The sequence below is a fragment of the Pedococcus sp. P3_C7 genome, from assembly GCF_056402615.1.
Map to the genome: position 1 here is coordinate 284443 of NZ_JBFUHC010000003.1, position 115343 is coordinate 399785.

A 115343-nucleotide genomic window follows, 5' to 3' on the forward strand; every position below is an offset into this window, starting at 1 on the left:
GCGGAGTACTGCAGCTGTTGCGGGCGACGCTCAGGCTGCTCGAGGCCCTTGGCCCGGAACGTCGGGTGCTTGTCGACCGCATGGTCGACCGCACCGACGGTTGAGCCCACGCGCTCCACGCTGTCCGCGGTTTCCCCATCGGACGAGGCACCGTCGGACGAGGCACTGGCGCGGGTGCCGGCAGCCGTCGTGGCGGGCGGGGCCGTGTCGTCCTGCGGCGCAGCCGAGGACAGCCCCGAACCCGCCAGCATCTCGGAGACGCTGACCGGCTGGACCGCCGGCGCCTCGGCCTGCGGCTGGTCCACGTCGACCTGCACGTTGAACAGGTAGCCGACCGACTCCTCCTTGATCGACTCGTTCATCGCCTCGAACAGCTGGAAGCCCTCGCGCTGGTACTCGACCAGCGGGTCGCGCTGGGCCATCGCCCTCAGGCCGATGCCCTCCTGGAGGTAGTCCATCTCGTAGAGGTGCTCGCGCCACTTGCGGTCGAGCACGGACAGGACGACTCGTCGCTCCACCTCACGCATGACCTCCTCGCCGAGCTGCGCCTCGCGCTCGTCGTAGGCGTGGTGGGCGTCGGAGGTGATGACCTCGCGCAGGCTGTCGGGGGTCAGCGAGCCGTCCGCCGCCTCGATGACGTCCTGTGGCGTCACCGACACCGGGTAGAGGGTCTTGAGCGCGGTCCACAGGCGGTCGAGGTCCCAGTCGTCGGCGAAGCCTTCGGCCGTCTCGGCATCGACGTACCCACCGACGACGTCGTTGATGAAGTGGCGGATCTGCTCGTGCAGGTCCTCGCCCTCGAGCACGCGGCGCCGCTCGTCGTAGATGACGGTGCGCTGGCGGTTGAGGACGTCGTCGTACTTGAGGACGTTCTTGCGGATCTCGAAGTTGCGGCCCTCGACCTGGCCCTGCGCGCTCTGGATCGAGCGGCTGACCATCTTGGACTCGATCGGGACGTCGTCCTCCATCTTGGCCGTGGTCATGAACCGGTCGACCATGGCGGCGTTGAACAGGCGCATGAGGTCGTCCTGCAGGGACAGGTAGAACCGCGACTCGCCGGGGTCGCCCTGGCGGCCGGAGCGACCACGGAGCTGGTTGTCGATGCGACGCGACTCGTGACGCTCGGTGCCGAGGACGTAGAGCCCACCGAGGCCGGTGACCTCGTCGTGCTCGGCCTTGACGGCCTCCTCGGCCTTGGCCAGTGCCTCGTCCCAGGCGGCTTCGTACTCCTCCGGCGTCTCGACCGGGTCGAGCCCCTGCTGCTTGAGGGTGGCGACCGCCATGAACTCGGGGTTGCCGCCGAGCATGATGTCGGTGCCTCGACCGGCCATGTTGGTGGCGACGGTGACGGCGCCCTTGCGGCCGGCCTGGGCCACGATGGCGGCCTCGCGCTCGTGCTGCTTGGCGTTGAGCACCTCGTGGGGGACGCCCTTGCGGCGCAGCTGATCGGAGAGGTACTCGCTCTTCTCGACCGAGACGGTACCCACGAGCACCGGCTGCCCCTCGGCATACCGCTCGGCGATGTCGCCCACGACGGCCGAGAACTTGGCCTCCTCGGTGCGGTAGACGAGGTCGGCCTGGTCCTTGCGGACCATCGGGCGGTTGGTCGGGATCGGGACGACACCCAGCTTGTAGATCGAGTTGAGCTCGGCGGCCTCGGTCTGGGCGGTGCCGGTCATGCCCGAGAGGGTGTCGTACATGCGGAAGTAGTTCTGCAGGGTGATCGTGGCGAGCGTCTGGTTCTCGTTCTGGATCTCGACGCCCTCCTTCGCCTCGATCGCCTGGTGCATCCCCTCGTTGTAGCGACGCCCGGCGAGCATGCGGCCGGTGTGCTCGTCGACGATGAGGATCTCGCCGTTCATGTTGACGTAGTCCTTGTCCCGCTTGAACAGCTCCTTGGCCTTGATGGCGTTGTTGAGGTAGCCGATGAGCGGGGTGTTGACGGACTCGTAGAGGTTGTCGATGCCGAGGTAGTCCTCGACCTTGGCGATGCCGGCCTCGAGGACCCCGACGGTCTTCTTCTTCTCGTCGACCTCGTAGTCGCCCTCGCCGGACTCGAGCTCGCCACGGGTCAGCCGCTGGGCGATCTTGGAGAACTCGGTGTACCACTTGGTCGCCGCGTCGGCCGGGCCGCTGATGATGAGCGGCGTGCGGGCCTCGTCGATGAGGATCGAGTCGACCTCGTCGACGATCGCGAAGTTGTGGCCGCGCTGCACGAGCTCGTCGACCGACCAGGCCATGTTGTCGCGCAGGTAGTCGAAGCCGAACTCGTTGTTGGTGCCGTAGGTGATGTCCTTGGCGTACTCGACGCGACGCTCCTCCGGCGTCATCGACGCGAGGATGACGCCGGTCTCCAGCCCCAGCATGCGGTGCACGCGGCCCATCAGCTCGGACTGGTACTCGGCGAGGTAGTCGTTGACCGTGACGACGTGCACGCCCTTGCCCTCGAGGGCGTTGAGGTAGGACGGCAGGGTGGCGACCAGGGTCTTGCCCTCACCGGTCTTCATCTCCGCGACGTTGCCGAGGTGGAGCGCGGCGCCACCCATCAGCTGCACGTCGAAGTGGCGCTTGCCGAGGGTGCGCTTGGACGCCTCACGGACCGCGGCGAAGGCCTCGGGCAGCAGGTCGTCGAGCGTCTCGCCATCGGCCAGGCGCTTGCGGAAGACGTCGGTCTCCGCCCGCAGCTCGGCATCGGTGAGGGCGGCGAAGTCCTCCTCGATCGAGTTCACCTGGGCGGCGATCCCGTGGAGCTTCTTGAGGATGCGGCCCTCACCGGCACGCAGCAGCTTTTCGACGATCTTGGACACGCAATATCTCCTGAAGTTTCGCAGCCGTGGACATCCGGGTGGCAACGGCCCGACCTAGGCTAGTCGAGTCGACGCGACGACGTGGACGCGCGGGCTGGGGAACGCTCCCCAGGGCCGAACGTGCCGGGCCCCTCCGCGGTTCCGACCGGCCCGCTAGGGCGCCACGAGGTCCTGGTAGTCGGGGTGGCGGGCGATCCAGGCGGAGATGAACGGGCAGAGCGCCACGACGTCGTGCTCCGCCCTGGCGCGGACGTCGTCGAGCGCTCCCTTCGCCAGCGCCGCGCCGACGCCCTCCCCGGCGAACGCGTCGTCCACCTCGGTGTGGGTGAAGACGATGTGGTCGCGCTTGAACCGGTAGGCCGCAAAGCCCGCGAGCACGCCGTCGATGTGGGCTTCGTAGCGGTGCTTGGAGGGGTTGTCCGTGATCACGGCGTCCGTCATGGCCCCAGCCAAGCACGACTGTCAACGCTGGTCGTGAGTGGTCCCGCCGGCTGCATGACCGGGCTGGTGGCGCGCTCCCGTCGGCGGAACTACGCCATTGGACCCTTGCCGCGGCGTGGGCCAGTGACCAGCATGAGCCCACACACCTGACGCAGGGAGGCCAACGATGTCCATCCACCCGTCCCGTCCCGCTCTCCGGGCTGTCGCCTGGGCGGCAACGGCAGCGCTCGCGAGCGCGCTCGCAGCCTTCGTGGCGACCCCGGCCGTGGCCGCTCCCCCGGATGCGGCCCCGGGCCGGCCGTTGACCGTGATGACACGGAACCTCTACCTCGGTGGGGACATCAACCGGCCCCTGGTGGCCACGGCAGGCAATACGGGGGCCGCGGCCCTGGTGGCCTTCGGCAACTCCAACGACGAGCTGCGCGCCGTGGTCGACCAGACCAGCTTCCCCGTGCGCAGCAAGCTGTTGGCCGCCGAGATCGCCTCGCAGCGCCCGGACGTGGTGGGCCTGCAGGAGGTGGCCCTGTGGCGCAGCGGACCCCTGGAGCTCGGGGCCATCGGCACCGCGAACGCGAGCAACCCCGACTACGACTTCCTGGCGACGTTCACCAGCGACCTCGCGGCGACGGGCGCGCAGTACCGCGTGGCCAACGTGCAGCAGGAGTCCGACGTGGAGGGCCCCGCGTTCAGGGGCAGCCCGTTCAACGGCACGATGACCAACGCACGCGACGTCCGGCTGACCATGCGTGACGCGATGCTCGTGCGGGTCGACCCCGGTCTGACCGTGCAGGCCAGCGGAGGTGGGCAGTACGTCACCCGCCTCTCGGTCAGCGTCGGCGGAGTGCCGTTCGTGTTCATCCGCGGCTACAACTGGGCAGACGTGCGGTCGGGGTCGACCGTGGTGCGCGTCGTCAACACCCACCTCGAGTCGGCCAGCTCCGACATCGCGTTGGGGCAGGCCCACGAGCTCCTGGCCGGTCCCGCCGCGCCCTCGAACAAGCCGACCGTGGTGGTCTGCGACTGCAACTCCGACCCGCTCGACCACAGCGTCAAGCGCACCGATCCGCTCGGCACGCCCCACTCGGGCCCGTACGACTTCGTCGTGGCCAACGGGTTCACCGACGAGTGGCTGCGCTGGCGGCCGGGCAGCTGCCCGGTGGACGCCCGGGACGACGGCTGCACCTCGGGACTGTCCGAGGGTGTCACCGACGCGACCGCGGCCGGCTTCGACCACCGGATCGACATGGTGTTCGCCCGGACCGCGGCGGGTGGCTCGGCGGTGGACCGCGGCACCGTGACCGGCAACGAGGTGCGCGACCGTGACGCGGCCACCGGCCTGTGGCCCTCCGACCACGCCGGTGTCGTCCTGCGGCTGCGCGGGCTGCACTGACTGCTCCAGCCGGCTCGCGTCGAGAGGGTGGCAAGCCGTCGCCTCCCACCAGGGAAGGATCGGTCTGCCACCCTCTCGCGGCGCGTCAGGTGAGGTGGACGGTGGTCTTTGTCTCGGCGGACTCAAGGCAGGCCGCGGCAACGCGCACCGTGTTGACGCCCTCGTCCAGGGTCACGATGTTGTGGCTCTTGCCGAGCACCGCATCGCGGAAGCTCTCGTGCTCGACCCGGAGGGGCTCGGGCTTGGCGATGGCGTAGCGGATCACGTCACCCTCGGAAACACCTCGGAAGTTGGCAATCGCATCCCACGACACCTGCGGGTTCTCTCCGTTGGCGTAGAAGGTGAGGTCGGCGGCGAGGGTGTCCGCGACGAAGGTCCCTCGCTCGCCGGTGATGATCGTGACCCGTTCCTTGAGGGGTGACAGCCAGTTCACCAGGTGGTTCGCGACCGTGCCGTCCGACAGCTGGGCGAGCACGGCCACGAGGTCCTCGTGTTGGCCGCCGCTCTGGTGCGCGGTGCGCGCCGACACCGAGACGTACTCGCGCTGCGTCACCCAGGCGGTCAGGTCGATGTCGTGGCTGCCCAGGTCCTGCACCACCCCCACGTCCACGATGCGCGTCGGAAACGGCCCCTGGCGCCGGGTGGCGATCTGGTAGACGTCTCCGAGCTCTCCGGCCTCAAGCCTGGCCCGCGCCTGCTGCAGGGCCGGGTTGTAGCGCTCGATGTGCCCGACTGCACCGATCAGACCAGCCTCCCTGAAGGCCGCGGCGATGCGCATGGCAGACGGCACGTCCTCGGCGAGCGGCTTCTCGATGAGTGCGTGCACGCCGGCAGCCGCAAGCCTCACGCCGATCTCCTCGTGGAAGGACGTGGGCACCGCGACGACGCAGTAGTCCAGGCGTTCGGTCAGCAGGCGTTCGATGTCCGTGAGGACCGACAGGTCGCCGGCGGCCGAGTACTGGTCTCCGCCGTGGTCCAGGACCGCGACCAGCTCGACGCCGTCAAGGCTCCGGAGCACGCGGGCGTGGTGGCGGCCCATCATCCCGAGCCCGATGAGCCCTGCGCGCAGGTCGGCCATGTCAGGCGCCCGCCCTGGCCAGGGTATTGACGCCTGTGACGATCCGCTCCAGGTCGTCCGGTGAGAGCGCGGGGTGCACCGGCAGGGACAGGCACTCGCGCGCCGCGGCGTCCGTGTGGGGAAGATCCGATCCGCCGCGAAAAGGTGCAAGGCGATGGGTCGGCACCGGATAGAAGGCGCCACTCCCGACAGCGTACTCCTCACGCAGGGCCGCCGCGAACCCATCGCGGTCCTCAGGAATACGGACGGTGTACTGGTGGTAGACGTGCACCGCCCCCGAAGCGCGGCCAGGGGTGACCACACCTTCCAGGTGCTCCGTGAGGTACGACGCATGATGTTGTCGCTGCTCGGTCCACGCCGCGACCTTCCGCAGCTGCACGCGCCCGATGGCCGCATGGATGTCGGTCATCCGGGCGTTGAACCCCACGATCTCGTTGCGGTAGGGCATTTCCATTCCCTGGTTTCGATAGAGGCGCAGCCGGCGCTCCACGGTCGGTGAGGCAACCGAGACCATGCCTCCCTCGCCGGACGTCATGTTCTTCGTCGGGTAGAGGGAGAACACGGCCATCTCGCCGAACGCCCCGACCGGCCGTCCGTGGAGGGACGCGCCGTGAGCTTGGGCGGCGTCCTCGAAGATCGACACACCATGGCGATCGGCAACCTCCAGCAGTTCGGCCATCGGCGCGGGGTGGCCGTAGAGGTGGACGGGCATGATGCCCTTGGTCCGCCCGGTGATGAGGTGCTCGACGGCCTCGGGATCCAGACAGAAGTCGTCCGGTCGGATGTCCGCAAAGACGGGGGTCGCACCGGTGAGGGCGACGGCATTGGCAGTGGCGGCGAACGTGAAGGACGGGACGATCACCTCGTCTCCTGCGGTGACCCCCGCTGCCAGCAGTCCGAGGTGCAGCCCGGACGTGCCCGAGTTGACCGCGACACAGGCCCGGTGGAGCTGGAAGTGCTCGGAGAACTCGCGTTCGAACGCTGCCACCTCAGGGCCTTGGGCGAGCATCCCACTGCGCATGACCCGCTCGACTGCCTCACACTCTTCGTCGCCGATGGCCGGCCGGGCCACGGGGATGAACTCATTCATCAGGCTGACGCTCCCTCAGCATCCCCTCGGACTCGGTGAAGCGTTCACCGGTCTGCGGACAGACCCACTCGCCACCGCCCTCCTCCACCAGCGGAACGCCTCCACGTCCCACCCAGCGCACGCGCTGAGCGGGGGTCCCGGCGACGAGCGCGAAGTCGGGCACGTCCCGCGTCACCACGGCGCCGGCCGCCACGACCGCCCACCGCCCTACGACGAGGGGGGCGACGCAGACGGCCCCCGCACCGACGGAGGCGCCGGTTCGGCAGAGCACCCCGACCGGCTGCCAGTCAGCAGCGTCCTTGATGGAACCATCCGGGTTGACGGCCCGCGGATACCGGTCGTTGGTCAAGGTGGCCGCCGGCCCGATGAAGACGCCGTCCTCCAGGACAGCCGGCTCGTAGACCAACGCGAAGTTCTGCACCTTGCAGTTCGAGCCCAGGCTGACCCCAGGTCCGATGTAGGCCCCTCGACCGATGATGCAACCGCTGCCCAGCGTCGCACCCTCGCGCACTTGGGCGAGGTCCCAGACCGAGGTCGAGTCACCGATGCGAGCCGTGTCGGCCACATCGGCGGAATCGGCGATCCGGGTGGTCATCCTTGCCCCTTCCACTGCAGCCGATTTCGAGACCATGGGCCATCCGGAGGCGGAGGCTTCCCGCGGCACGGTAGCAAGGCTGAGGAGGTCGCGCGGAGGATGCGGACCCGGCTCCTACCTTCGGTTGACTCGTCCGGCTCACCCCGACCGGGGCCGCKGCGCGCGCAGCGTCGGCCCGGTCAGGCGATGGCGGCGACCTCGGCGTCCTCACCCTCGGAGCTCCACGAGCCGCGCTCCGGCGACTTCCCGATGGCCAGGCAGGCCAGTGCCGCGAACAGGCAGAGGCCGCCGGCCGTGAGCCAGGCCGTGGAGTAGTCGCCGGTGCTCTGCCGCACCCAGCCGGCGTAGCTCGCCGCGACGCCGGCCCCGACCATGTGTGCGGCGAAGACCCAGCCGAACACGACGCCCGAGCGCGCGACGCCGAAGTGCCTGCGGCACAAGGCGATCGTCGGCGGGACCGTGGCCACCCAGTCGAGGCCGTAGAAGACGATGAAGATGAACAGGTTAGGGTGGATGTCCGGACCCAGCAGGGCGGGGACGAACAGCAGTGCCAGCCCCCGGAAGCCGTAGTAGCCGCACAGCAGCAGCCGCGGGTCGACCTTGTCCGTGAGCCAGCCGGACGCGATGGTGCCGACCAGGTCGAAGACCCCGACGAGGGCGAGCAGGCTGGCAGCCGTCGTCTGTGGCATGCCGTGGTCGTGGGCGGCGGGGATGAAGTGGGTGCCGATCAGACCGTTGGTCGACCAGCCACAGATCCAGAAGGTGCCGAACAGGATCCAGAAGGTCCGTGACCGCACGCTGGCCCTCAGGGTGCGGATGGCGAGGGCCGCCGGTCCGACCTGCGCCCCGGTATGCCGCGTGGCCGGCTCGTCGAGCACGTCGCCCGGCTGCGCGCCGACCGGGCGCAGGCCGAGGTCGGCAGGCCTGTCACGGACGACGAACACCACCAAGGGCACGAGGAGGAGCGCGGCGCCGGTGACCACGAGCGCGGCATACCGCCAGCCGGGACCGGCTGCGAGCGCCGCGATGCCCGGTAGGAAGACCAGCTGTCCGGCTGCCCCCGCCGCGGAGAAGATGCCGGTCACCAGCCCCCGCCGCGACTCGACGAACCACCGGTTCGCCACGACGGCACCGAGGACCAGCGCCATCGCACCGGCACCGACCCCGACGAAGACACCCCACAGCAGCCACAGCTGCCACGGCGCGGTCATCACCGTCGTGAGACCGCTGCCGACTGCGACCAGGACCAGCGCGAGGCTGACGACCCGGCGCAGGCCGAACCGCTCCATGAGCGCCGCCGCGAAGGGGGCGGTGAGGCCGTAGATCACCAGGTTCGCGGTGACTGCCCCCGAGGTGGTGGCGCGCGACCATCCGAACTCGGACTCGAGGGGCTCGAGGAGAGCGCCGGTCGAGGATCGGAACCCTGCCGCGGCCACGAGGGCTCCCAGGATCACGGCGGCCACCCACCAGGCGCGGTGCACCTGCGGACGTCGGGGTGTTGTCGTGGCCTCAGTCGCGGCAGGAATCGTCACCGTCGCAGGATATCTGCCAGAACGTTCCCGTGGACACCGCTTTCCGGACAACCGTCCGCCGGATCCCGCCAGCGTCGGCTCGGGCAAGAGCCCCGCGTCAGGCGACCCCGGCCAGCCCGAGCCAGCCGGCCATCAGGGCGAGCTCGTCGTCGAGGGCGGGACGCGCCTCCGGCGGCGCCCCCGGCTCCCAGTGCACCGCCTGCAGCCGCAGCACTCCGGCGGCGCGGTCTGCCTTCAGGTCGCACCGCGCGACGAGCTCGTCGCCGAACAGGAACGGCAGCACGTAGTAGCCGTGCACTCGCATCGGCGCCGGCACGTAGATCTCGAGGCGGAAGTCCATCCCGAAGATCGCCGCCGTGCGATCGCGCTGCCAGATCAGCGAGTCGAACGGGCTGAGCAACGCCTGGGCACTCACCGTGCGGGGGCGGCGCGCCTCCACGTGCAGGTAGGCCGGTCGCTTCCACCCCTCGATGGTCGCCGGGACCAGCGTCCCCTCCGCGACGAGCGCGTCCAGAGCCGGGCGGGACTGGTGCGGCTTGAGCCGGAAGTAGTCCCTCAGGCACTGTTCGGTGCCGACGCCGTGGGCGCGGGCGGCGATCAGCATCAGCTCCTTGAAGGCGACGTCGTGCGGCGGTCGGCCTGCCGGGTCCGCGGCCGCTGCGGCGAGGTGGCCGGGCAGCACGCGGTCCACGGCGGCATACCGTCGCTCGAACTGGCTGGTCCGGCCCGCGGAGCTGACCTGTCCCGCCCAGAAGAGGTGCTCGAGGGCGCTCTTGACCAACGACCAGTTCCAGCCCCACTCGTCGCGCTGGCGCGGCAGGTCGTGCTCGAGGGCTGCCTCCAGCTGGCGTGAGGTGAGCGGTCCGCGAGCCGTGACCTCGGCGAGCACGGCCGCGACCAGCTCGGGGTGCTCCCGGGCCACCCGCTGCATGCCACCCCACGCGTCGTGCAGCGCGCGCTGCATGCGGAAGTCGAGCAACGGCCACGTCGCGGGCGGGATGAGGCTGGCCTCGTGGGCCCAGTACTCGACGAGCCGTCGGGGCGACCGGTCGCGCGCCCGGTCGAGGAGCGCGGTGTCATAGGGACCCAGCCGCGAGAAGAAGGGCAGGTACTGGCTGCGCGTGAGGACGTTGACGCTGTCGATCTGGACGATCTGCACCCGGTCGATGACCTTCTGCACGTGACGCATCGTGGCCGCCCCCGGGGCGGGCCTGGGGTCGGTGAATCCCTGTGCTGCCAAGGCGATCCGGCGCGCCTGGGCGCGCGTCAGCCGCAGGGACGGAGGTGTCGTCACAGCACGTGCGCCGCTGGTCACTCGCCGGGTTCGAGGAGGTTCTCGCGGACGGCATACATGGCCGCCTCCATGCGCGAGTGGAGCTGGAGCTTCTCGAGGATGTTGCGCACGTGGTTCTTCACGGTGTTCTCGGAGATGAACAGCTGGTGCGCGATCTCCTTGTTGGCCATCCCCCGCGCCACGAGCCGCAGGACCTCGAGCTCGCGGTCGGTGAGCCGGGGCGCCCCTACCCCGGTGGGTCGTTCCCCCTGGCGCTTGCTCATCTGGGCGAACTCTGCGAGCAGCTTGGAGGCCATCGAGGGCGAGATGAGCGAGTCGCCGTTGTAGACCGCGCGCACGCCGTCGGCGATCTCCTCGCCCGGGACGTCCTTCAGGAGGTAGCCGTTGGCTCCTGCCTTGACCGCTTCGTAGAGGTCGGACTCCTCGTCGGACATCGTCAGCATGATGATCTTGGTCGACGGCACGAGCGCCTTGATGGTCTGGCAGGCCTGGATGCCCGAGGTGTGCGGCATCCGAACGTCCATGAGGACGACGTCGGGCAGCAGCTCGACGGTGCGGTCCACCGCTTCCTTGCCGTCGCCGGCCTCGCCGACGATCTCGATGTCGTGGTCCTGCGAGACGACCATCTGCAGGCCACGGCGGTAGAGGACGTGGTCATCGGCGATGACGACCCTGATCGGGTCCGCCCCGCTCGTCACACCACCATTCCCATTCGTCACGAGCCACATACTGTCATGACGGTGCCACGACGCCGGGCGAAAGCCGCGAGGGCTCGCCCGGCGTCGTCGAGCGTGGGAATCAGGAAACCTTGCGGGCGACACCCTCGTCGTCGGTGACGTCGAGGTGGATGACGCCGTAGGACCAACCCCTGCGGCGGTAGACGACGCTCGGCTGGTCGGTCTCCTCGTCGTGGTAGAGGTAGAAGTCGTGCCCGACGAGCTCCATCTCGCGGACCGCCTGGTCCAGTGCCATCGGCACGGTCGCGTGGATCTTCTCGCGGATCTCCACGGGTGAGTTGCCCTGGGCGCCGAAGGGGTCCCCTTCACCACCGACCTCGTGGACATGGTCCTCGCCCCCGCCCTGCGCCGGCTCCTGGATCCGCGCCGTGGCGGCGGACACCGACTCGGGCGCGTGCCTCCCGCGGTGCACGCGCTTGCGGTCCTGGGCCCGCCTCAGCCGTTCCATCAGCTTGTCCAGCGCCACGTCGAGCGCTGCGTACTTGTCGTCAAGACATGCCTCCGCCCGCACGATCGGGCCCTTCACGTGACAGGTGATCTCGACCCGTTCGCAGGCCTTGGCCTGGCGCTTGTTCGACTCGTGGCTCACGATCACGTCGACGCGCTGCACGCGCGGCGCGAGCTGTGGGATCTTGGCCAGCTTTTCGTCGAGGTGGTCACGGAATCGGTCTGAGACCTGCATGTGGCGTCCGGTGACGACAATCTCCACGGTGTCCTCCATGGTTTCGGCGGGAGTTCGAATCGGGCGGCGTGGCCCGGGTTCAGCCGCGGCACCACCCACGCTCTGACGACACGAGGGGAGGTGACACAAGGGGAAGTGACACGAGGGGAGGTGACACAAGGGGAAGTGACACAAGGGGAGGTGACACAAGGGGATGCGACCCGGTGGTCGCCCACGTCGGGGACTCGGACGTCGGCGGTGCGGGCTCCGCTCCCTGCCAGAGGGCGCCCGTCGGACCGCGTCCGAGGCGCCCTGTTTGCGTGACGTGCACGGGGGCCAGGGGGGCCATAAGTCGAACTTAGACCACGCCGGGCGATTGCGACACAGGGATTGGCTGAGCCTTTACCGGGAGTTGGTGGTGCGCTGGCTGGGCGTCGGGTTCCGCCGCTGGGTGGCACAGATCGTCGCGGCGACGACCGTTGCCGCGCCGGCCGAGCGCAGCGCCCGGGCCGCCTCGACAAGCGTCGCTCCCGTGGTGAGCACGTCGTCGACCACGACGCACACGGCACCCTCGACCACCCGCGCCCAGTGCCGCCGCACGGCCATGGAGCGCTCGAGGTTGACGGCCCTCTCGCGCGCGCCGAGCCCGGCCTGGTCGGCGACCCGGCGCCGGAGTCGCAGCGCCGGGGCCACGACGGCCTCGTCGGCGGCGAAGCCACTGACCGCGTGGGCGGCCACGGACACCAGTGGCGCGTCTCCCCGAGCGCGTACGGAGGTGCGGGACGAGGGGACGGGCACGACCAGGAGGGGACCGTTGTGGCGCGCCAGGACCTCGACCCCTGACCGGCAGGCGCCGACAGCGGCATCGAGGGCCCGGCCGAGGAGCTCCCCGAGCAACAGCCCGCAGTCGCGCCGACCGTCGTCCTTGTAGGCCGTCACGACCGCGGCGAGCGGCCCACCGTACGGACCACTCGCTGAGACAGGCGGGAAGCCCGAGGGGCAGGGGTCCGGATGGACCTGTCGCGGGCCCCCGAACCAGAGGCTCCGCTCGAGCGCTTCCAGGCACCCGCGGCATACAACGTCGTCAGGCTGGCCGCAGGCCGCGCAGCTGACCGGCAGGGCCAGGTCCGTGAGGGCCCTCATCGCCCCAGGCACAGGGGTGGGCGGCGCCATGTCCCCCATCGTGGCGGCGCGGTGTGTTGGCGTCGATTCGGAGGCAGAAGCCTGTGGACACGACTAGTCTGGGCCTTGGCCTGTGGACAACTGCTGGGTGCCGGGGACGCGAGACGGGAGGCGGGTATGCGGTGGTTGCCCCATCTCGCCGTCTCCACCCGGATTCGCATCGGCATCGCGCTTGTGGCTGCCATGTTCGCGTCGGTCAGCAACGACATCCTCGGAGGCCTTCCCTGGATCCTCCTGACCGTCACGCTCGACCTCGCGGCCTCGGCCCTGCCTGTGCTCAGTCCCAAGGACACTGCCACCCGCCGCATCCAGATGACCGGGCTGCTCGTCGCCGGTGCCGTGGTGGCCGGGCTCGCGATGGGTTACACCGGGCCCTGGTCGAAGATCCTGATCCTCGTCCCCGCGTTCCATGCGGGGCTGCGACTGGGTCGGCGGGGCGCCCTGGAGATCTCGGCCGTCGGCCTGGCCTCCGGCCTCGCGACCGCGTGGTGGCTGGCCCGGCTGGACCTGGCCGAGGGCCAGGCCATCCTGCTCGCTGCCATGGTCGCCCTCGTCTTCGGGCTGCTGGGAGCCTGGTCGCACCGGATGGAGGGCGTGGCGCTACCCGTCGACCCGAACGTCGCGGCTGAGGCCAGCCTGCTGCTGCGGCGCCTGCACGAGCTCGCCGACACCCTCGACACCGGCTTCGACGCCCCCGGTTCGGCCGAGATGGCCCTCCAGGACCTCAGCAACCAGATGCGCGCGGCACGCAGCGCCATCCTGGTGGGCTACGGCGACGACCCCGCCGTGCCGCTCGCGATCCGTGGGGCGGACCGCACCCCCTGGCCCGACCCGATGGAACGGGACTCGGTCCTCGCACCGGCGTGGCACCAGGGCGTGCCCACCCTCGCGCAGTGGAAGGACGACTTGGTGGCCCGCTCGGTCATCGTCGTCCCGCTCCACGACGGCGACGGCCACCGGCTCGGGCTGATGGTCGCGGACCGGCCCCTGGTCACGCCCTTCACGGAGGAGGACCTCGCCGCGGCGGGCGCGGTTGCCAGCCGGCACGCGGCCAACATCGACCTCTCCGTGCTGTTCGCCGGGTTGCGCGAGCGCGCCGGCCTGGAGGAGCGCGAGCGCCTCGCGCGCGAGATGCACGACGGGATCGCCCAGGAGATGGTGGCGCTCGGCTTCGGCATCGACGCGGTGCGTCGCAACGCGCGCGCCCAGGGCTCGCCCCTGGCCGAGGAGCTGGACGCGCTCCGAGTCGACGTGTCCCGCGTGCTGGCCGACCTGCGACTGCACATCGGCGACCTTCGCATCGCGGTGCGTCCCGACACCGGACTGGGCGCGATGATCGGTGCCCGACTCCAGAACTTCGGCTCGTCGTCAGGAGTCACGACGCGAATGCACCTGAGCGAGACCGGTTTCCGCCTGCCAGCGCACACCGAGGTGCTCATCTACCGACTCTTCCTGCGGATGCTGGCCGATGCCCGGCACTCCCTCAACGCGCAGACCGTCGAGGTGCGCCTCAACGTCGCGGCACCCAGGGTGGAGCTCTGGATGTCGCACGACGGCACGACCTCACTCACCGAACGCGACTTCGCCGACCACCCCCTCAACGGCCTGGGTGGCGAGATCTCCGTCGAGCCCTATGCGGGAGACGGAGTCTCCCTCCGCATGCGCATGCGGGCCCGCGGCGCAGCCCCCTCCGCCACGCTGTCCAACGAAAGGATCCCCCAGCCCTCATGACCATCAACGTCGTGGTGATCGATGACCACACCCTGGTCCGCGAAGCCGTCTGCAGGATGATCGACAGCGAGCCGGATCTGTCCGTGGTCGGGCAGGCCGGTGGCATCGCCGAAGGCCGCACCGTGCTGGCCCAGAGCCTGATCCACGTCCTCGTCGTGGACGTGTCCATGCCCGACGGCTCCGGCCTGGTCATGGCCAGGGCGGCGCGCGAGGCGTCCCCACGACTGGGCATCGTCGTCCTGACGATGCACAACGACGACGAGACGCTGCTCGAGGCCCTCGACCTCGGTGCGTCGGCCCTGGTCCTGAAGTCCGCCCCGTCGGACGAGGTCATCGCCGCAGTCCGTCGCGCCGCCGTGGCCCCGGACGCCTTCATGGCGACCGGCCTGGCCGAAGCCCTGCGTCGTCGCGACTCCAGTGACAAGCCACGGCTGACGCCCCGCGAGGCCGAGGTGCTGGACCGACTGGTCGCCGGCGACTCGATCGCCGCCGTGGCCAAGAAGCTCTACATGAGCGAGTCGACGGTCAAGACGCACGTGTCGAAGGTGTACGAGAAGCTGGGCGCGCACAACCGTGCCTCGGCCGTGATGTCGGCCCTGCGCCTCGGACTGGTCAAGTCCGAGTCGATCGGCCGCGGCGGCCGCTGAGCCGAGTCACCTCACACGACAGGCGGCACCGCTGAGCAGTCTCAGCAATGCCGCCTGTTGGCGTGTGGGAAGGCGAGCGCCTGCCTCAGAACTTCCCGGCGAACGCGTCCATCATGCGCATGATGCCGGGGCCGATGACCACGATCATGAGGGCCGGGAAGATGCAGAAGAGCATGGGGAACAGGATCTTGACGGGCACCTTCTGGGCCTTCTCCTCGGCCAGCTGGCGTCGGATCAGGCGCATCTGCACCGACTGCTCGCGCAACACCGAGGCGATCGGCAGACCCAGCCGGTCGGCCTGCACGAGGGAGGTGATGAAGGTCTTGACCTCCGGCACCGACGTGCGTTGGGCAAGGGAGCTGAACGCATCGCCACGTGACTTGCCGATCTGGATCTCCGACAGGACGCGGGCGAACTCGCCGGCGACCGGACCCTCGGCCGAGCGAGCGACCTGGAGCAGGGCCGCGTCGAAGCCCTGACCCGCCTCGACGCACACGGTGAGCATGTCCAGCGCGTTGGCCAGGCCCATCCGCAGCTCGTTCTGGCGCTTCAAGCCCATGTTGTAGACCAGGATGTCGGGGAGGAAGAACATGAAGGCGCCGCCACCTGCGGCGAACCCGAGGCCCCGCAGGGTCAGGTGTCCGATGGCCAGGCCGAGCAGCGCGCCGATGAAGAGCCCGAGCCCCTTGGCGCCCATGATGCGCTCGGGGGTCCACGCTGGGGGGTTGCCTGCGAGGTCGAGGCGACGGTGGATCCGGTCGGTCGTGCCCGACGGAGACAGTCGCTGAGCCAGCCGGCGCGTCTGGGCCAGCATGGGCAGCGCCAGCCGCTCCATGGCAGGCAGCTCCTCGCGGGCCACCTCGTGCGGGTCGAGCTGACGTTCGATGATGGCGAGCGATCGCGCCACACCGGTGGTCTGGCCGCTCCCCAGGGAAAAGGCGAGCACCAGGGTCATGAGGGCCATGAAGACGGCTCCAACTCCAATGATGAGCAGCATCCTCAGACCTCCACGTCCACGACTTTTTTCATCCAGAAGACGCCGATCGCCATGGCGGTCAGCCCCACTGCCGACATGGCCCAGCCCATCGGCTTCGTCCAGAGCAGGGACACGTACAGGTAGTTGACCTTGAGCATGTAGAAGAAGAGGCCGATGGGAAGACCGATCAGGATGTATGCCGACAAGCGGCCTTCCGCCGACAGCGCCCGGACGTGCCGCTTGAGCTCTTCGCGCTCCCTGAGGGTCTTGGCCGTCGTCCTGAGCGTCTCGGCGAGGTTTCCGCCGACCTGACGCTGGATGTTGATGGCCAGGGCGGTCCAGCGCATGTTCTCGCTGTCCATCCGCTCGCCCACCCGCTCGAGCGCGTCGCTGATCTCCGAGCCGATGCGCGTCTCCGCGAGCGCCCTGGAGAACTCCTTGGCCGACGGCTCGGAGGCGTCCTTGGCGATGGCATCGACCGCCTGGGCCAGGGAGAACCCGGTGCCCAGGCTGCTCGCTGCCAGCATCAGCAGGTCGGGGAGCTGGTTCTCGAACTTCTTCGCCCGACGCTTGGCCAGGAAGCGCAACACGAAAGCCGGCAGGAAGTACCCCACGACGAAGCCGAGGACGATCGCCAGGATGGTCGCGATGGTGCCCCCACGGAAGAGGATCACCGAGCCACTGATGGCCACCACCAGGGCGACCAGCCGCAGGACCCACCACTCCCCTGCCCTCAGCGGCAGGTCTGCCCGGGTGATCAGCGACATGGTCTTCGTGGTCGAGTCACGACCCTCCATGACGCGCTCGCCCAGGCTCACCAGACCCTCGGACAGTGCACTGGGGGACGCCTTGGCGGCGGTGGCGGACATGACGGTCGGCCCCGCGACGTACTGCTCGATGCCGGCGACCCGGCTGCGCCGACCGCCGGTCGGGGTCCTCATGACGAACGCCATCGCCAGGCCGATGATGCCGACGAAGATCGCGACCAACCCCGCCATCAGCAGCGGCGAGAGGCCACCGGGACCGGAGAACTTCGGGGCAGCGGCCTGAGCGGCAGGAGCGGCATCGGAGGTGGGGGTCTGCTGCACGACCGGTGCAGGTGCCCCGAAGTCGAGGGCAGCGTTGGCTGTGAAGGGCTTGCCGTCGGCGACTCCGGTCAGGACGAGGTCCTGCTTCGCGCTGGCGATGCCCTTGCCGTCCACGGTGAAGTTCACCTGGGAGTCCAGCGCCTTCGCGGCAGCGTCGAAGGCAGCACGCACCGCCGCGGCATTGCCCGCGGCGGCCACCGTTCCGCCACCTGCGGACGCGAAACCGGCGAGGACGGTGTTGTCGCTCTCCCCCGTCTTGAAGCCGACGACTTCGGCGCGCACTCCGCTGGCCCGCAGGGCTGCCGTCGCGGACGCCTTGGTCGCCTTGGAGCTGGCGGTGTCGCCACCATCACTGAGCAGGATGATGCTGCGGTCGGCGTAGGGCCCCATGGCGCGGGCCGCGATCGCCACGGCGTCGTAGAGCGTCGTCTCGCCGCGTGAGCGGAGCGCATTGACGGACTTCTGGACCGTCGCGCGGTTGAGGGTCGGCGCGACGTCGACACCTGCGGTGCCGGCGAATGACACCAGCCCGACGGCGACATCCTTGGGCGCCTCGGCGAGGAAGGCACTCACCGCCGAACGAACGGTCTCCATCCCGGTCTCACCCATGGACCCGCTGGTGTCGACGACCAGCATCGTCGCCCGCTTGGTGGCGGCGACCGGCACCACGGTGATCGGCACCTCACGTCCCGCGAGCGTGGCCTTGAGACTCGCGGCCTCGATCGAGCCGGTGCCCTTGGCGCCACGCACGGTGAGCACCCCGGAGACGGTCGTTCCGGTGACCTTGGTCGAGCTGACCGACGCCGGGTTGTCCTGGGCCGCACCGGCGGACGTCGCCGTGACGGTCAGGCCCAGGAGGGCCACCGCCGCGATGCCCAACGTCACCGTCGGACGGATGTTGATGCGCACCTACATGCCCCTCACGAAGATGTCCGCCGCCAGGGTGATGCCCTGGTCCACGAGGTCCTGGGTGAACTTGGGACGGAGTCCGGTGCTGACCAGCGAGCCCCGGAACCGGCCCTGTTCGTCCCGTCCCGCGCTGTAGTCGAAGGTGAACAGGTCCTGCATGGTGATGACGTCGGTCTCCATGCCGGCAACCTCGGTGATGGCGACGATCCGGCGGGATCCGTCCTTCATACGAGCCTGCTGGATGATCAGGTCCACGGCGCCGGCAACCTGCTCGCGGATGGCACGCACCGGCAGGTCGACGCCCGCCATGAGCACCATGGTCTCCAGTCGGGAGAGGCTGTCGCGCGGGGTGTTGGCGTGAACGGTCGTGATGGAACCATCGTGACCGGTGTTCATGGCCTGGAGCATGTCCAGCGCGGCGCCGTCACGGACCTCACCGACGACGATGCGGTCAGGACGCATACGCAGGGAGTTCTTGACGAGCTCGCGGATGGCGATCTCGCCGCGACCCTCGACGTTGGACGGTCGCGCCTCCAGCCGCAGGACGTGGTCCTGCTTCAGCTGCAGCTCGGCGGCGTCCTCGATCGTGATGATCCGCTCGTCGTCGGGGATGAACGAGGAGATCACGTTGAGCAGCGTCGTCTTGCCCGAGCCGGTACCTCCCGAGATCACGATGTTCCGGCGACCCTTGACGCAGGCGATCAGGAAGTCGCGCACCCGAGGGGTGAACGTCCCGAACGCGATCAGGTCCTTGTCCGTGAACGGGTCCGTGGAGAACTTTCGGATCGTCAGCATCGCGCCGTCGATGGCGATCGGCGAGATCACGGCGTTGACACGGGAGCCGTCAGGCAGTCGGGCGTCGACCAGTGGGCTGGCCTCGTCCACGCGTCGGCCGACGCGAGCGACGATCTTGTCGATCGTGCGGCGCAGGTGCGCCTCGCTGCTGAAGTGGGCCTCGACGGGGTAGAGCTTGCCAGCCCGCTCGACGTAGATCCGGTCAGGTCCGTTGACCATGATCTCGGTGATCTCGCTGTCGCGGAGCAGTGGCTCCAGGGGACCGTGACCCAGGATTTCGTCGGCCACCTCCTGCGCGATGCGGGTGCGGTCTGCCAGCGAGAGCGGGGTCTCCTCGGAGTCCATCACCTCCTGCAGGGTGTGGCGGACCTTGCTCTCGAGCTCGCTCTGGTCCAGGTGCGGGTCGTAGAGCTGGGGCCCCAGGGAGTCGAGCAGGGCCTGGTGCACGCTGGCCTTGACTGCTGCGAACGGGTCAGCGATGCGGAGCTTCTCGCCGTGGGCTGCCGGTGCGTTGTGCGAAGCCGCGGCGCTCTGCTGCTGCTGGCCGCGACGGACACTCTCCAGCCGGTCGGCGAGGCTCATCGCTTACCTCCACGTGAAAGGGACCAGCGCTCGTTGCGGCGCTTGGGCTGCCCGGCGCCGCCTTCGTCCGACAGCACGCCGGCTCCGTCCCGCTGGCGCAGGTACTCGTCGGCCAGGTGGCGGAACGCGACGCTGACGGGGTGCTTGGGGTCGTCGAGGACGATGGCCACGCCACGGTTGACCGACGCCGGCACCGCGGTGCTGCTGGGCACGCTCACGGCAATCTCCTGCTTGATGGCGGTGACGACGTCTTCCGCCCGCAGGCCGACCTTGGCGTCCGAGCGGTTGAGCACGACCAGTCGCGAGTCCTTCGGGTTGCCCAGGAGGTCGAGCGTGTCGAGGGTGAGGCGCAGGTTCTTTACCGCCGGGATGTCCAGGGTCGCGATCAGCACCAGCAGGTCGCTGTTGTCGAACGCGGCCAGGACGTGCTCGGTGAAGGCCGGTGGCGTGTCGATCACGACGTAGTCGTAGGCGCGACGCGCGACGCGCAGCGCCTCGGCGATCAGGGTGCCGGGCACCCTGTCGGCGTCGCTGGGCTCGGCCGGCGCGCACGCGGCATCGAGGCCGGACTCGTGGTGCGTCACGATCGACCTCAGGCCCGCCTCGTCCAGGTGGCCGGCCATGCTGATCAGGTCGGAGATGGAGTTCTGCGGGAGCATCTGGAGGCTGATCCCGACGTCGCCGAAGGCAAGGTCGAGATCCACCACGAGCACCTTGGCCCCCGTGGACGCGAGGTAGGCGCCGAGGTTGGTCGAGAAGGTGGTCTTGCCGACCCCACCCTTGGCCGAGAAGACGGTGATGATCCGACCCTCGCGGGTTGCGTCGGTGCTGTAGCCCGTGACCTTCTGCGACAAGTCCCGACTGCGCCGGGCTGCATCGGCAAGGCCGGTGAGGTCGTCAGCTGCGAGGACCTCCCGGACGCCGGCGCGCAGCGCCTGGGCGAGAACCGTCACGTCCACCCGGCGACGGAGCAGGATCACCCCGAGGTCCGGACGCTCGACCCGGCACTGCTCGGCGAGGTCGCAGGCAGCCGGCATGTCGACCTCTGGGCCGATGACGATCAGGCGGTCATCGGGGTGGTCCAGCATGGCGCGGTTGACGGCGGCAGCGTTCTCGACGCGGACCAGGTTCCCGCCGACGGCAAAGCCGAGCCGGTCCGGCGCCGTGGGGTCGGTGTCCCAGAGGATCGTCATCGCAGGGCGCCGGAGAGGTCGAAGAGGTTGAGGTCGGTGACGATCTTGAGGCCGTCCATCTTGAGGTCGCTGCCGCGGAGGGCGGCGTAGAGGTTGCCGTTGTTGATCCCGTGGATCAGCCTGGCCGCCTCGGCCGGCGTCACACCCACGGTGACGAGGAAGCTCGGGGCCGTCGACTCTGCGGTGCCCTTGTCGGTTGCCGAGTCCTGCTTGGCGTTGCCCGGGTTGAGGGCCGTCTGCCCCATGCCGATGACGAGGACATCGGGGAGCAGCAGGCTGGTTCCCTGGACGTCGGCCTCGTTGAGGGCCTTGGACTTGGAGTCGTCGCCGATCGCCTTGATCTTGTAGGAGGTGAAGATGGCGATGTGGGTGCCGGGCGTGACGAACGTGCCGACGCGAGCCGGGTCGCTGAGCTCGACGGAGACGGCCACCTTCCCGGCCGGCACCTCGATGGCCTTCTCGCCCACGGGGGTCACACCGAAGCGGGCGGAGGTGATGAACTCACCGGCCTGGATGTCGCTGAGGGCGATCAACGGGCTGTTCGCGTCGGTCACCTGGCTGAGGGCTCCTGCCGGCGCGCCCTTGGCAGCCACGGTGGTCTGCTCGATCAGTCCCTCGCGGTTGGCGTCCTTCAACGTCGTGCCCGCAGGAACGACCTTCTTGGCGTAGTAGACCAGCGTTGGCTGCTGGGCCGAGACCGCCCTGGCGTCGGCGCCACGCACGTACAGCATGACGGAGACGACCCCGACGAGGGCCACGACTGCGGCGACGATGATGGCGAGGAACCTGCGTCCCATGATGAGGGCCTGTCTTTCGTTTCGATCGTTGGGTGTTCAGCCGAGAAGGCGTGGGGTGTCCAGCCGGGGAGGCGTGGTGTGGTCAGCCGAGGAGGCTGATCGTCTTGGGGCCGGCGTTGCCACCGGACGGGTCCGGAGTGCCGCCAGGGAGAAGGGGCGCAACGTACCAGCCCCACAGGCAGCCCTGGCTGTCCTTGGTGCAGCCGACCGTGACGTTGCCGCTCGAGTCCGTGATGACCGGGTCGTAGCCGTTGAAGAGCTTGTTGGCCGCGTTGCCCTCGAAGTCCACGCCGGCCAGGTAGAAGCCGGCGATGCCCGCGAGCGTGTACGTGGTGCCCTGGCCGGTACCCGAGCTCGACTGGGCGATCGGGATGTAGACGATCGAACCCACCTTGAGGGGCAGGATGTCAGCGCACCCCTGGCTGGAGGACACGCCGCCAGTCCCTCCGATGACTCCGTTCAGACCCTCCGCGACACACGTGCTGTTCGAGTCGCCCGCCTGGTCGAGCCACCCGAAGTTACCGGGGGTGTACTGGCCCGGCCCGGACTTGCCGCAGTTCGCTGAGCCGGCTGTGGGGTCGGTCATGATCTGGATCGTGGCCACCTGGGCGGAGTCGACGACGCTCGGGATCTTGGGCAGTGGGTTGGCGCCCAGGCTGGCGGCCGGGGTGTACGGCGGCAACGGAGGGAACGACGTGCCGCCGCTCGTCGCGGCCTGCCAGGCACAGAGCGACTGGATGATGGGGATGACCTTCAGCGGGTCGTACCCTGCCGTGAATCCCACCTGGGAGCAGGCCTGCACCTCGACACCGCTCGACTGGCCACTCAGCGCCTTGGCGAAGGAGTAGGGCAGGATCGTGCCACCGCCGACCTCACGGGTGCGGGTGTAGGCACGCACCCACTTCGCGGGCATGGTGGCGGGAGCGACACAGTCCGTGAGCGACGTCGTCAGCGCGGGACAGGTGGGCAGACCCGTTGCGGTGCCGCAGATGGCCGGGTTGCCGTCAGCACGGGAGATCGAGGTCGTGCCGTCCATGGCGTTGCCGTTGGCCAGGTTCTGGCGCTTGGTGGCGTCACCGGCGAGGCAGCTGGCCAGCTTGGCACAGTCGATGGCCACTGACAGCGCCACTGCATCTGCGCCGTTCTGGAGCTGTTGCCGCTCGCTCTTCATGTGACCGAGGTCGACCGTCAGGGCGGCACAGCCGAGCAGGACACCGGTCCCGAACAGGACGACGACGATGATGGCGACGGCGCCGCGTTCGCGGCGCGCACTCAACCAGCGTGGGGTGTGTCGCATCCTCAGCCTCCGCATCTCATCTGGGCCGTCTCGGTGTAGTCCTTGCCGGCGCCGCCCTGCCACAGGATGCCGCTGAAGTGGAACGTCACGGCTACTGCCGCGTAGTCGTTGGCATTGGGACACATCGTGACGACGGCGGTCATGTTGCCGGCCATCGGGTTGGCCCCAGCGAGCTCGGCCCGGCTCTTGGCCTGGGCGCTCGTGTAGTTCGGGGCGAGGGCGGCGAGCCGCACACCCTCGCGGGCACCTTGCTGGGCGGCGATGATGCCGCTGAAGATGCGGGAGAAGTCGATGATTCCGAAGACGAGAGCGATGAGGACGGGGAGCACGATGGCCATTTCCACCGCAGCGGCTCCCCGCTCTCGACCTCGCTTGATGTTGCGCATGGTTGTCACAACCACCAGTTGACCGAGGTGAACAGGGCCAACACCTTGTCGCCGGTCAGGGCGACGGTTGCCACGATGACGGCGGCAATGAGGGCCATCAGCAAGCCGTACTCGACGGCGGTTGCGCCACGCTCCACGAAATGCTGACGGCTGATCCTCATCACGTCGACTTCCTCAGACTGCGGTGTTGACRGTYGTGAACGCGYYGTTGATCTTGCCACCGAGGGTGGCRACSACRGCSACGATGACGGCSGCGATSARGGCSACSAGSAGGCCGTACTCRACRGCSGTSGCGCCACGCTCAGASGTGCGGGCGTGGAAGATGGTGGTGTGGAGCTTTGCGAGCTGCTTGGTCATTTTTCATCCCCTGACTTGATTGACGCCTCGATGGACTGCGAGTGGCATCCCGCGGCTCAGACCACTGCGGTACTGCGCCGAGGTAGAGACTGCCGTTTGCGGGGCCTGCGCCACATCGGCTGTTGGGGTCCAACGCCGCTGGCTGATGGTCGACGGCTGCATCGTCCGAACGGTGGATGGCACCCCGGGGGTGGGGCGCTATGCGAATGGAGCGTCGCGGCGCGTCGCCGAGCTCGCGGCGGCCTAGGTCACCTCGCGGCGACCACCAGGTCGGTGCCCTCGCCGACCCGCTGCCACCTGCTGCCGGCGCGGATGAGCACCTGGTGCTTGTCGTTTGTCACGACCAGTCCACGCTCCCCGTTGACCGTCGTAATCGACTGTGCCCCAGCGATATCCGGCCCTGCGGCTATCGCCCCACCCAGGGGGACCAGCCACGGCCGGACCACCTGTGAGGGCGTCAGCCGGCCCAGGACCGCCAGGGTGGCGTCGTCCACCCACACGAGGTCGCGGGCCAAGGTCAGGGTCGGCGCCAGTCGGAGCGGCTCCGCAAGCGAGGCCGGCAGCCCGTTCGGTTGCCGCACGACCCCGGCCACGTCCACGCGTGGGTCCGTGCCGTCCCCCTTGGTGGTGATGACCGCGAGGCGCTGCCCGTCGGGCGAGAGCCGCAGGCTCACCACCGACCGGTCTGCGAGCCAGTCGACAGCCACGACCCGGGGCAGTGCCTTGGATGCGTCCGCCGGGTCGGCAGCGGCATTGATGGCCCAGACCTTGGTCGTGCCGTTGCTTCGACCCGCGACCCAGAGGACGTCCTCACGGTCGTAGGTCGGCCGGGTCAGCCGCGTGCCGGGCGAGACGAGCTGCACCTGGCTGTTGCCACGCCACCGCGCCAGCTGGGCGCGGTCGCCTCCGACGGCCGCGACCTCCTGACCGTTGCGGGACATGGCCAGATAGGCCCACCCCGGTTGCACCGCGGGCAGCGTTGCCGTCTCGGGCGGCGGGGTCCGCTCGACCGAGTCGCCCACGTCATCGGGATCCACGGGGACCAACGCCGTCCCGACGCGTAGGAGGGGCTTGACGACCGGGTCGGACGGGGTGGGGAAGCCCAGAGCCGACAGCGAGTCGACCGTGCTCTCGCCATTGGGCATCTGCAGGTCGGCGCCCTCGAGCCTCAGCGCGACGCGTTCGACGCCGGGCGCCTGGGTGACCGTTGCGAGGAACTGGGCACCGAGGTTCTGGCGTTGGCCGGGGTCGTTGCCCAGCCGGGTGGCCGCGAGGTCGACTTTCGCCGTCCCCGAGTCGATGGTGACCGCATCGACCGCCAGTTGCGTCCCTGAGGGGATGTCGGTCCTGACTGCTCCCCTGAGGTAGCTCGGCACCCCGGTGAGCAGCGACCTGGCCAGCCTGGTCGCCAGCCCGGTGCCGAGCGGCAGCCAGCGGACGTCCGGCACCAGTCGGTGGTCGCCGGCGGACACGTAGTAGATGCGGAACGGGTCGTACAACCGGTCGAGGTCGGCTCGGCTCAGCCAGGTGCCGAAGTTGTCCGGCATCGTGCTGATCCGCCACTCCCCACTCGATCGGGACAGTCCGAAGGTGACCTGCACGCGCGAGCTCGGGGGCAGCTCCTGATAGCGACCCGAACCGTCGATCCGCGCGATGGCGTTGGCGACAGCCGTGACGGTGTTGTCGGAGGACGGCGTGTAGGTCAGCTCGGAGTCGGAGCCGAAGACGACGACGGACGAGTCCGGCCGCCAGGAGCCCTGGGGCCCGGACCCGAGGTAGGACCGCGCCGCCTGGTATCCGTCGTCACTGGCTGCGGCGGCCCTGATGAACCCCTGCACCACCTGCTGCGGCGAGGACCCCGGCGCCACCGGGTTGACCTCCACCCGCACCTCGTTCTCCTGCACCGAGCCGACCTCGAGCCCGGGCTGGATGGTCGAGCTGGTGGACAGCCCCCCGCACGCGCCGACGGCGAACACACCACACACGGCCAGGCTCGCGGCATACCGGCGCCTCATCGGGGACTCCACGGCGCGGTGGGGGTATGCCGCGTGCTCGCCACGGGGGGCGACGCGCCATCCTGCGTGGAGACGCCGGCCGGCCGCGCGGCCGCAGCCGGCGGCTCGGGCACGTCGCTCGGCCGCAGCGGCAGTGGCGCCTCGACGATCGGCCGGTCGGCGTGCCGGGGCAGGGTGAGCCGGAAGCAGGACCCCTCCCCCGGTTCGCCCCATGCCTGGAGCCAGCCGTCGTGGAGCCGGGCGTCCTCCAGCGAGATGGCCAGGCCAAGGCCGGTCCCTCCGGTGGTGCGGGCGCGGGCCGGGTCGGCACGCCAGAACCGGTTGAAGACCAGCGCACCCTCACCGGGGCGCAGGCCGACGCCGTGGTCGCGCACGGTGACGGCAGCCGCGCTCTCGTTGACGGCGATGGCGATCTCCACGGGGCGACCCTCCCCGTGCTCGAGGGCGTTGACCACCAGGTTGCGCAGGATGCGTTCGACGCGACGGGCGTCGACCTCGGCGTCGCACCGCCCGTTCGAGGTCACAGTGACGGCGCTGCCCCAGCGGTCGGCGATGGGCTGGGCCGACTGCACCGCCCGCGAGACCGTTGCCCGCAGGTCGGTGACCTCGGAGTCGAGGGCCGCCGCTCCCGCGTCGAACCGGCTGATCTCGAGCAGGTCCGCCAGCAGCTCCTCGAACCGGTCGAGCTCGTTGTGCAGCAGCTCGGCCGAGCGGGAGACCGCGGGGTCGAACCCCCTGCGGGAGTCGTGGATCAGGTCGGCGGCCATCCGGATGGTGGTCAGGGGCGTGCGCAGCTCGTGCGAGACGTCCGAGACGAACCGCTGCTGAACCCGGGAGAGGCCTTCCAGCTGGCGGATCTGGGTCTGCAGGCTGTCGGCCATCTCGTTGAAGGACTTCGCCAGGCGGGCCAGGTCGTCCTCACCGCGCGCTCGCATGCGTTCGTTGAGTCGCCCCGACGACAGCCGCTCGGCGACCACGGCGGCACGGCGGACCGGGCTGACGACCTGCCTGGTGACGACCCAGGCGATGACGCCGACGAGGAAGACCAGGGCCAGTCCACCGATGAGGAACGTGCGGGTGATGAGGTCGAGGGTCGCCTGTTCGCGCTGCATCGGGAACACGGCGTAGAGGTCGTACTTCCCCGCGAGGGGCACCTCGACCTGTGAGCCCACGATGACGGCCGGGACGTCCCCGCCGCTCTTGGGGTCCGTGATGCCGATCAGCATCACCTGTTGGCGACGTGGGTCGGCGCGCACCGCCTCGCGCAGCGAGATCGGGACCACCGGGAGCCCCACCCGTCCACTGGAGAGCGTCTGCACCGACGTGTTCGACGTGTTGTCGAGGCTGCGGGTCATCACGAGGTAGCGCTCGTTGTCGCCCCCCGGAGAGGCAGCGCTCTGGACGGCCTGCCGCGCCAGCAGGTTGAGGTCACCCTCGCTGCTCGTGCGGTCGCTGTTGTCGAAGCTCCCCTGCACCTCGGTCGTCAGCCGGGAGGCCTCGAGCTTGGCCGACTCGATCCGGTCCTGCTCGAGACCGTCGGAGATGGACGAGAAGAGGTAGGAGCCGAGGAGCAGGACCACTGCGAAGCCCAGCAGCATCGTGGAGGTCACCACCCGGAACTGCAGGGACGCCCGCCACAGGTGCGCCAGCAACCGCACCCAGACCGTCAGCCGGCGTCGAGCTCGCCCCAGGATGGCGCGGACAGCGCGCAGCCCTTGGGCGCGGTGGTCGGACAACCGCGGTGTCGGCGTCCGACCAGGCCTCGGACGGGCCGACTCGGACATGGCTAGTTCGGGCCGGCCTTGTAGCCGACGCCGCGCACCGTCACGACGATCTCGGGGTGCTCGGGGTCGTGCTCGATCTTGGAGCGCAGCCGCTGCACGTGGACGTTGACCAGCCTGGTGTCGCCTGCGTGGCGGTAGCCCCACACCTGCTCGAGGAGCACCTCGCGGGTGAAGACCTGCCACGGCTTGCGGGCCAGGGCGACGAGGAGGTCGAACTCGAGCGGCGTGAGGGACAACGCAGTGACGTCCCGCTTGACCGAGTGGCCTGCCACGTCGATGACGAGGTCGCCGATCTCGAGCCGCTCGGGCTCCGGTTCGTCGCCGCGACGCAGCCGCGCCCTGATGCGCGCGATGAGCTCCTGCGGCTTGAACGGTTTGACGACGTAGTCGTCGGCGCCGGACTCCAGCCCCACGACCACGTCGACGGTGTCGGTGCGCGCCGTGAGCATGACGATGGGGACCCCCGACTCGGCCCGGATCCGGCGGCAGACCTCCATGCCGTCCAGACCGGGCAGCATCACGTCGAGCAGGACCAGGTCGGGTCGGCTGTCACGGAAGGCCCCCAGGGCCCCGGCCCCGTCGGCCACGTGGGACACCTCGAGTCCCTCGTTGCGCAGGACGATGCCGAGCATCTCCGCCAGCGCCAGATCGTCATCGACGATGAGCACGCGACCCTTCACCTGCGTCAACCCTCTTTCCAGCAGTCAGCAATGATTTCCCCCGAATCATCACACACGCAACGCGGGAGGTGTCCGAGCCACGAGCCTCACCGCGGACTTTCGCGGACGAACAGGTGCCAGTCACCGATGACCCGGGCCGTGCGCCACGTCGGGTCGGCCTCCACCAGCGCCATCGCTGGGCGACCCTTCTCGACGGCCACGACATCGGCCGAGTCCCACGCCCGTCGACCGGCGGGGTCGCCGGCGAGGAAGTCCAGGTAGACGGCCTGGTCCGCGGGGGCGAAGGCATCGATCGGGTCGCTGACCCAGACAGTGAGCCCGTCGGCCGCCAGCTGCTCGACTCCCGGTTCGGTGGCCAACACCACACCGTCGTCACCGGCCAGGTCGCGCACGGCCGACACCACCGGGCCGGGCACGTAGCCGGGCACCGCTTCCTTGGTCGCGAGAGCCGCCGTCCACACGGCCACCGCGAGGAGCGACCAGATCAGCCAGGGCACAGGGCGGGGGCGCCGCAGGTCGACCCGGGGCGACTCGTCGCCCAGGGTCGACCGCTCAGCGTCGGAGGTGCCCGTCACGAGGAGGAAGAGCCCCAGGGCGAGCCAGACGCCGTTGCGCGCGGCGATCAGCGTCGCGATCACGAGCAGGCCCGCGACGACGTACTCCCACGCGGCCCGTCGCGACCTCAGGAACAGGACCAGCACCACCAGACCGGCACCGAGCAGCAGGGCATCGAAGGGGCGCCGCGGATCCGGAGCGGACCACAGCTCGGAGCCCCGCTTGGCGGCCTCGTTGGAGAAGACGCCGACGTAGTAGTGGAACGTGCCGAGCCCTGCGGGGGTGAGGAACAGGGCGCCGAGCGTGGTGACGCCCACGGCGATGGTCTCTGCCGGGCGCCGGTGGAGGCGGCTGACCAGGAGGTGGCAGCCCGCGACCGCAACGCCGACGAGCACCGCGCCGTGCAGGTTCGCCCAGACCGCCACCAGCACCGGGAGCAGCCAGATGCTGCGCGTCGGCCGCTGCGCCTGCCGTGTGAGGATCACCATGAGCACGGCAAAGGGCACGAGGGAGAGCATCTGCAGCCGCACGACCACCAGCGCCTGGAGGGACATGGTTGCCACCAGGAGCATCACGCCTGCGACTCTCGCGTCCCGCGCCCCACGACGCAGCGCAGTCACGGCGAGCAGGAGCAGGGCCGCAAAGCCCATGGCTCCCTGCAGGGCGAGCAGTCCACGATCGCCGGCACCGGTGGCGGCGGCGAAGAGCAGCTCGGCCAGGACCGGCACGTTGTGCCATCCCGCGGAGGGGGCCGCAGCGAAGGGGATGTGGTGCGGGATGCTGCCCGTGTCGACGATGTGCCTCCCGAGCGCGACGACCCAGAACGCGTCGGCCCCCACGATGGCCTGCCACGCGGAGAATGCCGTGACCGCCGACAGCGCGGCGAAGGTGCGCCACGACCAGCCCAGGGCGCTGGCCGAGTCCCGGGCCAGAGGTCGAAGGGTGCTCACGGGCCCAACACTGGCAGAGGCGTCACTTGAGGACCGAGAGGATCGAGGAGTAGTCATCGGTCCAGTCCACCCTCCGCCCGGTGAGCGGCTCCCATCCCCGGCTCGCGGCAAACGGAGCGAGCCGGTTCTCGTCGGACGACATGACCACCCACGTGCTCCGGGTGGCTCCGGGGCCGTCGCCCTTGGTGGCCACCCGAGCGGCCCACCCGAGCGACGCGGCGCTGCCGGTCAGGACGGGCGCGAGGTCGAAGACCCTGTTGCTGATGTGGACGACGAGCAGTCCTCCTGGCCGCAGGCTGTTCGCGTAGACGCGCATCGCCTCCTCCGTCAGCAGGTGCACCGGGATGGCGTCGGAGCTGAAGGCATCGAGCACGAGGAGGTCCAGCGAACGGGGCGCCAGCTTGGCCACTTCGAGGCGGCCGTCGCCCACCACCACGTCGACGTGTGCGGCCGAGTCCGAGAGGTAGGTGAACATCCGCGGGTCGCGGGCGATGGCGACGACGGCAGGGTCGATCTCGATGAAGGTGAAGCGCTGCCCCTGCGCTCCATAGGCCGCCAACGTGCCCACCCCCAGGCCCACCGCCCCGACGTCGGCGATCCCCGGGGTCGCGAACACGTCGCCCAGCGGGCCGGTGCGCGCGTAGTAGGTGGTCGGCTCGCCGCGCTGACCGCCCAGCCACTGCGTGCCGTGGACGGTGGTGCCGTGGGCGAACTCGTGCTGGCCCTCGCTCTCGGACACGCGGTAGCTGCCGAAGAAGGTGCGCCGATGGTCTAGGGATCCCTGGTCCAGCTTCACCTCGACCCCCACGAACGTGAGCAGCAGGACGACGGCCACGACCATCCTCCGCGTCGACAGCAGCCACCCCGCCAGGGCAGCCAGGGCCAGTCCCACCAGGGCGAGCGCCATGGAGTCTGCCCACCGACTGATCACCAGGCCGAGGGCCGCCGCACCGACCAGGGCGCCGAGCACGACACCGGCCCTGCGCAACGCCCACCCCGCCGCTGACGCTGACGCCGGCGTTGAGTCCGCCACGGACGCCGCCACGGACGCCGACTGGTCGGCACGAGACGGGGGAACAGCCTTGCCGATGAGCAGGAGGGGCACCAGTGCCGCGACGATCGGGTACTCGAGGACGCGGTCGAAGACCAGGGGCGCGAGCATGCCGTTGAGCAGTCCACCCAGCGCTCCGCCTCCCGCCACCACCAGGTAGAAGTGCGTGAGGTCACCCACCGCCGGACGGTCTGCCGCAAGTCGCGCGTGGGCGACGAACGCCACCAGCGCCAACATCACCATGTTGAGCACGACACCGAGCAGGATGGGGGTGCGAGCCTGCATCATCGCGGCCGCCGCGGCGAGGACCGTGCTCGCCACCGCCAGCCGAACCACAGCCGCCGGAACGTGGCGTGAGGTGCGGCCGAACGCGATGACGAAGGTGGCGAGGTAGATCGCGAGTGGTACCACCCAGAGCAGCGGGATGGGGGCGATGTCGGTGCTCACGTGGGCCGTGACGGCCAACATCATCGCGGACGGCAGGAAGGCCCAGAGGGCCCACTGCCCCTCGCGTCGTAGTCGAGCCCTGGGGCGTTCCGGCCGGGGAGCGGCCTCAGCGGGCGGCGACCCTGCGGGACCGACGCGACCGCGGCTGACCGACAGGCGGGTGAGGCCGGCGCACGTTGCCGTCAGCACGACGAACCCCACGAACCCCCACGACCACCACGTCCGCTGCTGGGCCAGCGAGAGGTGTGGCTCCACGATGAACGGGTAGGCCAGCAGCCCACCGAAGCTGCCGAGGTTGCCGGCGGCGAACAGGAAGTACGGGTCGTCAGCACGCGGCCCGCCGGTCCACGAGTACCACCGCTGCAGGAGCGGCCCGGCGGTGGAGATGACGAGGAAGGGCAGCCCGATCGTGGCCAGGAGGACCCTCAGGAGCCAGAGCACCGGCGAGGCGGTGGCGCTGGGCGCGGCATCTGGCGGGAGGGCGATCGGTAGCACCGCGAGGGGGGCCAGCAGCACGAGGACGTGCACCGGGGGCTGCCAGGCCGGTCCGAGGCGCCGGGTCGTGGCGTGGGAGTAGGAGTAGCCGAGCAGGAGGAGCACCTGGAAGAACAGGCTGCTCGTGCTCCACACGGTGGCCGATCCACCGAAGGACGGCAGGACCAACCGCGCCACCATCGGCTGGACCACGAACAGGAGCGCGGCGCCTGCGAAGGCGGTGAGCGTGAAGACGCAGACGAGCACGATCTCCCGGGGTCGACCGGCGGGTCGACCGGCCCGCCGACCGGCCCGCCGCACGACCGGTCGGGATGACTTCACAGCATCGAGTTGCGGCACCTTCATGGCATCAAGGGCGTCGTGCTCGTGACGGCCAGCGAAGCGCCGACCCAGAAGTACTGACAGACGAGGCCGGCCGCAGCCGCCAGCCCCACTGCGCACCACCGCGCGCGGCTCAGACCATTCGGTCCGGGACTCCCGACCACGAGCAGGCCCAAGGTGGGGGCCAGCAGGAGGTAGCGCAGGATCCCGGTGTGCATGGGGGTGAACGTCAGCAGGAACAACGGATAGGCGATCGCCCAGGTGCGCAGCTCCAGGCCCCAGCCTGAGCCCAGCGTGCTCAGGGTGCTCAACACGAGGAGGCCGGCTATCAGGAGCACGAGGACCAGCCCCGTGGCGCCGGCGGCCTTGAAGGCGGACGCGAACCATCCGAAGCGATACTCACCGGCCAGCATCGACGTGCGCTGGAATCCCTCGTTGTGACCGAGCACGACCGAGGCGATGGCTGACCACAGGAAGGTGCTGCCGACGGCGACCGCACACAGCAGCGCAGGCGCGACCGCACGCCGACCCCGGAGGGCACCGAACCCCTCGCGGCGGACGCGTTCGGCGATCTGGACGGCCACGACCACGGCCAGGACGGGGGTGATCAGGCGCGTCATCGCCAGGGCGGAGACCGGCGCGATCGCCAGCAGGTACCGCTGGTGCTGGATCGCCCAGAGAGCCAGACCGAGGAACAGCATCCCCAGCGCCTCGCTGTAGGCAGCCTGGAACAACGGGGCGGTGACGAAGGTGCAGGCCAACAGGGTCCCGGCGGTCGCCAGGGCGCGGCCACCCGCGCGGTCCAGCACGCGGAACCACACGACCATCGCCAGGGCACCCGCGACGACGTTGACGACAGTCATCGACCAAGCGAACGACAAGCCCGTGACTGCCATGACGGCGCGCACGACCATCGGGAACCCGGGCGGGAAGGCCCAGGTCCACATCGTGGTGAAGCGTTCGGTGGCGGACTCGCTGCCCGTGGGGACCTGGTAGCCGTCCGTGGCGATCGCCTGGAACCACTGTCCGTCCCAGTTCGTCACGACGCCGAGGTAGCCCGGGTCGGCCGGGAGCTCCTGATAGACGAAGTACGGGGGGAACCCGTTGCGGACGATGTCCGGAAAGGTGTCGAAGCCCACTGCGATCTGGGACTTCGAGGCCACGGCGATGAACACGAACGCAGCAACGCGCGTCAGGAGGAAGACACCCAGCGGCCAGTACCACGAGAAGCTCGCACCCCTCCACGCCCTGACCGACGGGGCTGTCGTGGCGCGAGCCTCGCTGACGGCGGTCATGGTGGGGTGTCCTCGGGAGCGGCAGACAGTGACCGACGCAGTATGTCCGTTTTGACGTGGGCGCGCCGCTCCGCGGCTGGGCGGCTCATCCGTTCAGTCATCATCGCCTGGCCATTGGACCCACAGGACTGTCGCGACTAGGCCGGCGCCTGCGACGGCGCCAGCGCCGGGGCGTGACCGTCCTGGACGTTCTGGACGTCCTCGACGTAGAACCAGTCACCGCCCACGTCCGTGAGGGTCGCCCCGGCAGGAGCCCCAGCGACGGCCTGCCAGTTCCAGGGGTACGGGAAGAAGTGCAGGTGCAGGTTGAACGAGTACCGGTAGGGCCTCTCACGGGGGACCACGACGATGAGCCTGCGGCGGGTCACCCGGCGCAGCTCAGCCAGGGCCAGGTCGATCCGCTGCACGTGTTCGAGCGTGTGGGTGGACACCACCGTGTCGAACGCCTGGTCCTCGAAGGGCAGCTGCTCGACTGATCCCTCGTGGTAGGAGATCTGGGCGTCCTTGGGCAGCTCGCCATCCAGCACGATGTCGCAGCCGACCACCTTCGGCGCAATGCTGGCCAGCCTCTCCACCAGGTAGCCGCGCCCACATCCGGCATCGAGCACGGACTCACCCACCACGCTGCGCAGGATGGCTTCGACCGACTTGCCGTTGAGGTCGGTGCATCCCTGGACCTGCTGCAGGTCCGACGTGCGGGCGTAGACGTCGACGAACTCGGCAGGCGACATCGAGAAGCCGTCCTGCTTGAAGTCCGCGAACGTGCGGTACCGGTTCCCGAAGGCGACACGGAGGAGCGGCCACATCAGGACCCGGCTGTCACGCAGGACCGGAGGAACCCAGTTGTCCAGGAAGTTCCTGATCAGCAACGCCCGCTCACGCGCAATCGCCACGTCCACACCTCTCGCCCGGGAACGTTGGGAAGGTACCAGTTCGGTGCCGAGCACCAGGGCCAACGCACCGCACACGACGTATGCCGCCCGCTCGAGGTGAGCGGGCGGCATACGGGATGGTGCGTGGCGGGGCCGAGCCGCCGGTGGGGCGCCCTCTCAGTAGCGGTAGTGCTCCGGCTTGTAGGGGCCGGCCACGTCGACACCGATGTAGGCGGCCTGCTCCTTGGTCAGCTCGGTGAGCTGCACGCCGAGGGCGTCGAGGTGGAGGCGGGCGACCTTCTCGTCGAGGTGCTTGGGCAGCACGTAGACCTGCTTGTCGTAGTCGTCGTTCTTGGTGAACAGCTCGATCTGGGCGATCGTCTGGTTCGCGAAGGAGTTCGACATGACGAAGCTCGGGTGGCCGGTGGCGTTGCCGAGGTTCATCAGGCGACCCTCGGACAGCACGATGATCGAGTTGCCGCCCTCGAACGTCCACTCGTGGACCTGCGGCTTGATCTCGGTCTTGGTGACGGCGACCTTGGCCAGGCCGGCCATGTCGATCTCGTTGTCGAAGTGACCGATGTTGGACACGATCGCCTTGTTCTTCATCTTCGTCATGTGCTCGGCGGTGATGATGTTGAAGTTGCCGGTGGTGGTGACGAAGATGTCGGCGATGTCCACGACGTCGTCGAGGCGGGCCACCTGGTAGCCCTCCATCGCGGCCTGCAGCGCGCAGATCGGGTCGATCTCGGTGACGATGACGCGCGCGCCCTGGCCGGCCAGTGCAGCGGCGCAGCCCTTGCCCACGTCGCCGAAGCCGGCGACGACGGCGACCTTGCCGCCGATGAGGACGTCAGTGGCGCGGTTGAGGCCGTCGAGGACCGAGTGGCGGCAGCCGTACTTGTTGTCGAACTTGGACTTGGTGACCGAGTCGTTGACGTTGATCGCCGGGAAGAGCAGGTCACCGGTGGCGGCCAGCTCGTAGAGGCGGTGGACACCGGTGGTGGTCTCCTCGGTGACACCCTTGATCTGCTCGGAGACTGTGGTCCACTTGGTCGGGTCGGCCTTGAGGGTCTTGCGGACGAGCTCCTTGAAGACCCCGACCTCCTCGGAGTCCGACTCGTCGGTGGGGGGCACCTGACCGGCGGTCTCCCAGGCACGGCCGTTGTGCACGAGCATCGTGGCGTCGCCACCGTCGTCGAGGATCATGTTGGCGCCGGTGGAGCCTGTGCTGTCACCGGGCCAGGTGAGGATCTGCTCGGTGCAGTCCCAGTACTCCTCGAGGGTCTCGCCCTTCCAGGCGAAGACGGGGACACCCTGGGGGTCCTCGGGGGAACCGTGGGGCCCGACGACGACCGCGGCGGCCGCCTCGTCCTGGGTGGAGTAGATGTTGCAGGAGGCCCAGCGGACCTCGGCACCGAGCGCGGTCAGCGTCTCGATGAGGACGGCGGTCTGCACGGTCATGTGCAGCGAACCGGCGATGCGGGCGCCCTGGAGCGGCTGGGCCGCCCCGAACTCCTCGCGCAGGGACATCAGACCGGGCATCTCGTGCTCGGCCAGGCGGATCTGGTGACGGCCGGCCTCGGCGAGGCTCAGGTCGGCAACCTTGTAGTCAAAAGGCATGGAAGTACTCCTGAAGATGACTTGATGGTTTGCGGACCCGGCGCAGCCCATCTGGGCACACATCGTTGGAGCGGGTTATCACCCACGCCGGCGGGGACCCACTCTACCGGAGGTATGCCGCGTGGCCAGCCCCAGCGCGGTGCTCGGGGTGCGCCCGGCCGCCTGCGGCACTAGGAAGGGAGTTACCCACCACGAACGGAGCACCATGAGCGAGCCCAGCAGCGGGGTCCCCGGCGAGATCGCCGACGCGGAGGTCGAGGCCCCCACGAGCGACGAGCCCACGACCGTGGAGCTCGAGCTCGACCAGGAGAAGATCGAGGCCTGGGACGAGGTCAAGGGCGACTACCAGGTCGAGCCCGACGGGCAGCCAGTCGCCAACAGCCTGGACGGGAGCGACCTCGACAGCGACGACGCGACGGCAGACGACACCCCGGCACCCGAGGCGGACGCCGAGCAGTCCTAGTGACCGTCGCCGCTCGACGGCAGCGGGTCGTCGGCGGCGTCGGTGAGGGTGGCATCGCTGTGCTGCCACTGCGGGCGCTCCTCGGTGCCGGTGTCGATGTCCGGCTCGAGGTACATCAGCAGGGTGAGGTCGGGAGCGGCCTCACGGGCCCTGGCCTCCGCTGAGTTGATCGCATCCGCGATGTCCCGTGCCGTCGTGCCGGCCGGGACCGCGACCTTGGCGGCAACCACGACTTCGTCGGGTCCGATGTGCAGGGTGCGCTGGTGGATGACGCGGTCGATGCCGTCGACGGACTCGATCGCCTGCACGATCCGTCCGATGTGTTCGGGTGAGGCCGACTCACCGAGCAGCAAGGACTTCATCTCGATGGCGAGGAAGATCGCGACCGCCACGAGGAGAAGGCCGATCAGGCCCGTGCCGATGACGTCGAACAGCGGGTTCCTGGTGAGCAGCATGAGCCCCACCCCGAGGAAGGCGAAGACGAGGCCGAACAGTGCGGCGAGGTCCTCCAACAGGATGACGGGCAGCTCGGGGGCCTTGGCGCCACGGACGAACTCGAGCCACTTCCGGCGCCCGCGGACCTTGTTGGACTCCAGGATCGCGGTGCGGAACGAGAACGACTCGAGGACGATCGCGACCGCCAGCACGACCACCGGCACCCACCACCACTGGGCGCTGCCACCGTGCTCGTCGCTGAAGGGGTCGAAGTCGTGCAGGTCGTGGGTCTCGTGCCACTTGTGGTACGCCTCGTAGAGCGCGAAGAGGCCACCGATGCTGAACAGCACGATCGAGACGATGAAGGCGTAGACGTAGCGCTCGCGGCCGTACCCGAAGGGGTGCTCGGGTGTCGCTGCGCGCTTGGCCCGGCGACCACCGGTCAACAGCAGCAGCTGGTTTCCGGAGTCGGCCAACGAGTGGATCGCTTCGGCCAGCATCGAGCTGAAGCCGGTCAGGAAGAACGCGATGAACTTCGTGATCGCGATCCCCAGGTTGGCCAGCAGTGCGGCCACGACGGCTTTGGTCCCACCCTCGGTCGACATGGCCGACAGCGTATCGGTGCGGCAGCCTCCCCCGTTCGGACGACCCTGCCCCGCGAACGGACAGCACGCCCCCCGACCTCTTGTGGTGGGGCGACCGCTTTCTCGACATTTGCTCTGTACTCCGCGCGAGAGGAAGCCATGTACAAGGGACTGAGGGTTGCGGTCGTGGTGCCCGCGCACAACGAGGAGCGCCTGATCGGTCGCACCGTGTCCACCATGCCCGCCCTCGTCGACCACATCATCGTCGTGGACGACGCGAGCACCGACGGCACCGCCGAGGCGGCCAAGGCGGTGGGTGACTCGCGCACCGACGTGCTCACCCTCCTCGAGAACCAGGGCGTAGGGGGTGCCATCATCACCGGGCACCAGACCGCCCTGGCCCTCGACGCCGACGTCTCCGTGGTCATGGCTGGAGACTCACAGATGGACCCTGACTACCTGCCCGCCCTGCTGGACCCGATAGCCGCCGGCCAGGCCCAGTTCACCAAGGGCAACAGGTTCTACGGCAGGGGCTCCTTCGACGGGATGCCCAAGCACCGCATCGCCGGCAACCTCACGCTGTCCTTCCTCACCAAGGCCGCCTCGGGGTACTGGAACCTCTTCGACCCGCTGAACGGCTACACCGCGATCAGCCGGGAGGCTCTCCAGCGGCTCGACCTGACCCGCATCTCGCGCCGCTACGAGTTCGAGAACGACCTGCTGATCCACCTCAACATCCTGCGGGTCCCCGCTGTCGACGTGGCCATCCCGGCGCGGTACGGCGACGAGGTCTCCGGCATCAACCTGCGCACCCAGGCGCCGCGGGCCCTGTCCCACCTCGCCAAGGGCTTCTGGACCCGGATCTGGTGGAAGTACGTCCTGCAGTCCTTCTCCGCGGTCGCCCTCATGCTCTTCGGCGGTCTCGCCCTCACCGCGTTCGGCCTGGTGGTCGGTGCGTGGACCGTCGCCCACACCCTCGGCCCGGCGACGGCCAGCGCCGGCACGGTCGTGTTGGCGGTCGCTCCCCTGCTCAGCGGCTTCCACATGCTGATCCACGCCATGGTCCTCGACATCCAGGAGTCCCAGCCGCGATGACCCGCGGGACGCGGTGCAGGCGCTGATCCGGCGCTGGCTCGCTAACCTCGACGGGTGAGCAGCGCCGAAGGAAACCTGACCTGGGAGCCGGCCACGCGGCATACCGAGCTGTTGGCCGCTCCGGTGGCGCAGGCGATCGCCGGCACACCCTCGGCCCGCGTCGCGCCGATCGACGCCGAGCTCGCCGACACGGCGGCGTTCTGCGCGGCGTACGACGTGGCCATGGAGAGCTCGGCCAACTGCGTCGTGGTCGCCGGCAAGCGCGGTGGCGAGGTGCGGTACGTCGCGGTGATGGTGCTCGCCTCGATGCGCGCCGACATCAACGGCGCCGTGCGCCGGCACCTCGACGTCCGCAAGATCAGCTTCGCCCCCATGGAGCAGGCGGTCGCACTGACAGGCATGGAGTTCGGCGGGATCACGCCGGTCGGGCTGCCTGCGGCCTGGCCCGTGCTGGTCGACGAGGCGGTCGTCGCGGCGGGGGACGTCGTCATCGGCAGTGGCATCCGCGGCAGCAAGCTGCTCGTCCCGGCCGCTGAGCTGGCTGCGCTGCCCTCGGCCGAGGTGCTCCGCCTGTCGCTCTGACAGGCGCTACTTGAACATGTTCAACCTTCCCTGCTACTGTCGGGTCCCTCAACTTGAACACGTTCAAAGAACGTCCGTCACGAAGGAGCCCTCGTGGACAACGCAGTGGACAACGCAGTCATCGCCTACGTGCTGTACCTGGTCATCGCCGTTCCCCTCACCATCTGGGTCGGGTCGACGCTGTCGCGGAACGGCCGGGTCTTCCTGGTCGACGTCTTCGACGGCAACGACGAGCTGGCCGAGGCGGTGAACAAGCTGCTCGTCGTCGGCTTCTACCTGCTCAACCTCGGGGTCGTCGCGCTCTACCTGCGCATCGGCGACACCCTCGCGGACGCCCGCGCCATCGTCGAGACACTGAGCGTCAAGATGGGCGTCGTGCTGCTGATGCTCGGCTTCGTGCACCTCACCAACGTGTACGTCTTCAACAAGATCCGCCGCCGCGGTCGCCTCGACGCAATGGCCACTCCCCCGGTCCCGCCGCAGGGCTGGACCCAGCCCTTCCCGGCTCCGATGGGGTGAGGGTCGTGAGGACGGTCCGGATCGCGCTCGCCGGCGCCACCCTGTGGAGCCTCGCGCTGGTCGTGGCGGCGCTCACGGTCCCCGTCTACTCCGGTGACACAGCCGGAGCGGACGCGGACGGCGTGCAGGGCGCCACCTCCACCACGGCCACCGTCGTCGAAGTCAACGAGTGGTGGGGACTGGTGGTGGCGAGCATCCCGCTGGGCGCCTGCCTGGTCGTCGGGACGTTGCTGCTCGGGCCGGGCGGTCGCTCGGCCACGGTCGCCGCTGTCGTGGTCGTGGCCCTGCTCGGTGTCCTGACCGTCCTCAGCCTGCTCAGCATCGGCGTGTTCCTCGCCCCTGCCGTGGCGGGCCTGGGGGTGGCCGTCCTCGCCGCCCTCGCGACCCCGACCCAGCGCCCCGACCACCCCGACGGCATCGACCGCACTGAGGCGGCGCGGTGAAGCGCCTCGTCGTCCTCTACGACGCCGGCTGCCCGATGTGCTCACGGTTTCGCACGTGGCTGGTCGGGCAACCCCACCTCGTGGCGGTGACCGCCCTCCCCGCCGGTTCCGCGCAGGCCCGCGCGCTCCTGCCCCACCTCGACCACGCAGCCACGGTCCGCGAGATCACGGTGGTCGGTGACGGCGGGGAGGTCTGGACCGGCGCCCACGCCTGGGTCGCCTGCCTCTGGACAACGGTGGAGCACCGCGACCTCGCCATCCGCCTGTCCACCCCGCTCGGACTGCCCGTGGCCAAGGCGATGGCGTATGCCGCGGCCGGGCTCCGCGCCTCCCTCACCACCACGCTCGTGCCCGAGGCGGTGGAGGACAATGGCTACGCTGACGACTGTGACGGACTCTGCCAACCGGTCTGACCCCGCCAACCGGTCCGACCGTGGTGAGCAGACCCGCACCGCCATCGCAGCGGCCGCCCAGGAGCTCTTCCTCGAGCGCGGCTACGACAAGACCACGATGCGTGCGGTTGCCGACCGGGCCGGGGTGAGCATCGGCAACGCCTACTACTACTTCGCGTCCAAGGAGCACCTGGTCCAGGCCTTCTACGACCACATCCAGGTCGAGCACGCCGCGGCGGCGCACGAGGCCCTTGCTGCGAGTGAGAAGTTCGCAGACCGGCTGCGCGCCGTGCTCACCACCTGGGTCGACGTGGCGGAGTCCTTCCACGGCTTCGCGGGGAAGTTCTTCAAGGTCGCAGCCGAGCCGACCAGCCCGCTGTCACCGTTCAGCAGCGAGTCGAAGGGGGCGCGGGAGGCCAGCATCGACCTGTTCCGGAAAGTCGTCGACGGCTCCGACCTGAAGGTGCCCGCCCCCATCCGCGCCGAGCTGCCCGAGCTGCTTTGGCTGCTGCAGATGGGGGTCGTGCTGTTCTGGGTGCACGACTCCAGCGACGGCCAGCAGCGCACGCGGGCCCTGGTGCGTCAGGTGGTGCCCCTGGTCGACAAGCTGGTCAGGCTCAGCCGGCTGCCCGGCATGCGGGGAGTCGTCGGCGACGTCGTCGAGCTGATCCGCTCCGTACGGCCCTGAGGGCACCCGGCCCGCCAAGGCCACTCGGGTCAGCCGCCGGCTCGGCCTCGCAGGTCCGCCACGTGCGGCGACACCGCAGGATCCAGCCCCAGCCCCAGGGCCAGGTAGGTCGCTGCGAAGTCTGTGGTCGCGATCTGACCTGCCAGCCGGGTCAGGGCGTGCCCCGGCTGCGCCGTCACCTCGCTGACCCTGACCCCCACCTCACGAGCCGCCGAGGTCAGTGCTTCGGCCAGCGCCCGCGCCTCGTCGGCCTCTCGCGTCATCGGGTCGGGCAGGACGTCCCTGAGCATCAGCAACGACAACCGTGGTGCGGCCGGGCCGTCGAGGAACGGATCGGTGAAGATGTCGTCGACCACCCCGGAGGCCTGTGCGCCCGGGCGAGACGCGGCCCCGCCGGAGTACGCGGCGGTGAACGGGCCGTCGAAGCAGGCGACGACCTGGGCCGCGTCGTCGGGGAGCTCACCGGACGTGGCCGGCACCCGCGCGGTGCGCGCGAGCATCGAGGTGGCCCGCCCCGCGGCCACGCCGTTCAGGGGACCGTCGCCGAGGACCACCGGGACGCCCTCGGCGAGATCGGCGGCCAGCACCTTGGCCGGGTTGACGAACGACTCCGACGAGGGACGGCAGGACTCCGCGATCTCGTCGAGGCGGTCGGCGGCCTCGGTCAGCACCCGGGCGTCGACGTCGACGATGCCCAGGTGCCCTGCGCCCAGCAGCACCGGGGCGAGCAGCGACCAGAGGGAGGTGCGGGACGTGGTGCGACCGCGGCCGATGCCGATGTGGACGCCCCGCGCCTGGGCTGCGACGTCCGCGAGCGGCGAGTCGATGGCCCCGACGGTGAGCAGGGCAGCGCCTCGACGAGCCGCCTCGGCGGCGAGCGCCAGCGGGCCCGGAGCGCGTCCTGAGAGCGAGACGGCGATGACGAGGTCGAGCGGACCCACCCAGCCGGGCAACGGCAGGTTGCGCCGCACGCTGACGGGGACCGGCGAGCCCGGCTCGGCAAGCAGCTCGAGCACGTCACAGACGACGGCCGACCCGCCGAGCGAGGCGACGAGGACCGACCGCGGCCGCTCGCCACCGGCCACGCGCTCGATCCCGCCCTCGGCGGACAGCTCGATCGCCTCGCGCACCTGGGCACCGGCCGTCGCCAGCCCCCTCAGGGTCTGCCGGGAGTCGAGGGTGGCCAGCGCCTCGTCGCTGTCGATGCGCGACTCGTCGAAGAACTGTGCCATCGTCGCGCCTCCCCGCCGTCCGTCAGACCGGCTTGCGGGCTTCGTCGACGAGCAGCACCGGCACACCGTCGTCGATGCGGTACTGCAGGCCGCAGGCCGTGCTGGTGCAGTGAAGCTCGGGCTTGCCCTCGACGGTGGCGTCGGCGAGCTCGGAACGGCAGGCCGGGCACCTCAGGATCTCCCGCAGCCACGGCTCGATCCGGACGTCCTGCCCTTGTCCTTGCGACATCAGCGTTCTCCTCTCACCAGTGCGAGGACATCGTCCCGCACCTGGGTCATCGTGTCTTGGTCAGCCGCCTCGACGTTGAGCCGGAGGAGGGGTTCGGTGTTGGAGGCGCGCAGGTTGAGCCACCACATCGGCGCATCGGTCGTCCCTGCGTGGGTCGCCGTGAGTCCGTCCAGCTCGTCGAACTCGGCGCCGCGCTCGGCAGCCCACTGACGCACGGTCGCGGTCGCGGCCGCAGCGTCCGTGACCGTCGAGTTGATCTCGCCGGACGCGGCATACCGGCTGTATGCCGCGGTGAGCCGGCTCAGTGGCTCACCCTGCTCGCCCAGGGCGGCGAGGACGTGCATCGCGGCGAGCATGCCGGTGTCGGCGAACCAGAATTCCCGGAAGTAGTAGTGCGCACTGTGCTCGCCGCCGAAGACCGCGTCCTCGCGGGCCATCTCGGCCTTGATGAACGAGTGGCCGACCCTGGTCCGCACCCCGCGGGCGCCCTGCTCGGCGATGATCTCGGGGACCGCGGCCGAGGAGATGACGTTGTAGACGACGGCGACGTCAGCCGCGGCGACGCCTCCTGCGACCTGCTTGGCGATCTCACGGGTGGCCACCAGGGCCGTGACGGCACTGGGGCTCACCGGTTCGCCACGCTCGTCGATGACGAAGCAGCGGTCGGCATCGCCGTCGAACGCCAGGCCGAGGTCGGCGCCGTGCTCGACCACAGCAGCCTGGAGGTCACGCAGGTTCTCGGGCTCGAGTGGGTTGGCCTCGTGGTTGGGGAAGGTGCCGTCCAGCTCGAAGTAGAGGGGGATGACCTCCAGCGGCAGCGCGGGCAAGCCGGTGCCCGTGCCGAGGACCGCAGGCACCGTGTGGCCGCCCATGCCGTTGCCGGCGTCGACGACCACGCGCAGTGGCCGACCACCGGAGAGGTCGACCAGGCCGCGCAGGAAGGCCGCGTAGTCACCCAGGACGTCACGCTCGACGACGTGTCCAGACCTCGTGGCCGGAGGCCCCGCACTGACCCCCGCGTCGAGCAGCTGCTGGGCCAGGGCGCTGACGTCGGAGAGACCCGAGTCCTGACCCACGGGGCGCGCTCCCGAGCGACACAGCTTGATGCCGTTGTACTGGGCCGGGTTGTGCGACGCGGTGAACATGGCGCCGGGGAGGTCGCGGGCGCCACTGGCGTAGTAGAGACCGTCGGTGCTGCACAGCCCGATCAGCGTGGCGTCGAGGCCGTGGGCGGTGACGCCTGCGGCGAAGGCCCGGGACAGCTCGGGCGACGAAGGGCGCATGTCGTGGCCGATGACGACCCCGGGAGCTCCCTCCGGCCCGACCACGGTCCGGGCGAAGGCGGCGCCGAGGGCCCACGCCACATCGACGTTGAGCTGGTCGGGGACGAGGCCCCGGACGTCGTAGGCCTTGACGAAGTCGGAGAGGACAGGCTTGGGCACGCCCGAAACCCTAGCGGTGTCAGTTGTCGCGCAGGACGCGCAGGTGCCCGCGGCGACCCGTCTCGACGGCGCCGGAGGCGTCCTCGTCGGCCGGGTGGCGCCTGGTCTGCGCCTGTGCCGGACCGGGGGCCTCGCCCAGCCGGGGCCGGCCTGCCTCGCGCACGGCGTTGGCCAGCGCCAGCAGGTCGTCGTGCGAGGGCTCCGGCTCGACGTAGTCCCCGGAGAGGCGCACGATCTCCCAGCCCCGGGGGGCGGTCAGTCCCTCGGCATGGGTCGCGCACAGGTCGTAGGTGTGCGGCTCGGCATACGTCGCCAGGGGTCCGACCACAGCGGTCTGGTCGCCGTAGACGTAGGTGAGCGTCGCAATGGCAGGCTTCGAGCACGCGGTGCGGGAGCACCTCCTGGACAGACTCACGACGCGGACTCTATGCCAGCAAGGCGGGGCCCCCGGGTCGGCACGCCGTAGGCTGGTCTGGTGACTTCGACCGGCCCGCAGGCAGGGCGCTCCCGGGCGGCGCGACGGGACCGTCGAGGCCGAGGGGTGAGGGGTCCGCTGGCCTGGCCGGCCGTCCCCGCCATGGCCACCCGCCGGCAGCAGTTCGACGACCTGGTCCTCGACAGTGCTGCTCGCCTGGAGACGCGGCTCGGCGCTCGCTTCCAGGACGTCGAGTTCGCGGTCGAGGACGTGCCTCCGACCGACCCTGCCCCGTGGGAGCGTGAGGGGGCGCCGCTCGCCCGGGCCTTCCCTCCGCACGGCAGGACCCCGGCGCGGATCGTCATCTACCGCCGCCCGATCGAGAGCCGCGCGGACAACCAGCGCGAGCTCACGGCCATCGTGCAGGACGTGGTGGTGGAGCAGGTCGCCGCGTTGTTCAACCTGCCGCCGGGCGACCTCGACCCACGCTACGACGACGGGTCCTGACCCTGCGTCGAGCCCCGATCTACCGGGTCACCTCTCGCAGGCCCACGGTCGTGGTGCGCAGGGCAGCGTCGTGCAAAGGGGTCGTCGTCAGGAGCGTTCCCTGGCTGTCGTTCACCCAGGTGACCACGCCTGCCCGGACCTGCCCCTTGCCGGACACGCGGTGCACCCACACGGAGGTGGCACCGGTGAGGTCGAGAACCCCTGACGCGTCGACACCGAGGTTCGGACGACGGGACGTCTCCACACCCTTGGCGTCGACGGTCACCACCTCGACGCCGGCGGTGTCACCGGACGACGTCAACGACAGGAACCGCTGCATGGGGCCGGGCGCGCCGACCGGGTCGACGAGAGGCATCCCGGCGACCCCCGAGATCGGCGGCGTGGAGGACGTCCACGCAAAGTCCCCCGGCTTGCCGGGGGCGGTCCGCGTGACCACGGCAGCGGCCACGACGGGCACGTCGGCTCGCACCTGGAGCCCCACCGTGCCGGTCGGCAGCGCGGAGATGTCGATGTCACGCACGGCACCACCGTCGATCCGGGTCACCCCGCCGGCGGGCAGGGCCCGCGGTCCCTGGGCGGTGAGCACCCTGGCCTGGACGACAGCCTCGCCCGTCCCTGGCACGGCGACGCGCAGGACCGCCTGGCCCCCCACCGCGACGGCCGGGATCACCTGGTCGCGCGACGGCGCCGCAGTGGGCACGGAGTCGTCGGACCCACCCGCGCGGGTGCCGTCCAGCCACAGGTCGTTGACGACCGCCCCGACCACACCACCATCGGCGACGACGTGCACGACGGGGTTGGCCAGCTCGCTGTTGATCGAGTCGAGGAGGAAGGCCGTGCGTCCGTGCGCCGGGACGACGATGCCCTTGCCGTTCGGGGACGAGACCGCCCCCTTGGCGCCGTAGAGGGTGACGTCGACGGCGACGGCGTTGCCGCCGGGGTTGGTCAGGAGGAGTCGTTCCTGCCGACCGGGCGCCCCCCCGCCGGCCATGATCCAGAACTCGGCACCGGGCGGCCCGCACGGGGCCGAGCCCAGCGACCGCTGGTCGCCCGAGGGCACCAGCCAGCCCTGTGCCGCGGCGACACCGGCAGCCATGGACTCGGTGCCCGACACCAGCACCCCTTCCGCACGGCCCTGGTCGCCCATCACGCTGGAGCCGCGGACGGTCACGGGCGTGCCGAGGTCGCCCCGCGGCATACGGCTGAGGCTCAGCCGACCGGGGGCCGTGGCGGGCGCGGTGCCGGTCAGGGCCCGGACGGGGGCCTCAGCCGCGGCAACCCGCACGCCGACGTCGACGTCGTCGACTCCCTTGACGCCCTTGAGCTCCGGACCCGGGCACACCAGCGAAGAGCTGCGCACCGGGTTGGTGGCCGAGGTGGTGGCGGTGTCCACGAGACGGGTCGACGCGACGGCGAAGGCCCCCTGGCTGTGCACGGCTGCGGTGACGATCCCGACGCCTGCGGCAGCCACGAGCGAGGTGCGGACGATGCCGCTGACGGAGAGGTTCACGGGCGCCTCCGCCTCGAGGAGCGGTTGCCGAAGGGCACGGCGAGGAAGACGACCACCAGGAGCAGGACGCCCTGGGCGTAGCGCCAGATGGCGTTGGTCGGGAGCACGTCCACGGAGATCGTGGCCGGCCCCGCAGGCAGGGAGTACGACGCTGCGTCGCCGTTGGGCGCGAGCACGTGACCGTCGACGGCGACCCGCGCGTGCCTGACCCACTGGCCCGGCTCGGACAGGACGAGCGAAGCCCCTTGCGGCACAACGGATTTCACCTCGAGCCGCGAGTGGGGACCCGAGACGGGGATGGCCTGCTCCGATGTGCGGGTCAGCAGACGGGCGCGGGAGGGTGCGACGGCGTCGTCGGCCGCCCCTCCGCCTCCGGGCAGGACCCGCCAGAACAGCACGCCATCGTGCTCGCCGAGTCGACTCAGCCCGGCCGTGGCGTCGAGGGCGCGGATCCGGGGGTCGGTGGGCTCGGCACTCAGGCCGATGAACCCGACGGCTTGGTCCGCCAGGTCGACTGCGGGGGTGAGCGCGCCGGGCGCAGCTCCCTGTTCGAACAGCGCACTCACCGAGGCGGCGAGTGCCTCAGCGGTGGGTCGGTCGGCCGTCATCGGGGGCAGGATCCGGGAGGTCTCCCCGACCTCGCGGCCGAGCAGCTCGTAGGTCAGGGCGTCGCCCTCGGGCCGCAGCAGCAGCATCCGGTTGCCGAGACCGCTCTCGGCCTGGTCGATGGCAACGGCTGGACGGGGGTCCTGCCAGGCCCGCAGCCCGTCGCCGACAGTCCGGACGGTGAGCCATCCGGAGCTGACCAGCACGGCCCCGATCAGCGCACCGGCCACGGGCCAACGAGCCAGCGCCTGCCACCCGCCGCGCGCCCGGCTCACGGCAAGGCCGTCGGCGCCCAGCAGGGCTGCGGCCACCAGCGCCAGGGCGAGGACGAGCAGGCCGACACCCGACCACGCCGTCACCGGCGCCCCGGCGTCGGGCAGTCCCTGCGGCACGACGCCGAGCTGGATCCGGGGTGCCACGACGGCATAGGCGAGGCCGAGAAGGGCCACGACCCCGAGGGCGCTCGCGGCGCGACCACGCCGGCCGGCACGCAGCAGGCCGAGCAGCCCGGCGAGGACCAGCGGCGCCGAGAGCAGCACTGGGTAGGACCCGGGGCCACCGGGGTGCAGGAGCGCAATCTGCCAGGGCTGCGCCTGGGTCGTCCCCCAGACCGACAGGCCGGGACCGGTGAAGAGCAACGCCGGACGGTCGAGAAGCGCAGGCAGCCAGGACCCCAGGAGCAGGACCGGGCCGAGGACGATGGCCAGGCCCCGCACCCGGGCCCAGCCGTGACCGACGAGCGCGACGCCCAGGCCGGCGACGAGCACCAGCACGAGGAGGGCAGGCGCGAAGGCTCCGAGGGCGGTGGCGGCAAGGACGGTTGCGGCAGTGACCGTCGCGGTGCCGGTGCGGCGACCGGCCAGCGCGATGCCCCCGGCCACCAGCGGGAGGAGGATCGCGGCGACGATGCCGCCCAGCCGACCAGAGCCCACCGCCGTGGCCAGGACCGCGCTGGTGGACCAGGCCAGGGCGGCGATGGCACGCGGCCAGCGTGAGTGCGTGACGACCCGGGCGCCGAGGTATGCCGTGAGGGTCGCCATCGGGAGGGCGAAGGTCACCAGCAGGGTTGTCACGGCGCCGACAGGCGACGCGGGTGCACTGAGCAGCGGGAGGTGGGCCACCAGCCACGACAGGCCCGACAGGATCACGAGGTGCGGACCCTGCTCGCCGGCACTGCCGAGCCCCGCGCCGTGCCAGCCGTCGAACCAGGCGTGCCACAGGGTGCCCGCGTCGGCTCTGACCCCGAAGGTCTCGCCGCCGGTCACACCGTTGTCCAGCCGGTCGACGAAGCTGCCTCCGAGGTGCCGGCTGGCCAGGGCGGCGACGACGGTCATGACCAGGGTCGCCAGCAGACCGGGGTTCCGGGCGGCGTGGGACGCCCACGTCGCACCCAGGATGTTGAGGTCCTGGGCCTCGTCCGCGACCGGGCCGGACTCGACGGCGTCGGCGCGGCCGGTGTCGCCCGGCCCCGGCTCGAGCGCGACCTCGTCGTGGATGAGGTCGGTCGTGTGCCGCAGCACCGTGCGCGAGGGGACGAACAGGCCCTGCAGGTCGCGTCGGCGGACCTGTCGGGTGCCACGCGAGCGCCACCGGGCCCCGAGCACTCGTCCGGGGGTCAGCACCGCACCGATGTCGGAGAACTCGGCCCATGCGGCGCGGGGTCGTTTGGCCAGCAGCAGCGCGAGGGCGGCAAGGGCGCTCGTCAGGACGATCCAGGCCGCCAGCAGCGGCAGGGCCCACCAGGCGCACCTGGCCAGCGCCACCCGCCGGGCCTGGCGACGCATCCGCGGTGTCGAGTCGCCGAGGGCGGCGTCGTCCGGCTCCGCCCGGGCACCGGTGCGCACGGTGGCGCGGGGCACGACGACGACGCGGCGGCCGGACTGCTGGGCACGCCACGAGAAGTCCACGTCGGCGCCGAAGTCCCCGAGGGCGCGCTCGGGCCCGCCGAGCTCGTCGAGCATTCCGCGCTCCACGAGCATGCCGGTCGCCGGGACGGCCAGGACGTCGGTGCGGCGGTCGTACTGGCCCTGGTCGGGCTCACCCGGGGCCGGTGAGGGGATCACCCGGCCGCTGCGGGTCAGCTGCAGGCCGACCGATCGCAGGGCGCCGGGACGCGTCCAGTCGAGCAGCTTGGGGCCGGCTGCACCGACCGACGGGCTGCGTCGCACGGCATCGAGCAGTCGCGCCAGCGTCATGGGGGCCGCGGCACTGTCTGAGGTGAGCACCCAGACGTGGGTCACGCCGGACGCGCCGGGGGTCACGTCGGGGGTCACGCCGGGGGCCACGTCGGGCGAGGACGCGCCGTCGGCCGTCGCGGCCCGGTCGGTCAGTGCGAGGGCCGACCGCACGGCATACGCGAGGGAGGTTGCGCCGGGGACGGTGACGAAGGTGATCGCGTCGATGGCTTCGGCCACGCCGCGGTGGGCGCGCACGGTCTCGACGGCGTTGCCGTCGCGCTCGTCCCTCCCGAGGTCGACGACGACAAGGCGTTCGGGGCTGCGCGTCTGGCGCGCGAGGGAGTCGAGGGTCTCCGCGAGCGCGGAGGTCGGGCCGCGGAGCACCAGAACCGCCGTCACCGTCGCGACCCCCGCAGGTGATCCTGCGGGGTCTGTCAGGCCATGGGGCGGGGCAAGCGTCATGCGCTGGTCACGGAGTCGCCGCTGGGGCGACTAGACCGCACGCTTCTTGAGCTTGCGGCGCTCCCGCTCGGACAGCCCACCCCAGATGCCGAACCGCTCGTCGTGGGCGAGGGCGTACTCCAGGCACTCGGCCCGCACCTCGCAGCCGACGCAGACCTTCTTGGCCTCACGCGTCGACCCGCCCTTCTCAGGGAAGAACGCCTCGGGATCGGTCTGGGCACAGAGCGAGCGCTCCTGCCATGACATCTCCACCTCTTCGCCACCTTCGAAGGTGACCAACTGAAGTTCCTGCACGGCTTCCTCCTCGACCCGGTTCGCCGCTGCGTGTGACCTTGCTTGGTCACAACAATGGAATTACACGCGTGTCATACGTGGTTCGTCAAGCGGAAGTCTGATATTTGCCCGATCGGATGAACCTTGATAACGCCGCTTCACAGGACGCTAGAGGTGCGCTAGAAGACTCCCGGCACAGGCGTCGCCCCGACGGCGCCCCCGAACGGCCCCGACGGCACCCCCACGGCGCCCCCGCTGCGGGGGCTGTGGACGGGCTGCAAGACTGCGGGGCATGCGCATCACGGCACTGGCCGGCGGCGTCGGAGGTGCCCGCTTCCTGCGTGGCCTCCGCGCCCACCTGGACCGCTCCCCCGGCCTCTCGGACACCGAGCTGACCATCATCGGCAACACCGGTGACGACATCAGCCTGTTCGGGCTGCGGGTCTGCCCCGACCTCGACACCCTGCTCTACACCCTCGGCGGCGGCATCCACGAGGGCCAGGGCTGGGGCCGGGCCGACGAGAGCCACCGGGTCCAGGGTGAGCTGGCGGCATACGGCGCCGTGCCGCAGTGGTTCGCCCTCGGCGACCTCGACTTCGGGACCCACGTCATCCGTTCGCAGTGGCTCGGCCAGGGGGTGTCCCTCACCGAGGTGACCGCACGCCTGGCGGCCCGCTGGGGCCTGCCCGACCAGCGGATCACCCTGCTGCCGATGAGCGACTCCCCCGTGGAGACTCACGTCGTCGTCGAGGACGAGGAGGGTCAGCGCGCGATCCACTTCCAGGAGTGGTGGGTTCGTCACCAGGCCTCGATCCCGGCGCAGCGGTTCCAGGCGGTGGGCATGGACCGCGCGACCGCAGCACCGGGTGTCCTCGACGCCATCCGGACCGCCGATGTGGTGCTCCTCCCCCCGAGCAACCCGGTGGTCTCGATCGGCATCATCCTGGGCGTGCCCGGCGTGCGAGATGCGTTGCGTGGCAGCGCCGCTCCCGTCGTCGGCGTCTCACCGCTCATCGGCGGTATGCCGGTGCGCGGGCACGCGGACGCGTGCCTCCGGGCCATCGGGGTGGAGTCGACAGCAGCTGCCGTCGCCGGGCTCTACGAGGACTTCCTCGACGGGTGGCTGGTGTCCGCCGAGGACGAGGCGTCCGTGCGCCTGCCCCGAGCGACGGTTCGCAGTCGGCCGCTGCTCATGTCGGATGCCGATGCCGCGGCCGACATCGCCGGCGCCGCCCTGGAGCTCGCGCTCGAGCTCAAGGGCGCCTGACCGTGTCGGTGTCACTCATCCCCTTGACGGGGATGCCGGAGGTGGCGGCGGGCGACGTCCTGGTCACGCTCCTGCTCGACGCAGCGGCCTCTGCGGGCATCTCGCTGGCGGACGGCGACGTCCTCGTCGTCTCGAGCAAGATCGTCTCCAAATCCCTTGGTCTGTGGGCTGATTCGGCCGACAGGAGTGCCGCCGTGATCAGCCAGACGGTGAGGGTGGTGGCGGAGCGCATGTCGGACGACCGGATCACCCGCATCGTGCAGTCGACGGCCGGTCCGATCATGGCAGCGGCCGGGGTGGACGCCTCCAACACCGGGAGTCGCGACGACGTGCTGCTCCTCCCCGCCGACCCCGATGCGGAGGCCGAGCACCTGCGGGTGGCCCTCCTCGCGGCGACAGGGCTGCGGCGCGTCGGCGTGGTCCTGAGCGACACGGCCGGGCGACCCTGGCGGTTCGGGCAGACGGACTTCGCCCTGGGGGCAGCCGGAGTCTCCGTCGTCGATGACCTCCGGGGGGCTGTCGACGCCGACGGCAAACCGCTGGCCGTCACGGCGAGGGCCGTCGGCGACGAGCTCGCCGCCGCAGCCGACCTCGTCAAGGGCAAGGCGGACTCGATCCCCGCCGCGGTGGTCCGCGGCTCCGACCTGGCGATCGACGGACGGGGGGCGGGGGCGCGGGCACTGGTCCGCGTCGGCCGGGAGGACTGGTTTGACCACGGGCGCGCCGAGTCGATCCGGGCCGCCCTCGGCACGGCCCCGGGCAGCCCGGAGGCCATCGAGGACGGCATCGCCGCGATCGGCCCCGAAGACGTGGCGTCCCGACTGCGGCGGGCGGTGGCCGTCGCCCTGCGCGGAGCGCCCGATGCCGGCGTGGACGTCGGGGGTGAGGTGGTCCACGTCAGTGCGCCGACGGCATACCAGCTGGGGGTGGCGGTGAGCCGCCTGCAGGTCGCGCTCTGGGGGGAGGGGCTGGCCACCGACGCGCCCGACGAGGTGAGCGGGCTGGATGTTCGCCTGGAGGTGCATCCCCGCTGACCGTGCAACAAGTCCGGCCCGCTGGGACTGTTGCCGGCTGGAGGTCACAGAGCGGTCGATTCGGGGCTCCGGTGACCACGAGCGAGCACCAAGTCCCGGCCCGCTGCGACGTGTTGCCGCCTGGTGGTCACAGAGCGGTCGATTCGGGGCTCCGGTGACCACGAGCGAGCAACAAGTCCCGGCCCGCTGCGACGTGTTGCCGGCTGGAGGTCACAGAGCGGTCGATTCGGGGGTCCGGTGACCACGAGCGAGCAACAAGTCCCGGCCCGCTGCGACGTGTTGCCGGCTGGTGGTCACAGAGAGGACGATTCGGGGGTCCGGTGACCACGAGCGAGCAACCAGTCCCGGCCCGCTGCGACGTGTTGCCGGCTGATGGTCACAGAGCGGTCGACTCGGGGGTCCGGGGACCACGAGCGAGCAACAAGTCCCGGCGCGGAGGGGTCCCGGCGCGGAGGGGTCAGCGACGGGTGGGCAGATGGGTGCGCGGCGCCATCCGCGGGCCACGCCGGGGCCGGCTGGCCCCGGACAGCTCGAGGAGGTGCTGCACCCGGTAGCGGTGGCCGCGGTAGGGCTCGAGCAGCTCGGCCAGCACCTCGTCGTCGCGGACCTCTCCGAGCAGGGCCCAGGTGAGGTCCTTGGCCACGTGGTAGTCGCCGAAGCTCACGGCGTCGGGGTCGCCGAGCGCCCGCTGGGCCACCTCGGCAGCCGTCCACACCCCCACGCCCGGCACCGAGCGAAGTCGTCGGCGGGCCTCAGCCAGTGGCAACGAGGCACTCTCCTCCAACCGGCCGGCCACCCGCGCCGCCCGCACCACCGTCGCGGACCGGGCGCCGTCGACCGAAGCGCCCAGCCACTCCCAGGACGGGATGCCCGCCCACTCCTGGGCCGTCGGCGCCACCCACAGCCGCCGCTCCTCCCCCGGCCCGGGCGCGCGGGAGCCGAACCGGTGGACGAGCCTGCGGTAGCCCCCGAAGGCCTCCTGCCCGGTGACCTTCTGCTCGATCGCCGCCGGCACCAACGCGTGCATCACCAGCCCGGAGCGCGGCACGTGCCACGCGGCATACCTCTTCCACGCAGTGGCCACCTGCGGGTGGTGCGCCACGAAGTCGCTGTCGTCGTCATCCCCACCGAGGAGCGCAGGCACCTGGTCGAGGGCCCACTGGGCGCCGTCGCCCCACGCCGTCGCGACGACCTCACCGACGTCGCCGCGCTGAACCAGCCGCAGCGTCGCGGTCCCCGAGGGCGTGGGAAGGCCGAGCCACCAGCCCTCACCGCGGTCGGGCTGGAACGTCGGATCGGCGCCACCACGACGGAATGCCGAGACGATCAGGCCGACCGACGTCGGGCGCCCGGGCCGCCAGACACGGGTCGTCTCGGCCGTCGGGGACATGCCGTCAGTCTTGCGCGTAGGGGTGACAGGGTCCGCAGGCGGGCCACGTAGACTCTGCGGGTCCCGACCCCGAACCACCCGAGGAACCCGTGGCAAACAAGCGCGTGAGCCAGGACCGCAAGGCCCGACTGGCCGAGATCCAGAACCAGCAGAAGGCGAAGGAACGCAAGGTCGTCGCCGGCATCGTCGTCGGCTGCCTCGTCCTGCTCGCGGGTCTCACGGGGGTCGTCCTCTACGCGATCAACGACGCCAAGGCCAAGCAGCTGCCCAACCTGGGAGCCTCGGTTGCCGCCGCCAAGTGCGACCCGGTCACGACCGACGCGAACGCCGGTTCGGGTGAGCACGTCGGTCCGGGCACGCAGAAGCCCGACGAGACCTCGGTGAAGTACGCCACCATCCCGCCGAGCAACGGCCCGCACTTCGTCAGCCCCGACGTCAGCGGCCGCGACTTCTACACCGCGACCGACCGCCCCGTCCTCGAGACCCTGGTCCACAACCTCGAGCACGGCTACACCATCCTCTGGTACGACGGCGCCAAGGTGAAGGACACCACCCTCCTCAAGGACATCGCCGACCAGGGCAACAAGCTGAGCGACTCGAGCGGCAAGTTCAAGGTCGTCGAGTGGGACGCCAGCCGTGGCGCCTTCCCCGCCGACAAGCCGTACGCCCTCGTCCACTGGGCCAAGGACGCCGGTCACCGCCAGCTCTGCGGGGACATCTCCGGCCAGGTCGTCGTCGACTTCGTCAAGAAGTTCCCCAAGGACGACACCCAGGAGCCGGGCGCACAGTAACGGCCCAGCAGGCCGCAAGCCCACCCACGACCTCGGTATGCCGCCCACTGGCCTCAGTGGGCGGCATACCTGCGTCGGGTGGGCGCGGGTTGGAGAGAACCGTCAGAGGTGGACGGGGCTGACGCGCAGCGCCGGGCCCGAGGGTGAGGCGTCCTTGAAGGCGGCCCAGATGTACGTCGGGGCCATCGGCGCTGCCCTCTCGAGCAGCGGCGCGGGAACGCGCGACACCCACTGCGGTATCTGGTCCGTGCCCGCGAAGGCACGGCTGTCGGCCAGCACCGGCAGGGTGTAGTCCCACACGTCGAAGGCGCCGAACAGCCGGCGCAGCCCCGCTCGGGAGTAGTAGTGCTCGTAGTAGTGCTCGCCCCGCCGGGTGAGCCGCATGTAGCGGTCGGCGGCGCCCTGCGGCAGCCAGGACAGGAACGGCAGCTTGTAGTGCGGCTCGACCACCTGGTGACGGTGCCCGATGCCGAGGTAGAGGACGCCGGTGGGACTGAGCACGCGGTGGATGTCGGCGACGACCGACTCGGGGTCGACGACGTGCTCGTAGATGTGGTTGAACACCACGACGTCCATCGAGCCGTCCTCGAAGGGCAGGGCCTCACCACGGGCGAGGCTGAACTCGACCCGCTCGCCGAAGCGCTCACGGGCGGCCACCAGTCCGGGCTCGTCGATGTCGACGCCGGTGGTGTGCGCGCCTGCCAGGGCGAGCTCGTCGGCGATGAAACCCGCCGAGCAGCCGACGTCGAGGGCACGCAGCCCAGTCAGGTCGTCGCGGCCCAGGGCGTGCCGGACGACAGCCAGGATCTTCTGGGCCTTCTGGCGCCGCTTCCGCTCGTCGAGCATGGCGTCCATGAGCTCGGAGTAGGCGAGCTGCTCCTCGCGTCCGGTGCCCTCGCCGCTCATGACCGGGCCTGCCTCGGGCCGGGCGCCTGCTCCCCGGGTGCACCGTCGGCGGCAACGTCCACGGCGGGGTCGACGACGATGTGGTCGTGTTCGCGTTCCTGGGCGGAGGTCAACAGGTGGTGCGACCGCGCGTAGGCCCAGCCGAGCAGGGCGAAGAGGACGTCGGCCGCCACCGTGAGGAACCGCGAGATCACCACGACCGCCGTCGCCGCTGAGGTCGAGGTGACCGGCGCAAGGATGAGCACCATCACCCCCTCGCGGACGCCCACGCCGGCGGGCAGGATGACGCTGAACATCGCCAGTGACGACGCCAGCGCGAAGCCCGACAAGGTCGCGAGCACCAGCTGGCCGCTCTCGTAGTCGGTGCTCGTGGCACGTGCGAGGACGAGCACGTGCAGGCCGGAGCACACCCACGCGCCGATGAACAGCAGCGTCGCCGACAGCACGGCGCGGCCCGAGAGCTCTCGCTCCAGGGGCTCGCGCCGCAGGATCCTCAGGACTGTCGCGATGGCCCAGTTGAGCAGCCGCGGCCACAGCACGACGGCCAACAGGGGCATGGCGAGCAGCACCATCCAGCCCGTTGCCGCCGCCGAGTCGTCCCGGGTGATGAGCAGGGGCAGGGCCGGGACGCCGACGATCAGTCCGCAGATCGCCGCGATCGCGACCGTCACGAACGCCACCACGGCCGAGCGGCGGCGGGGGATGTGCAGCCTCGCACCGATCTCGGCCTGCGCGACGATGCTCCACACGGCACCGGGCACGTACTTGCCGAGCTGGCCGACGAAGAACACCCCGCCCGCGGGCGCGACGTGCAGCGGCGACCCGAGGTCGGCCAGCAGGATGCGCCACCCCAGCACAGTGAGCAGCGGGGGCAGGCAGACCAGCAGGGCTGCGAGCGCGAAGGACCCCGCGTCGATCCGGTCGATGTCGGCCGACACGGCTCGCCAGTTGCGCGCGACGGCGATCGACACAGCCGCGACGACGAGCAGTGCCAACAGGATTCGCAACAGGGTGAACACGCGGGATCGGGTCATCGTGGGCTCTCCGTCATGTCAGCGTCTTCGCAGGGTGAGACGAAGCAACCCGTATGCCGCGTCGGTGCGGGTGGAGGTGTCGGACGCCATCCGCATGCGTCCGGCGAGGTCGCCGTCGAGGTCGCCGACCAGCACGAACCCGAAGTCGTGGGAGCGGGCCAGGACAGCACGGACGTCGGCGGGGCCCAGCGCGCCCTCGGCTCCGGAGTGACCGATCGGCAGGGTCACGCAGAGCAGACCGCCGGACTTCAGTGCCCAGGACGCCTGGCTCATCGCTTCGTCGATGTCGTCGGCGTCGCAGCCTCCCGGGTGCAACCGCACGATGACGTCGAGCGACGCGGTGTCGACGTCGAGGACCTCGACCGACGACCGACGACCGGTGAGCTCGAGCTCGACGGGCACGAACCCGATGGCTCGGGCCCACTTGGACAAGGGCGAGCGGCTGCCCGACTCGTCGACGATGACGGCGCTGCGGCGGCCGTCGTCGCGGACCCGGACGATGGCAGCCAGAGCGCCCAGGGCTGCCCAGGCCGCGATCGCGTCGCTGCACCGGGGCAGTCCGAGGCTGCGGGCGAAGGCTTTAGCCTCGTCGGCATCGTGGCCGTCGGCGAGGATGTCTGAGGCGTGGACCCATTCGGGCAGGTCGCCACGGCCGAGCTCCACCTCGGGACGCGAGGCGGCGATGACGGTGCGCGCGACGCTCGCCGCCCGGTGCCTCAGGTGCCCGACGACGGCGGCCGCCCCGGTGGCCGTGGGCTCGGCCCCCGGCTCGGACCCCGGCTCGTCAGCCTCGGCGGCCGGTTCGACGGCGGCGAGGGCCTCGATCGTCCCGACGTACCGCGCCCACGGCCCGGAGAGGTCGGGAGGACGGACCTGCGCGCGCAGCCGGTCCGTGCAGCCGGGTTCCGCGAGGCGCTGGAGGGCTTCGACGAGCGCCTTCTTGTCCCCCGGCGGCACCAGCAACCCGTCGACACCGTCGCGCACCTGACCGCCGAACGTGCCGACGTCGGAGGCCAGGATCGGCAGTCCGTGGTGCTGGCCGAGCAGGGCGTTCTGCGATGCCGTGGCACTGCGGTAGGTCAGCGTCAGGACGTCGTGGGTCGCCAGCAGCGGCGCCAGCCGGTCGGCCGGCACGTAGCCGCCGTGGACCTCGACCCGGTCGCGCAGCCGAGGATCCTGGGCAAGCTCCTTGACGCGCTCGCCGCTGGTGCCCCACATCTCGCCGGCCACGGTCAGGGTCGGTCCGGGCACCTCCGCGAGCGCCTCCATGAGCAGGTCGACACCCTTGTAGTCGCGGACCATCCCCAGCGCCAGCAGGCGTGGCGGGCCGTCGTGGGCGGCTCGCTCCACTGGTGCGCCACCGGGCAGGTGCGGGGGGAGGTCGGTGACCGAGACTCGCGGCGCGCCGAGCTCGTAGGCGATCCTTGCTTGCGAATCACTGTGCACGAGAACGGAATCCACGCGTTCGAAGAAGCGTTGCATCAGCTCACGGTCGCCCAGGTGCGTCTCGTGCGGCAGCACGTTGTGGGCGATCACGACGGTGCGTGGCCCCGCATGGGCAACGCCCCGCTGGGCGTTGCGGCGACCGACCCCGGCCGCCCTCAGCAGTGCCAGGTGGGCGGGGACGACTGCCGGGATGACGTGCACGACGACCACGACGTCGAAGGTGCGCAGCCGGCGCCCGGTGCGAACCCACGTGTCGGGACGGGCCCAGCTCAGGGCGCGGACGGTGCGGGGAAAGGGCTCGACGTCGGGGGCGCCGCCGGGGACGGCCTGCTCACCGGGATACAGCTTGGAGGGGTAGAGGTGCGACCAGGACACGAGCGTGACGTCGTGACCGGCCTCGGCCAGCTCGTGCGCCAGACTCGTCGTGTGGGACGCGACCCCGCCCTTGTAGGGGTGGGTGGGCCCGACGACCGCGACCCTGAGCGCGGCGCTGGGGGTCACCGGACTCGCCCAGCAGGACTGCCCGCCGGACGTCCCGGCAGAGGTCCCGCCAGACGTACGCCCGGTGCCGGCTCGCCGGCCGACCGCGCGCCCTCGCGTGGCGTCACGCTGGCCGGCAACGCGGCATACCGGACCGTGCTCACACGCCCGTCCGGGAACGCACGACGAGGTCGGACAGCAACGCGAGCGAGCCGATCATGATGCCGCTGACGATGAGCAGCACGGTGCTCGCCGGGAAGTAGAACGGGTGCCGCACCATGTCCACGATGCCCTTGAGCAACCCGATGACGATGAGCCACAGGGCCGGCGGCATGAGCACCTTGAGCGGGTCGAAGTACATGACCATCCGCAGCACCTGAAGGATGTAGCGGTAGGCGTCGCGGACGAAGTGGAACTTGCTGACGCCTGCGCGCTTGGCATAGCTGGTCGGCACGTACTTGATGTCGTGCTGGTTGCTCAGGAACGCCAGCGTGATCGTCGTGACGCAGCTGAATCCGGGTGGCAGCAGGCGCAGATAGGGCAGGGACACCTCGCGCCGGAACGCCCGCAGCCCGCTGTTGAGGTCGGGGATCGTCTGGTTGGTGAGCTTCTCGGCGATCTTGCGGATCAGCCACTTCGCCGGGATCCGGGCCCACTTGTGGGTGCCCTCCTCGGTGGTCCGGGCGCCGACGACCTGGTCGTAGGAGTCGTCGTCGCGCAGGATCCGGACCAGCTCGGGGATCCGCTCGTTCTCGTAGGTCATGTCGGCGTCGGTCCACACGACGATCTCGCCGTGGGCCTGCTGGGTGCCGATGCGGCGGGCGGTGCCGCTGCCGCCGTTGCGGCGGAACGGCATCACACGGAGGTTCGCGTAGTCGCGACTGGCGCGCTGGAGCACCTCGAGGGTGTCGTCGGTGGAGGCGTCGTCGATGCAGAGCACTTCGTACGTGAACTCGCTGGCGTTCATCGCCTCGGTGATCCGGTCGATCTCCTTGAGGACGTGCGCAGCCTCGTTGAAGCACGGCAGGACGATGGTGACGTACGGCTTGCCGTGGCCGGGTTCGCCGGGCAGGGCGGCAGGCGCCGGCTCACGTGCCGGGAGGTATGCCGCGTCGGCCGGGTGCACGGGCAGGTCACCCACCGGGGTGGTGGGGGCCACCTGCTGACCGGTGCTGACCAGCTCCGTCGCGGGGGCGCTGACCTGCTGGGGCGCGACGGGCATGCGCTCCGTGGCGGGGCTGTGGGCCTGCTCGGGGTCGGTGGGAATGCGCTCCGTGGCGGGGGCGACTGGACCGGTGCTGGGGTGCTCGCTCATCTCGCGAGGAGCCTACCCGTCGGAAACCTCCCTCGTGCTCCCCGTCGTTGTTCCCGCCTGCGGCGGTGCGCCAGTCCGCGACTCTGAAGGATTCTCCGGATCTGGGTCCGGAGCGTCCTTCAGAGTCGCGGGCCGCCAGGCAACGGTCAGCGGACCGGGACCGTGCAGCCGTTCCGCCGGCAAGGTCGCGGCCGGCCCGGCCAGCCGCGGGCCCGGAGGATCGCCCCGATGTCGACGGCGGTGTCACAGGGCGTGACCGCCACATCGGCCCAGAAGACCCTCGTGGTGGCGCGCGCCCTGGAAAGCAGCTGGCGATCGCGGCGTCCGTCCTTCACCCGGTCCGCCCACCGCTCGTGCCCCAACCGACCGTCGACCTCGACGAGCAGGCCGTAGTCCTCGTACGCGTTGTCATGGAACCGTCGACGACCGACGTCCGAGAGTGCCTGGCGCGCAGCGACGGGCAGACGGTGGGCGCGCTCGACGTCACGGACGTAGAGCACCTCGGCACCACTCTGGGCGCCGTCCTCGACGTCAGCCAGAGCGGGACCGAGGACGCGGCTGTGGCGATGACCCTGACGCATGGCCAGCTCGGCCCGGAGCTGGCCGACCGTGACGACCTCCTTCTGCACCGCGCGGGCGACGGTCGACAGCGCGTCGACGACGGTCCCTGTGGCCGCCACGTCCAGGAGGGTGGCAGGGAGCGTTGTCCGCCACGGGTATGCGCGTTCGTCGACGAGATCCTCCCAACGCACCGAACGGCGCACCCGCAGAGTCGGACCCGAGGCGATGGCCCGCTCGTAGGGAACGACCACCTCGGTGACCGTTGGTGGCCTGCTCTCCAAGCCCCAGAGGTAGAGGGCGGAGCGACCACAGAAGGCTGCATCGGCGGCTGGCGCGCCGGACAGGCACCGCAGCAGGTCAGCAGTCGCAGTGACGTGCCAGTCGTCCCGGCCGGGCTTGGTGAGGAACACGCCCTGGCGCAGCCGGACCCACCTCCCCGATGTGACGCGCCACTGCACCGCGTCGTCCGTCATGCCTACTGCCAGGCACTGCCGACGGGTCAGCAGGTCGTACTGGCGGTTCGCGTGCTGGCGCAGCGTTGACCAGTCGATCGGCATCCGCCCACTGTGGCCGCTCGGCGGTGGCGGGCGGTCGGCTGTCCACAGCCCCGCGACTCTGAAGGATCGTCCGGGGCTGGGTCCGGAGGATCCTTCAGAGTCGCGGGATCCCAGTCGTGGACCGGTTGCCCACCCGGGGCTCCGGTGTGGAACGGTGGGACCCGTGGACACCCAACAGGTGCTTGACCTGATGAAGACCGTCGCAGCCGAGGTCATCACGCCGCGGTTCCGGGCGCTGGCCGACGGCGAGGTGATGGAGAAGAACCCCGGTGACCTCGTCACCATCGCCGACCACGAGTCCGAGGCGATCCTCACCCGCGAGCTCTCGGCGGCCTTCCCCGGCGCGTTCGTCCTCGGCGAGGAGCGCACCTCGGCCGACCCGACGACTCTCGACCGCTACGTCGGGGCGGAGCACGCCTTCACGGTCGACCCGGTCGACGGCACCAAGAACTTCGTCCACGGCTCCCCCGACCACGCCGTCATGGTCAGCGAAGTCGTCCGTGGCGAAACGGTGCGTGCCTGGATCCTGCAGCCCGAGCACGAGGTCGCGTGGGTCGCCGAGAAGGGAGCCGGCGTCTACCGCAACGGCGAACGCGTCACCCGCGAGCCGGTGGAGGACGGCGTCCCCCCGCACGGCGTCACCTCGATCTGGCCGCTGCGCGGTCACTCGCTCGGTCGGCTGCCGGCACTGGTCGGCTCGTGGGTCTGCTGCGGCGTCGACTACCCCCGCCTGATGGAGGGGGCGACCGACTACATCCTCTACGCCCGCAACAGCCCGTGGGACCACGCACCTGGTTCGCTGATGGTCACCGAGGCCGGCGGTTTCGTCGGTCACACTGACGGAACGCCTTACGCACCAACGGTTCTCACGCCGGGAATCATCGTGGCTGCGGACAAGGGCACGTATGCCGCCGTCCGTCGCCATGCCGCCGACGCCTTCGCGAAGCGCGGCTGACCGGAAGGGACCAGGACGGGTTCGCCGGGCCGTCGCGAGGGAGCCTCAGGAGCCGGCCTCAGGAGCCGGCCTCAGAAGTAGTCGGTCAGGTAGGCCGTGGACGTCGCGAACACGGCGTCCACCAGCTCGGCCAGCGCGGGGTCGACGTCGGCGGCCAGCCCGGCAGCCGTGACGGCGGCGAGCGGTCTACCGGCGTAGAGCGCCGCCAGTCCGCGGCCCGTCACCCGTAGCGCCGGACGGTCGGCCTGCGGGGCGTGCTCCACCATGGCCCGGCCGTCCGCGACGGTGAGGCGCCAGGCTCCCGTGTTCGTGGCGGCTTCCGGATCCTCCACTGCCAGCGTGAGACCCGCCTCGACACCGACGGGGTAGCCGCGCGCCGACAGGGCGGGTGCGACGTCGAGCACCCGCAGCATCCACGCGTGCTGCTCCACCTCGTGACCCGCCTCCTCGGGCAGCAGCCAGAAGAGCGGATCGTCCGGCGAGAGATAGGCATGCACCGTCCTGGCCACCGACGACCCGGAGCCCACCACTGCCCACAGGCTGCGCAGGGTGGTCTGCGTCGCACCCCACAGGAAGTGGACGAGGAGGTCGGTGCCGTGCCAGCCGTACACCACCACACCGTCCTCAGCGCGGTAGACGAACGTCTCGGGGTCGGTCACCCGGCGCTGCCATTCGCTCTCGGACCACAGCAGCGGCCCGCTGGCGCGCCCCTGTCGCAGCGCCGTCGCGCACAGCTCGCGCAGGGCGGGGACGTCCTCGGTCCCTGCCTTCCGCAACCGCGTGTCTCCACCGAGGGTCCGCAGCTGGGCTGCGTTCAGCGCGTAGCGGCTCTGCGTCCCAGCCAGCTCCCAGCCGAGGTGGCGGTAGACCGGGATCGTGGCTGGATACAGCGCCGAGAGAGGTTCGCCCCGCGTGATCGCCTCCTCGACCAGCCCCCGCATGAGCCGAGTCCCCACCCCGCGGCCGCGGAACTCGGGCAGCACGGTGATCCCGGCCATCCCGGCCATGGGTACCAACCTCCCGTGCCAGACCTGTTCGAACCCGCGCACCTTGCCGCAGCCCGCCATCAGGCCCCCGTCGAAGACACCGAACTGCCGGCCTTCGGCGATCAGCTCCGCGTTGACGGCGCGCCACCTCTGCGCGCCCGAGCCCGACATGGGTCCGAAAGCCCTGACCCGCACGTCCTGCATCGCATCGAGGTCTGACTCGGTCAGCGGGCGGAAGTCGAGGCTCACGGTGTCGAGGCTAGCGATCGGGCCAGGCGCGGCGCAGGGTCTTAGGCTCCATCGCATGGCGAGCGACCGCGACTGGGGCCACGAGGAGGTATGCCGCGTGGTCGCGCTCCGCGGCGACGTCAACGCTCTCGGCGGGGCCGTGACCACCGCGCTCTGTGGGCACTGGGAGCACGATGGTCCGTGCCGCTGGCCCCATCACACGACGAGCACGAGGGCCGGTGACGAGGTGGTCGCCACCGTGCGGTTCGATGCCGCGCAGCCTGAGGAACAGCAGGTCCGCGCGCTGATCCGGGAGGCGCTGGCAGGGGGAAGCCTGGTGGGCCCGGATGGCACGACCACCACGTGGCGGCTCGCCCCCTGAGGCGCATACTGCTCAGCCGAGCCGGCCGAGCCAGACCTGGATCGGCAGCGGCACCAAGGAGTCCGGGCGTTGTTCGAGCAGCCGGGCGTCCTCCTCGACCCGCGCGTCGACCGCCACCACGGCAGAGGTCAGCCCCAGCCGGCTGAGCGCCTCGGTCGAGTCGGCTGCCACGAGGACCAGCCGTCCCCCGCGGGCGTCGACGGCGCCTCGGACCTGGTCGACGGCCGCGGCCAGGCGGGCTGGGTCGTTGCGGAGCGCCGACGTCGTCGACAGGGCGGCCACGCCGCAGTAGCCGCGCAGCACCTGGGGCCACTCGTTCGCCGCCCGCGAGTCGACCATGAGGGCGACATCACCAGGTCGCAGGGCCGCGCACACGTGGTCGACGGCCGCCCACTCGCCGTGTTCCACCCGCTCGTCCGCGTGCGGCCACGTGGCGAGACCGGTGGGTACCAGCAGGGCCAGGGCGACGGCGATGCTCACCGCGACGTTCACGGCATACGGGAGCCGGCGGGTGGACCAGCGCGACACGACGGCGGCGCAGGCGACGGTGAGCAGGACGACCGTGGGCAGGGCGATCAGGAGACGTCGGTCCGCCCACGGGTGGTCGGGGGTGATGCCCGGCCGGTAGAGGGTGAGCAGGGTGGAGCCGATCCCGACGACGGCCGGTCCGGTCCAGCCCGGCAGCTCTCGGCCGTCGACCCAGGCCGACGCGGCCCGGTGCGCGAGCACCCCTGCCGCCACCAGCGCGAGGCCGAGCGCGGCAGGACCGAGCCACCATGACAGCCACACGACGGTCTGCTCGGCGTAGGTGCGGCCTCCGTCGACGGGCAGCCCCTGACGCGCCTGGAGCCCCGCGACGACGCGAGCCCCCGGGTCCGCAGCGGACTGACGCACGACCTGCCACCACGGGCGGCTGGCCAGCACGAGTCCCACCACCACGACGCCGCCGGCCAGGACGCGCGGCAACCAGGCCTGGATGAGGGCGGGCATGGCCCAGCCCCGTCGGGCACCGTGGAGCAGGAGAGCTCCGAGGACGCACACCGCAGCCCCGAGTGCCACGAGCGGAAGCAGCGAAGCGGCAATGCTGCCGAGGTACTCGCTCGACGTCAGCCAGGTGAGCCCGAGGGCGACAGTCCCGGAGACGGCTGTGGCCACGCCGAGCACCCGGGCATGAGCCTGCCGCTGCAGCGCTGCCAGGACCACGACCGGCACGACCAGGACGACCTCGCGCAGGGCGTCGACCCGGATGAGGACCGCCCCGCCCATGAGCACACCGGCGACGAGGGCCGTACGGCGCGAGACGACCACGTCGGGCACAGCGGCGCTCCGTGCGGCCAGCACCATCGTCAGGAGCCCGGCAGCCAGTACGGGCAGGGCGACCGGTTCGGAGTAGGTCGCGCGGGCGACATGGACCAGCGGGAAGAGCAGCGCCGTGCCCAGTGCCGCGAGCGGGCCCCACCGGGGGCCGACGACGGTCGAGGCCAGCAAGCCGACGCCCAGCACGGTGAGGCCGAACAGGATGGCTGGCGCCCAGGCCAGGGCGGCCGGACCCCCGACCCACCAGGCGACGGAGTACCAGGCGGAGGCCCCGATCGGGAACTGTGGCTGGATGCTGGGGTCCTGGGGGGTCCCGGTCGCGTAGAAGGCCGGACTCGCCAGGGTGATGCCGTCGACGGCCAGCACGTCGGCTCCCCCGACGGACTCGCGCGGGACCGCGATGGGTCGCGCGTGCCCGGACGCGAGCTGGACCGCCGACTGGAGGTAGGAGCCGGAGTCGCGCCTGGGCAGCACCTGCTCCGAATGCGTGACACCGGCCCAGACCACGGCGGCCAGCGACATCACCACCAGCAGGGTGGCCGACCACACCGGGAGCGGGCGCACCGGCACGAGCGACGTGGCGAGCCCCGCCACCACCGCCAGCACCAGCAGGACGGGGATGGCGACCAGCGGCGACCACAGTCCGCCGAGCGCGAGCAGGGCCGCGGCGACGGATCCGAGCACCAGCCACAGTCCCGACCAGACGACGGTGCGCGTGATGAACCAGCCGCCCCACGCCTCGCCCCGGAGCAGCGGGAGGTCGCCGGGGTCTGGGGCATACGGGTAGCTGCGGGACTCGCGGCTGCTCACAGTCGGCAACGCTACTGCTCCGCCGTCAGCTGGCGGTGCACCGGTGCGCGCCGTCGGTGCGCGCCATCGCCGCGCGCCCCTGCGATGGTCGAGGCGGTCGACGATGCGGGTCCAGCACGGGTCTCGCGATAACCTCACGGCCATGCCTGCTGCCGACAGCGCCGAGGACGACGCCACCCCCCGCACCGTGATCACCTTCGGGACCTTCGACGTGCTGCACGTCGGGCACATCCGGATCCTCAAACGGGCTGCCTCGCTCGGCAACCGGCTGGTCGTGGGCGTCTCGGCGGACGCGCTCAACGAGGCCAAGAAGGGTCGCGCGCCGGTCTTCTCCCAGGACGAGCGGGTCGAGATCATCAGCAGCCTGAAGTTCGTCGACGAGGTCTTCATCGAGGAGAGTCTCGAGCTGAAGCGCGACTACATCATCGAGCACCGGGCCGACGTCCTCGCGATGGGTGACGACTGGAAGGGACGCTTCGACTTCGTCTCGGACCTGTGCGAGGTCGTCTACTTCCCCCGCACCCCTTCGGTGTCCACGACCGAGCTCATCGAGCACATCGCCAACACGGCCTGATGCCGGCCACACCCGCGGAGGTCCTCGCGGCGATGCTGGGCTCCGACCCGGCCGGCCCGCGGGTCACCTTCTACGACGACACCCCCGGACCCACCCAGGGCGAGCGCATCGAGCTGAGCGCCAAGGTGCTCGCGAACTGGGTGAACAAGGCAGCCAACGCGTTGCAGGAGGAGTGGGACATCGCTCCCGCCAGGCGGGTGCGGCTGGCCCTTCCGCCACACTGGCGCTCCCTCTACTGGGCGCTCGCCGTCTGGTCCGTGGGTGCCACGGTCGTCCTCGACGACGACGCATCCGACGAGGCGTGCGACCTCGTGGTGACCGACGACGCCACGGTGGCCGCGGCCAGCACCGGCCCGACCGTCCTCGTCACCCTCGCCGCCCTCGCGCGCGGCGCGAGCAACCCCGTCCCCCTCGGCGCCATGGACGAGGCCCGCGAGCTGTCCACGTATGCCGACCAGTTCAGCCCGTGGGAGGAGCCGGACCCCGGCGACGCCGCCTTGAGCGACAAAGGCACGGACACGGCATACGGGGACGTGGTGCCGGAACGGAGCTGGGCGCGCGGCGTCCGCATCCACACGTCCACCGACGACCTGCGGACGGCGCTCGAGCTGGCGCTCGCGGCGTGGGCGGCCGGCGGCTCGGTGGTGCTCTCCCGCGGCCCCGAGCCGGTGACGGGTCGCGCGGGTCGGCTGGCCTCGGAGGGCGTGACCCTCGAGCCCTAGCGGCGCCGCAGCTCTGCTTCGAGCGCCTGCCAGGTCAGCGTCGCGACCACCCCGGTCCGGGCCAGCCTGGCCCGCCCCTGCAGGGCCTTGACGGCCGACTCGTCGCTCGCTCCGAACGTCCCGTCCGCGGGGATCCGGAGGGCCTTCTGCAGCGCCGTGACAGCGGTCCCCCGCGAGCCTGAGCGCAATACGGTGCCGTAGAAGGCCCGCAACGGGTAGTCGCGGTTCTCCAGTGCCTTCCAGACCTTGACGTCCACGACGCCGGTCTGCGGCAGCTGCCTGGCCTTCTGGAAGGCCTTGACCGCCGCGGCGGTGCGCGCCCCGAAGGCCCCGTCGACGGAGAGGCCGCCGAGGGCTCGCTGCAGGGTCTTCACCGCTGCGCCCTTCGAGCCCGACGTGAGGACGGTCGACATGAGGGCGGTGTAGGGCGTGGTGACGCGTGGGGTCGAGGTGCTCCGCGATGCGGTCGTCGTCGCCGCGCCGGTCGCCATCAGGGCGGCCCAGGTGGTCGGGCCGACGATGCCCGTCGCCGGCAGGTTGCGACGGGTCTGGAACGCCTTGACGGCCGCCAGGGTCTTGACGCCGAACGCCCCGTCGGGCGGCGTGACACCCAGTGCCTTCTGCAGCGCCACGACGGCGGGGCCCTTGGCACCCTGCGCCAGGGTGAGCTTCGCGTAGGGAGCGAGCGGGCTGGCCGGCGTCGACGTCGGCGGCTTCGCAGGCGTGGTCGGCTGGGTGGGCGTGGTCGGTGCCGCTGCGCCGCGAGCCGGGATGAGCTTGAGGGCAACCATCTTCGCCCACGTGGCCAGGTCGAGCTGCCCGGTCACCTTCAGGCCGTGCTTGCCCTGCCAGAGGCTCAGCGCGGCTGCCGTCTTCGGCCCGAACACCCCGTCCGGTGTGGTCCCGATGACCTTCTGGGCCAGGGCCACGTCAGGGCCCGTGGCTCCCGGCATGAGCACCGAGTAGACGGCCGACGGCGTCTGCGGCGGAGTCGTGGGCTTCGGCGTCGAGGACGGGCCCGGGTCGACCTTGGTCAGCGCCTTGCCCGTCCACCACGACGTGCGGCCGTAGGCGCCGTCCCAGGAGAAGGAGAAGTGGATGTGGTCGGTGTGCGGGACCGGTCCGGTGTAGGTCGCCCAGCCCCGGGCGGGGTCGTAGGCGCGCCACATCTTGTGGTTCCAGATGATGTACATGATCCCGAACCGGCGGGCCATCGCGCCCGGACGACCCTGCGCATCCGGTGCCGACAGCCACTGGGTCACGGCGTCGGCGACAGCCTTCTCGCTGGGCTTGCTGGCGCTGAGCATCCAGTCCCAGGCCCGCCCCTCGGAGTGCTCGGTGAGGCCACTGTTGCAGTTGCGGACGATGCCCCAGTCCGCGCTGCCGAGCCTGTAGTGGCCCGCCATGAGCTTCGCGAAGGAGACCACCCCGGGCTTGGCGTTGGGGTCGCACAGCCGCTGCGCCTGGTACGGCGAGGCGATGTCCAGCGCCGAGGGGAGCGCCTTGGTCGGGGGCTTCGGCGACACTGCCGTCGCGGCATCCGCGGTCGCCGCGCCCACGGGCACGGTGAGCACCGGGATGGCCAGGACTCCAAGGGCACGCACGACACGCGACACGGAACACTCCAGAGGGGGGATGGCGCCTCGGATCCCGAGCCGCGGTGACGAATTGGACACCAGCCCCAGGGGTCACTTCCTGAGCAGGCAGGACATTTGTCCCACCAGTGCTCAGCCGTCACAAGGGCCTCTGGAGAACTACAACCACGGAATTCGTTCTGCCCTCCCCCGATCGGCCGATGGCCACGCTCGACGCCCCGGCGGGCCGGCCATGTGGGGTCACCACGCGGCATACCCGGAACGGTGGGGAGGGACCACGCAAGGCGACCGGAGCCGTCCGGCTAGAGTCCACGCCATGGACAAAGTCGTCTCCACCGCGGCCGCAGCCATCGACGGGATCGTCGACGGCTCCTCCCTCTCGGTGGGCGGGTTCGGGCTCTGCGGCATCCCGAGCGTGCTCATCGCGGCGATCCACGATGCGGGGGTGACCGGCCTCGAAGCCATCTCCAACAACTGCGGCGTGGACGACTGGGGCCTGGGCATCCTGCTCAAGGACAAGCGAATCCGGCGGATGGTCTCCTCCTACGTCGGGGAGAACAAGGAGTTCGAGCGCCAGTACCTCTCCGGCGAGCTCGAGGTGGAGCTGACGCCGCAGGGCACGCTCGCCGAGCGACTGCGTGCGGGGGGCTCGGGGATCCCTGCCTTCTTCACCGTGACCGGCGCCGGCACGCAGGTCGCCGACGGCGGACTTCCGTGGCTGTATGCCGCGGACGGCACCGTCGCGAAGGCCTCACCTCCCAAGGAGGTCAAGGTGTTCGAGGTCGACGGCGTCGAGAAGGAGTTCGTCCTCGAGCGCGCCATCGTCGCCGACTTCGGGCTGGTCCGGGCCTGGAAGGGCGACCGCCACGGCAACCTCGTCTTCAACCAGAGCGCCCGCAACTTCAACCCGCTCGCCGCCATGGCCGGCCGGATCACGATCGCCGAGGTCGAGGAGCTGGTCGAACCCGGCGAGCTCGACCCCGACCAGGTCCACCTGCCCGGCATCTACGTGCACCGGGTGCTGCCCCTGACGGCCGACCAGGCCAAGGACAAGCGGATCGAGCGCCGCACCGTCCGTCCTGCCGAGAGCCAGCCCGAGACCACCACCGAGGAGGCCTGACATGGCACTGACCCGTGAGCAGATGGCCGCCCGGGCGGCCGCGGAGCTGTCCGACGGCTCCTACGTCAACCTCGGGATCGGCCTGCCGACCCTGGTCCCCAACTACGTCCCCGACGACGTCGAGATCGTGCTCCAGTCCGAGAACGGCATCCTCGGCGTCGGCGCCTATCCCGTTGACGGGCAAGAAGATCCCGACTTGATCAACGCCGGGAAGGAGACGGTCACGCTGCGTCGTGGGTCGTCCTTCTTCGACTCCGCCACGAGCTTTGGGATGATCCGCGGCGGCAAGGTGGATGCCGCGATCCTCGGCGCCATGCAGGTCTCCTCCAAGGGCGACATCGCGAACTGGATGATCCCCGGCAAGATGGTCAAGGGCATGGGCGGCGCGATGGACCTCGTCCACGGCGCCAAGCGGGTCATCGTCCTGATGGAGCACAACGCCAAGGACGGGTCCTACAAGATCGTCGACGAGTGCTCGTTGCCCTACACCGGCCGCGGCGTCGTGCAGCGGATCATCACCGACCTGTGCGTCTTCGACGTGACGGCAGACGGCCTCGTGCTGCGCGAGCTCGCGGAGGGTGTCACCGAGGACGAGGTTCGGGAGAAGACGGAGCCCTCGTTCACGGTCGACCTGGACTGAGCGCCGGCCCAGGTCGACCGCACCCGCCCCTCAGCGCAACAGGGTGAGGTTGGCCGTCGAGCCGGTGACCGCGGTGCGCGTTCCGAACGTGCCTGCACCGGTGCCCGGGTAGAGCCACAGTGCACCAGCAGTGTCCCGTGCGAGCAGGTCGGCACCCGAGCCGGCGTTGACGTCGCCGAGCGCCACCATGTCCTTGATGACGTTCCAGCCACCGCCCACCCGCACCCGTGGCCACCGGATGGCTCCCGCGCCGTCCGTGCGGTAGGTCCACAGGGTGTTCGTCGTCGAGTCGCGGGCCCAGAAGTCAGCGCGACCGTCCAGGTCAGCGTCGCCTGCGCCCACGATGGTGTCCATCGCGTTCCAGCCGCCCCCGAGGCTCGTCCGGGAGGAGAATCCGCAGGCCCCGTCTCCTGCATAGAGCCACAGCGTTCCCGTTGCCCGGTCGACGCCGAGGAAGTCCGAGCGGCCGTCCGAGGTCGCGTCACCGATGCCGGTCAAGCGGTCCGTCGTGGCGGGCACCCCCGTCACCCGCGTTCGCACCGTCAGGGTTCCGGTGGTCGGGACCGGGTAGCACCAGACCGCGCCAGAGGTATCGCGAGCGAGCAGCTCGGCCGTGCCGTTCCCGTTGAGGTCGCTCCCGTGGCCGAGCACGTTCATGACGTTCCATCCGCCCCCGAGACGCGTGGCGGCGCCCAACGCGCTCCCCGTGAAGGGCAGTCGGTAGAAGGTGCCGTCGGCCGTGCGACCGTAGACGTCGGGTTTGCCGTCACCGCTGGTGTCCTTGCGCAGGAAGTCGCCGTTGGTCACGGTGAACCACTCGGACTTCAGACCCAGCACACTGCGAAGGCTGTCCCACGGCATGGTGGCGCTGCCGGCGCTGCCCACCAGGGTCACGCCGCGGATGCGTCCGCCCCACTCACCATGGCCGTCGCGGGTCACGATGATGCTCCGCAGCGTGCCCACCGCGGGACGGGCGTTCTGCAAGGTCGTGCGCAGCGAGGTGGTGGACACCGTCCACGAGTTGGCGTTGTTCGGGACCACCCCGTCGTAGGGGTCGGCCTTGGCCACGAGGTAGGGCACCGACCCTGCCGACATCCACCCGCCGTTGGCGGCAGAGAACTGGGTGAAGGCGGCCGCGCCGCCGTACGTGACGAGGAGACCGGACGTCGCCGTGATCGCCGAGTCCGCATTGGGATGCGTGTGGGAGGTCAGCAGGGTCCCGCTCGAGTTGTAGTCCGCCCAGCCGTCGTAGACCTGGCACGACGTGGTGTCGCACACGTCATAGCTCGACGAGGCAGGGTGTTCCTTCTCGTACGTGGCGTAGGTGCGAGCCGCGACGGCCTGGCTGCGCAGGGCCGCGGGGAGCCACGAGGCGGGCATCTCGTTCGGGACGACACCGCGCAGGTACTTCTCCATGGTGGTGGCGTTGATGGTGACCACGGTTGAGCCGCTGCGCACCGCCTGGGCCCTGTCGGGGAACTCCCGGAAGACGCCGTCGGTCCGGGCGACGCGCACCCCGCCGCTCGTGGGGTTCACGAAGGACGGCGTGCCTGAGACGTTGCTGTAGGAGCCCGCCGTCTTCCAGGTGCTGCCCACGAGCCACTGCAGGGCAAGTCCTCCCTCTGAGCTGGGCACCAGCCGCCATCGCAACACCGGGTCGCCGCCGTCGGTGGCGCCGAGGGTGGTCGTGGTGGAGCCGGAGGTGAACTGCAGACCCGGCCGCATGAGGACGGTCAGGCCCGACGTGGGCACCCCGCTGATCCTGATCCGGAGCGCGGACGACGTCGCCTGCGCGAGGGTGGTCCCGGGGTAGTAGAACGCGAGGATCTGCTGGTGGGTCAGGCCCGACGTGGCAGCCCCGTAGGCACCCCACTGAGACATCCCGTGCCCGTGGCCGTAGCCGTGCCCGGCCAGCTGGACTGCACCCGACAGCGGGACCGGCAGCGTCTCAGCCGATGCTGGTGCGGCGGTCACCAGCCCGGCCACCACCACCGCGGAGGCGGCACCCAGGGCGCAGAGCCCCCGGAACCGTCCCGACGGCATACGCCACCGGCTGGTCGACGCGCGCCCCGTCCCAGTCATCGCCACCACACCTCTCATGGTCACCCCAGAACCTGACCGGTGCCAAGTCCGCCGGCCAGCGGCATTCGCCCTGGCCAGAGCGTGCCGTCCCGTCGTCCCGCATAGAGCCACAGCCCGCCACCGGTGTCGGCCGCGACGACGTCGGAGCCACCGTCGCCGTTGTAGTCGCCCACCCCGACGATCTGGACCAGGTCGGTCTGACCCGACCGCAGCACCGTGTAGTCGAGCAGCGGAGCCGGCCCGGAACCCCGGAACAAGGCGAGCGTGCCGTCCCCGAGCAGCGCCACGACGTCGCCGTTGGCGTCGCCGTTGAAGGCCCCCGTGCCGGTGAAGCTCTTGAAGGTCTGCCAGCCCTGCTCGAGCTCCTCACCCGGCTTGAGGGTGAAGTCACGGCGGAAGCCGTAGCGCAGGATCAGTCCGCTGCGCGAGGTCGCCAGCAGGTCCGGCACGCCGTCGGAGTCCTGGTCTGCACCGGGGGCGATCTTCGCCATCGCGGCCCAGCCCCGGGTCGCCACGACGAGCGGAGACCCGAACCCACCGCCGCTGCGGCCGGGCAGCGCCTCGAGCGCGTCCCCGACCCGCATGACGGCGTCCGTGTAGCCGTCCGCGTTGACGTCGCCGACCAGCTGGACCAGGTCGGCGCCACTGGTGCCGGAAATGGCGGGTCGCTGTTCGAGGTCCCGGCGGCCGGTTCCCGGATAGATCCGCAGGCTGCCCTTGTCGATGGTCGTCATGACGCCCAGCAGGTCAGGGCGCCCGTCGCCGGTGAAGTCGACCCCGCTGGACAGCTGGGCCATGTCCTCCCAGCCCCGTCCCCAACGGTTCCACCGCACCGGCGCGTTCGACTCGTCCCCGTAGTAGACGCGCAGCGCTCCACCCGGCTCGCGCCCGAAGATGTCGCGGTGACCGTCTCCGTCGAGGTCACCGGCTGCGATGACCGGGCTCAGCCCTCCCCATCCGCCGGCGACCTTCGTCGGTGTGCCCACATGCCCGTGGCCGTCCCCGGCCGCCACGACCAGGGCGCCGTCGCTGGTCCGCACCGCGAGCAGGTCCGGCTTGCCGTCGCGCGTGAGGTCGCCCGCACCCGTGATGGACGTGTAGCCGTCCCATCCTGTCGCCACGACCGAGCCGGCACCGAAGGTGCCCCGGGCCGTCCCGGGGTACAGGGCCAACGTGCCCGTGCGACCGACGGCCATCAGGTCGGCGCGCCCGTCGCCGGTCTGGTCACCCGCAGCGACCAGGACCCTCATCGCATTCCAGCCCGACCCGCTCGAGACCAGGCCGGCATACCCGCCCTTGCCGTTCCCGCGGTAGACGCGCAGGTTGTTGGCTGCGGGGTACTGGGCGAGGATGTCCGGGTTTCCGTCGCCGGTCAGGTCCGGTGACAACACCGCAAGTCGCACCGTGTTCCACGAGCCACCGAGGGTCGTGGGCGCCTTGAGGGGGTCGAGGGGCGCCGACGCCAACAGGGACACCGCCCCGACCGGGGAGCCGGGCGACGGTTGCGCGTAGCTGAGCAGGTCTGGCTGGCCGGCTCGGTCGACATCGCGAGTCAGCCTGGTCGCCGACAACGTGCCCATCCGACTGGCCACAGCGCTGCGGATCGCGGGCAGCTTCGCGTAGAGCTGTGCGCCGGGGCACTGGGTGCCCACGGCGTCCCGGTGGCCGGAGATCCGGGAGAAGTTCTTGTCCTTGGCGAAGACCGTCCCGGTGGCCGGCATGCCATGGACCGTCATCTTCCAGGCGATCAGGTTGGTCAGCGCAGTGGTGACGGCGGTGGGAACGGCGGTGCTCTGGAAGTCGCCGATGGCACTGACCCCGAAGGACCACGAGTTGTAGCCGAGCGTGTGCGCGCCGATGACCGCACGGTCGACGCCTCCGTAGCGTCCCTCCCACGTGCGCCCGAACCGGTCGACGAGGAAGTTGTAGCCGATGTCCGACCAGCCCTGGCCGTTCACGTGGTAGGCGTAGATGCCGCGGATGATCGCGGGGACGTCTGCCTGCGTGTAGCTGTTGGACCCGGCCGTGTGGTGCACGAACGCGATGTGCGCCTGGGAGTAGCCCGGCGAGCCGTCACGGAGCGACTCGTCCGCACCCCACTGCGCCCGGGTGTAGATGGTGGGTCGTGCGGCGGCAGCAGTCGCCCCGCCTGCGGGCGGGGCGGCGGTCACGGCCGCGTCCGCCGGAGAGCTCCCGGGATCCACCACCGACAGCGAGAGGTCGACCGGGAGGCGCGAGTCATCGCTCAACACCCTGGCCTGGACCTGCTCCCCGACGACGACGTACGGGTCGGTGCTCTCCCTGGCCCGCGTGGCGGAGGCTCCTTCCGGCGTGCCCTTGTCGGGACCATGCTCGGATGCCCCGGCATCAAGGTCCTCCCACGCTCCCCAGGTACCCGCTCGCTCGACGCGGATCTGCACGGTGTCGCCGTCCCCCAGAGAACCCGTCGGCCAGGAGACACCGGCCACCGCCACGGCCGACGCCACCGGGGTGACCGTGCTCTCGGCCGCGGCCTTCGCGCGGCTCAGCGCCGTCGAGGACTTCTCGCCACGGCCGGCCTCGGCCGGTGCCACGGTCCGGAGTGGAACGCTCCTGGTGTGCGGCGAGACGGGGTGCGCAGCGGTCTTCTGCCCTCCCAGGTCGAGCCCGGGGGTCGCCAACGGTGTCAGCACGACCGCGGAGAAGGCGACGCTCAGGACGAGGGGGGAGACGGTGGTACGGCGCAGGAGACGAGGCGGCATGGGAAGGCTCACAGTCGGGGTTGGTTGCAGTCGCAGCCCTCACACGGTGCACCATCGGAGCGCGACATGGCGGGCATACGCACCAACTTTCCCACCTGTCACACACATTGTTACCTGCCCGCAACCCCCTGAGCACCCGTGACCATTCATGACCATCGGTGACCGGGCGACGCCCTCGGCAGGCCGACGCGGGCGTCATGGACCCGGGTCAGTCGTCCACGCCGCCGCTCACGAGCGGGCTGCCCCGGTCGAAGTGGGGAGCCAGGTTGTTGTCGACCATGGTCAGCGCGGCACCGATCGCCATGTGCATGTCGAGGTACTTGTAGGTACCCAGCCGTCCGCCGAAGAGCACTCCTCGCTCGGCCCGCGCAAGGTCGCGGTAGCGCAACAACCCCTCCCGGTCGGCCGGGGTGTTCACGGGGTAGTACGGCTCGTCGTCACCCTCGGCGAAGCGTGAGAACTCACGCATGATGACCGTCTTGTCCTTCGGGTAGTCCCGCTCGGGGTGGAAGTGACGGAACTCGTGGATCCGCGTGTAGGGCACATCCTCGTCCGGGTAGTTCATCACCGGGGTGCCCTGGAAGTCTCCCGTGGCCAGCACCTCCTCCTCGAAGTCCAGGGTGCGCCAGCCGAGCCGGCCCTCGCTGAAGTCGAAGTACTTGTCGACCGGACCGGTGTAGACCACGGGGATGTTCCCGACGACGTTCGCCTTGGTGATCGGCTGGGACTCGTCGAAGAAGTCGGTGTCGAGCCGCACCTCGATGCGGTCGTGGTCCGCCATCCGCTCGAGCCAGCGGGTGTAGCCGTCCACCGGCAGGCCCTCGTAGGTGTCGTTGAAGTAGCGGTTGTCGTAGGTGTAGCGGACCGGCAGCCGGCTGATGATGTCGGCCGACAGCTCCTCGGGCGAGGTCTGCCACTGCTTGGCGGTGTAGTGCGCGATGAACGCCTCGTACAGCGGGCGACCTATGAGCGAGATCCCCTTCTCGACGAAGTTGCCCGGCTCGCGGCCGCCCAGCTCGGCGGCCTGCTCGGCGATGAGCGCCCGCGCCTCGTCGGGTGAGTACGCCGACCGGAAGAACTGGTTGATCGTGCCGAGGTTGATCGGCATCGGATAGACCTCGCCGCGGTGGCTGGTGTAGACGCGATGGACGTACGGCGTGAACCCGGTGAACTCGTTCACGTACTCCCAGATTCGCTGGTTGGACGTGTGGAAGAGGTGTGCGCCGTAGCGGTGCACCTCGATCCCGGTCTCCGGCTCGTCCTCGCTGTAGGCGTTGCCGCCGATGTGCCGACGCCTGTCGATGACGAGGACCCGACGCCCGTGCTCCTGGGCAATCTGCCGGGCCACGGTCAGCCCGAAGAATCCGGATCCGACGACCACTAGGTCCGCGTTCACACATACTCCTCGGGTTCGGGGCAAGCCGGGGTCAGGCTACCCGAGTGGTGTCGACCGCCCCGGTGCGTGGTGACGAGGCCGCGGGCAGCATGGCACCGGCCGGMCCCGGGKCCGGCCGGTGCCATGGGAGGGGCACCCACTGTGGTTGCCTGTGCACGTGACGATTTCCGAGGAACCGGCGGGAGCCGGCGCCGCAGCCAGCCGTGGCGTGCTCGGTCGCGGCTCCATCTACACGCTCGGGACGGCGGCACCCGTGCTGGCCAACGCCGCGGTCACGCCCGCAGTCACCCGGCTCCTCGGCGTGGACGCCTACGGCGTGGTGTCCGTCGGCATCGTGGTCATGCAGATCGGGATGATGGTGGCGGGTCTGGGCCTGTCGTCGGTGATCACCCGCCACGGACTCCTCGGAGCCAGTGGCCAGGAGGGGGCTCGCACCCTGCTCAAACGAGGGCTGGCCATGACCGCGCTGCTCGTCGCCGTGGCGGCAGGCAGCCAACCGCTGTGGTCCGGTTTCCTCGATCCCGCGCTGCCGCGGGCGGTCCTCATCGCGTTGCTGACCGCCGGCTGCTACGTCGGCGTCGAGCAGAGCCAGGCCTTCCTTCGGGTGCTCGACCGACCACTGACCTTCGTGGGCCTGTCGCTCGTGGCCACCTTGGGTGGTCCGCTCCTTGGGCTGACCCTGGTGCTGAGCGGTGACGCCACCGCAGAGCGCTACCTCACCGGGCTGCTCGGAGGGTATGCCGTGGCGGCCCTCCTGGGAGTGTTCGTCACCCTGCGCAGCGGCCCGGCGAGCCACCACGCCGGGGACACGCGCGCGGCTCTGCGGATGGGGCTGCCCATGCTTCCGCACATGGTGTCGATCTTCGCCGCCAACGGTGGTCTGGTGTTCCTCGCCACCGCGATGCTCGGCCGCGAGGAGGCCGGCCGCCTGTCTGTCGCCCTGCTTCTCGGGATGGCGCCCGGCGTCGTGACCGCTGCCATGAACAACTCCTGGGGGCCAACCGTCTACCGGGCGTCCGAGGCCGAGCGTGGGCACGTCCTCGAACACACCGCCGCCGACATCGGCTACCTCGCTGCGACCATGGCAGGCGGGGTCGCCCTGCTCTCCCCGTGGCTGCTGCGGGTCGCCGCCGGCCGGGACTTCCGCCCGGACGAACTGGTGCCGCAGGTCGGCGTGGTGGCCTTCGGCACGGTCCTCGCGATCGCCTACCTCGCGAACGTCCACCTGGTCTTCGCCAGTGGTCGCACCTTCGGGCTCTCGTTCACCACCCCGCTGGCGCTCGCGGTCGGGCTGACGGGCGGCGCGTTGCTCAGCCGCGTCAACCCCGCCCTGCTCGCGCTCGGCTTTCCCCTGACGTATGCCGGTATGGCCCTGGGGTCCTCGGTGCTGGCCGCCCGGGTGGCGCACGTCAGGTGGCGTCGCGAGGTGCTCGTGGTGCCCGTGCTGCTCGGTGCGGCCTACTGCCTGGCAGGGGCGCTGCTTCCGCTGTCGCCGTGGGTGCGCCTCGTGGCAACCACCGTGGTCGTCGTGGTCGCCGCCGTGCGGTTGCGACTCGTCGTCCGGCGCTAGCGGGACGACTCGTCTCCGACGTCGGCACCAACCTCGATGGGAGTGGGCAGCGGCCGCACCCCGGGCAGTGTGCGCGGCAGCGGCTTGGGCAGGTGCGAGAGGGGGTGTCGCAGGAAGTGCACCGGGCTCAGCCCCTGGGCCTCCTCGGTGGAGCCCTCCGCGCGGTCGCCCCAGCCCAGGACGTTGCGGGCCTTCTGCAGGGGTGCTGCCAGCCAGTAGTCCACAGCGGGTCCGGGGCGGGGCCGCGTCCACCCCAGTGCCCCGACCAGCTCTTCTGGGGTGAGCACGGCGGCCCACCCGATCTCCGAGCGGGCCGTGCGGGTGGCAGCCGCGGGGTCCACCGACCGCCCGTGCAGCTCCGGCCACGTGGCGACGATGGACTCCAGCGACACGTTGTCCCCACCACCCAGGCTGAGCGGGTCGCCGTGCACGGCGACCTCGCGACCCAGCGCCGCGGCATACATGATCGACGTCATCAGCCGGTTGGACACGGTCCTGCGGTGGCTCGCGACGAGGCCGAGGATGCGTCCCAGGAAGTTGGGGTCATGGCGCTGGCCCGCCATCACCAGCTGGTGTCCCGCCCGCTGCCATGCCGCGACGATCTCGGGCCTCGCGACGTCGTCGGCGTGCAGGCACACGGTCGACGGGCCCTCGGTGTCCCGGTAGTAGTCCGCGAGCGCCCCCTGGTCACCCAGCACCTCCAGCACACGGGTGCCGTGCAACGGCATGACCAGGCTCCGCTCGGACGGTTCGGGCAGGCTGTCGGCAGCCAGGCGAGCGAGGTAGGCGAAGGGAGCGCCGATGGCCACGGTCGGCCGGTCGGCGACCTCGGGGCTCCAGGCACGGGACTCGTGGCTCCACACCAGGAGCCGCCGCCGGGAGGTGCGCCCGATGTCCGGGAAGTCCCCGAACTGCACGGCGAGTGGCGACGACGTCGTCCACCCGTGCTGGAGGAGGCCGGGCACGTGGCGGGGCCGCCGCAACCCGGCATACGCGGCCAGGACCTCGGCATGCCCGTAGAAGTGGTTCTGGATGTCCACAGGTGGTTCGCCCTCCGTGGCGTGGGTGGTGTCCGTCGGGTCCAGCGGTCTGGGCGCCGGGAGGCGCGACAGCATCCGTTACCCTACCTAGCGCCCGCACTCCCCCTCGCGCGCAGCCAGGCGCCTCGCTGAAGGACCAGTCGTGACCGTTGACGTACTCCTCCCCTACTACGGCGATGTCGCCATGATGAAGCAGGCGGTGGAATCGGTCCTTCGGCAGCACTCGTCGGACTGGACCCTCACGGTGATCGACGACGGCTACCCCGACGAGTCCGTCCCCGGGTACTTCGCCGGGCTGGTCGAGCAGGACTCGCGGATCAGCTACGTGCGGAACGAGCAGAACCTCGGCGCCAACGGCAACTACCGCAAGGCCCTCGGCTTCGTGAAGAACGAGCTGGCCGTGGTCATGGGTGCCGACGACGTCATGCTGCCCAACTACCTCGACTGCGTGGTGGGGGCCCACGCCAAGTTCCCCCAGGCACAGATCATCCAGCCCGGCGTCGAGGTCATCGACGAGACGGGCGCGGTCGGCCAGACCGGGCTGGTGGACCGGGTCAAGGGCCTGCTCGCCCCCCGCGGAGAGGGGACCCGCCTGCTGGCAGGAGAGGCCCTGGCCATCTCGCTGATGCGGGGCAACTGGCTGTACTTCCCCTCGATCGCCTGGCAGTCCGAGGCGTTGGTGCGCACCGGTTTCCGCGAAGGACTCGACGTGGTGCAGGACCTCGCGCTGGCCCTCGACCTCGTCAAGGCCGGTGGCGCCCTCGCGGTCGACGACGAGGTCTGCTTCCAGTACCGACGCCACCGCGAGTCCGACTCGAGCTGGCGCGCGCTGGCAGGCACCCGGTTCATCGAGGAGCGGCAGTTCTTCACCCAGATGGCCGCAGAGTTCGACGAGGTCGGCTGGTCGAGGGCGGCGAGGAGCGCGCGGCTGCACCTGACATCGCGTCTCAACGCGGCGACCCTGCTGCCCAAGGCGTACAAGAACAAGCAGACGGAAGGCGTGCGCAACCTGCGTGAGCACGTCCTGTCACGACCGGGGATCATCAAGAAGTGACTCGACTGGTCCGCGACAACGGCTCCCGCGCGCGCGTCCTTTGGTCCCCAGGGCAACCCGAGTGCGTACGCTGGCGACGATGAGCAGTCACCTCAACGACGACGTCTGGCTGGTGGTCCCTCTCTTCAACGAGGGCTCGGTCATCGGTGAGGTCGTCCGGCAGGCACGTGAGACCTTCCCGCACGTCGTCGTGGTCGACGACGGCTCGCGCGACGGGGGCGCAGACCTCGCCGTCGCCGCCGGTGCCGTGGTCGTGCGGCACCCCGTCAACCTCGGCCAGGGTGCCGCCCTGCAGACCGGGTTCGAGTACGCCCTGACTGACCCGTCGATGCGCTGGGTCGTCACTTTCGACTCCGACGGCCAGCACCAGGTCGCCGATGTCGTCGCCATGGTCGAGAAGGCGCGCAGCGAGAACCTGGATGTCGTCTTCGGGACGCGGTTCCTCGACGACCGCACCAAGCCGAGCCTGGCCAAGAAGGTCGTGCTGCGGGCCGCTGTCGGCTACACCAACCTGACGACCCACACACGCCTGACCGATGCCCACAACGGGCTGCGCGTGATCTCCAGGGACGTCGTGGCGCAGATCGAGATCACCCAGAACCGGATGGCCCACGCGTCGGAGCTGGTCGCCCAGATCGGCGACCTGGGGGTGCGCTACGACGAGAGCCCGGTGCACATCCTCTACACCGACTACTCCCGTGCCAAGGGCCAGTCCCTGTGGAACGCCGTCAACATCCTCGCCGAGCTGATCCTGCGATGAGCCCGACCCCCATGCAGGAGGCGCCATGCAGCAGCTGCTGATCCAGGTCCTGCTCATCGCCGTGGTCATCGGCGTCGTCGCTCGGCTCTTCCGCTCGCGGGGTGCGCGGGCGCAGGCCATCCGCCGCATCGGCCTGCTGCTGTTCGCGACGTTTGCGGTCGTGTCGATCCTGCTGCCCGACGTGTGGAACCGGATCGCCAGGCTGCTGGGCGTCGGACGTGGCACCGACATGGTCCTCTACGCGCTGGTCGTCGCGTTCCTGTCGTTCACCGTGACCACCTACGTCCGGTTCCGCGACCTCGAGACGCGCTACACGAAGCTCGCTCGCCGACTGGCCCTCGACGAGGCAGCTCTGCAGAGCTCCCAGCCCGACCCGCAGCCCGACCAGCGGCCCGACCAGCAGCCGGCTCCGCGACACGACGGGCCCGACAGCCAGGTGTGACAGTCCGCACGCAGCGAGGCCCGTGGGCGCGCTCAGCGGAGCCGGTCGATGGCGGCTCGAGCCGTGTCGAGGACGGGCGCCGTCGCCAGCCCTGCACCGCTGCTGGGTCGGCCGCCGTCCACCATGGCCGCAGCGAAGTCGCCCGCGTCCAGGGCGGCCAGCTCGACGCCGGCAGGGCGCGGCGCGGTGTCGCTGGCGACCACCCGTGCCCCCGCGGCCATGGCCTCACGGACGATCACCGAGTCACCGTCCCAGGCGGTGGGGCGCAGGAACACGCCACTACCCTCGAGGACTGCGCGCACGGCCTCCGGCGAGGCGTCGAACGTCAGGGACACCCAGCTGTCGGCGGCGACCGCGCGCCGAAGCCCTGCGAGGGCGGGGCCGTCCTGTCCGTAGGCGAGAACGCGGAGGGTGGCGTCGGGCCACGCCCCCTCCCGGGCCAGCCGCACGGCCTCGACCGCGAGATCCGCGTGGTAGTGCGGCAAACCGGCGTTGGTGGCGACGACGACTGCGTGGGGAAGCCGGGCGCCACGGACCCCGTCCTTCCCCCGCGGGGTCGGGACGAACGGTGTCACCACCCGTACCCGGTCCTGCAGGGACGTCGGCAGGACGGCCCGGATCTCGTCGTTGACCGCCCAGATCTCGTCGTAGGCGCGCAGCCCCGTGCGAAGGACTGTCGCCCCCACCCAGCCGAGCCGGCGGACCTGCGCCAGGGTCGAGCCCGAGTGCAGGAGGAGCGCGGTCCGGCCGGGCAGGACCGCGAAGACAGGGGCGAGGACCACGGCTCTCCACAGCCGGGTGATGTGGAAGACGTGCAGGGTCCGGCGGAGCCACCACGAGGGCACCGAGCGCAGGGCGGAGGAGGGCGCACCGGTGTCGACGTAACGGACGTCGTGACCCTCGGCCCGCAACGCCTGCGACAGCTGGCGGTGGCTGGTGTGCACTCCTCCCACCTCACCGTGCTCCTGCGCCCACTGGAGGACGCGGGCCGGGCGACGGACCGCGGCGTGGTCCCGCATCAGTCCAGCCGCGAGCTGGTCAGGACACCGACCAGGTGACCACCAGCCGTGATGACTGCGAGAGGGACCATCACGGCGACCAGCACCTGCGTCCCGCCGAGGTCACCGCGGGTGACGTCGACGACCCCTGCCACGAGTGCGAGCAGCGAGGCCTCCACGGCCACGAACGCCCGGAAGATGGGCAGGTAACCCATCGCCCGACGCGCCGCCGCCAGCCCGGAGACCCGCGACCGCGTCGTGGCCGCCACGTCCTCGAGCATCGGCCTGCCCGTCTTGGCCCGGGCGACGTGCACGAGATCCGTGAAGGCCTTGTTCATCAGCACCACGATGGCGACGAGCAGCCCGAGGACGGTCCACCCACCGACGTGGGTCGGGTGCGCCAGCGACCACCCGTCGGCGCGCAGCCCGAGGGCGGCCGGGATGGTGGCCTCGGTCGCATAGTGGCCGATCCGGTCGAGGTAGATGCCGGCTGGGGAGAACCGCTGCCGCCACCGCGCGACCTCCCCGTCACTGCAGTCGAGCAGGATCTGCAGCTGCATGGCCACGACGCACAGCACCGGCCCGGCCACACCCGGCAACGGGAGCGCGAACGCCCCCAGGACGCCCACGAGGATCATCAACCAGGTGACGCCGTTGGGCGTGATCCGGGTCGGCAGCAGTGCACGGGTCGCGTAGATCGACAGGTGCCGGATGTAGAGGGCACCTGCCCAGTGCTCGGCGTTGTAGCGGGCGATGTGCTCGGGCGGCTGCGCCACGTCACGAAGGGCGGCGATCGAGGGCCGGTTGTCGGCGGGGTCGTGGTTCACGCGGCTCGCACCTCCCCCGACGATGGCTGGGCGGCCCGCTGGCCACGCGCCCAGCCCCGCCAGCCCAGGGCCGACTCCACGGCATACACGACGAACAAGGCGAGTGCGGCCCACGGGAGCACCGATCCGACCGGTCCGCCCAGCGCCCACAGCAGGGCCAGCGCGACCAGGCGGCCATCGGTGCCCAAGGTGCCCAGGGTGACCCACGGGCGGGACGGCGCCCCGGTGTCACGCAACCGGTAGACCACGTCGTAGCGGTGCCACGCGACCGCCGCGAGGTAGGCGAAGACGACCCAGCGGCGGCCTTCGGGCAGGTTCCAGGCCACCCCGACCACCAGGGCTGCCTCGGCGACCCAGAGGGCCGCGGGCAGCTGCCAGGACAGCCGGTGGACCAGCGGCGGGCGCGACGCGGCACCCGTCACGAGGACTCCGAGGAGGGCCGTGCCGACCACGATCCACCCACCGACGTCGGCCGCGGCGAGGGCTCCCGCCGCAGCGACGAGTGCACACCCCAGAAAGGCCGTGACCTCGGGGAGCCGTGCCACGCAGCCGGCGCCACGCGCCAGCGGCCCGAGGTCGAGCTGGTGGTCGAGGTGTCCCCAGTGTCCCGACGCGGCGTCCGGGCCGGGACGGTAGCGGTCCCGACCCAGCACTGCCTTGACCGTGCGGCCACCGCTGGTCCAGACCAGGGCGACGACCACCGCGACGACCAGGGTCCACAGGACCGCCTGGGCGTTGAACGTGAGCAGGCTGAGCGAGAGCAGCAGGTAGCGCTCCGCTATCGGCATGTGCAGGACCTTCTTGGTCCAGAAGACCGCCGCTTCGCGTCGGCTGGGTGGGGCCGGGAGGTGGGTGCGCGCCTCGTCGGGGCCGAGGTCGCGGACGGTGTCGACGGGCAGGGCGTCAGGCACGAGGTGGGCCACCGACTGGACGGACCGTCGGTGGTGCGCGTAGTCCTCGAGGTGCCGGGTCGTCACCAGCACCATCGCCAGTGTCGCGAGCCACCAGGCGTCCTCGCCGCGGCGCACGGCCACCCAGGCGACGGCTGCCAGCAGGGCGTACTCCTTGACCCGGTCGCCGACGGCATCGAGCCAGGCGCCGAGCGCACTGAACCGCCGGGTGAACCGCGCCACCTCCCCGTCGACGCAGTCAACGACGATGGCGACCTGCAGCAGGACCGCTGCGGCGACCCACGTCCAGCGGTTGTCGACGGCGGCCAGTCCGGCGCCGACCAGGCCCAACCCCAGGCTGGTGATGGTGACGACGTTCGGCGACCACGAGTGGGCGAGCCCGAACCCGGTCAGCCGTCGCGACAACGGCCGGATCACGTGGGTCGAGAAGAATCCGTCCCCCCCACGGGAGGCACCGCGCAGCCTCTGCTGCCAGGCCGACCCGGCGACGCCGTCGCTGTGCAGGCCACCCCTGGAGAACCGGAACGGGCCGAGCGGCGCCACGCCGACGCGCACGCCGCCCCGGACCAGAACCAGCAGCGCGAGGTCGAAGGGCGCCACCGCCGCGTCCGTGGCGCTGGCAGTGCCGGAGGCCGCCCGCCAGAGCTGTGCGGCCAGGGCGCGGTCGGCTCCTTTGAGCCGCAGCACCCCCGCCGCGAGCGCAGTGGGGTCGGTGACGGTGTGCCGCGAGGTTCCGACCGAGTGGACCAGTCGCTGCTCCCCCTGCACCCGTACCCGGCTCGGTCCCGTTTCGGAGCCGGCCACGTCGGCCGCTTCCACGGTGACGGTCGCCGTCGGGTCACCCGGGCGGTCGAGCAGGTCGAGCAGGGCGACCGGGCTGACCGTGAGGTCTGCCGCCACGAGGAACAGCGGGCCGTGACCAGGCTGGTCGGCGACCGAGGCCAGGGCTGACAACCAGTCCGCGGCAGACGAGTGGCCGAACGGACCGGCCGTCCGCAGGCCGAAGGGAGCCAACGACTCGTGCAGGTCGTCCGAGGCGACGTCGCCGAGGAGGACGAGGTCGCCGCCGGCTGAGTGGCCGTGGACCGCACGAGCGGCTGCGTTGCCGACGTAGGGTTGCTCGTCGAGCCTCACGGGCTCGCGTCCAGGTCGGCGTTGTAGCGGTCGAGGACGTCGGCCATCGGACCGTCCATCATCAGCCGACCACCGCGCAGGTACAGGCCACGGGAGCTGAACCGGCGCAGGTCCTTCTCGGAGTGCGACACCAGGAACAGGGTCCGCCCGTCGCCGAGCAGGCCCTCCATCCGGCGGTAGCACTTCTCTTGGAACGCCCGGTCGCCGACAGCGAGGACCTCGTCCACCAGCACGATGGGTTCGTCCAGCGTCGTGACCACGGCGAAGCCCAGGCGAACCTTCATGCCCGAGGAGAAGTGGCGGTACGGGGTGTCGAGGCCGGCCCGCACCTCAGGTCCTGCGAAGTCGATGATGTCGTCGAAGCGTTCGTCGATGCGGTCCTTCGACAGCCCGTGGAGCCCCGCCGTCAGGTAGACGTTGTCGCGCGCCGAGAGCTCGCCGACGAAGCCACCGGTGAGCTCGATCAGCGGCGCCACTCCCCCGTGGACGTCGACCGACCCCTCGTCCGGGAGCAGCACACCGGCGATCATCCGGAGCAGGGTGCTCTTGCCGCCACCGTTGCCTCCGACCAGACCCACTGCCTCGCCCTGGTTGATGTCGAACGAGATGTCCTTGAGCGCCCAGAAGGTCTCCTTGGGTGCTCCGCTGCGACCGTGGAAAAGCATCTCTCGCAGCTGCATCCGGCGTCGGCGGGAACGGTAGAACTCGATCCCCAGGCCCTGCACCGAGATCACGGGGTGTGTCATCAGATCTCCTTGAGGACGGCGCGCTCGAGGCGGCCGAAGACGGTGGACCCGACGAGCAGCAGGAGCAGGCTCACGACCAGCGACGTGAAGATCGCGCCCCAGACGATCTGCTGGTTGCCGCCGTGCGAGAAGAACCCGGCGCGCATCATCTCGAGGATGCCCGTCATCGGGTTGAGCCAGGTGATCTTGTCGTAGGGATGCGGCACGATGTGGCCGGCGTAGACCACCGGGGTCGCGTAGAACAGCATGCGCAGGAGGATCCGGATGACCCGCTGGGTGTCGGTCACCAGCGCGGTGATGGGCGCCAGCAGCAGCCCCAGCCCGGTGAGTGCCACCGCCTCGACGAGGACCCCCACGGGCAGCATCACCAGCCAGCCGTTGAGGTGGGTCTCACCGCGCACGAGGTAGACCAGCGTGAAGGCGATGAGCACCGGCAGGGACAGGAGGTACTCGATTCCCTTGGACAGCACCACTCGCAGCACCCAGATCTCCCGCGGGAGGTTGGTCGAGCGGACCAGCTTGGCCTCCTGGATCAGCGCCCTGGAGGTGTCCGTCAACGACCCCGAGAACCACTGCCAGGCGAGCAGTCCGACCACGAGGAAGAGGAAGTACGGCTGGTGGCCGACGTCGCCGCGCTTGAAGATGTAGACGAAGACCAGGTAGTAGATGAGTGACATCAGCAACGGGTCGAGGACGGTCCACACGTAGCCGAGGACGCTGCGCGCGTATCGCACGCGCAGGTCTCGCACGATGAGGGTCCACAGCACGCTGCGCTTGGCCGCCACGGCCTGCGTCCGGGTGAGAATTCTCATTCGTCCTTGCCTGTCGTATGCCGCGTCTGCAGCCGGTGCTGTGCCGCGTCACATCCTCGCGCACCGAACCTGCGGTCCGAAGGTACCCCACGCCGAGCCAGCCGCCGACGGGTGGCAGCGGCGCTCAGCGGGCACCCCGCAGGCCGCGAACCCGCTCGACGACGGCGGCACCGAGCCGCTCGGGCAGGAGGAGCTTGGCGGTGCTGGTGAGCGCACGGCGCGCGAGCCGCGCGTCCGTCGCGAGCCCGAGGTCTCGCTCGACCCCGAAGCTGGCCAGGTTGTCCCGCACGCGAGCCAGTCGCCCACGGTCGTCCTGCGCCCAGGCCCGCTCACCGCGTCGGGCTCGCACGACGGTCACGAGCTCCTCCATCCGACCGCGGTCCGCCAGCTCGACATAGAGCCGCAACGTCGGCGGAAGGCCAACCCGTCGGGCGGGCGGCAGGCCGTCCACGAGGTGGCGGAAGAAGGACAGGTAGGCCCTGCGGTACTCGTCGTCGGCCTCCGGGAGGGCCGACGTGTACAGCGGTAGGTCGAGCCGCAGGACCTTGTCGTCGTGCTGCTCGCGCAGCGCCACGAGGCCTTGCTCCTCGAGATATCCGTCGACGTCGCTCACGGCCGCGAAGCGGTCGACCAGGTTGCGGATCTCGTTGCGGCGCTGAGTGATCGAGCGCTCTCCCTGACGGGCCCGCCAGAGGTACACCGGCTCGTGGACCACGCCGACCCGGCCAGCGAGGTGCAGGGCACGCACCGTGACGGGCAGGTCCTCGTAGAGCACTCCCTCTGGGAAGCGGAGGCCGTGCTCGGCCAGGAACGAGCGGCGGTAGACCTTGTTCCAGGCAGTGGTGTCGTAGATCAGCGACGGGTCGCCCACCAGGCTGGCCAGCTGCCCCACCCCCGTCAGCGCACGAGTGTGCAGGCCGCTGGGCCAGTCGCGCTCACCATCCGTGCGGGTCACCGCGCCCGTGGCAACGTCCACGTCGGCCCGAACGGCGCGGCGCACCAGCTCGGCGTAGGGCTGGAGCAGGACGTCGTCGCCGTCGACGAACCCGATGTACTCACCGCGGGCAAGGTCGATACCGACGTTGCGAGCCGCGCCCAGTCCGGCGTTCGCCTGGTGGACCACTCGCCACGTGGGCCGGTCCGCGGCCGCCGCGTCGCAGATCGCCGGGCTCCCGTCGGACGAACCGTCGTCGACGACGATCACCTCGGTCTGGTCGGAGACGACGCCGGCCACCGAGTCGAGGCAGTCGCGCAGCCAGCGCTCGACGTTGTGGGCGGCGACGACGACGGTCAGGTCGGGCCGGCCCTGGTCCTCAGGCAGCACGGCTAGGGGACCTGGTAGAGCGTCAGGTTGCTCTCGCGCGTCTCGTACAGCACCCGCCAGCTCGACGGCGGGTTCGGGTGGGCCTCGAGCCACGGCCCGAGGGCGGTGCGGCAGTGACCACACGTCGACGAGCGGGCGCTGTACAGCAGGACCAGGTCGCCCGGTCCGGGCTCGCCCGCGCCGGTCAGGCTCATGGGTGTCCCGGACCATACCTTTGCACCACCGAAGAAGTCGCGTTGGTAGGCCGGCAGGATGCGTTTCGTCTCCCAGTCCGTCCACACCTCCCCGAACTTCTGTCCGCGGACGTGGTCCCGGAGCTCCTCGAGGGCCTCACCACCGTTCGGGGCGAAGGCCGGGTGGTCGGTGGCGTAGCCGGCCACGAACACGAGTGGGCCGGCTGAGGCCAGCACCGCGAGGACTACCGCGGGCAGGGCAGACCGCAGTCCACGGCGCGCCCGGCGCGGCGCCTGCGCCGACGACGTGGGCTCGGCGGCAGCCCTCGCACCCATCCAGCGCCTGGCCAGCCACCCCCCGAGCAGGGCGACGACGGCACCAACCGTGAGGTACATCGCCGGGAAGTACTGGATCCAGTAGCGGATGATGTCCAGCTTGCCCTTGGGGTGCTGCGGGTCCAGGCCCCCGCCTGCCGCAACGTTGAGCAGGTAGACGCTGACGAACGAGGCAGCCATCAGGCGGGCCGGCTTGTTGCGGACGAACAGCCCCAGCACGGCCACAGCGCCTGCGACCAGCATCCAGAGTCCGTCGGGCTGCAGCCACGCCGTTCGCGGGATCTGCAGGAGGTACCACCACCGCGGCATCCCCACGACGTTCGTCGCGGCAAGCTCGCCGGACTCGGCTCGCGCCTCTCCGACGCGAACCCCCATCAGCGTGTGCACCTTGAGCAGGGGGTCGCCATAGGCCAGCGCGCTGACGCCGACGTCCACCGCAGCCCAGGCGAGCAGGGGGACCAGGACGATCGCGGCGTTGCGGACGACCCGGCCGCGTTGCCACAGGATCGCCACGACCATCGGCCACGCCAGCATCGAGGTCTCGCGCGTCTCGAAGCTCATGCCGAGGGCGAAGCCGAAGAGGAGCAGGCACACGACTGCCCCCTTGCCACGGAATCCGCGATCCCGGGCAACCAGGGCCAGCAGGGCGGCGAACATGATCAAGGCCATGCTCGGCACGTCCGGGTATCCCCGTGACAGGTTGAGGAAGACGATCGAGTTCGCGAAGAACAGCACGACGGCGAGGGCGCCGGCAACCCAGCCCCACCAGCGGCGGCCCAGCAGGTACAGCGTCGCACCGAGCATGCCCGCTGACAGCAGAGGCACTGCGTAGTAGCTGGCCTCGGAGTTGCGGAAGATCAGCGCGAAGGGGGCCGTCAGGAAGATCATCCCGTAGCGCGTGTAGCCCAACGGCACCCAGTCGTCGCTCGGGAACTGCATGGCAGACCGGACGTAGTGCCAGGGGTCGGTGGGAACCAGCGGTGAGCGGAAGACGTAGCCGATGGCCACGATGGCCAGGCCGATGAGGACTGCGACCAGCAGGTCCGAGCGGGTGATGCGCCTGCCCGCGAGCCAGTCCCCCTTCGATGCGATGGAGTCGGTCCCGCCGTCAAGGGCCTGACCGGCTGTCGGTTCGGCGACACCTGGGGGAACGTCGATCAATGGCATCTAGGGACCTTCCGGGATCGTCTGGGGCGAGGCGGCCACGCCTCAGGGTATCCGGACGGACCGGTCTGCCCTGCCCACCGGGCCCTCGGAATCGGGTGGGGGAACGACGTGACTACGACAGGAAGCGGTCGATGAACCGGGCTGACGCCAGGCCGTCCTCCAGGCCGGTGTACTTCTCGCGGAAGGCGGCGTACCGGTCGGCGTACTCCACCCGCACCTCGTCCAGCCGATCGAGCGCCTCGATGACGCCACTGGACTCGGTGAGCAGCGGACCGGGGGCCTCCCGCTCGAAGTCGAAGTAGAAGCCGCGCAGGTTGTCGCGGTAGTCCTCGAGGTCCCAGGTGAAGAACAGGATCGGCCGGCCGGTGTTGACGAAGTCGAACATCACCGAGGAGTAGTCGGTGATGAGCACGTCCGACACGAGGTACAGGTCACGGATGTCGGGATAGCTCGAGACGTTGCACACGAAACCGCCGAACATGGTCGAGTCGATCTCTGAGGCGACCAGCTGGTGACCACGGATCAGCAGGACGGAGTCGTGGCCGAATGCGCGGTACAGCCGCTCGAGGTCGAGCTTCATCGTGAACTGGTAGCGGCCGGTCAGGTCGTAGTCGTTGTCCCGCCACGTCGGCGCGTAGAGGATGACGCGCTTGCCGTGCGGCAGCGACAGCCGCTCCCTCGCTGCCGCCGCCTGCGACTCGGCGAGCTCGGGCCGGTGGAAGATGTCGTTTCGGGGGTAGCCGATCTCGAGGACCTCACCCGTGTAGCGGAACGAGCGGGCGAGGATGTCGGTCGAGAACGGGTTGGGTGAGACCAGGGCGTCCCACTTGGCCACGTCGCGGCTGAACTGCGACAGGTAGTTCTTGTTGGACATCTGGATGTTGTCGATGTCGAACCCGATCCGCTTGAGCGGGGTGCCGTGCCACGTCTGTCCGTAGCGACTGCCCGCACGCTTGACGTAGTGGTTCGGCATGGAGTCGTTGCTGACGACCCATCGTGCGCGGGCCAGTCGGCTGTAGTAGTCGCGGCTGCCCGTCAGGACCCGGGTCACGCCTTCGGGCACCTCGACCGACAGGTCCTGCACCGCCCAGACACATTCGCGAGGATCTCCCCTGCGCTGCAGCTCCTCGTAGATCGCGCGCGGGTTGTCGGAGTACTGCCGGCCCTTCCAGGCCTCGAAGAAGATGACGTCCTCGAGCGGGCGCCGGCGCTGGACTCGGTACCAGTACTTGCGGTTGCGCTTGCGGTGCAGGGCACCGCGGTCGCGGAAGTCGCCGTCCGCGTCGACGACCAGCGACAGCTCGTGGTCGGCGTTGGTGCGCAGCTGGAAGGTCATGCCCTCGACGTCGCCCTCCTCGGACAACCTCGCCTCCGCCCCGCTCGAGGTTCGCACGGCGCGTTCGCGCTGGCCTTCGTCGGTGGTGGTCAGGCTGAAGTGCCAGCGCCCCGGAGCCAGCCACCTGAGGACAGCTGAGCCGGGTGCTCCGACGGCCGGGATCGTCGCGGTCCAGCCCTCGCCGTCGAGCACGACCGGGATGTGGTGTGCGACACCGCTGTCCGCGGCCAGGTTCAGCGACCCGACGTCGCTACCGCTCGCGACACCGCGCAGGTGCAGACCATCCGGCTCCCAGCTGAACGAGGTGACCACCGGACCGGGGCGGGTGTCGAGCAGGCGCGCTCCTCCCAGAGGGCTCTCACGCACCACCAGCGAGCGCCGCCGGACGGCGACGAAGGCGTCCTCCATGTCGGGGGCGAGGTGGACCAGCGTCCTCGGCTCGTCCGTGGGCGCGGCATCGGGAGCCGAGACGCCGATGACCCACTCACGCCCCGAGAACGAGGAGGCTCGTACCTCGAGCACGTCGGCACCGATCGTGGCGCGCGCGGTGGTCCCATCGGTCTCCAGCGGGACGAGCAGGCTGTGCAGGGAGTCAGTCCGGCGCAGGAAGAGGGAGCTCGGAGCCCAGTCCCCGGTGACGCGGCGCACCGTGAAGGTGACCGAGTCGCCGTTGCCCTCAACCGATTCCAGCAGGGCCTCGACTCTGTGCACGGCGATGTCGAGCTGCCGGTCCTGGTAGCCCGGGACCACCAGCTGGTCCGGCGCGATGAGCCTGCGCCGAGGGAACCGGCCGGAGCCCAGGTCGGGGTTGCCCACCGACGACCCACGACGAGCGGAGGGGGCGGCCACCTGGGCCAGGAGCTCGTAGTGCGCCTCGTCCTGGCCCGGTGCGAGTCGGAGCAGGTCGGGTGAGATCCGGGCGACGAACCCGGCAGCGTCGTACGACACCGCGACGCCGGTGGTGCGGGCTGTGAGGTCGCGTCGTCGTACGCGACGCGACCTGACCGAGTGCCGCTCGCTCGCAGGTGCGCCCACGCGACGGATCTGGAACCGGCGCACCGACGACACCGGTGTCGCGTCGGCGACCCGGTGGATGAAGGCGTGGCCGTCGACCAGCAGGTCGTCGCCGTCCCACTGGACGTCGCGAACGCCCGTTCGCAGGGGCTGCGAGCGCGTCACCTCGTAGACCGCTGCCGGGACCGCCTTTGCCGTGTCGGTCCGGAAGGGCAGGTCGGCGTAGAGCCGGACTCCGTTGCGCACGAAGTTCCCCCGGTTCGCCGGCACTCGGTAGAAGTCGTGCACCTCCATCAGCTCGGGCAGCATGCCCTGCGAGATCAGGTGGTACTGGAGCCGCCGGATGGGTGGCAGGGCGGCGATCGACGGGGCCGGGACCCGCTTCAGGTAGTCCCCGACCAGGGTGACGACCTGCTCGCGGAACGTCTCACTGCCCTCGTGGAGCACGTCGATGAACAACGGGATGTCGATGGTGAGGACCTTGGAGTCGTGCACCTTCTTGCCTTCGACGTCCTCGCGCCCGACCAGAAAGTCGTCGACCGAGGTGACGGCAGCCATCCGGTCTGCGAGGTTCTTGGTCTCGGCGCGCCGCTGGGTGATCGACTGGACCGCCGTCTGCCGCTCGCGCCAGAAGTAGACCGGGTCGGCGAGGACGTCGACGGACGACGCGAGGAAGTGCGCCGGCAGGGTCAACGGGATGTCCTCGTAGTACACCCCCTCCGGGAAGCGAAGTGCGTGCTCGGCGAGGAAGGCCCGCCGGAACACCTTGTTCCAGGCCGTGGTGTCGTAGATCAGCGCCGGCGTCTCACGGATGTGGGTCCGCATCTGGTTGCGCTGGATCGCACGACGGTGCAGTGGGGAGGGGAACGTCTTCGCCCCGTCGAACCGCAGCACACCGCCCACGACCATGTCCGAGCCGCTCTCGCTCACGGCGTGCACCATCAGCTCGTAGGCATCTCGAGGGACCAGGTCGTCGGAGTCGACGAAGGTGACGAGCTCCGACGTGGCGTGGTCCATCCCGATGTTGCGCGCCCGGCCGAGCCCGCCGTTCTCGACGTGCAGCACGCGCCAGTGCGCCCGCCCGGCAGCGAAGCCGTCAGCGAGCTCGCCGGAGCCGTCCGTCGACCCGTCATCGACGAGAATGACCTCCAGGTCCTCCAGCGTCTGGGCCACCAGGGACTCGAGACATGCAACGAGGTAGTCGCTCACGTTGTAGATGGGAACGACGACGCTCAGCGAGGGCATGGGGAGGTGAACCTTTCGATCGGGTCACTAGATGGTATGCGGTGTGGCCCGGCTCCCTACCCGGCGCTCGACCGGGGGCGGCCCCGGCCGCTGGTCGTCAGACGTCGTCGACGCGCACTCGGCTGGACAGGAATCCCCAGCCCCAGCACAGGTGCATGGTGGGGAGGATGACCGGCAGCCACAGCCGGTCGGCCGCGCGCAGCCGTGCGTCGCGGACCGTCAGCCCGCCCAGGGTGGTGAGGGTCAGGTATGCCGCGGGGGCCAGCCACAGGGGCCACCAGACGAAGCCCCCCACGAGTCCGGCGAGGAACCCGACGAGCGCCGCCGGAGGGGCGAGGTAGCGCGCGTTGATGGTGCCCGCGTGGGTGCGGGCCACGACCCGCCGCCACCGGCCGTAGTCGCGGTACTGCCGGGCCAGGGCCGCCAGGGTCGGACGCGGGCGGTAGGCCACCCGGAGCCTGGGCGAGAACCACACCAGCCCGCCTGCCTCGCGGATCCGGTGGTTCAGCTCCCAGTCCTGGGCGCGGACGAAACGCGGGTCGTAGCCGCCCAGCCTGCTGAGCCAGTCACGCCGGAACACGCCGAGGTAGACCGTGTCGGCCGCTCCGGCCTCACCACCCGTGTGGAACCGTGCGGCTCCGACCCCCAGCCGTGACGTCATGGCTGCCGCGACCGCCCGCTCGAACGACGTGACGCCCTCGGCATCCATGAGACCGCCGACGTTGGCAGCCCCCGTCTCGGCCAGGAGGCCCACCGCGGTCCTGACGTAGTCGCGGTCCAGCACGCCGTGGCCGTCCACGCGGACGACGACGTCGACCTCGTCGAGCGCGGCCAGGGCGAGGTTCAGCGCCTCCGGGGTGCGACCCGACGGGTTGCCCACGCTCCGCACGCGGGGCTCGCGGTCGGTGATGCCCCGCGCGATCTCGTCGGTCCTGTCGTGGCTGGGGCCGAGCGCGAGGACCAGGTGGACCGGGCCGTCGTAGTCCTGCCCCAGCACGGCGTCCACGGCTTCCTCGAGGTGTCGCTCCTCGTTGAGGATCGGCATCACCACTCCCACGCTGGGCAGCGCCGGCAACGGCGGCAGCGCCGACAACTGCGGCGACGACGGCGACAACGGGGGCGTGTGGAGGGGTTCGTCAGGTGGCGTACTGGTCATGAGGAGGACGAGCATACGGAGGAGAGGTCGCTCTCCGCCGCGTTCCCCGCCGCCTTGGCAGGGTCCTGGACGGTCGTACCCGGTTGACGCCTGGGCTTGACCACGGGCCGGACCGCGGCCGGTGCCTGGCTCTTCGAGCTGGTGGCGCCTGCCTTCTCCGACGCCGCGATGGTGGCCCGGACCGTCGAGGTGACCACGGAGGCGTCGTAGTCCCACGGCTTGATGAGCGGCGGGACGAAGTTGACGCCGCGGATCTTCTGCGCGCGCGTCTTGATGGCCAGGTCGGCGAAGCGTCCGAGCTCGGACTGGGGCAGGTCGGTCTCGATCAGCCCGGCACTCGCCGTGGCGATCTTCTGGAAGCGCAGCAACACGGTCTGGGGATCGAGCTGGCTGGCCATGGCCGTGGTGACGCACCGCTGCCTGGCCATCCGCTCGTAGTTGGTCGAGCCCTGGCGGGAACGGGCGTACCACAGGGCGTGGTACCCGTCGAGGTGCTGGTGACCGGGCTCGATCCACCCGATGATGGGCGACGTGCCCCCGCCGATCGGCGTGCGGTGCTTGACGGTGATGTCGAGGCCGCCGACGGCGTCGACCATCTTGCGGAAGCCCTTGAGGTCGATCATCACGTAGTAGTGGACGTCGAGACCGCTGAGCGCCTCGACCGCCTCACGCGTCGCGACGATGCCCGGGTCGCGGGTGCCTGCGGGGAACAGCGCCGCGTGCTCCTGCCCCCAGGTGTAGAGGCCGTTGAGCAGGCACTCGTCGCCGCAGTTCCAGCCCTCGGGCATCAGCCGCGCCATGGTGGAGCCCGGGCGGAAGTTGATGTTCTCCGTGTCGCGCGAGAAGCCGAACGTCACTGCTCGGCCGGTCCTCTCGTCGAGGCTGACCAGCTGGATGCTGTCCGGCCGGGTGCCGACCCGGTCGCGGCCGGAGTCGGCCCCGAGCAGCAGGATGTTGTACCGCCCGTTGGTCGACGCGATCGCGCTGTTGCCCTGGAACATCGCCCCCAGGGCCTCGCGCCCGGCACCCACCGTCTGCGCGGCATACACGAGGCCGCCGGAGGTGACCACGAGCAGCGCGGCCGTCAGCCCGGTGAGCCAGCGCCGCGAGGCGGCGACGAGCCCGCCCGGGCGGCCCAGCCGCCATGCGTCCACGAAGAGCACGGCCCACAGGGCCGCGAAGCCCGTGAGCACCCACTGCAGGCCCAGCATCAGCCACGGTCGGCCGACCAGCCCGAGGGCCGTCGACCGGCTCGCCAGGAAGAGCAGTCCCACCGCGACGAGGAGCGCGAGCAGCGTCAGCCACACCCGCAGACCGACGCGTCCGAGGCGACGGTTCCCTGCCACGAGCTGCGCGGCACCCGGGAGCACCAACGTGAGGGCGACCAGGGTGAACGCACGCCGTCGTCGCATCCGTGGGCTGGCCGGGGTGGCATCGCCCAGTCGACGACCGGGGCCCCCCGACAGGTAGACGCCGTCAGCCGGCCAGCCGGTGGGCGACGGCCGGGGCCCGGTCGCGCGGCGAGGGACGACCGATCCCGGATCGGCGACGGTCGGGCGGCTCATGGTGCATCAGTATGCGACGCAACAGGTGAGAATTCTGTGACGCGTGGGATTACAGAGTGTCGTGTCGCGAGGCCGGTTCGTCATGGAATCGGCAGTTCTGCGTCGAGGCGACTTCCGTGCGCGTTTTGCCCCGGCCACCCCCCTCACCCCAGACTTGCCGCATGAGTGGACGCCCCCAAGGCCCCGACGACGCACGCCCCATCCCCCAGGGTGGCGGTGGCAGCGGCGCCGACGCCGGGGGGCTGCCGGACGGCGAGGGGACACCCGAGGGTGAAGGGGTCTACACCGTCGACGTGCGTGGTCGGCGGCGCGACAAGGCTGCCCGCGCGGCCGAGTCGGCTCCCCTACCCCCCGTCGGCTCCGCAGCGCCCGCCCGTGGCGCGAACGGGGCGCCCGCAGGCCCGGTGGCACACGAGGACGAGACGTCGCCCCCTCGGCGCCGGCGCCGGTTCCCCGTCGTGCGGGTCGTCCTGCTCATCATCGTGGCGTGGGTGGCGTTCATGGTCTTCACCCCGCTGCACGCGTGGAACTCGGTGACCAAGGTCGACACCACGCCCGCCGGCACCCGCCCTCCGGAGAGCAAGGGGTTCACCTACCTGCTCGTGGGGTCGGACAGTCGCGAGGGGCTCACCGCTGCCCAGCGCAAGGAGTACGCCACCGGCAACGCCGCGGGCCGCCGGACCGACTCGATCATCCTGGTGCACGTCTCCCAGAGCGGTGGCAAGCCCGCGCTCATCTCGATCCCGCGCGACTCCTACGTGCCCATCCCCGGACACGGCAGCAACAAGATCAACGCAGCCTTCGCCTTCGGCGGCCCGAACCTGCTGGTCCAGACCGTGGAGCAGGTGACCGACCTGCACATCGACGGGTACGTCGAGATCGGCTTCGCCGGCTTCGCGTCGGTCGTCGACAGCGTGGACGGCGTCACCATCTGCGTGCCGTTCCGCATGAACGACAAGAAGGCCGGCATCAACCTGAAGAAGGGGTGCCAGGTCCTCGACGGCAAGAACGCCCTCGGCTTCGTCCGCGCGCGCTACTCCGACCCGCGCGGCGACATCGGTCGCGCGGAGCGGCAGCGCCAGTTCCTCGCCGCCATCATGAAGAAGGCCGCCACCCCCTCCACCGTGCTCGTCCCGACGCGCTACTGGGGGTTCACCCACGCCGCAGCCAAGGGTCTCATCGTCGGTGAGGACACCTCGATGCGTGACGCCAGCCGCGTGCTGCTCGCCATGCGGGCCGTCTCCAACGACCAGGGCCTCAGCCTCGTGGTCCCGATCCAGAGCGTGAACTACCAGACGTCGGCCGGGAGCTCGGTCAAGTGGAACTCCGAGCGCGCCAAGGCGCTGTTCACCATGCTCCGCAACGACGAGCCCCTCGAGGCGCCCCCGGCCGGCACCGACGGCAAGCCCTCCGGCGGCTGACCGCCGAGGTATGGCCCTCCCCGCCTCAGTGGACGGTGATGTTGCCGCCCTTGAGCGTCTGACTCCCCGTGGAGAAGACCGGATGTGCAGGATCTGCCACTCGATAGACGACGATTGAGATGGTGTCGCCCTTCTTGGCGCCCGAGGATCCGTTGTCCACCACGGTGACGGTGTATCCGTAGCCGGTCACACCGTTCCACCGTCCGGTACCCGTCCAGCGAACTGAGGCGGCTGACAGCACGGTCGCCGTCGCGGGGCCAGATCCGTGGAACGTGTCCTTGTCTGCCGTACGCGCCTGGAACTGGCTGGTCAAGGCGCCTCCCGCTTGCGGGATGAGGTTGAACCCGAAGGAGGTGCGCCCGATTCCGGTGCTGACCCAGCCGCCACCTGTCACCTTCGCTCTTGCCTGCTCGACCGTGAACACCGCGTCGCGGGCGGTGCGGCAGGAGTTGTAGAACTCGTCCCCGGCGAAGGTGACGCCCACGCCATAGACGTTGGCAGGCAGGACAACGGTTCGCGACGCGACCCCCTGCGCATCAGTGGCAGCGGCGTACACGGTGGTCGCGGACGCCGAGTCGAGAACGACGAACTCGACGGCATGTCCTGACCAGTCGCCGGGGGTGGTGTCGCTCTCCCCGAACTGGGCGCGCAGCGTCGTCGACGCCAGCGGGCTCACGAGCAGGTCACCGGTGTAGCTCAAGGTGCAGTCCTCTCGCAGCACCGTGACGGGATCCGTGTCGGTCGCCTCCCCGTATGCCGTGTCGCCGGCGAAGTGGGTGGTCACGGTTCGCTGGCCCGGTGTGGCCGTCACGGCGAACGGCGTCGACGAGGCAGTGCCATCGGCCGCCGTGGGGCCACCGGTCACGGTGGGCATCGCGCCCAGCGTGAAGGACAGGGTCTTCCCTGCGATCGGTGACGCAGGGGTGCCGCCGGTCACCAGCCGTCCGCTGAGCGTGAGGGGATCGGAGTAGGTGGCGGTGGCAGGTCCTGTGTAGGTGACCACCGTGTTCGCCGGCTGCACGATCAGGCTGGTGTCGGCGGACGTGGCGCAGGGTAGGTAGTAGTCGTCACCCGCAAAGCTCACCCCCACACGACGCGCGTCGGGCGGGAGCTGGACCCGTGTGCTGGCCAAACCTGCGTCGGTGGTCGTGGCCGTGTAGTGCGAGGTGTTCCCGCTGGAGCCGACGACCGCGAAGTCGAGCACGTGTCCGGACCAGTCACCGGGGTTGGTGTCGCTCTCGCCGAACTGGGCGCTCAGCGTGCTCGTTGTTCCGGTGGTCGCCGACGTGTCGCCCGTGTAGGCGAGGGTGCAGCTCTCCTTCGCGACGGTCACGGGATCCGTGTCAGTCGCGGGGTTGTAGACGTCGTCGCCGGCGAACTCGGTCGTGACGGTGGTTGGGCCTGGTTTGAGAGTCACGGTGAGTGCGGCGGCGCTGGCGGTGCCCGCGGCACTGGTGGGCCCGGCCGTCACCGTGGACAGGCTCCCCAGCGTGAGCGAGAGGGTTTTGCCAGAGATCGGCGCCGGCGGCTCCGCCACCGTCTCGAGTCGGCCGCTCAGGGTGGCGGGGTCCGAGTAGGTCACGGTGGTGGGCCCCGTGTAGGACACCCTCGCCCCAGGCAACGGGGCGCCGCACCGGGACAGCTCGGAGGTGCTTGCGTTCGCGTTCGTGGCGGAGGCGGCAAGAGTGTGTCCATCGGCTACGGGCGGCGTCACGGTGAAACTGAAGGACGCCACTCCCGGCGTGCTGCTTCCTGACCCCGAAGTCGTGACAGCCTGCGTGGCCACGAACTTCTCTGCCTCGCCGTACCCGGTCTCGTCACATGCCCCGTTCTCGTACAGATCGATGTCGAACCGCTCGCCCGGCGTGCTGCGCAGTCGACCGCTGACCACGGTCGCCGTGTCCGTCGTCGTCGCCGCGAGGATCTCCGGAGCGTTCTGGAGGTCGTTGGCGCCCGCGTCGGCGTCGAGGTCGTCGATGCCATCCGGCGCACCCAGTGCGGCCTCGCTCGGCAGGTCGATCCCCAGCGCGGGCGAGCCTTGCGTGCCGTTGTCGTGCACCGAGTTGTATCGGATCGTGACGCCGCGTGGCAGCGGCAACCCGGGAATCTCTGGGCGATGTGCGATCGCGATGCCGCCCCGGCCGTTGAAGGCGACCGTGTTGCCATCCCCGGCCGCGCCGCCGACGACGTGGGCGCCGCCCTCGAAGTCGTCCGAGACCAAGACACCGAAGCCTCCGTTGCCCAGCGCAGTTCCGTCCGTGCCGACGCCAATCCAGTTCCGGAGGACACGATGTCCTGGACCGGCATTCGTTCCGATCACGAGTCCGTTGCCCGAGTTGCCAGCAATCACGTTGTCCTCCACCAGGCTGCCGGTGTCCACCATCGTGACTCCGTCGGCATTCGGGATGGCGACCGTTCCGGTGACATCGGTTCCCACGAGGTTGTGGCTCACCACGGTGGAGCCCTCCGCCCCTGTCGCCGGGTTCGAGGACACGTGGATCCCGAAACCTCCCGAGACGACGTTCCCGGAACCTGCCCCACCGATCAGGATGCCCTCCGACTGAACGTCGATTCCTCCGTTTCCCGCGCGCACACTCCCGGTCCAGTCCACCCCGATCAGGTTGCCTTGGACTTTGGTTCCCGCCGTGTCCAGCAGGAGCAGTCCCACGCCCGAGCTGCCGCCGGAGATGACGTTGGGCGCTGCGCTGGTGCCTACCTGGCTGCCGCTGGCCTGCTGCAGCCTGATTCCGGCGCCGCCGCTTCGCGGAGTGAGGCCGTCGGCGAGAACGCCGATGTGGTTGCCCAGCACCTCGACCCCCGGTGTGGCGATGCCGTCAACCTCCGCAAAGGGGTGCCCGGCGATGACATTGCCCTCGCCCTGTGCGAGATCGCCTCCCACCCGCACGCCCTCAACGTGGTCCAGTAGGACCCCGCTGCTCGTGGGCGCGAAGGGACGCTGGACGACAGCCGTGCCTGCAGCGTTCGTCCCGATGAAGTCCCCCTCGACCACGAGGCCGTCGCCACGTCCCGAGATGTTGCGGATCCCCGCGAAGAACTCATGCACCGCAAGCCCTCGAATGATGGTGCCCGATCCCCCCACCACCAAGCCATCGCAGGGGTTTCCGGTTGGGTTGCACTCTGCACCACTGAGCTCCACGCGCCGGGGCGCCCACGGGGCCGGCAGGCCGGCATCTATGGTCACCTGGTCGGTGAGTACAGGCAGCACGCTCGTCGGGGCGATGACGTGAGGCTCCGCGCCGGCAATCGCGAAGCTGATGACGTCGGTCCCCCCGTCGACATTGGAATGGGCGTTCGCTGCGAGGATGGCTGCCCTCAGGGTGCACTCGCCCGTTCCGGCGGAGCAGTTGTCGACGGTCAGGGGGTCGCCGCCATCACCCGTCGATGTCACCACGAAGGTGCCATCGGCAGCCGTGCTCCAGGCCGGTGGCGCCAGCGCGAGACCCGCAGTGCAGCCGACGACGGCGACCGCCAGGCGAGCGATCAGCCTGGTAGGGAAAGTTCCAGGCATGATCTGCCTCCAACCAGCGGTTCAGCACGTAGTGGTTGCCTGCGCGACCCCGTGCAGGCGTGCTCGACAACGCTAGTGGGGCGCGCGCCGATGCTCATCCGTCGCCCGGCCTATGCCAGATGTCGAAGAACGTGCGCCGAATCGCGTAGCGCCAACGTCGTACGGCAGCGCGGACCTGGCAACCGCCCTGAGGCGGTTCAGCCGTCCCTACCTGAGGAGCTGGCGGGCCATCACGACGCGCTGGATCTGGTTGGTGCCTTCGTAGATCTGGGTGATCTTCGCGTCGCGCATCATCCGCTCGAGCGGGAAGTCGCGGACGTAGCCCGCCCCACCGAGCAGCTGGACGGCGTCGGTGGTGACCTGCATCGCGACGTCCGAGGCGTAGCACTTGGCGGCCGCCCCGAAGAACGGAAGGTCCTTGTCACCCCGCTCGGACTTGGCCGCCGCGACGTAGACCATCTGCCGCGCGGCCTCGACGGCCATCGCCATGTCGGCGAGCATGAACTGGATGCCCTGGAACTCGGCGATGTGCTTGCCGAACTGCTTGCGCTCCTTGACGTAGCCGACCGCGAAGTCCAGTGCGCCCTGGGCGATCCCGACGGCCTGCGCACCGATGGTGACGCGGGTGTGGTCGAGGGTCGCCAGCGCGATCTTGAGGCCCTCACCCTCGGCGCCCACGATCCGGTCGCCGGGGATACGGACGTTGTCGAAGTGCAGCTCGCGGGTCGGGGACCCCTTGATGCCGAGCTTGCGCTCCTTCTCACCGAACGTGAAGCCCTCGTCGGACTTCTCCAAGACGAACGCCGTGACGTTGTTGCCGCGCTTGCCGTCGGGGTCGGTGACAGCCAGGACGGTGTAGTACTCGGAGACGCCGGCATTGGTGATCCAGGACTTCTGCCCGTTGACGATCCAGTCGTCACCGTCCCGCCGCGCGCGCGTCTTCATGGCCGCGGTGTCCGAGCCGGCCTCGCGCTCGGACAGCCCGTACGAGAACGTCGTCCTCCCCTCCGCGAGGGGCGTGAGGTAGCGCCTCTTCACTTCGTCGTTCGCCGCGATGATCAACGGCATCGTGCCGAGCTTGTTGACGGCCGGGATGAGCGAGGCGGAGGCGTCGACCCTGGCGACCTCCTCGATGACGATGCAGGTCGCGAGGGCGTCGGCGCCCACGCCGCCGTACTCCTCGGCGATGTGGGGCGCGAAGAAGTCCGAGGCCACCAGGGCGTCGTGCGCCTCCTGGGGGTACCGCGCCTCTTCGTCCACGGCCGCGGCATACGGAGCGATCTTGTCCTCCGCGACGGCGCGCACTGCCTCGCGCAGGGCCTCGTGGTCCTCGGAGATCTTGAACAGGTCGAAGGCGTCGTTACCGGTGCTCACGGGCCTCAGGTTACCCGTTGGTATGCCGTGACGTCCCCGCCCCTGCGTGTGTCACCGGACACCTCGCTGACCTGGAGACCCGAGGTCCAGGGGCACGTGCGGGGAGTCGCGAGCCGCGGTGCCCGCGTCAGCCGAAGTAGGCGAGGACCGCGTCGATGACCCGCTGCTGGTCGGCCACGGTCAGCTCGGTCGCGCAGGGCAGCGACACGCCCCGGGTGAACAGGCTCGTGCCCACCTCTCCCCCGATGACGGCCAGGTCGGCGAACGGCGGCTGCAGGTGCAGCGGTCGCCAGAGCGCTCGCGCGCCCACACCGTGGTCGTTCAAGTGGGCCAGGAAGGCGTCCCGACCGTCCGCCTCAGGCGTCAGGACCGAGTAGAGCCAGTAGGTGGGGTCGTATCCCTCGAGCCGCGGAGGCAGGACGAGCGGGGTGTCCCGCAGCGCCTCGTCGTAGCGCGCAGCGATCTCGTGCTTGCGGGACACGAACTCGTCCAGGCGCTCGAGCTGGGCCAGCCCGAGGCCGGCGGCGATGTTCGTGAGCCGGTAGTTGTACCCCACCTCGTCGTGGAGGTAGCCGACGTCCGGGACCTTGGCCTGGGTGGTCAGGTGCCGGGCCCGGCGGGCCAGCTCCTCGTCGTCGGTGACGAGCATCCCGCCGCCGCCCGTCGTGGCGATCTTGTTGCCGTTGAAGGAGAACGCACCGACGCGGCCCACGCTGCCGGTGTGCTTGCCCGCCAACCGTCCGGTCCCGGCATAGGAGGCGCCGAGCGACTCGGCCGCGTCCTCGAGGATCGGCACGCCGTAGCGCTCACAGATCGGGGCGATGGCCTCGAGGTCAGCCGGCTGGCCCAGGACGTGGACCACCTCGACTGCCTTGGGCATCGGCTCGCCGGCCTGCTGGCGGCGCTCCAGCTCGCCCTCGAGCAGGGCCGGGTCCATGTTCCAGGTGTCGGTCTCGGAGTCGATGAAGACGGCCGTGGCGCCGGTGTAGGCGATGGGGTTGACCGAGCCCACGAAGGTGAAGTCCGAACAGAAGACCTCGTCGCCCGGGCCCACGTCGAGCAGCAGCAGGGCGATGTGGATGGCTGCGGTTCCGGTCGAGCAGGCAACCGCGAACCGGCTGCCGACCCGCTCGGCGAACCGCTGTTCGAACTCGTTGACGAAGGGACCGACCGACGAGACGAAACCCGACTCGACCGCCTTGAGCACGTACTGACGCTCCAGGGCTCCGATGTTGGGAACGGCGAGGGGGATGGTGCCCTCCGGGCCACGCGCGCCCGGTGCGTGCGCCTCTCCGGCGGGGATGCTCATCGGTGGTAGCGCCCAGCGGTCTCCGCGTCGACCCGTGGCCGCAGCCACTCCGCGGTCAGGGACAGACCCTCCTCGAGCGAGACGGTGGGGGCCCACCCGAAGGTGGCGTGCGCGTTCGACGGGTCGGACAGCAGGATCTCGACCTCGGAGCCGTCGGGGCGGAGCCGGGCCTCGTCGGTGACGATCTCGGCGGTGGATCCCGTGACCTTCTTGCAGAGGTCGACGACCTCGCCGACCGACACGGTGCGGCCAGTGCCCAGCTGCACCGTGGTGCCGGGGGCGACGTCTGCGAGGGCCGCCCGCACGAAGCCGTCAGCCGTGTCCGTGACGTAGGTGAAGTCCCGCTTGGGCGAGACGGCGCCGAGCTTGACCTGGGTGGCACCGGCAAGCAGCTGGGACAGCACGGTGGGGATGACCGCCCGGAAGGACTGGCGGGGCCCGAAGGTGTTGAACGGTCGCAGCGTGGTGACGGGGGTGTCGAAAGAGAGCGCGTAGGACTCGCACATCTTGTCGGCACCGATCTTGGTGGCCGAGTAGGGCGACTGACCGCGCAACGGGTGGGCCTCGGTGATCGGCACCTCCTCGGGCGTGCCGTAGACCTCCGAGGTCGACGTGTTGACCATGCGTGGGGTGCCGTGGCGGCGCACGGCCTCGAGGACGTTCAGCGTGCCGATGATGTTGGTCTCGACGTAGGACCGCGGCGCGACGTAGGAGAAGGGGATGGCGATGAGGGCCGCGAGGTGCAGCACCGCGTCGGCTCCGTCGACGGAGGCGAGCACGTGCTCCGGGTCGCGGATGTCTCCGAGGATGACCTCCGCCTGGCCGTCACGCACCGCCTGCTTGAACGGTTCGGACTCGTCGAGCCAACCCGTCGAACCGTTGGAGTTGTACAGGCAGAATGCGCGGACGTGTGCCCCGTCGGCCACGAGGCGCTCGACCAGGTGGCTGCCGATGAAGCCGTCGGAGCCCGTCACCAGCACGGTCTTGCCCTTCAGGCTGCCCTGCATGGCCTGGGGGGTGAGCTCAGCGTCGGTCACGCCTGTCCTTTCGCGCGGGCCAGGTCCACGGGGGTGCCCACATCGATCCAGTCGGAGGAAATCGTCCATGCGGCGACACGGTGGCCGCGGTCCAGACACTGCTGGACCAGTCCCGGCATCGTACTGGCCTGCCCCTCGGGGAGCAGAGCCAGCGCTGCGGGCTCCACGGCATACACGGCCGCGTTGATGTTGAAGCGGATCGTCGGCTTCTCGGTGACGGCGGTCACGAGGTGCTGGTCGTCGCTCTCGACGACCCCGAAGGGCACCTCGTGCTGGTAGCTGCGGACGCCCATCGTGAGCTGGGCTCCGCGCCGCCGGTGGAACTCGAGCAGCTGGCTCGTGTCGAACTCGACCATGAGGTCGCCGTTCATGACGATGACCGGGTCGGCGAGGTCGCCCCGCTCCTGGCGCAGCAGCGTGAGCGAACCCGCCGTGCCCAGGGGGTGGTCCGGGTCCTCACGGAGGTAGCGCACGGTGCACCCGAGCCTGGTGCCGTCGCCGAGGTGCTCTTCGATCTGGTCGGCGAGGTGGTTGACGCTGACGTAGACCTCGCGGATGCCGTCGCCGACGAGGTTGAGGACGATCCACTCGATGATCGACCGGCCGGCCACCGTCATCAGGGGCTTCGGGGTGTTCTTGGTGAGGTCGCCGAGCCGGGTGCCCTTGCCGCCGGCCATGATGACGGCGACGTTGGGCAGGGGGTCGGCGCCCACGACGTCCGAGAGGGTGTGCAGCCCCACGACGGTGCCGTCCTCCTCCACCTCGGGGACTGCCGAGATGCGCAGGGCACGCATGAGGTCGAGCACCAGGGCGCGCGGCGAACCGGCGGCGACGGTCTGCGGGGACGTCGTGGCGTGCTGGAGCGCGGGATCGTCGAGGTGGGCCCCCCGGAGCAGTGCCCGACGGACGTCGCCGTCGGTCAGCAGCCCGGCCAGCCGGCCGTCGGGCTCGGTGAGCATGCACAACGACGAGGCCAAGGTGTCGATGACGATCGCGACGTCACGCAGGCTTGCGGTGGTCGGGGCGCACGCCTCCTGCAGCTGGCGCTGGGTCACCGGTCCTCCTCGGTCGGGATCGCCGGCACGAGGTCGACGAAAGGTTTCACGCGCGGCGAGGCCGGCGCCTGCCGCACGATATCGAGGATCCGGTCACTGGCGTCTCCCGTGCCATAGGGGTTGACCACCGCACGGGCGCGTTCGCCGAACTCCGGGCTGAGCGCGATGGCGAGGCCCGCTCCGACAGCCGTGCCGCCTTCGGCCACGTCCACGACGTTGGTGCCACGCAACCGGCCCTGCTGTCGCGCGCCGATGTTGACCGCCGGCAGGTGGGCCGCAGCGGCCTCGATGATGCCGGAGGACGAGTTGCCGACCACGACGTCGACGCTGGCCAGGACCCGGGGGAAGCGCGCCCCGAGAGCCTCGACGACGACGACCCCGGGATGGGTGTCGGCCGCCGCGAGGAGGGCGGCGATGATGTCGTCCCGGCCGGCATCCATGCCCGGGTAGGTGGCCACGACGGTGCCGAAGTGCTCGACCGTCGCTGCCAGCGCCTCAGCCGCCCAGGTCCCCACCGGCGCGCCGGCCTCGGCGGTCGGGGGGTGGTAGGTGAAGAGCGCGACCGGTCTGCGCACCGGCACGCCGAGCTCCTCGCCCAGCTCGGCATCGGAGTACGGCTCGGCGTGGGCCAGCCGGTCCAGCCCGGGCGCCCCCGTGACGTGGACGCGGTCGGCGGGCTCACCCATCTGGCGCAGCCTGGCAGCAGCATCCGCGGATGCCACGCAGTGCTGGTCGGCGAGCTTGCTGATGGCGTGCCGGACGCGCTCGTCCAAGGCACCCTCGGTCACCTCTCCGCCGTGCAGGTGCACGATCGGGATGCCCGCGAAGAAGGCCGGCGGCACGGCATACAACAGCTCCCAGCGGTCGCCGAGGACGACGAACACGTCGGGCGCGACCTCGCGCAGCATCCGCGAGGCGCCGGACGCCAACCGCGGGCCGTGCTCGAGCATCGCGTCGACGGTGATCGCCACGATCGGCTCGGCCAGCTCGTGGACGGCGTCGCGCCACCCGCCCTCCCGGTCGGTGGCCGGAAGTGCGGCGGCCAGCTCGTCGCCGCCGTAGGCGACGCCCGTGAACAGGTGCAGGTCGATGTCTGGCGCCTCGGCGAGGACCGTGATGACGGGCGACAGAGGTCCGAGGTCTGCGCGCGTGCCCACGAACACAGCCACGCGCAGCGGGTGCCCCGCGGCGGTCATCGGGCCCCTGCGGGCGACAGGTCGTCCTCGCCGATGGGAGCGCCGGCCTGCACCGATCGACCGAGGCCACGGCCTCGGATGTCGACAGCGGGGCTCACGCCCCCCTCGGGTCGCAGCAGCAGCAGGTGCTCGTCGCCGAGGACGGTGCCCTCCGGCAGGTCGGCTGCCGCGTGCCAGCTGCGCCGGACGAGCGCCGCGTTCTCCTCCTCGGACGGCATCCGCCGCTTGACACCGTCACCGAGCCCGAGAGCCAGCACCTTGGTCTGGCTCACGTAGGCGGTCAGCTCCGCCGGCTCGAGCGAGGCGCGGTGGTCCGGGCCGGGCAGGGTGCGGTCGGTCGTGTAGTGCTTCTCGAGGATGCTCGCCCCGAGGGCAACGGCACCCAGTGCCGTGGTCAGACCGGGCGTGTGGTCGGACCAACCCACGGGTATGCCGTGTGCCTCCTGCATCGCGGGGATGGCCCGGAGGTTGCACTCCTCGATCGGCGCGGGATAGGCCGACACGCAGTGGAAGAGGATCAGGCCCGGCGCCTGCTCGCAGGCGCTCACGGCATCGGCCACCTCCTGCGCCGTGCCCATGCCCGTCGAGACGAGCAGGGTCACCCCGAGCGAGGCGAGGGCGCGCAGGTAGGGGATGTTGGTGAGCTCGCCCGACGACACCTTCAGGGCGGGCAGGCCGAGGCCGACCAGCATCTCCGCACTGGCCGTGTCGAACGGCGTGCTGAGGAAGGTGATGCTGCGTTCGGCAGCATGCGACTGGAGCTCCGCCCACGCCGTGTGCGGCAGGGTGAGCGCCTGCAGCAGCGAACGCTGGTCCTGGGCTCCCCCGCGGGCGCGCTGGTAGGGCGTCGACGACGCGGTGCTGGACACGAGCATGGCGGGGTCGAAGGTCTGGAACTTGACCGCGTCCGCGCCGGACTCGGCCGCGACGTCGACCAGCTCGTGGGCCAGCTGCAGGTCGCCGTTGTGGTTGACCCCAGCCTCGGCGATGACGAAGACGTCTCCTGCCGTGGGGATGGTTCGGCCTGCGATCTCGGCAGTGCGCATGTGCCCTCTCCTCGTGGTCGTGGTCAGCCGGGGCTCAAGCGGTCGGCCGTCGAGCCGAGCTCGACGGCCCGCGTCAACGGTCCGACGTGCGCATGCTCGTGGATGACGCACGCAATGCCGACCTCGGCATCACGCGCGATCGACGCTGTCAGCGCGAGCACCGGGGGCACGGACACCTCAGCGTGCACCAAGAGCTCGATGAGGGCAGCGCGGGCGGCGTTGGCACCGACTCCCAGCGCGACCCGGTGCCCCTCCTCCAGGGCCATGGCCACGGCGGCGTCGTCATCAGCGAGCACCGGAACCGACCAGGGCGAGCCCTCGAGGTCTCCAGCCACGGCGACCACCAGTCCGCCCGCTCGCTCGATCACGTCGCAGACGCTGCGCGCGTGTCCACCTGCACCCAGCACGATCCATGTCGGAGGGGAGGTCATGGGGAGAAACTACCCGCCCTCCAGCCCCGGGGGGACGACCGGCGCCCCATGGTGCGTGCCGTGCGTGCCGCGACCCGACGTCATGGCACTATGACTGCTCGAGTCGTTGCAGCGAGGCGAGGAGGAGGCCCCATGACCGGCACGGTCGTCGTCAGGGGCTTGGGCTCCATCGGCCGCCGGCACGCCACCGTCCTCCGGGATCTCGGCGCCGACGTCCACGGCTGGCCGGTTCGCCCACGCGTGGGCGACCTGGACGGCACGCCGCTGCTCGACGACGTCCAGGGCGCCGAGATGAGCGGGCAGGCGGACCTGGTGGTCATCGCCACGGACACGGCCAGGCACGTCGACGACGCACTCGCCGCACTCGACGCGGGCGCCGCGCGGGTGCTGCTGGAGAAGCCGGTCGCACCGACGGCCGATGACGCTGGGCGTCTCAGGCAGCATCCGGAGGCTGAGCACCGGGTCTTCGTGGCCGCCCCCCTGCGAGCGCACCTCGGCTTCCTCGAGTTCCGCGACCGTGCCCTCGCCCTGCCTGCCCCGGCCAGCGCGCACGTCTACTCGCAGTCCTGGCTGCCCGACTGGCGGCCGGACCGCGACTACCGCCAGTCCTACTCGGCGCGGGCCGACGAGGGCGGCGTGCTGCGGGACCTGGTGCACGAGATCGACTACGCCGTCTCCGTCTTCGGCCCGCCCGCGGAGGACAGCATCCAGGCCGTCGTCGAGTGGGAAGGACCTCTTGACATCGCCGCCGAGCAGGCAGCGACGGTGCTCTGGCGGACGCCGTCCGCGACGGTGACGCTCCGGCTGGACTACACGACTCGCCCAGCTCGGCGGGGCGCCCTGGTCACCAGCGCCGACGGCAGTGTCGCCTGGGACCCGGTGACCGGTTCGGTGTCGTCCACGGCGCCGGACGGGTCGGTCGACGTGGTCGCCTTTCCCGAAGATCTCGAGCGCAACGGCGTGATGGCCCGGCAGATGCAGGCCGCGCTGGCCCTGGCCCCGACAGCAGACGCTGAGCTGCTCCTGCGCGCAGGGGCGCCCGCAACCCTCGCCGAGGGCGCCCTCGCCGTGCGCATCTGTGACGGCGCCAGAGGGTCGGCCGACCCCATCGAGACGTCGCGTCCCAGCACCCGAGGAGCGGAGTCCCCGTGAGCGCTGCACCCCGAGTCCTGGCCGTCATCCCCGCCAGAGGCGGCTCGCGCGGGCTGCCGGGCAAGAACGTCCGCCCGCTGTGCGGCATACCGCTGGTCGGCCACGCGATCCGCGCTGCCGCGATGACGCCGAGCGTCACCCGCACCATCCTGACGACCGACTCGGAGGAGATCGCCGATGTCGCGAGACGTTTCGGTGGCGACGTCCCCTTCATGCGCCCCGTCGAGCTCGCCGGTGACGACACGCCGATGGCCCCGGTGGTGACCCACGCGCTGGAGTGGGTCGAGAGGGAGGAGGGTCAGCCCTACGACGCCGTGCTGCTGCTCGACCCCACGAGCCCGGCTCGCCTGCCGCAGCAGCTCGACGCGGCCGCTGAGCTGCTCTGGAGCAACCCCGACCTGGACGGCGTGATCTCGGTGTCCGAGCCGACGTTCCAGCCGGAGTGGGTCGGAGTGCGGGAAGTGGGTGCGGAGGGAGCGCTGGAGCGCTACTTCGCCAGCGGCACCGGAGTCGTCCGACGTCAGGACGCCGGACGCTACCTTCGGATCAACGGCAACTTCTACATCTGGCGTGCCGCCTCGGCCCGTGCGCTGGAGCGCTCGTGGTTCGACAGTGGGACCTACGCCGGCATCGAGATCCCTGAGGCCCAGGCCTTCTCGATCGACGACGAGTACGAGTTCCGGCTGATCGAGGCGCTCATCGCCGCCGGGCTGATCACCTTCCCCTGGGTGGAGGAGCACGCATGACCGCCAGCCTCGCTGGACGTACCGCCGTGGTCACCGGTGGGGCCGGCCCTCTCGGCCGCGTCCTCGCGGGCGCGCTCGTGGTTGCCGGAGCAAGAGTGGTCGTCATCGACCGTGCCGGCGTCGACGAGACGGTCGCAGCGCTGGGGGATGGTCATCTCGGCGTCACCGCGGACCTGATGACCGGCGAAGGACTCACGGCCGTGGAGCACTTTGTCACCGAGCTCGGGGCCTGCGACGTCCTGGTGCACAATGCCGCCTTCACGGGAACGTCCGGGATCGCCGGGTATGCCGTGCCGTTCGACGAGCAGACCGACGAGGCCTTCGCGATGGCGACCTGGCTCAACCTCACTGTGCCGTTCTCCCTCACCCGGCGGCTGGCGCCGCTGCTCCGCGCCGGTGGGCACGGCAGCGTCATCACGGTGTCCTCGATCTACGGGCTCGTCGGGCCCAACATGGGTCTCTACGACGGCACCCGGATGGGCAACCCCGCCGCCTACGGCGCCACCAAGGGTGGGCTCGTCCAGCTCACTCGCTACCTCGCGACCGTGCTGGCGCCCGACATCCGCGTCAACGGCTTCGCCCCTGGTGGCATCGAACGCGGGCAGGACCCGCTGTTCCTCGACCGGTACAGCCGGCTCACTCCCCTCGGTCGGATGGCGACGGAGCAGGACTTCGCCGGCGTGGTGACCTGGCTCGCCGGCGACGACTCGGCCTACGTCACCGGTCAGATGGTGGCCGTCGATGGTGGGTGGACCGCGTGGTAGAACCGACCACGACCGTCGCCCACCCACACCTGCAGGCGGCGAGCAAGCACCAGCTCTTCTACTTCGACGCGGTCCGCGGCCTGACCGCACAGATGGTCGTGGTCGGGCACTCCCTCAACCTCTTCCTGCCTGCCGTCTTCATGGTCCAGCGTGCCAACGGCACCTACCGCACCACGCCCGGCATCTTCTACATGCAGAGCCTCGGCGTGCTGCTGTTCTTCGTCCTGTCCGGCTTCCTCGTCAGCCGGTCGGCGCTGACCAAGATGGCCTCACCGGGCTACACCTTCGGCGAGTTCTTCCTCGAGCGGTTCGCGCGGATCTTCGTCCCGTTCGTCCCTGCCGTCCTCCTCGTAGCCGTCGCGGACCGCCTGGTGCTGCAGGGGCGGCGAAACCCGTTCACGACGATCCCCCTCGACGTGTGGACCACCGTCACGAACCTCACGATGCTCTACAACAACCCAGTCATGCGCACGGTCGCCGAAGTCACCGGACTGCCCCTGAGGACCGGCCCGATCGGAACCGCCGACCCGTTCTGGTCGGTGGTCATCGAGTTCTGGATCTACATCACCTTCGGGCTGATCCTGCTCCGACTGGTGCGGGACCGACGAATAGGGGTCGTCGGCGTGCTTGTCCTGCTCTTCTCCGGCGCTGTCGTGGCCCAGACGCTGGTCGCGAGCGAGGGCCTCGTCCTCGCCTGGGTGGTGGGCATGGCATACGCCATCGGAGACCGGTTCGCCTGGTTCACCCACCGCCGGCTCCACCAGGTCCTGGGTGTGGTCGGGCTCTTGGCGACCCCCGTGTGCCTGCATCGCACGCACTGGAACGTCTATGACGAGTTCGTCGCGCTCGCGCTGTCGGTCGGAGTGATGTCCTTCTACTTCGGGTTCGCCCGCCCAGCGCCAGCCACGGACCCGGCCCGCCCGGCCCCAGCCACGGACCCGGCCAACCCGGCGGCAACGGCCGCGAACGCGGCAACGAGGGGTGGGGCCGGTGCAGCCGTGATGCCGGCCGGTCAGTCACGCATCCCCGCGCCCGTGCGCACGATCGTCAAGTACGTGTCGGACTACTCGTACTCGCTCTACCTGGTCCACTTCAGCCTGCTCGTGTACCTGCAGACCGTGCCCAGGGTACGCGCCCACCCCGCTGCGGCGATCGTGTTCGGCTTCGTGGTCGCGAACGTCGTCGCGTTCTGCTTCTGGTTCCTGTTCGAGCGCCACTACCCCTCGGTGCGCAGGGGCCTGCGCCGCACCCGCGTCTGGCAGACACTGTTCCCCGCGCGGCCCACCAGCGCACCCTCCGCCTGAGTCGCCGGCTTCAGCGACGACGCGGCAGGTGCCAGAGGTGGCCGTGCTCCTCACGGTCGAGCAGCTCGGGCATCACGTCGCGCTCGAACATCGCCATGCCCGTGGTGTCGTAGGCCGCCTCGGGGAAGTTGAGGATCGCGTAGGTCAGGCCGAGCTTCTCCAGGGCGCCGAGCTTCTCCACCACCTGCTCGGGGGTGCCGACCGTCGCGGCCTTGCGGTAGTCCGCGAGCAGGTGGTCGACGCGGGCCTCCGGCGTCCCCACCGAGAGGAGCCGCGCCCGCAGCGCGGCGAACCGATCCTCGACCTCGCGCTCGGTGGCGCCGATGAAGACGTTGAGGTTGCCGCTGCGGACGATCTCACCGAAGTCACGGCCCACGTCGTCGCAGTGCCCCTTGAGGATCGCGCTCTTGGCGGCAAAGCCCTCGGGGCTGGGGTCGAAGTTGGTGTAGTCGGCGTACTGGGCGGCGATGCGCAGCGTCTTCTTCTCGCCCCCGCCGGCGATCCACATGGGTATGCCGTTGTGCTTCGACCCCGGGGCCGTCGTGCCCTGGAGCGGCTGCGGGTAGCAGCGGGCGCCGTCGACCTGGAAGTGCTTGCCCTCGAACGTCGCCGTGCCGGTCGTCCACATCTGTCGGAAGATCTGGACGCCCTCGTCGAGAGCCCGCAGGCGCTCACCGGCCCGCGGGAAGCCGTAGCCGTAGGCGCGCCACTCGTGCTCGTACCAGCCCGCCCCGATGCCCATCTCGAGCCGACCCTCGGAGATGATGTCGACCGTGGCGGCCACCTTCGCGAGGTAGGCCGGGTTCCGGTAGGCCATGCATGTGCACATCTGTCCCAGGCGCACCCGTCCCGTGACGGCGGCGAAGGCGGCCATCAGGGTCCAAGCCTCGTGCGTCGCCTCCTCGCTGGGGATCGGGACGGTGTGGAAGTGGTCGAAGACCCAGATCGAGGACCAGTCCTCGTTGGCGTCGGCCCGTCGCGCCAGACCCGCCATCACGCCCCAGTGCTGACTGGGGTCGATCCCGACAAGGTCCATGCGCCAGCCCTGTGGCACGAACAGTCCGAACTTCATGGGGCCGACGTTACTGCCTCCCGCCGGCACTCCCCCTGTCTCTCCCCTGTCCCCCTCCCCTGTCCCGCCTCCCGTCCCCCTCCCCAACGCGTCCTCATCGTGTGATGCTGAAGGCATGAGCTTTCGCCACCAGAACGATCCCGACCTCATCCGCGAGCTCCTCATCGACCCCGGCATCTGGGTCGTGGTCGGCCTGTCGAACAACCAGGAGCGTGAGGCGTTCGGGGTCTCCCGCTGGCTCAAGGTCGAGCTCGGCAAGGGCCTGATCCCGGTGCACCCCAAGGCCGAGACCGTGCACGGCGAACAGGGTTACGCGTCGCTGTCCGACATCCCCGACGGCACCGATATCAAGGTCGTCGACTGCTTCGTCAACTCCGAGCACGTCGGGCCGGTGGTGGACGACGCCATCTCCAACAAGGACCGGCTGTTGATCGACGCCATCTGGATGCAGCTCGGTGTCGTGGACGAGGCCGCTGCGGACCGCGCTCGCGCCGCCGGGATGGACGTCGTGATGGACACCTGCCCGCGCATCGAGTGGCGAGGGGTGCGCTCGGCAGGCATGGCCCGCTAGTGATCAGGCGGGCTCGTCAGGAGCCAGGCGCGCCCTGCCAGGAGCCGCTGCGCCGCTCGCGCAGCGCCGCACCCTTGGCGTGGGCCTGGTCCCGCAGCTCGGCCTGGAAGGCGGTCATCCGCTGACGCAGCCCCGCGGCATACTCCCCCTCGCCGGCGGCGAGGATGCGGGCGGCCAGCAGCCCCGCGTTGCGGGCCCCGCCGATGGACACCGCCGCGACCGGGACCCCTGCGGGCATCTGGACGATCGAGAGCAGCGAGTCCATGCCGTCGAGGTATTTCAGGGGCACGGGCACGCCGATCACGGGCAACGGTGTCACCGATGCGAGCATCCCCGGGAGGTGGGCAGCACCGCCGGCGCCCGCGATGAGCACCCGGAGTCCGCGCCCAGAAGCGTTCTGCCCGTAGGCGATCATCTCCTCGGGCATCCGGTGCGCCGAGACCACGTCGGCCTCGTAGGCGATGCCGAACTCCTGGAGCGCCTGGGCCGCCAGCTCCATGACCGGCCAGTCGCTGTCGCTGCCCATGACCAGCCCGACCAGGGGCGACGCCTCGGTGGTGGCGGGTGGTGCAGTGCTGTCGCTCATTCGGTGATCACTCCTGCGAGGTAGTCGGCCGCGTGGCCGGCCCGCTCGCGCAGCTGCGCCAGGTCGGTGCCGGAGACGTTGACGTGACCGATCTTGCGACCCGGGCGGACGCCCTTGCCGTAGAGGTGCACCTTGAGCCCGGGGTCCCTCGCCATGATGTGGCGATAGGCCGGGTAGAGCTCGGGGTAGTCGCCGCCGAGGACGTTGGCCATCACCGTGTGCGGCTCACGCGGGGTGGGCGCCCCGAGGGGCAGGTCGAGGACCGCGCGCAGGTGCTGCTCGAACTGACCGGTCACGGCGCCGTCCATGGACCAGTGCCCGCTGTTGTGCGGGCGCATGGCCAGCTCGTTGACGACGTATGCCGGGGCACCGGTCCGCGGGTCCCTCACCTCGAACATCTCGACGGCGAACACCCCTGTCACGCCGAGGTTCTCGGCGATGCGCAGCCCGGCTTCGGTGGCCACCGCGGCGAGGGCCGGGTCGAGGCCGGGCGCGGGGGCCAGCACCTCGGTGCAGATGCTGTCGGTCTGGACGGTCTCGACGACCGGCCACGCGGCTGCCTGGTTGGAGGGACTGCGGGCGATGAGCACGGCCAGCTCGCGGACGAAGTCGACCTTCTCCTCCACGAGGATGCCGTCGGCGAGCAGGTCGGCTGTCCCCTCCTGCTGCGCGACCAGGGCCAGCCAGTCGTCGACCTCCGCGGCGGAGTCGATGACCCGCACGCCCTTGCCGTCATATCCACCGCGCGGTGTCTTGGCGACGATCGGCCAGCCCACCCGGGCAGCGAAGGCCTCGACCTCGGCGGCGGTCTTGGCGCCGGCCCACGCCGGGCAGGCGACGCCGATCTCCGTGAGGCGCTCGCGCATCGCCAGCTTGTCCTGGGCGAAACGCAGGGCCTCGGGCGTGGGATGCAGCGGGATGCCCTCTGCGACAAGGGCTTCCAGCACGTTCGGCGGGACGTGCTCGTGGTCGAAGGTGACGACGTCGCACTCCCTGGCGAAGGCCAGGACCGCCTCGACATCCGTGTGGTCACCGACCGGTGAGGATGGGATGACCTGGGCTGCCGCCGCGTCCGGCGCCTCGGCGAGGACGCTGAGGGTGATC

At 70.6% G+C, this 115343-nt stretch carries 99 protein-coding genes and 1 pseudogene (2 of these 100 only partly in view); 30 read left to right on the forward strand and 70 right to left on the reverse strand.

The genetic code is table 11. From position 1 onward, the window contains the following. From AC1DS4_RS05370 to AC1DS4_RS05380, 3 genes and pseudogenes are all read right to left on the reverse strand, one after another. Positions 1 to 251, reverse strand: partial view of an SEC-C metal-binding domain-containing protein gene (locus AC1DS4_RS05370; RefSeq protein ID WP_477624416.1) — the 5' portion only. It extends 148 nt beyond the left edge of the window; the window shows 251 of its 399 coding nt (coding positions 1-251); it begins with the start codon at positions 249 to 251; its stop codon lies off the left edge, out of view. Positions 252 to 319: 68 nt separating this feature from the next. Then, positions 320 to 2807: pseudogene (gene secA / locus AC1DS4_RS05375) on the reverse strand (preprotein translocase subunit SecA); the annotation flags it as partial. A gap of 153 nt (positions 2808 to 2960) precedes the next feature. Then, entirely contained in the window at positions 2961 to 3248 is a 288-nt protein-coding gene (locus AC1DS4_RS05380; RefSeq protein WP_477615033.1) for a GNAT family N-acetyltransferase, read from the reverse strand. A gap of 166 nt (positions 3249 to 3414) precedes the next feature. Here AC1DS4_RS05380 and AC1DS4_RS05385 point away from each other — a divergent pair, with 166 nt between their 5' ends. Then, positions 3415 to 4638 (forward strand): endonuclease/exonuclease/phosphatase family protein, encoded by a 1224-nt coding sequence (locus AC1DS4_RS05385; protein WP_477632519.1) that lies wholly within the window; start codon positions 3415 to 3417, stop codon positions 4636 to 4638. 85 nt (positions 4639 to 4723) lie between these two features. Here the strand turns inward: AC1DS4_RS05385 and AC1DS4_RS05390 are convergent, their stop codons facing one another. The 8 genes from AC1DS4_RS05390 to AC1DS4_RS05425 form a co-directional block, all read right to left on the reverse strand. After that, complete coding sequence (locus AC1DS4_RS05390; RefSeq protein WP_477624340.1) at positions 4724 to 5716, reverse strand: Gfo/Idh/MocA family protein; 993 nt, start codon at positions 5714 to 5716, stop codon at positions 4724 to 4726. Position 5717: 1 nt separating this feature from the next. Continuing rightward, complete coding sequence (locus AC1DS4_RS05395; protein WP_477632518.1) at positions 5718 to 6806, reverse strand: DegT/DnrJ/EryC1/StrS family aminotransferase; 1089 nt, start codon at positions 6804 to 6806, stop codon at positions 5718 to 5720. Then, positions 6799 to 7401, reverse strand: coding sequence for an acyltransferase (locus tag AC1DS4_RS05400; RefSeq protein WP_477632517.1), 603 nt, complete (start codon positions 7399 to 7401; stop codon positions 6799 to 6801). Before AC1DS4_RS05400 ends, AC1DS4_RS05395 begins: the two co-directional genes overlap by 8 nt. A gap of 179 nt (positions 7402 to 7580) precedes the next feature. Continuing rightward, complete coding sequence (locus AC1DS4_RS05405; protein ID WP_477632516.1) at positions 7581 to 8933, reverse strand: MFS transporter; 1353 nt, start codon at positions 8931 to 8933, stop codon at positions 7581 to 7583. A gap of 97 nt (positions 8934 to 9030) precedes the next feature. Beyond that, complete coding sequence (locus tag AC1DS4_RS05410) at positions 9031 to 10113, reverse strand: winged helix-turn-helix domain-containing protein (RefSeq protein WP_477615027.1); 1083 nt, start codon at positions 10111 to 10113, stop codon at positions 9031 to 9033. A 131-nt stretch (positions 10114 to 10244) separates the two neighbouring features. After that, entirely contained in the window at positions 10245 to 10946 is a 702-nt protein-coding gene (locus AC1DS4_RS05415; protein ID WP_477624336.1) for a response regulator, read from the reverse strand. Between the two features lie 79 nt (positions 10947 to 11025). Beyond that, positions 11026 to 11673 carry a ribosome hibernation-promoting factor, HPF/YfiA family gene (gene hpf / locus AC1DS4_RS05420; protein WP_477615025.1) on the reverse strand — a complete coding sequence of 216 codons (648 nt, stop codon included), beginning with the start codon at positions 11671 to 11673 and terminating at the stop codon, positions 11026 to 11028. A 354-nt stretch (positions 11674 to 12027) separates the two neighbouring features. Further along, positions 12028 to 12768 carry a ComF family protein gene (locus tag AC1DS4_RS05425; RefSeq protein WP_477646000.1) on the reverse strand — a complete coding sequence of 247 codons (741 nt, stop codon included), beginning with the start codon at positions 12766 to 12768 and terminating at the stop codon, positions 12028 to 12030. Positions 12769 to 12924: 156 nt separating this feature from the next. On the opposite strand from AC1DS4_RS05425, the gene AC1DS4_RS05430 reads away from it, so the two are divergent. After that, a complete protein-coding gene (locus AC1DS4_RS05430; protein WP_477615023.1) occupies positions 12925 to 14538 on the forward strand; it encodes a sensor histidine kinase in 1614 nt (537 codons plus the stop codon). Continuing rightward, on the forward strand, positions 14535 to 15185 hold the full coding sequence (locus tag AC1DS4_RS05435; protein ID WP_477615022.1) for a response regulator transcription factor: 651 nt from the start codon (positions 14535 to 14537) through the stop codon (positions 15183 to 15185). The genes AC1DS4_RS05430 and AC1DS4_RS05435 overlap by 4 nt, the downstream gene beginning before the upstream one ends. A gap of 85 nt (positions 15186 to 15270) precedes the next feature. Here the strand turns inward: AC1DS4_RS05435 and AC1DS4_RS05440 are convergent, their stop codons facing one another. From AC1DS4_RS05440 to ahcY, 17 genes are all read right to left on the reverse strand, one after another. Next, entirely contained in the window at positions 15271 to 16182 is a 912-nt protein-coding gene (locus tag AC1DS4_RS05440) for a type II secretion system F family protein (protein WP_477615021.1), read from the reverse strand. A 2-nt stretch (positions 16183 to 16184) separates the two neighbouring features. After that, positions 16185 to 18158: a type II secretion system F family protein gene (locus AC1DS4_RS05445; protein WP_477632513.1), complete on the reverse strand. Its 1974-nt coding sequence runs from the start codon at positions 18156 to 18158 to the stop codon at positions 16185 to 16187. Continuing rightward, positions 18159 to 19535, reverse strand: a complete 1377-nt coding sequence (locus AC1DS4_RS05450; RefSeq protein ID WP_477615019.1) for a CpaF family protein — start codon at positions 19533 to 19535, stop codon at positions 18159 to 18161. It lies immediately after the preceding gene. Beyond that, the gene (locus AC1DS4_RS05455) at positions 19532 to 20728 is read right to left on the reverse strand and encodes a CpaE/TadZ family protein (protein ID WP_477615018.1); all 1197 of its coding nucleotides are present in this window, start codon (positions 20726 to 20728) and stop codon (positions 19532 to 19534) included. Before AC1DS4_RS05455 ends, AC1DS4_RS05450 begins: the two co-directional genes overlap by 4 nt. Further along, positions 20725 to 21525: a Flp pilus assembly protein CpaB gene (gene cpaB, locus AC1DS4_RS05460; RefSeq protein ID WP_477615017.1), complete on the reverse strand. Its 801-nt coding sequence runs from the start codon at positions 21523 to 21525 to the stop codon at positions 20725 to 20727. The genes AC1DS4_RS05455 and cpaB overlap by 4 nt, the downstream gene beginning before the upstream one ends. 82 nt (positions 21526 to 21607) lie before the next feature. Next, positions 21608 to 22822 (reverse strand): pilus assembly protein TadG-related protein, encoded by a 1215-nt coding sequence (locus AC1DS4_RS05465; RefSeq protein ID WP_477615016.1) that lies wholly within the window; start codon positions 22820 to 22822, stop codon positions 21608 to 21610. Between the two features lie 2 nt (positions 22823 to 22824). Further along, the gene (locus AC1DS4_RS05470) at positions 22825 to 23208 is read right to left on the reverse strand and encodes a TadE/TadG family type IV pilus assembly protein (RefSeq protein WP_477632628.1); all 384 of its coding nucleotides are present in this window, start codon (positions 23206 to 23208) and stop codon (positions 22825 to 22827) included. A 5-nt stretch (positions 23209 to 23213) separates the two neighbouring features. Then, positions 23214 to 23369: a Flp family type IVb pilin gene (locus AC1DS4_RS05475; protein ID WP_477615015.1), complete on the reverse strand. Its 156-nt coding sequence runs from the start codon at positions 23367 to 23369 to the stop codon at positions 23214 to 23216. A gap of 13 nt (positions 23370 to 23382) precedes the next feature. After that, entirely contained in the window at positions 23383 to 23565 is a 183-nt protein-coding gene (locus tag AC1DS4_RS05480) for a Flp family type IVb pilin (protein WP_477646001.1), read from the reverse strand. 248 nt (positions 23566 to 23813) lie between these two features. Further along, entirely contained in the window at positions 23814 to 25580 is a 1767-nt protein-coding gene (locus tag AC1DS4_RS05485; protein WP_477632511.1) for an LpqB family beta-propeller domain-containing protein, read from the reverse strand. Next, complete coding sequence (gene mtrB / locus AC1DS4_RS05490; protein WP_477632510.1) at positions 25577 to 27316, reverse strand: MtrAB system histidine kinase MtrB; 1740 nt, start codon at positions 27314 to 27316, stop codon at positions 25577 to 25579. The genes AC1DS4_RS05485 and mtrB overlap by 4 nt, the downstream gene beginning before the upstream one ends. Before the next feature lie 50 nt (positions 27317 to 27366). After that, complete coding sequence (gene mtrA, locus AC1DS4_RS05495) at positions 27367 to 28044, reverse strand: MtrAB system response regulator MtrA (RefSeq protein ID WP_477615010.1); 678 nt, start codon at positions 28042 to 28044, stop codon at positions 27367 to 27369. Between the two features lie 86 nt (positions 28045 to 28130). Beyond that, entirely contained in the window at positions 28131 to 29549 is a 1419-nt protein-coding gene (locus AC1DS4_RS05500; protein ID WP_477615009.1) for a hypothetical protein, read from the reverse strand. A gap of 22 nt (positions 29550 to 29571) precedes the next feature. Further along, positions 29572 to 31887, reverse strand: coding sequence for a spermidine synthase (locus AC1DS4_RS05505; RefSeq protein ID WP_477632509.1), 2316 nt, complete (start codon positions 31885 to 31887; stop codon positions 29572 to 29574). Next, positions 31884 to 33158 (reverse strand): hypothetical protein, encoded by a 1275-nt coding sequence (locus AC1DS4_RS05510; RefSeq protein ID WP_477632508.1) that lies wholly within the window; start codon positions 33156 to 33158, stop codon positions 31884 to 31886. The genes AC1DS4_RS05505 and AC1DS4_RS05510 overlap by 4 nt, the downstream gene beginning before the upstream one ends. A 137-nt stretch (positions 33159 to 33295) precedes the next feature. Beyond that, entirely contained in the window at positions 33296 to 34162 is an 867-nt protein-coding gene (locus AC1DS4_RS05515; RefSeq protein ID WP_477615006.1) for a class I SAM-dependent methyltransferase, read from the reverse strand. Positions 34163 to 34207: 45 nt separating this feature from the next. Continuing rightward, positions 34208 to 35653 carry an adenosylhomocysteinase gene (gene ahcY / locus AC1DS4_RS05520; protein WP_477615005.1) on the reverse strand — a complete coding sequence of 482 codons (1446 nt, stop codon included), beginning with the start codon at positions 35651 to 35653 and terminating at the stop codon, positions 34208 to 34210. A gap of 205 nt (positions 35654 to 35858) precedes the next feature. Between ahcY and AC1DS4_RS05525 the strand changes: the two genes are divergently transcribed. Continuing rightward, positions 35859 to 36116: a hypothetical protein gene (locus tag AC1DS4_RS05525; RefSeq protein ID WP_477632507.1), complete on the forward strand. Its 258-nt coding sequence runs from the start codon at positions 35859 to 35861 to the stop codon at positions 36114 to 36116. Here AC1DS4_RS05525 and AC1DS4_RS05530 read toward each other — a convergent pair. Next, positions 36113 to 37156 carry a cation diffusion facilitator family transporter gene (locus tag AC1DS4_RS05530; protein WP_477632506.1) on the reverse strand — a complete coding sequence of 348 codons (1044 nt, stop codon included), beginning with the start codon at positions 37154 to 37156 and terminating at the stop codon, positions 36113 to 36115. The two genes, AC1DS4_RS05525 and AC1DS4_RS05530, sit on opposite strands and share 4 nt — an antisense overlap. Positions 37157 to 37294: 138 nt before the next feature. Here AC1DS4_RS05530 and AC1DS4_RS05535 point away from each other — a divergent pair, with 138 nt between their 5' ends. The 6 genes from AC1DS4_RS05535 to AC1DS4_RS05560 all read left to right on the forward strand — a co-directional run bounded on the left by AC1DS4_RS05535 (position 37295) and on the right by AC1DS4_RS05560 (position 40854). Continuing rightward, positions 37295 to 38230 (forward strand): glycosyltransferase family 2 protein, encoded by a 936-nt coding sequence (locus AC1DS4_RS05535; protein ID WP_477615002.1) that lies wholly within the window; start codon positions 37295 to 37297, stop codon positions 38228 to 38230. Positions 38231 to 38284: 54 nt separating this feature from the next. After that, positions 38285 to 38812, forward strand: coding sequence for a YbaK/EbsC family protein (locus tag AC1DS4_RS05540; RefSeq protein WP_477615001.1), 528 nt, complete (start codon positions 38285 to 38287; stop codon positions 38810 to 38812). Between the two features lie 93 nt (positions 38813 to 38905). Continuing rightward, positions 38906 to 39331, forward strand: a complete 426-nt coding sequence (locus tag AC1DS4_RS05545; RefSeq protein ID WP_477632505.1) for a hypothetical protein — start codon at positions 38906 to 38908, stop codon at positions 39329 to 39331. A 5-nt stretch (positions 39332 to 39336) separates the two neighbouring features. Then, entirely contained in the window at positions 39337 to 39774 is a 438-nt protein-coding gene (locus tag AC1DS4_RS05550) for a hypothetical protein (RefSeq protein WP_477632504.1), read from the forward strand. Next, the gene (locus AC1DS4_RS05555) at positions 39771 to 40187 is read left to right on the forward strand and encodes a DCC1-like thiol-disulfide oxidoreductase family protein (protein WP_477614998.1); all 417 of its coding nucleotides are present in this window, start codon (positions 39771 to 39773) and stop codon (positions 40185 to 40187) included. Before AC1DS4_RS05550 ends, AC1DS4_RS05555 begins: the two co-directional genes overlap by 4 nt. Beyond that, positions 40162 to 40854, forward strand: a complete 693-nt coding sequence (locus AC1DS4_RS05560) for a TetR family transcriptional regulator (RefSeq protein ID WP_477614997.1) — start codon at positions 40162 to 40164, stop codon at positions 40852 to 40854. The genes AC1DS4_RS05555 and AC1DS4_RS05560 overlap by 26 nt, the downstream gene beginning before the upstream one ends. A 29-nt stretch (positions 40855 to 40883) precedes the next feature. Here the strand turns inward: AC1DS4_RS05560 and AC1DS4_RS05565 are convergent, their stop codons facing one another. Genes AC1DS4_RS05565 through AC1DS4_RS05580 form a run of 4 tightly spaced genes read right to left on the reverse strand, consistent with a single transcriptional unit; the run spans position 40884 to position 44172 of the window. After that, positions 40884 to 42086 (reverse strand): SIS domain-containing protein, encoded by a 1203-nt coding sequence (locus AC1DS4_RS05565; protein ID WP_477614996.1) that lies wholly within the window; start codon positions 42084 to 42086, stop codon positions 40884 to 40886. Positions 42087 to 42108: 22 nt separating this feature from the next. Then, a complete protein-coding gene (locus AC1DS4_RS05570; RefSeq protein ID WP_477614995.1) occupies positions 42109 to 42315 on the reverse strand; it encodes a Trm112 family protein in 207 nt (68 codons plus the stop codon). Next, a complete protein-coding gene (locus AC1DS4_RS05575) occupies positions 42315 to 43757 on the reverse strand; it encodes a phosphomannomutase/phosphoglucomutase (RefSeq protein WP_477632503.1) in 1443 nt (480 codons plus the stop codon). The genes AC1DS4_RS05570 and AC1DS4_RS05575 overlap by 1 nt, the downstream gene beginning before the upstream one ends. A 19-nt stretch (positions 43758 to 43776) precedes the next feature. After that, positions 43777 to 44172: a DUF3499 domain-containing protein gene (locus AC1DS4_RS05580; RefSeq protein WP_477632502.1), complete on the reverse strand. Its 396-nt coding sequence runs from the start codon at positions 44170 to 44172 to the stop codon at positions 43777 to 43779. 60 nt (positions 44173 to 44232) lie between these two features. On the opposite strand from AC1DS4_RS05580, the gene AC1DS4_RS05585 reads away from it, so the two are divergent. Then, a complete protein-coding gene (locus AC1DS4_RS05585; RefSeq protein WP_477614992.1) occupies positions 44233 to 44679 on the forward strand; it encodes a metallopeptidase family protein in 447 nt (148 codons plus the stop codon). Positions 44680 to 44698: 19 nt separating this feature from the next. On the opposite strand, the gene AC1DS4_RS05590 is transcribed toward AC1DS4_RS05585, so the two are convergent. The 3 genes from AC1DS4_RS05590 to AC1DS4_RS05600 all read right to left on the reverse strand — a co-directional run bounded on the left by AC1DS4_RS05590 (position 44699) and on the right by AC1DS4_RS05600 (position 49680). After that, entirely contained in the window at positions 44699 to 46189 is a 1491-nt protein-coding gene (locus AC1DS4_RS05590; protein ID WP_477632501.1) for a DUF5719 family protein, read from the reverse strand. Then, complete coding sequence (locus tag AC1DS4_RS05595; RefSeq protein WP_477632500.1) at positions 46186 to 49371, reverse strand: glycosyltransferase; 3186 nt, start codon at positions 49369 to 49371, stop codon at positions 46186 to 46188. Before AC1DS4_RS05595 ends, AC1DS4_RS05590 begins: the two co-directional genes overlap by 4 nt. Positions 49372 to 49464: 93 nt before the next feature. Then, positions 49465 to 49680, reverse strand: a complete 216-nt coding sequence (locus AC1DS4_RS05600; protein WP_153269213.1) for a WhiB family transcriptional regulator — start codon at positions 49678 to 49680, stop codon at positions 49465 to 49467. 319 nt (positions 49681 to 49999) lie between these two features. Here AC1DS4_RS05600 and cofD point away from each other — a divergent pair, with 319 nt between their 5' ends. Both cofD and AC1DS4_RS05610 read left to right on the forward strand, forming a co-directional pair. Beyond that, on the forward strand, positions 50000 to 50974 hold the full coding sequence (gene cofD, locus AC1DS4_RS05605) for a 2-phospho-L-lactate transferase (RefSeq protein ID WP_477624912.1): 975 nt from the start codon (positions 50000 to 50002) through the stop codon (positions 50972 to 50974). Between the two features lie 2 nt (positions 50975 to 50976). Beyond that, entirely contained in the window at positions 50977 to 52008 is a 1032-nt protein-coding gene (locus AC1DS4_RS05610) for a coenzyme F420-0:L-glutamate ligase (protein ID WP_477632499.1), read from the forward strand. A gap of 457 nt (positions 52009 to 52465) precedes the next feature. On the opposite strand, the gene AC1DS4_RS05615 is transcribed toward AC1DS4_RS05610, so the two are convergent. Then, positions 52466 to 53398: a DNA-3-methyladenine glycosylase family protein gene (locus AC1DS4_RS05615; RefSeq protein WP_477614987.1), complete on the reverse strand. Its 933-nt coding sequence runs from the start codon at positions 53396 to 53398 to the stop codon at positions 52466 to 52468. An 89-nt stretch (positions 53399 to 53487) separates the two neighbouring features. Here AC1DS4_RS05615 and AC1DS4_RS05620 point away from each other — a divergent pair, with 89 nt between their 5' ends. Continuing rightward, positions 53488 to 54189, forward strand: a complete 702-nt coding sequence (locus tag AC1DS4_RS05620; protein WP_477632498.1) for a DUF3105 domain-containing protein — start codon at positions 53488 to 53490, stop codon at positions 54187 to 54189. 102 nt (positions 54190 to 54291) lie between these two features. On the opposite strand, the gene AC1DS4_RS05625 is transcribed toward AC1DS4_RS05620, so the two are convergent. The 5 genes from AC1DS4_RS05625 to AC1DS4_RS05645 form a co-directional block, all read right to left on the reverse strand. Beyond that, the gene (locus AC1DS4_RS05625) at positions 54292 to 55095 is read right to left on the reverse strand and encodes a class I SAM-dependent methyltransferase (RefSeq protein WP_477632497.1); all 804 of its coding nucleotides are present in this window, start codon (positions 55093 to 55095) and stop codon (positions 54292 to 54294) included. Further along, a complete protein-coding gene (locus tag AC1DS4_RS05630) occupies positions 55092 to 56129 on the reverse strand; it encodes a lysylphosphatidylglycerol synthase transmembrane domain-containing protein (RefSeq protein WP_477632496.1) in 1038 nt (345 codons plus the stop codon). The genes AC1DS4_RS05625 and AC1DS4_RS05630 overlap by 4 nt, the downstream gene beginning before the upstream one ends. Positions 56130 to 56147: 18 nt before the next feature. Then, positions 56148 to 58076, reverse strand: a complete 1929-nt coding sequence (locus AC1DS4_RS05635) for a glycosyltransferase family 4 protein (RefSeq protein ID WP_477632495.1) — start codon at positions 58074 to 58076, stop codon at positions 56148 to 56150. A gap of 139 nt (positions 58077 to 58215) precedes the next feature. Continuing rightward, positions 58216 to 59370 (reverse strand): glycosyltransferase family 2 protein, encoded by a 1155-nt coding sequence (locus tag AC1DS4_RS05640; protein ID WP_477632494.1) that lies wholly within the window; start codon positions 59368 to 59370, stop codon positions 58216 to 58218. Positions 59371 to 59516: 146 nt separating this feature from the next. Beyond that, positions 59517 to 60488 (reverse strand): hypothetical protein, encoded by a 972-nt coding sequence (locus AC1DS4_RS05645; RefSeq protein ID WP_477614981.1) that lies wholly within the window; start codon positions 60486 to 60488, stop codon positions 59517 to 59519. Between the two features lie 163 nt (positions 60489 to 60651). Between AC1DS4_RS05645 and AC1DS4_RS05650 the strand changes: the two genes are divergently transcribed. Next, the gene (locus AC1DS4_RS05650; RefSeq protein WP_477632493.1) at positions 60652 to 61443 is read left to right on the forward strand and encodes an inositol monophosphatase family protein; all 792 of its coding nucleotides are present in this window, start codon (positions 60652 to 60654) and stop codon (positions 61441 to 61443) included. A 71-nt stretch (positions 61444 to 61514) separates the two neighbouring features. Here the strand turns inward: AC1DS4_RS05650 and AC1DS4_RS05655 are convergent, their stop codons facing one another. Beyond that, positions 61515 to 62678, reverse strand: coding sequence for a GNAT family N-acetyltransferase (locus tag AC1DS4_RS05655; RefSeq protein ID WP_477632492.1), 1164 nt, complete (start codon positions 62676 to 62678; stop codon positions 61515 to 61517). Between the two features lie 55 nt (positions 62679 to 62733). Here AC1DS4_RS05655 and AC1DS4_RS05660 point away from each other — a divergent pair, with 55 nt between their 5' ends. Then, positions 62734 to 63039, forward strand: a complete 306-nt coding sequence (locus AC1DS4_RS05660) for a hypothetical protein (protein ID WP_477632491.1) — start codon at positions 62734 to 62736, stop codon at positions 63037 to 63039. Between the two features lie 12 nt (positions 63040 to 63051). Here AC1DS4_RS05660 and AC1DS4_RS05665 read toward each other — a convergent pair whose 3' ends face one another. Next, positions 63052 to 65166 (reverse strand): hypothetical protein, encoded by a 2115-nt coding sequence (locus AC1DS4_RS05665; RefSeq protein ID WP_477632490.1) that lies wholly within the window; start codon positions 65164 to 65166, stop codon positions 63052 to 63054. A 142-nt stretch (positions 65167 to 65308) separates the two neighbouring features. On the opposite strand from AC1DS4_RS05665, the gene AC1DS4_RS05670 reads away from it, so the two are divergent. Further along, on the forward strand, positions 65309 to 65740 hold the full coding sequence (locus AC1DS4_RS05670) for an FAD synthase family protein (protein ID WP_477618445.1): 432 nt from the start codon (positions 65309 to 65311) through the stop codon (positions 65738 to 65740). Then, on the forward strand, positions 65740 to 66462 hold the full coding sequence (locus AC1DS4_RS05675; protein ID WP_477632489.1) for a TIGR03089 family protein: 723 nt from the start codon (positions 65740 to 65742) through the stop codon (positions 66460 to 66462). The genes AC1DS4_RS05670 and AC1DS4_RS05675 overlap by 1 nt, the downstream gene beginning before the upstream one ends. Here the strand turns inward: AC1DS4_RS05675 and AC1DS4_RS05680 are convergent. After that, positions 66459 to 68078 carry a peptidoglycan-binding domain-containing protein gene (locus AC1DS4_RS05680; RefSeq protein ID WP_477632488.1) on the reverse strand — a complete coding sequence of 540 codons (1620 nt, stop codon included), beginning with the start codon at positions 68076 to 68078 and terminating at the stop codon, positions 66459 to 66461. The genes AC1DS4_RS05675 and AC1DS4_RS05680 overlap by 4 nt on opposite strands. Positions 68079 to 68373: 295 nt before the next feature. Between AC1DS4_RS05680 and AC1DS4_RS05685 the strand changes: the two genes are divergently transcribed. Together AC1DS4_RS05685 and AC1DS4_RS05690 are read left to right on the forward strand one after the other, a co-directional pair. Next, positions 68374 to 69177, forward strand: coding sequence for a CoA transferase subunit A (locus AC1DS4_RS05685; RefSeq protein WP_477618442.1), 804 nt, complete (start codon positions 68374 to 68376; stop codon positions 69175 to 69177). A gap of 1 nt (position 69178) precedes the next feature. Next, positions 69179 to 69817, forward strand: a complete 639-nt coding sequence (locus tag AC1DS4_RS05690) for a CoA transferase subunit B (protein WP_477632487.1) — start codon at positions 69179 to 69181, stop codon at positions 69815 to 69817. A gap of 30 nt (positions 69818 to 69847) precedes the next feature. On the opposite strand, the gene AC1DS4_RS05695 is transcribed toward AC1DS4_RS05690, so the two are convergent. The 3 genes from AC1DS4_RS05695 to glf all read right to left on the reverse strand — a co-directional run bounded on the left by AC1DS4_RS05695 (position 69848) and on the right by glf (position 76036). After that, a complete protein-coding gene (locus AC1DS4_RS05695; protein ID WP_477632486.1) occupies positions 69848 to 71899 on the reverse strand; it encodes a SpoIID/LytB domain-containing protein in 2052 nt (683 codons plus the stop codon). Between the two features lie 20 nt (positions 71900 to 71919). Continuing rightward, positions 71920 to 74640 carry an FG-GAP-like repeat-containing protein gene (locus AC1DS4_RS05700; RefSeq protein WP_477632485.1) on the reverse strand — a complete coding sequence of 907 codons (2721 nt, stop codon included), beginning with the start codon at positions 74638 to 74640 and terminating at the stop codon, positions 71920 to 71922. Between the two features lie 208 nt (positions 74641 to 74848). Next, positions 74849 to 76036 carry a UDP-galactopyranose mutase gene (gene glf / locus AC1DS4_RS05705; RefSeq protein WP_477632484.1) on the reverse strand — a complete coding sequence of 396 codons (1188 nt, stop codon included), beginning with the start codon at positions 76034 to 76036 and terminating at the stop codon, positions 74849 to 74851. A 157-nt stretch (positions 76037 to 76193) separates the two neighbouring features. On the opposite strand from glf, the gene AC1DS4_RS05710 reads away from it, so the two are divergent. Beyond that, positions 76194 to 77606 (forward strand): lipopolysaccharide biosynthesis protein, encoded by a 1413-nt coding sequence (locus AC1DS4_RS05710; RefSeq protein ID WP_477632483.1) that lies wholly within the window; start codon positions 76194 to 76196, stop codon positions 77604 to 77606. On the opposite strand, the gene AC1DS4_RS05715 is transcribed toward AC1DS4_RS05710, so the two are convergent. After that, the gene (locus AC1DS4_RS05715; protein WP_477632482.1) at positions 77603 to 78721 is read right to left on the reverse strand and encodes a hypothetical protein; all 1119 of its coding nucleotides are present in this window, start codon (positions 78719 to 78721) and stop codon (positions 77603 to 77605) included. The genes AC1DS4_RS05710 and AC1DS4_RS05715 overlap by 4 nt on opposite strands. Before the next feature lie 67 nt (positions 78722 to 78788). On the opposite strand from AC1DS4_RS05715, the gene AC1DS4_RS05720 reads away from it, so the two are divergent. The 3 genes from AC1DS4_RS05720 to AC1DS4_RS05730 all read left to right on the forward strand — a co-directional run bounded on the left by AC1DS4_RS05720 (position 78789) and on the right by AC1DS4_RS05730 (position 80902). Next, entirely contained in the window at positions 78789 to 79700 is a 912-nt protein-coding gene (locus tag AC1DS4_RS05720; protein ID WP_477632481.1) for a glycosyltransferase, read from the forward strand. 79 nt (positions 79701 to 79779) lie between these two features. Further along, a complete protein-coding gene (locus AC1DS4_RS05725; RefSeq protein ID WP_477632480.1) occupies positions 79780 to 80460 on the forward strand; it encodes a glycosyltransferase family 2 protein in 681 nt (226 codons plus the stop codon). Positions 80461 to 80485: 25 nt separating this feature from the next. Further along, positions 80486 to 80902: a DUF2304 family protein gene (locus AC1DS4_RS05730; protein ID WP_477632479.1), complete on the forward strand. Its 417-nt coding sequence runs from the start codon at positions 80486 to 80488 to the stop codon at positions 80900 to 80902. A gap of 32 nt (positions 80903 to 80934) precedes the next feature. Here the strand turns inward: AC1DS4_RS05730 and AC1DS4_RS05735 are convergent, their stop codons facing one another. The 10 genes from AC1DS4_RS05735 to AC1DS4_RS05780 all read right to left on the reverse strand — a co-directional run bounded on the left by AC1DS4_RS05735 (position 80935) and on the right by AC1DS4_RS05780 (position 95646). Continuing rightward, positions 80935 to 81921 carry a glycosyltransferase gene (locus tag AC1DS4_RS05735; protein WP_477632478.1) on the reverse strand — a complete coding sequence of 329 codons (987 nt, stop codon included), beginning with the start codon at positions 81919 to 81921 and terminating at the stop codon, positions 80935 to 80937. Further along, positions 81921 to 82727, reverse strand: a complete 807-nt coding sequence (locus tag AC1DS4_RS05740; RefSeq protein ID WP_477632477.1) for a CDP-alcohol phosphatidyltransferase family protein — start codon at positions 82725 to 82727, stop codon at positions 81921 to 81923. Before AC1DS4_RS05740 ends, AC1DS4_RS05735 begins: the two co-directional genes overlap by 1 nt. After that, positions 82724 to 84772, reverse strand: coding sequence for a DUF5941 domain-containing protein (locus tag AC1DS4_RS05745; RefSeq protein ID WP_477632476.1), 2049 nt, complete (start codon positions 84770 to 84772; stop codon positions 82724 to 82726). The genes AC1DS4_RS05740 and AC1DS4_RS05745 overlap by 4 nt, the downstream gene beginning before the upstream one ends. Then, positions 84769 to 85518 (reverse strand): ABC transporter ATP-binding protein, encoded by a 750-nt coding sequence (locus tag AC1DS4_RS05750; protein WP_477632475.1) that lies wholly within the window; start codon positions 85516 to 85518, stop codon positions 84769 to 84771. Before AC1DS4_RS05750 ends, AC1DS4_RS05745 begins: the two co-directional genes overlap by 4 nt. After that, on the reverse strand, positions 85518 to 86330 hold the full coding sequence (locus AC1DS4_RS05755; RefSeq protein ID WP_477632474.1) for an ABC transporter permease: 813 nt from the start codon (positions 86328 to 86330) through the stop codon (positions 85518 to 85520). Before AC1DS4_RS05755 ends, AC1DS4_RS05750 begins: the two co-directional genes overlap by 1 nt. Before the next feature lie 124 nt (positions 86331 to 86454). Beyond that, on the reverse strand, positions 86455 to 87654 hold the full coding sequence (locus AC1DS4_RS05760; RefSeq protein WP_477632473.1) for a glycosyltransferase family 2 protein: 1200 nt from the start codon (positions 87652 to 87654) through the stop codon (positions 86455 to 86457). Positions 87655 to 87656: 2 nt separating this feature from the next. Further along, positions 87657 to 89330, reverse strand: a complete 1674-nt coding sequence (locus tag AC1DS4_RS05765) for an ArnT family glycosyltransferase (protein WP_477632472.1) — start codon at positions 89328 to 89330, stop codon at positions 87657 to 87659. A gap of 112 nt (positions 89331 to 89442) precedes the next feature. Next, a complete protein-coding gene (locus AC1DS4_RS05770) occupies positions 89443 to 92925 on the reverse strand; it encodes a bifunctional glycosyltransferase/CDP-glycerol:glycerophosphate glycerophosphotransferase (RefSeq protein ID WP_477632471.1) in 3483 nt (1160 codons plus the stop codon). 97 nt (positions 92926 to 93022) lie between these two features. Beyond that, a complete protein-coding gene (locus AC1DS4_RS05775) occupies positions 93023 to 94081 on the reverse strand; it encodes a glycosyltransferase (RefSeq protein ID WP_477632470.1) in 1059 nt (352 codons plus the stop codon). Further along, positions 94078 to 95646 carry an LCP family protein gene (locus AC1DS4_RS05780; RefSeq protein ID WP_477619355.1) on the reverse strand — a complete coding sequence of 523 codons (1569 nt, stop codon included), beginning with the start codon at positions 95644 to 95646 and terminating at the stop codon, positions 94078 to 94080. The genes AC1DS4_RS05775 and AC1DS4_RS05780 overlap by 4 nt, the downstream gene beginning before the upstream one ends. 161 nt (positions 95647 to 95807) lie before the next feature. On the opposite strand from AC1DS4_RS05780, the gene AC1DS4_RS05785 reads away from it, so the two are divergent. Then, entirely contained in the window at positions 95808 to 97067 is a 1260-nt protein-coding gene (locus AC1DS4_RS05785) for an LCP family protein (protein WP_477632469.1), read from the forward strand. A 25-nt stretch (positions 97068 to 97092) separates the two neighbouring features. Here the strand turns inward: AC1DS4_RS05785 and AC1DS4_RS05790 are convergent, their stop codons facing one another. From AC1DS4_RS05790 to AC1DS4_RS05825, 8 genes are all read right to left on the reverse strand, one after another. Continuing rightward, positions 97093 to 100596 (reverse strand): CSLREA domain-containing protein, encoded by a 3504-nt coding sequence (locus tag AC1DS4_RS05790; protein ID WP_477632468.1) that lies wholly within the window; start codon positions 100594 to 100596, stop codon positions 97093 to 97095. A gap of 207 nt (positions 100597 to 100803) precedes the next feature. Beyond that, on the reverse strand, positions 100804 to 101970 hold the full coding sequence (locus AC1DS4_RS05795) for an acyl-CoA dehydrogenase family protein (protein ID WP_477614949.1): 1167 nt from the start codon (positions 101968 to 101970) through the stop codon (positions 100804 to 100806). Between the two features lie 127 nt (positions 101971 to 102097). Then, positions 102098 to 103279 (reverse strand): aminotransferase class I/II-fold pyridoxal phosphate-dependent enzyme, encoded by a 1182-nt coding sequence (locus AC1DS4_RS05800; RefSeq protein WP_477614948.1) that lies wholly within the window; start codon positions 103277 to 103279, stop codon positions 102098 to 102100. Next, on the reverse strand, positions 103276 to 104316 hold the full coding sequence (locus tag AC1DS4_RS05805; RefSeq protein ID WP_477614947.1) for an SDR family NAD(P)-dependent oxidoreductase: 1041 nt from the start codon (positions 104314 to 104316) through the stop codon (positions 103276 to 103278). Before AC1DS4_RS05805 ends, AC1DS4_RS05800 begins: the two co-directional genes overlap by 4 nt. After that, positions 104313 to 105371: a nucleotidyltransferase family protein gene (locus tag AC1DS4_RS05810; RefSeq protein WP_477614946.1), complete on the reverse strand. Its 1059-nt coding sequence runs from the start codon at positions 105369 to 105371 to the stop codon at positions 104313 to 104315. The genes AC1DS4_RS05805 and AC1DS4_RS05810 overlap by 4 nt, the downstream gene beginning before the upstream one ends. Then, complete coding sequence (neuC, locus tag AC1DS4_RS05815; RefSeq protein ID WP_477614945.1) at positions 105368 to 106567, reverse strand: UDP-N-acetylglucosamine 2-epimerase; 1200 nt, start codon at positions 106565 to 106567, stop codon at positions 105368 to 105370. The genes AC1DS4_RS05810 and neuC overlap by 4 nt, the downstream gene beginning before the upstream one ends. Further along, positions 106564 to 107613, reverse strand: coding sequence for an N-acetylneuraminate synthase family protein (locus tag AC1DS4_RS05820; RefSeq protein ID WP_477614944.1), 1050 nt, complete (start codon positions 107611 to 107613; stop codon positions 106564 to 106566). Before AC1DS4_RS05820 ends, neuC begins: the two co-directional genes overlap by 4 nt. Positions 107614 to 107636: 23 nt before the next feature. Further along, positions 107637 to 108044, reverse strand: a complete 408-nt coding sequence (locus AC1DS4_RS05825; protein WP_477646002.1) for a PglD-related sugar-binding protein — start codon at positions 108042 to 108044, stop codon at positions 107637 to 107639. A gap of 132 nt (positions 108045 to 108176) precedes the next feature. On the opposite strand from AC1DS4_RS05825, the gene AC1DS4_RS05830 reads away from it, so the two are divergent. Genes AC1DS4_RS05830 through AC1DS4_RS05845 form a run of 4 tightly spaced genes read left to right on the forward strand, consistent with a single transcriptional unit; the run spans position 108177 to position 112010 of the window. Then, entirely contained in the window at positions 108177 to 109196 is a 1020-nt protein-coding gene (locus AC1DS4_RS05830; protein ID WP_477614942.1) for a Gfo/Idh/MocA family oxidoreductase, read from the forward strand. Continuing rightward, a complete protein-coding gene (locus AC1DS4_RS05835) occupies positions 109193 to 109942 on the forward strand; it encodes an acylneuraminate cytidylyltransferase family protein (RefSeq protein ID WP_477614941.1) in 750 nt (249 codons plus the stop codon). The genes AC1DS4_RS05830 and AC1DS4_RS05835 overlap by 4 nt, the downstream gene beginning before the upstream one ends. Next, the gene (locus AC1DS4_RS05840; protein ID WP_477614940.1) at positions 109939 to 110706 is read left to right on the forward strand and encodes an SDR family NAD(P)-dependent oxidoreductase; all 768 of its coding nucleotides are present in this window, start codon (positions 109939 to 109941) and stop codon (positions 110704 to 110706) included. The genes AC1DS4_RS05835 and AC1DS4_RS05840 overlap by 4 nt, the downstream gene beginning before the upstream one ends. Continuing rightward, entirely contained in the window at positions 110700 to 112010 is a 1311-nt protein-coding gene (locus AC1DS4_RS05845; protein ID WP_477614939.1) for an acyltransferase family protein, read from the forward strand. The genes AC1DS4_RS05840 and AC1DS4_RS05845 overlap by 7 nt, the downstream gene beginning before the upstream one ends. A gap of 10 nt (positions 112011 to 112020) precedes the next feature. Here AC1DS4_RS05845 and AC1DS4_RS05850 read toward each other — a convergent pair whose 3' ends face one another. Further along, complete coding sequence (locus AC1DS4_RS05850; protein ID WP_477614938.1) at positions 112021 to 113082, reverse strand: LLM class F420-dependent oxidoreductase; 1062 nt, start codon at positions 113080 to 113082, stop codon at positions 112021 to 112023. A 115-nt stretch (positions 113083 to 113197) separates the two neighbouring features. On the opposite strand from AC1DS4_RS05850, the gene AC1DS4_RS05855 reads away from it, so the two are divergent. After that, complete coding sequence (locus AC1DS4_RS05855; protein WP_477614937.1) at positions 113198 to 113653, forward strand: CoA-binding protein; 456 nt, start codon at positions 113198 to 113200, stop codon at positions 113651 to 113653. 16 nt (positions 113654 to 113669) lie between these two features. On the opposite strand, the gene purE is transcribed toward AC1DS4_RS05855, so the two are convergent. Together purE and AC1DS4_RS05865 are read right to left on the reverse strand one after the other, a co-directional pair. After that, on the reverse strand, positions 113670 to 114239 hold the full coding sequence (purE, locus tag AC1DS4_RS05860) for a 5-(carboxyamino)imidazole ribonucleotide mutase (RefSeq protein WP_477614936.1): 570 nt from the start codon (positions 114237 to 114239) through the stop codon (positions 113670 to 113672). After that, positions 114236 to 115343, reverse strand: partial view of a 5-(carboxyamino)imidazole ribonucleotide synthase gene (locus AC1DS4_RS05865; RefSeq protein WP_477614935.1) — the 3' portion only. Its footprint extends 101 nt past the window's final position; the window shows 1108 of its 1209 coding nt (coding positions 102-1209); its start codon lies off the right edge, out of view; its stop codon occupies positions 114236 to 114238. Before AC1DS4_RS05865 ends, purE begins: the two co-directional genes overlap by 4 nt.

Coding starts and splice junctions, on each gene's coding strand:
- AC1DS4_RS05755 (WP_477632474.1), bottom strand. CDS start 86,330: ATGAGAATTCTCACCCGGACGCAGGCCGTGGCGGCCAAGCGCAGCGTG.
- AC1DS4_RS05695 (WP_477632486.1), bottom strand. CDS start 71,899: ATGACTGGGACGGGGCGCGCGTCGACCAGCCGGTGGCGTATGCCGTCG.
- AC1DS4_RS05455 (WP_477615018.1), bottom strand. CDS start 20,728: ATGACGATCCTCTGGGACACCGACCCCACGGCGCCGGACCGGCTCGGC.
- AC1DS4_RS05850 (WP_477614938.1), bottom strand. CDS start 113,082: ATGAAGTTCGGACTGTTCGTGCCACAGGGCTGGCGCATGGACCTTGTC.
- AC1DS4_RS05600 (WP_153269213.1), bottom strand. CDS start 49,680: ATGTCATGGCAGGAGCGCTCGCTCTGTGCCCAGACCGATCCCGAGGCG.
- AC1DS4_RS05390 (WP_477624340.1), bottom strand. CDS start 5,716: ATGGCCGACCTGCGCGCAGGGCTCATCGGGCTCGGGATGATGGGCCGC.
- AC1DS4_RS05775 (WP_477632470.1), bottom strand. CDS start 94,081: ATGACCAGTACGCCACCTGACGAACCCCTCCACACGCCCCCGTTGTCG.
- neuC (WP_477614945.1), bottom strand. CDS start 106,567: ATGACCGCCGCGGGGCACCCGCTGCGCGTGGCTGTGTTCGTGGGCACG.
- AC1DS4_RS05840 (WP_477614940.1), top strand. CDS start 109,939: ATGACCGCCAGCCTCGCTGGACGTACCGCCGTGGTCACCGGTGGGGCC.
- AC1DS4_RS05425 (WP_477646000.1), bottom strand. CDS start 12,768: ATGAGGGCCCTCACGGACCTGGCCCTGCCGGTCAGCTGCGCGGCCTGC.
- AC1DS4_RS05685 (WP_477618442.1), top strand. CDS start 68,374: ATGGACAAAGTCGTCTCCACCGCGGCCGCAGCCATCGACGGGATCGTC.
- AC1DS4_RS05645 (WP_477614981.1), bottom strand. CDS start 60,488: ATGCCGATCGACTGGTCAACGCTGCGCCAGCACGCGAACCGCCAGTAC.
- AC1DS4_RS05400 (WP_477632517.1), bottom strand. CDS start 7,401: ATGACCACCCGGATCGCCGATTCCGCCGATGTGGCCGACACGGCTCGC.
- AC1DS4_RS05625 (WP_477632497.1), bottom strand. CDS start 55,095: ATGAGCGGCGAGGGCACCGGACGCGAGGAGCAGCTCGCCTACTCCGAG.
- AC1DS4_RS05435 (WP_477615022.1), top strand. CDS start 14,535: ATGACCATCAACGTCGTGGTGATCGATGACCACACCCTGGTCCGCGAA.
- AC1DS4_RS05765 (WP_477632472.1), bottom strand. CDS start 89,330: ATGCCATTGATCGACGTTCCCCCAGGTGTCGCCGAACCGACAGCCGGT.
- AC1DS4_RS05385 (WP_477632519.1), top strand. CDS start 3,415: ATGTCCATCCACCCGTCCCGTCCCGCTCTCCGGGCTGTCGCCTGGGCG.
- AC1DS4_RS05820 (WP_477614944.1), bottom strand. CDS start 107,613: ATGCGCACTGCCGAGATCGCAGGCCGAACCATCCCCACGGCAGGAGAC.
- AC1DS4_RS05395 (WP_477632518.1), bottom strand. CDS start 6,806: ATGAATGAGTTCATCCCCGTGGCCCGGCCGGCCATCGGCGACGAAGAG.
- AC1DS4_RS05700 (WP_477632485.1), bottom strand. CDS start 74,640: ATGCCGCCTCGTCTCCTGCGCCGTACCACCGTCTCCCCCCTCGTCCTG.
- AC1DS4_RS05380 (WP_477615033.1), bottom strand. CDS start 3,248: ATGACGGACGCCGTGATCACGGACAACCCCTCCAAGCACCGCTACGAA.
- AC1DS4_RS05735 (WP_477632478.1), bottom strand. CDS start 81,921: ATGCGGGACCACGCCGCGGTCCGTCGCCCGGCCCGCGTCCTCCAGTGG.
- AC1DS4_RS05440 (WP_477615021.1), bottom strand. CDS start 16,182: ATGCTGCTCATCATTGGAGTTGGAGCCGTCTTCATGGCCCTCATGACC.
- AC1DS4_RS05475 (WP_477615015.1), bottom strand. CDS start 23,369: ATGAGGATCAGCCGTCAGCATTTCGTGGAGCGTGGCGCAACCGCCGTC.
- AC1DS4_RS05465 (WP_477615016.1), bottom strand. CDS start 22,822: ATGCGACACACCCCACGCTGGTTGAGTGCGCGCCGCGAACGCGGCGCC.
- AC1DS4_RS05770 (WP_477632471.1), bottom strand. CDS start 92,925: ATGCCCTCGCTGAGCGTCGTCGTTCCCATCTACAACGTGAGCGACTAC.
- AC1DS4_RS05800 (WP_477614948.1), bottom strand. CDS start 103,279: ATGAGCATCCCCGCCGGAGAGGCGCACGCACCGGGCGCGCGTGGCCCG.
- AC1DS4_RS05615 (WP_477614987.1), bottom strand. CDS start 53,398: ATGTCCCCGACGGCCGAGACGACCCGTGTCTGGCGGCCCGGGCGCCCG.
- AC1DS4_RS05715 (WP_477632482.1), bottom strand. CDS start 78,721: ATGCTGTCGCGCCTCCCGGCGCCCAGACCGCTGGACCCGACGGACACC.
- AC1DS4_RS05690 (WP_477632487.1), top strand. CDS start 69,179: ATGGCACTGACCCGTGAGCAGATGGCCGCCCGGGCGGCCGCGGAGCTG.
- AC1DS4_RS05660 (WP_477632491.1), top strand. CDS start 62,734: ATGGCGAGCGACCGCGACTGGGGCCACGAGGAGGTATGCCGCGTGGTC.
- AC1DS4_RS05515 (WP_477615006.1), bottom strand. CDS start 34,162: ATGCCGCCCGCTCACCTCGAGCGGGCGGCATACGTCGTGTGCGGTGCG.
- AC1DS4_RS05485 (WP_477632511.1), bottom strand. CDS start 25,580: ATGAGGCGCCGGTATGCCGCGAGCCTGGCCGTGTGTGGTGTGTTCGCC.
- AC1DS4_RS05725 (WP_477632480.1), top strand. CDS start 79,780: ATGAGCAGTCACCTCAACGACGACGTCTGGCTGGTGGTCCCTCTCTTC.
- AC1DS4_RS05525 (WP_477632507.1), top strand. CDS start 35,859: ATGAGCGAGCCCAGCAGCGGGGTCCCCGGCGAGATCGCCGACGCGGAG.
- AC1DS4_RS05790 (WP_477632468.1), bottom strand. CDS start 100,596: ATGCCTGGAACTTTCCCTACCAGGCTGATCGCTCGCCTGGCGGTCGCC.
- AC1DS4_RS05785 (WP_477632469.1), top strand. CDS start 95,808: ATGAGTGGACGCCCCCAAGGCCCCGACGACGCACGCCCCATCCCCCAG.
- AC1DS4_RS05675 (WP_477632489.1), top strand. CDS start 65,740: ATGCCGGCCACACCCGCGGAGGTCCTCGCGGCGATGCTGGGCTCCGAC.
- AC1DS4_RS05630 (WP_477632496.1), bottom strand. CDS start 56,129: ATGACCCGATCCCGCGTGTTCACCCTGTTGCGAATCCTGTTGGCACTG.
- AC1DS4_RS05450 (WP_477615019.1), bottom strand. CDS start 19,535: ATGAGCCTCGCCGACCGGCTGGAGAGTGTCCGTCGCGGCCAGCAGCAG.
- AC1DS4_RS05730 (WP_477632479.1), top strand. CDS start 80,486: ATGCAGCAGCTGCTGATCCAGGTCCTGCTCATCGCCGTGGTCATCGGC.
- cofD (WP_477624912.1), top strand. CDS start 50,000: ATGCGCATCACGGCACTGGCCGGCGGCGTCGGAGGTGCCCGCTTCCTG.
- AC1DS4_RS05565 (WP_477614996.1), bottom strand. CDS start 42,086: ATGGCACAGTTCTTCGACGAGTCGCGCATCGACAGCGACGAGGCGCTG.
- AC1DS4_RS05640 (WP_477632494.1), bottom strand. CDS start 59,370: ATGAGCGAGCACCCCAGCACCGGTCCAGTCGCCCCCGCCACGGAGCGC.
- AC1DS4_RS05570 (WP_477614995.1), bottom strand. CDS start 42,315: ATGTCGCAAGGACAAGGGCAGGACGTCCGGATCGAGCCGTGGCTGCGG.
- AC1DS4_RS05670 (WP_477618445.1), top strand. CDS start 65,309: ATGCCTGCTGCCGACAGCGCCGAGGACGACGCCACCCCCCGCACCGTG.
- cpaB (WP_477615017.1), bottom strand. CDS start 21,525: ATGGGACGCAGGTTCCTCGCCATCATCGTCGCCGCAGTCGTGGCCCTC.
- AC1DS4_RS05780 (WP_477619355.1), bottom strand. CDS start 95,646: ATGAGCCGCCCGACCGTCGCCGATCCGGGATCGGTCGTCCCTCGCCGC.
- AC1DS4_RS05830 (WP_477614942.1), top strand. CDS start 108,177: ATGACCGGCACGGTCGTCGTCAGGGGCTTGGGCTCCATCGGCCGCCGG.
- AC1DS4_RS05470 (WP_477632628.1), bottom strand. CDS start 23,208: ATGCGCAACATCAAGCGAGGTCGAGAGCGGGGAGCCGCTGCGGTGGAA.
- AC1DS4_RS05535 (WP_477615002.1), top strand. CDS start 37,295: ATGTACAAGGGACTGAGGGTTGCGGTCGTGGTGCCCGCGCACAACGAG.
- AC1DS4_RS05430 (WP_477615023.1), top strand. CDS start 12,925: ATGCGGTGGTTGCCCCATCTCGCCGTCTCCACCCGGATTCGCATCGGC.
- AC1DS4_RS05825 (WP_477646002.1), bottom strand. CDS start 108,044: ATGACCTCCCCTCCGACATGGATCGTGCTGGGTGCAGGTGGACACGCG.
- AC1DS4_RS05750 (WP_477632475.1), bottom strand. CDS start 85,518: ATGACACACCCCGTGATCTCGGTGCAGGGCCTGGGGATCGAGTTCTAC.
- AC1DS4_RS05530 (WP_477632506.1), bottom strand. CDS start 37,156: ATGTCGACCGAGGGTGGGACCAAAGCCGTCGTGGCCGCACTGCTGGCC.
- AC1DS4_RS05510 (WP_477632508.1), bottom strand. CDS start 33,158: ATGACCGCCGTCAGCGAGGCTCGCGCCACGACAGCCCCGTCGGTCAGG.
- AC1DS4_RS05855 (WP_477614937.1), top strand. CDS start 113,198: ATGAGCTTTCGCCACCAGAACGATCCCGACCTCATCCGCGAGCTCCTC.
- purE (WP_477614936.1), bottom strand. CDS start 114,239: ATGAGCGACAGCACTGCACCACCCGCCACCACCGAGGCGTCGCCCCTG.
- AC1DS4_RS05505 (WP_477632509.1), bottom strand. CDS start 31,887: ATGAAGGTGCCGCAACTCGATGCTGTGAAGTCATCCCGACCGGTCGTG.
- ahcY (WP_477615005.1), bottom strand. CDS start 35,653: ATGCCTTTTGACTACAAGGTTGCCGACCTGAGCCTCGCCGAGGCCGGC.